The sequence below is a fragment of the Cyclobacteriaceae bacterium genome, from assembly GCA_025808415.1.
GTDB lineage: Bacteria > Bacteroidota > Bacteroidia > Cytophagales > Cyclobacteriaceae > UBA2336.
In genome coordinates this window covers 3,572,414-3,687,756 of the sequence record CP075525.1, presented here as the reverse complement: position 1 = coordinate 3,687,756, position 115,343 = coordinate 3,572,414, and the positions used below count along the sequence as shown (strand labels likewise).

Annotated in this window: 111 protein-coding genes and 1 tRNA gene (2 of these 112 running past the window's edge); 68 read left to right on the top strand and 44 right to left on the bottom strand. The window is 44.5% G+C overall.

Going from position 1 to position 115,343, the window contains the following annotated elements; genetic code table 11:
• From rpsS to KIT51_16205, 29 genes are all read left to right on the top strand, one after another.
• Positions 1-144, top strand: partial view of a 30S ribosomal protein S19 gene (rpsS, locus tag KIT51_16345; protein ID UYN86414.1) — the 3' portion only. 129 nt of this gene lie to the left of the window's left edge; 144 of the gene's 273 nt are visible here — the last part of the coding sequence; the start codon falls outside the window, past its left edge; it ends in the stop codon at positions 142-144.
• Positions 145-149: 5 nt separating this feature from the next.
• On the top strand, positions 150-614 hold the full coding sequence (gene rplV / locus KIT51_16340; protein UYN86413.1) for a 50S ribosomal protein L22: 465 nt from the start codon (positions 150-152) through the stop codon (positions 612-614).
• Positions 614-1,408, top strand: a complete 795-nt coding sequence (gene rpsC, locus KIT51_16335) for a 30S ribosomal protein S3 (GenBank protein ID UYN86412.1) — start codon at positions 614-616, stop codon at positions 1,406-1,408. Before rplV ends, rpsC begins: the two co-directional genes overlap by 1 nt.
• A gap of 27 nt (positions 1,409-1,435) precedes the next feature.
• Positions 1,436-1,855, top strand: coding sequence for a 50S ribosomal protein L16 (gene rplP, locus KIT51_16330; protein ID UYN86411.1), 420 nt, complete (start codon positions 1,436-1,438; stop codon positions 1,853-1,855).
• Positions 1,856-1,863: 8 nt separating this feature from the next.
• The gene (gene rpmC, locus KIT51_16325; protein UYN86410.1) at positions 1,864-2,058 is read left to right on the top strand and encodes a 50S ribosomal protein L29; all 195 of its coding nucleotides are present in this window, start codon (positions 1,864-1,866) and stop codon (positions 2,056-2,058) included.
• Between the two features lie 4 nt (positions 2,059-2,062).
• Complete coding sequence (gene rpsQ, locus KIT51_16320; GenBank protein ID UYN86409.1) at positions 2,063-2,317, top strand: 30S ribosomal protein S17; 255 nt, start codon at positions 2,063-2,065, stop codon at positions 2,315-2,317.
• Positions 2,318-2,319: 2 nt separating this feature from the next.
• A complete protein-coding gene (gene rplN, locus KIT51_16315; protein ID UYN86408.1) occupies positions 2,320-2,688 on the top strand; it encodes a 50S ribosomal protein L14 in 369 nt (122 codons plus the stop codon).
• 4 nt (positions 2,689-2,692) lie between these two features.
• Positions 2,693-3,034 (top strand): 50S ribosomal protein L24, encoded by a 342-nt coding sequence (gene rplX, locus KIT51_16310; GenBank protein ID UYN86407.1) that lies wholly within the window; start codon positions 2,693-2,695, stop codon positions 3,032-3,034.
• On the top strand, positions 3,034-3,585 hold the full coding sequence (gene rplE, locus KIT51_16305) for a 50S ribosomal protein L5 (GenBank protein ID UYN86406.1): 552 nt from the start codon (positions 3,034-3,036) through the stop codon (positions 3,583-3,585). Before rplX ends, rplE begins: the two co-directional genes overlap by 1 nt.
• Before the next feature lie 9 nt (positions 3,586-3,594).
• Entirely contained in the window at positions 3,595-3,864 is a 270-nt protein-coding gene (gene rpsN / locus KIT51_16300; protein ID UYN86405.1) for a 30S ribosomal protein S14, read from the top strand.
• Positions 3,865-4,019: 155 nt separating this feature from the next.
• Positions 4,020-4,418, top strand: a complete 399-nt coding sequence (gene rpsH, locus KIT51_16295; GenBank protein UYN86404.1) for a 30S ribosomal protein S8 — start codon at positions 4,020-4,022, stop codon at positions 4,416-4,418.
• A 12-nt stretch (positions 4,419-4,430) separates the two neighbouring features.
• On the top strand, positions 4,431-4,988 hold the full coding sequence (rplF, locus tag KIT51_16290; protein ID UYN86403.1) for a 50S ribosomal protein L6: 558 nt from the start codon (positions 4,431-4,433) through the stop codon (positions 4,986-4,988).
• A 33-nt stretch (positions 4,989-5,021) separates the two neighbouring features.
• Positions 5,022-5,372, top strand: a complete 351-nt coding sequence (gene rplR / locus KIT51_16285) for a 50S ribosomal protein L18 (GenBank protein ID UYN86402.1) — start codon at positions 5,022-5,024, stop codon at positions 5,370-5,372.
• An 11-nt stretch (positions 5,373-5,383) separates the two neighbouring features.
• Positions 5,384-5,902 (top strand): 30S ribosomal protein S5, encoded by a 519-nt coding sequence (gene rpsE, locus KIT51_16280; GenBank protein UYN86401.1) that lies wholly within the window; start codon positions 5,384-5,386, stop codon positions 5,900-5,902.
• A 5-nt stretch (positions 5,903-5,907) separates the two neighbouring features.
• A complete protein-coding gene (gene rpmD / locus KIT51_16275) occupies positions 5,908-6,087 on the top strand; it encodes a 50S ribosomal protein L30 (GenBank protein ID UYN86400.1) in 180 nt (59 codons plus the stop codon).
• A 4-nt stretch (positions 6,088-6,091) separates the two neighbouring features.
• On the top strand, positions 6,092-6,541 hold the full coding sequence (gene rplO / locus KIT51_16270) for a 50S ribosomal protein L15 (GenBank protein UYN86399.1): 450 nt from the start codon (positions 6,092-6,094) through the stop codon (positions 6,539-6,541).
• Positions 6,541-7,860: a preprotein translocase subunit SecY gene (secY, locus tag KIT51_16265; protein ID UYN86398.1), complete on the top strand. Its 1,320-nt coding sequence runs from the start codon at positions 6,541-6,543 to the stop codon at positions 7,858-7,860. The genes rplO and secY overlap by 1 nt, the downstream gene beginning before the upstream one ends.
• Before the next feature lie 6 nt (positions 7,861-7,866).
• Positions 7,867-8,664 (top strand): type I methionyl aminopeptidase, encoded by a 798-nt coding sequence (map, locus tag KIT51_16260; GenBank protein UYN86397.1) that lies wholly within the window; start codon positions 7,867-7,869, stop codon positions 8,662-8,664.
• Positions 8,643-8,861 (top strand): translation initiation factor IF-1, encoded by a 219-nt coding sequence (infA, locus tag KIT51_16255; GenBank protein UYN86396.1) that lies wholly within the window; start codon positions 8,643-8,645, stop codon positions 8,859-8,861. Before map ends, infA begins: the two co-directional genes overlap by 22 nt.
• A gap of 41 nt (positions 8,862-8,902) precedes the next feature.
• On the top strand, positions 8,903-9,019 hold the full coding sequence (gene ykgO / locus KIT51_16250; protein UYN86395.1) for a type B 50S ribosomal protein L36: 117 nt from the start codon (positions 8,903-8,905) through the stop codon (positions 9,017-9,019).
• 49 nt (positions 9,020-9,068) lie between these two features.
• The gene (rpsM, locus tag KIT51_16245) at positions 9,069-9,449 is read left to right on the top strand and encodes a 30S ribosomal protein S13 (protein UYN86394.1); all 381 of its coding nucleotides are present in this window, start codon (positions 9,069-9,071) and stop codon (positions 9,447-9,449) included.
• Between the two features lie 30 nt (positions 9,450-9,479).
• The gene (gene rpsK / locus KIT51_16240; GenBank protein ID UYN86393.1) at positions 9,480-9,875 is read left to right on the top strand and encodes a 30S ribosomal protein S11; all 396 of its coding nucleotides are present in this window, start codon (positions 9,480-9,482) and stop codon (positions 9,873-9,875) included.
• A 72-nt stretch (positions 9,876-9,947) separates the two neighbouring features.
• Positions 9,948-10,553 carry a 30S ribosomal protein S4 gene (gene rpsD, locus KIT51_16235; GenBank protein UYN86392.1) on the top strand — a complete coding sequence of 202 codons (606 nt, stop codon included), beginning with the start codon at positions 9,948-9,950 and terminating at the stop codon, positions 10,551-10,553.
• A 27-nt stretch (positions 10,554-10,580) separates the two neighbouring features.
• Positions 10,581-11,570, top strand: coding sequence for a DNA-directed RNA polymerase subunit alpha (locus KIT51_16230; protein ID UYN86391.1), 990 nt, complete (start codon positions 10,581-10,583; stop codon positions 11,568-11,570).
• A 5-nt stretch (positions 11,571-11,575) separates the two neighbouring features.
• Positions 11,576-12,100 carry a 50S ribosomal protein L17 gene (rplQ, locus tag KIT51_16225; GenBank protein ID UYN86390.1) on the top strand — a complete coding sequence of 175 codons (525 nt, stop codon included), beginning with the start codon at positions 11,576-11,578 and terminating at the stop codon, positions 12,098-12,100.
• 154 nt (positions 12,101-12,254) lie between these two features.
• A complete protein-coding gene (carA, locus tag KIT51_16220; GenBank protein ID UYN86389.1) occupies positions 12,255-13,364 on the top strand; it encodes a glutamine-hydrolyzing carbamoyl-phosphate synthase small subunit in 1,110 nt (369 codons plus the stop codon).
• 32 nt (positions 13,365-13,396) lie between these two features.
• A complete protein-coding gene (gene eno / locus KIT51_16215) occupies positions 13,397-14,674 on the top strand; it encodes a phosphopyruvate hydratase (GenBank protein ID UYN86388.1) in 1,278 nt (425 codons plus the stop codon).
• Between the two features lie 96 nt (positions 14,675-14,770).
• Positions 14,771-15,061 carry a septum formation initiator family protein gene (locus tag KIT51_16210; protein ID UYN86387.1) on the top strand — a complete coding sequence of 97 codons (291 nt, stop codon included), beginning with the start codon at positions 14,771-14,773 and terminating at the stop codon, positions 15,059-15,061.
• 8 nt (positions 15,062-15,069) lie between these two features.
• Positions 15,070-15,633, top strand: a complete 564-nt coding sequence (locus KIT51_16205) for a hypothetical protein (GenBank protein UYN86386.1) — start codon at positions 15,070-15,072, stop codon at positions 15,631-15,633.
• Here the strand turns inward: KIT51_16205 and KIT51_16200 are convergent.
• Positions 15,630-16,712, bottom strand: a complete 1,083-nt coding sequence (locus tag KIT51_16200; GenBank protein UYN86385.1) for an Ldh family oxidoreductase — start codon at positions 16,710-16,712, stop codon at positions 15,630-15,632. The genes KIT51_16205 and KIT51_16200 overlap by 4 nt on opposite strands.
• 124 nt (positions 16,713-16,836) lie before the next feature.
• Between KIT51_16200 and KIT51_16195 the strand changes: the two genes are divergently transcribed.
• A complete protein-coding gene (locus tag KIT51_16195) occupies positions 16,837-18,450 on the top strand; it encodes a DUF4139 domain-containing protein (protein UYN86384.1) in 1,614 nt (537 codons plus the stop codon).
• Between the two features lie 187 nt (positions 18,451-18,637).
• Here KIT51_16195 and KIT51_16190 read toward each other — a convergent pair whose 3' ends face one another.
• Entirely contained in the window at positions 18,638-21,415 is a 2,778-nt protein-coding gene (locus KIT51_16190; GenBank protein UYN86383.1) for a peptidase, read from the bottom strand.
• Between the two features lie 299 nt (positions 21,416-21,714).
• On the opposite strand from KIT51_16190, the gene KIT51_16185 reads away from it, so the two are divergent.
• Entirely contained in the window at positions 21,715-23,064 is a 1,350-nt protein-coding gene (locus tag KIT51_16185) for a sugar porter family MFS transporter (GenBank protein ID UYN86382.1), read from the top strand.
• Here KIT51_16185 and KIT51_16180 read toward each other — a convergent pair.
• Complete coding sequence (locus KIT51_16180; GenBank protein ID UYN86381.1) at positions 23,061-23,990, bottom strand: exopolyphosphatase; 930 nt, start codon at positions 23,988-23,990, stop codon at positions 23,061-23,063. The two genes, KIT51_16185 and KIT51_16180, sit on opposite strands and share 4 nt — an antisense overlap.
• Before the next feature lie 59 nt (positions 23,991-24,049).
• Here KIT51_16180 and KIT51_16175 point away from each other — a divergent pair, with 59 nt between their 5' ends.
• The 4 genes from KIT51_16175 (at position 24,050) to KIT51_16160 (ending at position 28,532) form a co-directional block, all read left to right on the top strand.
• On the top strand, positions 24,050-25,621 hold the full coding sequence (locus KIT51_16175) for an acyl-CoA carboxylase subunit beta (protein UYN86380.1): 1,572 nt from the start codon (positions 24,050-24,052) through the stop codon (positions 25,619-25,621).
• A 35-nt stretch (positions 25,622-25,656) separates the two neighbouring features.
• Complete coding sequence (locus KIT51_16170; GenBank protein UYN86379.1) at positions 25,657-26,727, top strand: M42 family metallopeptidase; 1,071 nt, start codon at positions 25,657-25,659, stop codon at positions 26,725-26,727.
• A 305-nt stretch (positions 26,728-27,032) separates the two neighbouring features.
• Positions 27,033-27,542: a YfiR family protein gene (locus tag KIT51_16165; GenBank protein UYN86378.1), complete on the top strand. Its 510-nt coding sequence runs from the start codon at positions 27,033-27,035 to the stop codon at positions 27,540-27,542.
• Positions 27,543-27,743: 201 nt separating this feature from the next.
• Complete coding sequence (locus KIT51_16160) at positions 27,744-28,532, top strand: ABC transporter substrate-binding protein (protein ID UYN86377.1); 789 nt, start codon at positions 27,744-27,746, stop codon at positions 28,530-28,532.
• Here the strand turns inward: KIT51_16160 and KIT51_16155 are convergent.
• Positions 28,504-29,739: a 3-phosphoshikimate 1-carboxyvinyltransferase gene (locus KIT51_16155; GenBank protein UYN86376.1), complete on the bottom strand. Its 1,236-nt coding sequence runs from the start codon at positions 29,737-29,739 to the stop codon at positions 28,504-28,506. The two genes, KIT51_16160 and KIT51_16155, sit on opposite strands and share 29 nt — an antisense overlap.
• A gap of 95 nt (positions 29,740-29,834) precedes the next feature.
• Between KIT51_16155 and KIT51_16150 the strand changes: the two genes are divergently transcribed.
• Complete coding sequence (locus KIT51_16150; protein UYN86375.1) at positions 29,835-30,023, top strand: hypothetical protein; 189 nt, start codon at positions 29,835-29,837, stop codon at positions 30,021-30,023.
• Here KIT51_16150 and aroB read toward each other — a convergent pair.
• Positions 30,014-31,057 carry a 3-dehydroquinate synthase gene (aroB, locus tag KIT51_16145; protein UYN86374.1) on the bottom strand — a complete coding sequence of 348 codons (1,044 nt, stop codon included), beginning with the start codon at positions 31,055-31,057 and terminating at the stop codon, positions 30,014-30,016. The two genes, KIT51_16150 and aroB, sit on opposite strands and share 10 nt — an antisense overlap.
• Positions 31,057-32,148 (bottom strand): bifunctional 3-deoxy-7-phosphoheptulonate synthase/chorismate mutase type II, encoded by a 1,092-nt coding sequence (locus KIT51_16140; GenBank protein UYN86373.1) that lies wholly within the window; start codon positions 32,146-32,148, stop codon positions 31,057-31,059. Before KIT51_16140 ends, aroB begins: the two co-directional genes overlap by 1 nt.
• Positions 32,149-32,298: 150 nt before the next feature.
• Between KIT51_16140 and KIT51_16135 the strand changes: the two genes are divergently transcribed.
• Both KIT51_16135 and KIT51_16130 read left to right on the top strand, forming a co-directional pair.
• Positions 32,299-33,486, top strand: coding sequence for a proline dehydrogenase family protein (locus KIT51_16135; GenBank protein ID UYN86372.1), 1,188 nt, complete (start codon positions 32,299-32,301; stop codon positions 33,484-33,486).
• Between the two features lie 7 nt (positions 33,487-33,493).
• Positions 33,494-33,895: a hypothetical protein gene (locus KIT51_16130; protein UYN86371.1), complete on the top strand. Its 402-nt coding sequence runs from the start codon at positions 33,494-33,496 to the stop codon at positions 33,893-33,895.
• A gap of 2 nt (positions 33,896-33,897) precedes the next feature.
• On the opposite strand, the gene KIT51_16125 is transcribed toward KIT51_16130, so the two are convergent.
• Positions 33,898-34,230 carry a type II toxin-antitoxin system PemK/MazF family toxin gene (locus tag KIT51_16125; protein UYN86370.1) on the bottom strand — a complete coding sequence of 111 codons (333 nt, stop codon included), beginning with the start codon at positions 34,228-34,230 and terminating at the stop codon, positions 33,898-33,900.
• The gene (locus KIT51_16120) at positions 34,227-34,460 is read right to left on the bottom strand and encodes a ribbon-helix-helix domain-containing protein (GenBank protein ID UYN86369.1); all 234 of its coding nucleotides are present in this window, start codon (positions 34,458-34,460) and stop codon (positions 34,227-34,229) included. The genes KIT51_16125 and KIT51_16120 overlap by 4 nt, the downstream gene beginning before the upstream one ends.
• 96 nt (positions 34,461-34,556) lie before the next feature.
• On the opposite strand from KIT51_16120, the gene KIT51_16115 reads away from it, so the two are divergent.
• Genes KIT51_16115 through lysS form a run of 3 tightly spaced genes read left to right on the top strand, consistent with a single transcriptional unit; the run spans position 34,557 to position 36,925 of the window.
• Complete coding sequence (locus tag KIT51_16115; GenBank protein UYN86368.1) at positions 34,557-34,856, top strand: nucleotidyltransferase domain-containing protein; 300 nt, start codon at positions 34,557-34,559, stop codon at positions 34,854-34,856.
• On the top strand, positions 34,849-35,193 hold the full coding sequence (locus KIT51_16110) for a DUF86 domain-containing protein (GenBank protein UYN86367.1): 345 nt from the start codon (positions 34,849-34,851) through the stop codon (positions 35,191-35,193). Before KIT51_16115 ends, KIT51_16110 begins: the two co-directional genes overlap by 8 nt.
• 1 nt (position 35,194) lies before the next feature.
• Positions 35,195-36,925, top strand: coding sequence for a lysine--tRNA ligase (lysS, locus tag KIT51_16105; protein ID UYN86366.1), 1,731 nt, complete (start codon positions 35,195-35,197; stop codon positions 36,923-36,925).
• 1 nt (position 36,926) lies between these two features.
• Here the strand turns inward: lysS and KIT51_16100 are convergent, their stop codons facing one another.
• Positions 36,927-39,632 (bottom strand): LPS-assembly protein LptD, encoded by a 2,706-nt coding sequence (locus KIT51_16100; protein ID UYN86365.1) that lies wholly within the window; start codon positions 39,630-39,632, stop codon positions 36,927-36,929.
• Here KIT51_16100 and KIT51_16095 point away from each other — a divergent pair.
• The 4 genes from KIT51_16095 to KIT51_16080 are packed head-to-tail and all read left to right on the top strand — an operon-like array spanning position 39,598 to position 43,983.
• Complete coding sequence (locus KIT51_16095) at positions 39,598-40,494, top strand: N-acetylmuramoyl-L-alanine amidase (GenBank protein UYN86364.1); 897 nt, start codon at positions 39,598-39,600, stop codon at positions 40,492-40,494. The two genes, KIT51_16100 and KIT51_16095, sit on opposite strands and share 35 nt — an antisense overlap.
• A gap of 30 nt (positions 40,495-40,524) precedes the next feature.
• Positions 40,525-41,478, top strand: a complete 954-nt coding sequence (locus tag KIT51_16090) for an MCE family protein (protein UYN86363.1) — start codon at positions 40,525-40,527, stop codon at positions 41,476-41,478.
• Positions 41,479-41,497: 19 nt separating this feature from the next.
• A complete protein-coding gene (locus KIT51_16085) occupies positions 41,498-43,132 on the top strand; it encodes an acyl-CoA carboxylase subunit beta (GenBank protein UYN86362.1) in 1,635 nt (544 codons plus the stop codon).
• Positions 43,132-43,983, top strand: coding sequence for a transglutaminase family protein (locus KIT51_16080; protein ID UYN88612.1), 852 nt, complete (start codon positions 43,132-43,134; stop codon positions 43,981-43,983). Before KIT51_16085 ends, KIT51_16080 begins: the two co-directional genes overlap by 1 nt.
• On the opposite strand, the gene KIT51_16075 is transcribed toward KIT51_16080, so the two are convergent.
• Both KIT51_16075 and KIT51_16070 read right to left on the bottom strand, forming a co-directional pair.
• Entirely contained in the window at positions 43,980-44,543 is a 564-nt protein-coding gene (locus KIT51_16075; protein ID UYN86361.1) for a redoxin domain-containing protein, read from the bottom strand. The genes KIT51_16080 and KIT51_16075 overlap by 4 nt on opposite strands.
• Positions 44,544-44,546: 3 nt before the next feature.
• Positions 44,547-45,164, bottom strand: coding sequence for a 4'-phosphopantetheinyl transferase superfamily protein (locus KIT51_16070; GenBank protein ID UYN86360.1), 618 nt, complete (start codon positions 45,162-45,164; stop codon positions 44,547-44,549).
• A 75-nt stretch (positions 45,165-45,239) separates the two neighbouring features.
• On the opposite strand from KIT51_16070, the gene KIT51_16065 reads away from it, so the two are divergent.
• The 3 genes from KIT51_16065 to folB are packed head-to-tail and all read left to right on the top strand — an operon-like array spanning position 45,240 to position 47,335.
• Complete coding sequence (locus KIT51_16065) at positions 45,240-46,172, top strand: WD40 repeat domain-containing protein (protein UYN86359.1); 933 nt, start codon at positions 45,240-45,242, stop codon at positions 46,170-46,172.
• A 42-nt stretch (positions 46,173-46,214) separates the two neighbouring features.
• Positions 46,215-46,979: a DivIVA domain-containing protein gene (locus tag KIT51_16060; protein UYN86358.1), complete on the top strand. Its 765-nt coding sequence runs from the start codon at positions 46,215-46,217 to the stop codon at positions 46,977-46,979.
• On the top strand, positions 46,976-47,335 hold the full coding sequence (folB, locus tag KIT51_16055) for a dihydroneopterin aldolase (protein ID UYN86357.1): 360 nt from the start codon (positions 46,976-46,978) through the stop codon (positions 47,333-47,335). Before KIT51_16060 ends, folB begins: the two co-directional genes overlap by 4 nt.
• A gap of 17 nt (positions 47,336-47,352) precedes the next feature.
• Here the strand turns inward: folB and KIT51_16050 are convergent, their stop codons facing one another.
• Complete coding sequence (locus KIT51_16050; protein ID UYN86356.1) at positions 47,353-47,763, bottom strand: hypothetical protein; 411 nt, start codon at positions 47,761-47,763, stop codon at positions 47,353-47,355.
• Between the two features lie 300 nt (positions 47,764-48,063).
• On the opposite strand from KIT51_16050, the gene KIT51_16045 reads away from it, so the two are divergent.
• From KIT51_16045 to KIT51_16025, 5 genes are all read left to right on the top strand, one after another.
• Positions 48,064-48,918, top strand: coding sequence for a prephenate dehydratase (locus tag KIT51_16045; GenBank protein UYN86355.1), 855 nt, complete (start codon positions 48,064-48,066; stop codon positions 48,916-48,918).
• Positions 48,919-48,933: 15 nt separating this feature from the next.
• Positions 48,934-50,127, top strand: coding sequence for an aminotransferase class I/II-fold pyridoxal phosphate-dependent enzyme (locus tag KIT51_16040; GenBank protein UYN86354.1), 1,194 nt, complete (start codon positions 48,934-48,936; stop codon positions 50,125-50,127).
• Positions 50,124-51,038, top strand: a complete 915-nt coding sequence (locus tag KIT51_16035) for a prephenate dehydrogenase (GenBank protein ID UYN86353.1) — start codon at positions 50,124-50,126, stop codon at positions 51,036-51,038. Before KIT51_16040 ends, KIT51_16035 begins: the two co-directional genes overlap by 4 nt.
• A gap of 5 nt (positions 51,039-51,043) precedes the next feature.
• Positions 51,044-52,147, top strand: a complete 1,104-nt coding sequence (locus KIT51_16030; protein ID UYN86352.1) for a bifunctional 3-deoxy-7-phosphoheptulonate synthase/chorismate mutase type II — start codon at positions 51,044-51,046, stop codon at positions 52,145-52,147.
• A 61-nt stretch (positions 52,148-52,208) separates the two neighbouring features.
• On the top strand, positions 52,209-52,904 hold the full coding sequence (locus tag KIT51_16025) for a M15 family metallopeptidase (GenBank protein ID UYN86351.1): 696 nt from the start codon (positions 52,209-52,211) through the stop codon (positions 52,902-52,904).
• Between the two features lie 6 nt (positions 52,905-52,910).
• Here KIT51_16025 and KIT51_16020 read toward each other — a convergent pair whose 3' ends face one another.
• Complete coding sequence (locus KIT51_16020) at positions 52,911-53,963, bottom strand: mechanosensitive ion channel family protein (protein UYN86350.1); 1,053 nt, start codon at positions 53,961-53,963, stop codon at positions 52,911-52,913.
• A 292-nt stretch (positions 53,964-54,255) separates the two neighbouring features.
• Here KIT51_16020 and KIT51_16015 point away from each other — a divergent pair, with 292 nt between their 5' ends.
• The 4 genes from KIT51_16015 (at position 54,256) to KIT51_16000 (ending at position 64,127) form a co-directional block, all read left to right on the top strand.
• On the top strand, positions 54,256-59,823 hold the full coding sequence (locus tag KIT51_16015; protein UYN86349.1) for a hypothetical protein: 5,568 nt from the start codon (positions 54,256-54,258) through the stop codon (positions 59,821-59,823).
• A 127-nt stretch (positions 59,824-59,950) separates the two neighbouring features.
• Positions 59,951-60,409, top strand: coding sequence for a nuclear transport factor 2 family protein (locus KIT51_16010; GenBank protein UYN86348.1), 459 nt, complete (start codon positions 59,951-59,953; stop codon positions 60,407-60,409).
• Positions 60,410-62,776, top strand: a complete 2,367-nt coding sequence (gene pbpC, locus KIT51_16005) for a penicillin-binding protein 1C (GenBank protein UYN86347.1) — start codon at positions 60,410-60,412, stop codon at positions 62,774-62,776.
• A 91-nt stretch (positions 62,777-62,867) separates the two neighbouring features.
• Positions 62,868-64,127: an OmpA family protein gene (locus KIT51_16000; GenBank protein UYN86346.1), complete on the top strand. Its 1,260-nt coding sequence runs from the start codon at positions 62,868-62,870 to the stop codon at positions 64,125-64,127.
• A gap of 56 nt (positions 64,128-64,183) precedes the next feature.
• On the opposite strand, the gene KIT51_15995 is transcribed toward KIT51_16000, so the two are convergent.
• The 11 genes from KIT51_15995 to KIT51_15945 form a co-directional block, all read right to left on the bottom strand.
• Positions 64,184-65,713, bottom strand: coding sequence for a tetratricopeptide repeat protein (locus KIT51_15995; GenBank protein ID UYN86345.1), 1,530 nt, complete (start codon positions 65,711-65,713; stop codon positions 64,184-64,186).
• Between the two features lie 25 nt (positions 65,714-65,738).
• Positions 65,739-67,115: a cystathionine beta-synthase gene (locus tag KIT51_15990; GenBank protein UYN86344.1), complete on the bottom strand. Its 1,377-nt coding sequence runs from the start codon at positions 67,113-67,115 to the stop codon at positions 65,739-65,741.
• A 91-nt stretch (positions 67,116-67,206) separates the two neighbouring features.
• Complete coding sequence (locus KIT51_15985; GenBank protein ID UYN86343.1) at positions 67,207-68,133, bottom strand: aspartate carbamoyltransferase catalytic subunit; 927 nt, start codon at positions 68,131-68,133, stop codon at positions 67,207-67,209.
• 1 nt (position 68,134) lies between these two features.
• The gene (pyrR, locus tag KIT51_15980) at positions 68,135-68,680 is read right to left on the bottom strand and encodes a bifunctional pyr operon transcriptional regulator/uracil phosphoribosyltransferase PyrR (protein ID UYN86342.1); all 546 of its coding nucleotides are present in this window, start codon (positions 68,678-68,680) and stop codon (positions 68,135-68,137) included.
• Between the two features lie 39 nt (positions 68,681-68,719).
• Positions 68,720-70,009, bottom strand: a complete 1,290-nt coding sequence (locus KIT51_15975) for a hypothetical protein (protein ID UYN86341.1) — start codon at positions 70,007-70,009, stop codon at positions 68,720-68,722.
• Between the two features lie 160 nt (positions 70,010-70,169).
• Positions 70,170-71,765: a hypothetical protein gene (locus KIT51_15970; GenBank protein ID UYN86340.1), complete on the bottom strand. Its 1,596-nt coding sequence runs from the start codon at positions 71,763-71,765 to the stop codon at positions 70,170-70,172.
• The gene (locus KIT51_15965) at positions 71,762-72,166 is read right to left on the bottom strand and encodes an EVE domain-containing protein (protein ID UYN86339.1); all 405 of its coding nucleotides are present in this window, start codon (positions 72,164-72,166) and stop codon (positions 71,762-71,764) included. Before KIT51_15965 ends, KIT51_15970 begins: the two co-directional genes overlap by 4 nt.
• Positions 72,167-72,256: 90 nt before the next feature.
• The gene (locus KIT51_15960; GenBank protein ID UYN86338.1) at positions 72,257-74,131 is read right to left on the bottom strand and encodes an amidophosphoribosyltransferase; all 1,875 of its coding nucleotides are present in this window, start codon (positions 74,129-74,131) and stop codon (positions 72,257-72,259) included.
• A 114-nt stretch (positions 74,132-74,245) separates the two neighbouring features.
• Positions 74,246-76,306, bottom strand: coding sequence for a tetratricopeptide repeat-containing sensor histidine kinase (locus KIT51_15955; protein ID UYN86337.1), 2,061 nt, complete (start codon positions 76,304-76,306; stop codon positions 74,246-74,248).
• A 117-nt stretch (positions 76,307-76,423) separates the two neighbouring features.
• Positions 76,424-77,233, bottom strand: coding sequence for a glutamate racemase (gene murI / locus KIT51_15950; GenBank protein ID UYN86336.1), 810 nt, complete (start codon positions 77,231-77,233; stop codon positions 76,424-76,426).
• Positions 77,234-77,290: 57 nt separating this feature from the next.
• Positions 77,291-78,025, bottom strand: a complete 735-nt coding sequence (locus KIT51_15945; GenBank protein UYN86335.1) for a hypothetical protein — start codon at positions 78,023-78,025, stop codon at positions 77,291-77,293.
• Positions 78,026-78,158: 133 nt separating this feature from the next.
• On the opposite strand from KIT51_15945, the gene KIT51_15940 reads away from it, so the two are divergent.
• Entirely contained in the window at positions 78,159-78,971 is an 813-nt protein-coding gene (locus KIT51_15940; GenBank protein UYN86334.1) for an SDR family oxidoreductase, read from the top strand.
• 48 nt (positions 78,972-79,019) lie between these two features.
• Entirely contained in the window at positions 79,020-79,826 is an 807-nt protein-coding gene (locus KIT51_15935) for a 4-(cytidine 5'-diphospho)-2-C-methyl-D-erythritol kinase (protein UYN86333.1), read from the top strand.
• Here the strand turns inward: KIT51_15935 and KIT51_15930 are convergent.
• The 3 genes from KIT51_15930 to tgt are packed head-to-tail and all read right to left on the bottom strand — an operon-like array spanning position 79,823 to position 82,975.
• Positions 79,823-80,719: a DMT family transporter gene (locus tag KIT51_15930; protein ID UYN86332.1), complete on the bottom strand. Its 897-nt coding sequence runs from the start codon at positions 80,717-80,719 to the stop codon at positions 79,823-79,825. The two genes, KIT51_15935 and KIT51_15930, sit on opposite strands and share 4 nt — an antisense overlap.
• A complete protein-coding gene (locus KIT51_15925) occupies positions 80,720-81,820 on the bottom strand; it encodes an LptF/LptG family permease (GenBank protein UYN86331.1) in 1,101 nt (366 codons plus the stop codon).
• A gap of 24 nt (positions 81,821-81,844) precedes the next feature.
• Entirely contained in the window at positions 81,845-82,975 is a 1,131-nt protein-coding gene (gene tgt / locus KIT51_15920) for a tRNA guanosine(34) transglycosylase Tgt (GenBank protein UYN86330.1), read from the bottom strand.
• Between the two features lie 275 nt (positions 82,976-83,250).
• On the opposite strand from tgt, the gene KIT51_15915 reads away from it, so the two are divergent.
• From KIT51_15915 to rsmG, 4 genes are read left to right on the top strand one after another with little or no spacing between them, the layout of a single operon-like run.
• Positions 83,251-84,225 carry a glycosyltransferase gene (locus KIT51_15915; GenBank protein UYN88611.1) on the top strand — a complete coding sequence of 325 codons (975 nt, stop codon included), beginning with the start codon at positions 83,251-83,253 and terminating at the stop codon, positions 84,223-84,225.
• Positions 84,213-84,824 carry a sigma-70 family RNA polymerase sigma factor gene (locus KIT51_15910; protein ID UYN86329.1) on the top strand — a complete coding sequence of 204 codons (612 nt, stop codon included), beginning with the start codon at positions 84,213-84,215 and terminating at the stop codon, positions 84,822-84,824. Before KIT51_15915 ends, KIT51_15910 begins: the two co-directional genes overlap by 13 nt.
• 5 nt (positions 84,825-84,829) lie before the next feature.
• Positions 84,830-85,375: a hypothetical protein gene (locus KIT51_15905; GenBank protein ID UYN86328.1), complete on the top strand. Its 546-nt coding sequence runs from the start codon at positions 84,830-84,832 to the stop codon at positions 85,373-85,375.
• A complete protein-coding gene (gene rsmG / locus KIT51_15900) occupies positions 85,376-86,005 on the top strand; it encodes a 16S rRNA (guanine(527)-N(7))-methyltransferase RsmG (protein ID UYN86327.1) in 630 nt (209 codons plus the stop codon).
• Positions 86,006-86,120: 115 nt separating this feature from the next.
• Here rsmG and KIT51_15895 read toward each other — a convergent pair whose 3' ends face one another.
• The 16 genes from KIT51_15895 to rlmD all read right to left on the bottom strand — a co-directional run bounded on the left by KIT51_15895 (position 86,121) and on the right by rlmD (position 108,271).
• Positions 86,121-88,757: a PQQ-dependent sugar dehydrogenase gene (locus KIT51_15895; GenBank protein ID UYN86326.1), complete on the bottom strand. Its 2,637-nt coding sequence runs from the start codon at positions 88,755-88,757 to the stop codon at positions 86,121-86,123.
• A gap of 33 nt (positions 88,758-88,790) precedes the next feature.
• Positions 88,791-89,522: a 1-acyl-sn-glycerol-3-phosphate acyltransferase gene (locus tag KIT51_15890; GenBank protein ID UYN86325.1), complete on the bottom strand. Its 732-nt coding sequence runs from the start codon at positions 89,520-89,522 to the stop codon at positions 88,791-88,793.
• Between the two features lie 90 nt (positions 89,523-89,612).
• Complete coding sequence (locus tag KIT51_15885; GenBank protein ID UYN86324.1) at positions 89,613-90,773, bottom strand: 2-isopropylmalate synthase; 1,161 nt, start codon at positions 90,771-90,773, stop codon at positions 89,613-89,615.
• A 1-nt stretch (position 90,774) separates the two neighbouring features.
• On the bottom strand, positions 90,775-91,899 hold the full coding sequence (leuB, locus tag KIT51_15880; GenBank protein UYN86323.1) for a 3-isopropylmalate dehydrogenase: 1,125 nt from the start codon (positions 91,897-91,899) through the stop codon (positions 90,775-90,777).
• 50 nt (positions 91,900-91,949) lie between these two features.
• The gene (leuD, locus tag KIT51_15875; GenBank protein UYN86322.1) at positions 91,950-92,561 is read right to left on the bottom strand and encodes a 3-isopropylmalate dehydratase small subunit; all 612 of its coding nucleotides are present in this window, start codon (positions 92,559-92,561) and stop codon (positions 91,950-91,952) included.
• Between the two features lie 54 nt (positions 92,562-92,615).
• Positions 92,616-94,034 (bottom strand): 3-isopropylmalate dehydratase large subunit, encoded by a 1,419-nt coding sequence (gene leuC, locus KIT51_15870; GenBank protein ID UYN86321.1) that lies wholly within the window; start codon positions 94,032-94,034, stop codon positions 92,616-92,618.
• A 199-nt stretch (positions 94,035-94,233) separates the two neighbouring features.
• Entirely contained in the window at positions 94,234-95,529 is a 1,296-nt protein-coding gene (gene thrC / locus KIT51_15865; protein UYN86320.1) for a threonine synthase, read from the bottom strand.
• A 12-nt stretch (positions 95,530-95,541) separates the two neighbouring features.
• Entirely contained in the window at positions 95,542-96,486 is a 945-nt protein-coding gene (locus KIT51_15860; protein UYN86319.1) for a homoserine kinase, read from the bottom strand.
• Positions 96,486-98,933, bottom strand: a complete 2,448-nt coding sequence (gene thrA, locus KIT51_15855; protein UYN86318.1) for a bifunctional aspartate kinase/homoserine dehydrogenase I — start codon at positions 98,931-98,933, stop codon at positions 96,486-96,488. Before thrA ends, KIT51_15860 begins: the two co-directional genes overlap by 1 nt.
• Positions 98,934-99,316: 383 nt before the next feature.
• A complete protein-coding gene (gene ilvA, locus KIT51_15850; protein ID UYN86317.1) occupies positions 99,317-100,567 on the bottom strand; it encodes a threonine ammonia-lyase IlvA in 1,251 nt (416 codons plus the stop codon).
• A 91-nt stretch (positions 100,568-100,658) separates the two neighbouring features.
• On the bottom strand, positions 100,659-101,729 hold the full coding sequence (gene ilvC, locus KIT51_15845; protein ID UYN86316.1) for a ketol-acid reductoisomerase: 1,071 nt from the start codon (positions 101,727-101,729) through the stop codon (positions 100,659-100,661).
• A 43-nt stretch (positions 101,730-101,772) separates the two neighbouring features.
• Positions 101,773-102,066: a hypothetical protein gene (locus tag KIT51_15840; GenBank protein UYN86315.1), complete on the bottom strand. Its 294-nt coding sequence runs from the start codon at positions 102,064-102,066 to the stop codon at positions 101,773-101,775.
• Between the two features lie 36 nt (positions 102,067-102,102).
• Positions 102,103-103,869, bottom strand: coding sequence for a biosynthetic-type acetolactate synthase large subunit (gene ilvB, locus KIT51_15835; GenBank protein ID UYN86314.1), 1,767 nt, complete (start codon positions 103,867-103,869; stop codon positions 102,103-102,105).
• Positions 103,844-105,523: a dihydroxy-acid dehydratase gene (gene ilvD / locus KIT51_15830; GenBank protein UYN86313.1), complete on the bottom strand. Its 1,680-nt coding sequence runs from the start codon at positions 105,521-105,523 to the stop codon at positions 103,844-103,846. Before ilvD ends, ilvB begins: the two co-directional genes overlap by 26 nt.
• A gap of 91 nt (positions 105,524-105,614) precedes the next feature.
• Positions 105,615-106,502 (bottom strand): branched-chain amino acid transaminase, encoded by an 888-nt coding sequence (locus KIT51_15825; protein UYN86312.1) that lies wholly within the window; start codon positions 106,500-106,502, stop codon positions 105,615-105,617.
• A 347-nt stretch (positions 106,503-106,849) separates the two neighbouring features.
• Complete coding sequence (gene rlmD, locus KIT51_15820) at positions 106,850-108,271, bottom strand: 23S rRNA (uracil(1939)-C(5))-methyltransferase RlmD (GenBank protein ID UYN86311.1); 1,422 nt, start codon at positions 108,269-108,271, stop codon at positions 106,850-106,852.
• A gap of 73 nt (positions 108,272-108,344) precedes the next feature.
• On the opposite strand from rlmD, the gene KIT51_15815 reads away from it, so the two are divergent.
• Positions 108,345-111,047 carry a gliding motility-associated C-terminal domain-containing protein gene (locus KIT51_15815; GenBank protein UYN86310.1) on the top strand — a complete coding sequence of 901 codons (2,703 nt, stop codon included), beginning with the start codon at positions 108,345-108,347 and terminating at the stop codon, positions 111,045-111,047.
• Here the strand turns inward: KIT51_15815 and KIT51_15810 are convergent.
• Positions 111,044-111,748, bottom strand: a complete 705-nt coding sequence (locus KIT51_15810) for an SH3 domain-containing protein (GenBank protein ID UYN86309.1) — start codon at positions 111,746-111,748, stop codon at positions 111,044-111,046. The genes KIT51_15815 and KIT51_15810 overlap by 4 nt on opposite strands.
• Before the next feature lie 207 nt (positions 111,749-111,955).
• Here KIT51_15810 and KIT51_15805 point away from each other — a divergent pair.
• The 4 genes from KIT51_15805 to KIT51_15790 all read left to right on the top strand — a co-directional run.
• Positions 111,956-112,028: transfer RNA gene (locus KIT51_15805), tRNA-Lys, on the top strand.
• 147 nt (positions 112,029-112,175) lie between these two features.
• The gene (locus KIT51_15800) at positions 112,176-114,194 is read left to right on the top strand and encodes a tetratricopeptide repeat protein (GenBank protein ID UYN86308.1); all 2,019 of its coding nucleotides are present in this window, start codon (positions 112,176-112,178) and stop codon (positions 114,192-114,194) included.
• A gap of 69 nt (positions 114,195-114,263) precedes the next feature.
• Positions 114,264-115,061 carry a sulfite exporter TauE/SafE family protein gene (locus KIT51_15795; protein UYN86307.1) on the top strand — a complete coding sequence of 266 codons (798 nt, stop codon included), beginning with the start codon at positions 114,264-114,266 and terminating at the stop codon, positions 115,059-115,061.
• Between the two features lie 90 nt (positions 115,062-115,151).
• Positions 115,152-115,343 carry the 5' end (the start) of a YeeE/YedE family protein gene (locus KIT51_15790; protein ID UYN86306.1) on the top strand. It continues 375 nt past the right edge of the window, so the window shows 192 of its 567 coding nt (coding positions 1-192); its start codon is at positions 115,152-115,154; the stop codon falls past the right edge of the window.

Here is a 115,343-nt window from a genome sequence, read left to right as displayed (position 1 = left end):
ATGATCGGCCATACGTTTGCGGTTCACAATGGAAATAAGTTTATACCGGTTTACGTAACCGAAAATATGGTAGGCCATAAACTTGGTGAATTTGCACCAACGCGCACATTTAAAGGTCACTCCGGTAATAGAAAAGAAGCTTAGTAATCATGGAAGCTGTAGCGAAAAAGACTAAAAAGTCAGTTTTAAAAAGAGAGAAGCGCGATGCCAAAAAGGAAGCCGCTAAAACCGGCCCTGTGGTAGCCAAGCTAAAAAATGTGCCTACATCCCCGCGCAAAATGCGGCTTGTTGCCGATTTGATCCGTGGTGAACGTGTTAGCAAGGCTCTCAATATATTGAAATACGAGCCTAAAGTAGGTTCATTTAAACTGGAGAAACTTCTTCTTTCAGCTATTGCCAACTGGGAAAACAAAAACCAGGAAACAAAACTTGAAGAAGCTGATCTGTTTGTAAAAGATATTTGGGTTGACGGAGGCCGGATTTTAAAGAGGCTTCGTCCAGCCCCGCAAGGCAGGGCCCACCGGGTGCGCAAGCGTTCAAACCACGTAACCCTTGTGTTGGACAGTTTAAAAAATGCTGAAGTAGTAACAACTGAAAAAGAAACAAAGGAATAATGGGACAGAAAATTAATCCTGTAGGATTTCGCTTAGGTATCGTTAGGGGTTGGGACTCGAACTGGTACGGTGGTAATACCTTCTCTGATAAATTGGTAGAAGACCAGAAGATCAGGAAGTACATAAATGCCCGTATTCCTAAAGGCGGCATCGCCAAAATAGTTATCGAACGCACATTAAAGCGCATCACGCTAACCATCCATACTGCACGCCCAGGTGTAGTTATCGGAAAAGGTGGTACTGAAGTAGATAAGATTAAGGAGGAGTTGAAGCAAATTACCGGTAAAGATGTTCAGATCAATATTTACGAAATCAAGCGTCCTGAATTGGATGCCAAGCTGGTAGGTGAATCAATCGCACAACAAATCGAAGCCCGTATCTCGTATAAGCGTGCCATGAAGCAAGCCATTGCTTCAGCCATAAGGGTTGGTGCCGAGGGTATAAAAATTAAAGTTTCAGGCCGTTTGGCAGGTGCCGATATGGCACGTACCGAACAGTACAAAGAAGGAAGAATTCCTTTGCACACGTTACGTGCAGATATTGACTACGCTGTTTCTGAAGCGCAAACTGTGTACGGAAAAATCGGTATCAAAGTTTGGATTTTTAAAGGTGAGGTCTATGGCAAGCGTGATTTGTCGCCTAACGTAGGTATTGTTAGCAACGCTGCCGGTAACCAAAGCACTACAGGTAATGAGCGTGGAGGTGGCGATCGCGGAGGAAGAAGAAGGCCCAACGAAGGCCGTGGCGGAAACCGCGGTGGACGCGGAGGAGAAAACCGTAGAGAGAAACGATAGTATTAAGAAGTATAAAGTAAGGTAGCAATGTTACAACCGAAACGTACGAAGTTTAGAAAAATGCAAAAGGGGCGCGTGAAGGGCATGGCCACACGCGGACATACCATCGCATTTGGATCCTTTGGCCTTAAAAGCCTGGAGGGTGGATGGATCACCTCTCGCCAACTGGAAGCTGCCCGTATTGCCGTTACGCGTTTTATGAAGCGCGAAGGCCAGGTTTGGATTCGCATTTTTCCGGATAAGCCCATTACACAAAAGCCTGCCGAAGTTCGTATGGGTAAAGGTAAAGGCGCACCCGAATACTGGGTAGCGGTTATCAAGCCAGGTACGATTCTTTTTGAAGCAGGCGGTGTAAACATGGCTACTGCGAAAGAGGCCTTGCGTTTGGCAGAAGGCAAGTTGCCCATCAAAACCAAGTTCACTGTTAGAAGGGATTACGTAGAATAGTTAAAGCCATGAAGAGCAACGAGATAAAAGATTTAAGCGTGGTGGAGCTGCGTGAAAAAATTGGCAGCGAAAAGGAAGCATTGCGCAAAATGAAATTCGCGCATCAGGTTTCAGCTATTGAAAACCCGATGAAGATAAGGGAAACAAGGAAACTCATAGCCCGGCTGAATACCGAACTACGAGCTAAAGAACTTCAAAAATAGTCCTATGGAAAGGAATCTAAGAAAAGAGCGTATTGGTAAAGTGGTGAGCAATAAAATGGTGAAGAGCATTACCGTTGCTGTGGATCGGAAAGTAAAACACCCGATCTATGGAAAGTTTGTTCATAAAACAACCAAGTTTATGGCGCATGACGAGAAAAACGAAGCAGGCATTGGCGATACCGTGCGTATTGCAGAAACCCGTCCGTTGAGCAAGTTAAAGCGTTGGAGATTAGTTGAGATCATCGAAAAAGCGAAGTAATTATGATACAAACCGAGTCAAGACTATCTGTTGCAGATAACAGCGGTGCTAAAGAAGTACTCTGCGTGCATGTGTTAGGCGGCAGCAGCAAGCGTTATGCAACCGTGGGCGACAAAATCGTGGTTACTGTAAAATCAGCCATGCCCTCAAGCCAGGTAAAAAAGGGTACTGTATCGCGCGCTGTAGTTGTTAGAACAACCAAAGAAATCAGGCGAAAGGACGGTTCTTACATTCGCTTTGAAGATAATGCAGCCGTTTTGTTGAACGCCCAGGATGAACCCCGCGGCACCCGTATTTTTGGACCGGTAGCCCGCGAGCTTCGTGAGAAGCAGTTTATGAAAATTGTGTCATTGGCACCTGAAGTGATTTAATACCATGGAAAGAAAGTTTAACAAGCAGCCAAAACTTCACATTCGCAAGGGCGACACCGTGAAGGTTATTGCCGGGGACGATAAAGGCAAAACCGGAAAAGTATTGGAAGTTCAGGTAATGAAGAACCGGGCGATCGTTGAGGGGATCAATATTGTTACAAAGCATGAAAAGCCCTCCGCAGGTAAACCTGAGGGCGGAATCAAGAAAACCGAGGCAGCCTTGCACATCAGCAACTTAATGTTGATTGATCCGGCAAGTGGCAATCCAACCCGCGTTGGAAGAAAGCTTAACGACAAGGGTAAGTTGCAGCGCTATTCAAAGAAAACAGGAGAATTTATAAAATAATGGCTACTCCAAGATTAAAAGAAAAGTACGTGAAGGAAATTGTACCGGCTTTGAAAGAGAAGTTCCAGTACAAGTCTGTTATGCAGGTTCCTAAAATCGAAAAGATCAGCATCAACAAGGGTATGGGCATTGCCGTAACTGACAAAAAGCTGATTGATGTTGCATTGGAAGAAATCACGGCCATCACTGGTCAAAAAGCAGTGTCCACCATATCCAAAAAGGCTATCTCCAACTTTAAGTTGCGTGAAAACATGCCAATTGGTGTAAAGGTTACCCTGCGCGGTGATAAGATGTACGAGTTTCTTGATCGTTTAATGAGCATTGCACTTCCTCGTGTACGTGACTTCCGTGGCATAAGCCCTAAAGGCTTTGATGGTCGTGGAAACTACACCTTAGGCGTAAAGGAACAAATCATTTTCCCTGAGATATCAATTGATAAGGTGAACAAGATCAGTGGTATGGATATTACGTTTGTCACCACGGCACAGACAGACGAGGAAAGTTATGAACTGCTAAAAGCATTCGGGATGCCGTTTGCTAATAAGAACTAAAAATTTGCTATGGCTAAATTATCTGTAATTGCGAGGCAAACCAAAAGAGAGAAGCTTGTAGCGGTATATGCCGCCAAGCGCAAGGCCCTGAAAGAGGCTGGTGACTATGTTGCGTTGGACAAGCTCCCGCGCAATGCATCACCGGTGCGCCTGAAAAACAGGTGCAAGCTTACAGGCCGCCCGAAGGGCTATGTTGGGAAGTTTGGTGTATGCCGGAACGTCCTGCGCGAAATGGCTTCTGAGGGTAAAATCCCCGGTTTGACCAAAGCTAGCTGGTAAAACAGCGCTAGAAATACATATTAGGTTGCTGAGTACCAAGGTCGTGTAAGCGAAACCAGGTAACAGTTTGGATAACAGAAATTGTTAGGTATCTTTGCAGCCCGTTTAAAAGAACGGGCTTGCTTTTTTAAAATGAGCATAAAGAAATAGAAAAAATGACTGATCCTATTTCAGACTATTTGACAAGGTTGCGGAACGCAATCAAAGCCAACCAAAAGGTGGTGGAAATCCCTGCGTCCAACCTGAAAAGGGAAATAACCAAGGTGTTATTCGACAAAGGATACATTCTAAACTATAAGTTTGAGGATGGCCCCACCCCTCAGGGTACTATCAAGATTGCCTTGAAGTACAACCCCGAGACACGTGAGTCGGCAATCACCAAATTGCAACGGATAAGTACGCCCGGTTTGCGCAAGTATGCCAGCACCGGTGCACTGCCTCGCGTAATGAATGGACTTGGTGTTGCCATCATCTCAACATCGCGCGGTGTAGTTACCGATAAAGAAGCCCGCAAATTGAATGTGGGTGGTGAAGTATTGTGTTACGTGTATTAATCGATTGAAGCCATGTCACGTATAGGAAAACTACCCATAGCATTACCCCAGGGAATTACCGTTAATTTTAACAAAGACAACCATACGGTTTCTGTAAAAGGCCCTAAAGGAGAACTGACCCAGGTCATTGATGCCGATTTTATGATCAAGCAAGAAGATGGTCAATTGATCGTTGAACGGCCTACCGAACAAAAGCGCCATAAAGCCATGCATGGTTTGTACCGTGCTTTAATTGCCAACATGATTGAGGGCGTTAAGAATGGTTACAAGAAGCAGCTTGAATTGGTTGGTGTGGGCTTCAAGGCCACGGCTCAGTCTAATGTACTTGAATTAAGTTTAGGGTACTCACACAGTATCTTCCTGGCAATACCCAACGAATTAAAAGTACAGGCCGTTCAGGAAAAAGGTAGCAACCCTACCATTATCCTCGAAGGAATTGACAAGCAGTTAATCGGACAGGTTGCTGCTAAAATCAAATCATTACGTAAAGTAGAGCCTTACAAAGGAAAAGGTATTCGCTTCACGGGTGAGCAGGTACGCAGAAAAGCTGGTAAAGCAGCTGCTAAATAATAATTGAATAAGCATCATAGAAAACCATTTCCTATGGCAGGCAAGAACAGAGAAAGAAGATCAAGAATAAAGCAGGGTGTACGGAAGAAGATTTCCGGTACAACAGAAAGGCCCAGGCTATCTGTCTTCAGAAGCAACACGGGTATCTACGCCCAGATTATTGATGATGTAAAGGGTGTAACCCTTGCTGCAGCATCGGTGAACGATTTGGGTAAGAAAACCGGACTTACTATGGAGAACTCCAGGAATGTAGGGAAAAAGATTGCCGAAAGGGCTCTTGCTTCCGGCATCAGTGATATCGTGTTTGACCGAAACGGATACTTATATCATGGTAATGTAAAAGCCCTGGCCGAAGGTGCACGGGAAGGTGGTTTGAAATTCTAAGAAATTAAGATATGTCAGTTAGCAACATCAGCACAGTAAAGGCGAGCGAAATTGATCTGAAAGAGAAAGTCGTTGCCATTGAGCGCGTAGCGAAAGTAGTGAAGGGTGGACGCAGGTTCAGCTTCGCAGCTATTGTAGTGGTTGGCGATGGCAACGGTGTGGTTGGGTACGGATTGGGTAAAGCCAATGAAGTAACCGATGCCATCACCAAAGGAATTGATGACGCCAAAAAGCATTTGGTGAAAGTTCCGATCTCAAAAGGAACTGTACCCCATGAAGCTATTGGTAAGTTTGGTGGAGGTCTTGTGCTGCTTAAGCCAGCTTCGCCTGGTACAGGTGTTATTGCCGGTGGTGCTATGCGTGCTGTGCTGGAAAGTGCAGGTATTCACAATGTATTGGCGAAATCGAAAGGATCATCTAACCCGCACAACGTGGTTAAGGCAACCTTTAATGCGCTTACAAACATGCGTGATGCATTTACGGTAGCAAAAAACAGAGGAGTATCATTGTCCAAGGTTTTTAACGGATAAGAGCAATGGCTAAGGTAAAGATTACACAAGCAAGAAGTGATATAAAACGACCTGAGCGCCAGCAGCGCACATTGCGTGCACTGGGTTTGGGAAAGGTTAACAAATCGGTTGAAGTGGAGTTGACTCCACAGATTGCCGGTATGATAAGCAAAGTCAACCATTTGATTACGGTAACAGAACTTTAATACCATGAAGTTACATACATTAAAACCTGCCGAAGGTTCGGTTAAAACGAATAAGCGCTTAGGACGCGGACAAGGTTCTGGTGGTACCACTGCTGGCCGCGGACACAAGGGTGCCAAATCCCGTTCAGGCTATTCTAAAAAGTTCGGTTTTGAAGGTGGACAGATGCCTTTGCAGCGCAGGGTGCCCAAGTTTGGCTTTAAGAACAATAACAAGGTATACTTCAAAGCAGTAAACCTTGATGTTCTTGAAACACTGTCTGAAAAAATCAAAGCCGCTGACATTACCATACAAACATTAATTGATAACGGTATTATCGGCAGAACAGACAAAGTAAAGGTTTTAGGAAGAGGAGAGTTGAAATCAAAAGTGAACGTACAGGCCCATGCTTTTTCCGATACTGCCGTAAAGGCAATTGAAAAAGTTGGAGGATCTGCAACCCCAGTAAAACAATAATGAAGCGGTTCTTTACTACCATAAGGAATATTTTTTCGATTGAGGACCTAAGGGTGAGGATTCTTAACACCATGGGTTTCCTGATCATTTTCAGGCTTGGTTCATTTATCGTGCTGCCGGGCGTTGATCCGGTCATTCTTGCACAGAATGCGGTATCTGGTGGCATTTTCGATTTATTGAACACATTCTTAGGTGGTTCCTTCAGCAGGGCCTCTATTTTTGCATTGGGTATAATGCCCTATATCTCGGCATCTATTATCGTGCAATTGCTGGGTTTTGCTGTACCGTATTTTCAAAAAATGCAAAAGGAGGGCGAATCGGGTCGTAAGCGCCTAAATCAGATTACCCGCGTTTTAACAATCTTCATTACGGGCTTTCAGTCGTACGGATACATTCGTGGAACTATTCCTACTGAAGCGATTACATCCCCCGGATTGTTTTTCTATGTTTCCTCAATCGTTATCCTGATTGCCGGCACGATGTTCTGCATGTGGTTGGGTGAACGCATTACCGACAAAGGTATTGGCAACGGTATCTCTATGCTTATTATGATTGGTATTGTTTCCCGTTTCCCGGGAGCGATTATTGATGAGGCCGTGAATAACCGAGGCATGCAGGGAGCCTTGCTATTTATTATTGAATTGCTGGCATTGTTCTTTGTGGTGATGGGTGTAATCATGTTGACTCAGGCCACACGCAGGATTCCTATACAATACGCCAAACAAGTTATTGGCAACAAACTCTATGGCGGTAAGCGTGATTTCATTCCGTTGAAATTAAATTCTGCCGGTGTTATGCCCATCATTTTTGCCCAGGCGTTAATGTTTATCCCTGCATTATTAGCGGGTATTTGGAGGGACAGCGATATTGGGGCTTACATTGGCTCTACATTCTCTGACTTTACTTCATGGCAGTACAATTTACTGTTCGGCTCGTTAATCCTGATCTTTACATTCTTTTACACGGCAATCACGATTAACTCCAATGACATTGCCGATAACTTGAAACGTAACGGTGGTTTTGTGCCAGGTATTAAACCGGGCAAGCAAACTGCTGAATTTATCGATACAGTTTTATCAAGAATTACACTTCCGGGTGCATTGTTCCTGGTGATCGTTGCTATCCTTCCTGCTTTTGCAGTGCGGGCTGGTGTCGGTCAGAATTTCGCACAGTTTTATGGTGGCACATCATTGCTGATTATGGTAGGGGTTATCCTCGACACATTACAGCAGATTGAAAGTTACCTGTTGATGCGTCATTACGAAGGCATGATGAAATCAGGTCGTGTAAAAGGTCGTTCTCAATTTGCTGCGGCTTAGTGCTGGATGGTCCACTTAAAGACTGAAGAGGAAATCCAAATCATCAAGGAAAGCGCCCTCATATTGGGCAAAACCCATGGTGAAATAGCGAAGCTGGTAAAACCTGGAGTGAAAACTTCGGTGCTGGATAAAGTGGCAGAAGAATTTATCCGTGATCATGGAGGGGTTCCATCCTTCAAGAATTACAATGGTTCCTTTCCTGCTTCACTTTGTATTTCAGTAAACGAAGTGGTTGTACATGGTTTTCCTGGCAACTATGAGTTGCGTGAAAAAGATGTAGTAGCCATTGATTGTGGAGTTTACTATAAAGGTTTTCATAGCGATTCAGCTTATACCTACCCGTTGGAAGGTGTGGATGAAAAAACTCTCCTGCTGCTGGAGCGAACGTACGAGTCCTTGTTTAAAGGAATCGAACAAGCTAAAGCAGGTAACCGAATGGGTGATGTGAGTCATGCCATTCAGAGTTATGTAGAAAGTTTTGGATATGGTGTGGTTCGGGAGTTGGTAGGGCATGGAGTGGGTAAAAACCTTCATGAAGATCCTGAAGTTCCGAATTATGGCAAGCGGGGAAAGGGTGTGAAACTGGTAGCGGGAATGGTTTTCGCCATTGAGCCAATGATCAACATGGGAACAAAAAATGTTGTTCAGGAGCGCGATGGGTGGACGATCAGGACAGCCGACAGAAAACCATCAGCCCATTTTGAGCATATGGTTGCGATACGGGACGACAAAACAGAGGTGTTAACGACACATAAGTATATAGAAGAAAATTATTCATTTAAGTGGCGAAACAGAAGTCGATAGAGCAAGATGGAACGATAATGGAAGCATTATCAAACGCCATGTTTCGTGTTCAGTTGGAAAACGGACATGAGGTACTGGCGCATATTTCCGGAAAGATGAGGATGCATTACATCCGAATACTACCGGGCGATAAGGTAAGACTGGAAATGTCGCCTTATGATTTGACAAAAGGGAGAATTGTATTTAGGTATAAATAGATAGGGCCGTAAGCAATTGCGTCCCAACAACCAACAGAGCAATGAAAGTAAAAGCATCCATAAAAAAGCGTAGCGCTGATTGTAAGATTATCAGGCGCAAGGGCAAGTTGTATGTGATTAACAAGAAGAACCCGCGTTACAAGCAGAGACAAGGGTAATCTTCATTTATTGAGAAGCATTAAAAACTGAAACCGATAATTTAACAACATGGCAAGGATACAAGGTGTCGATATACCGGATAACAAAAGGGGCGAGATTAGCCTGACCTACATCTATGGTATTGGCCGAAGGACCGCTCAAAAGATTTTAACCGGTGCCGGAGTAGACTGGGACAAAAAAGCAAAGGATTGGACTGATGAAGAGTCTAATGCTATTCGTTCCATTATTGCCGAGGGCATCCGGGTGGAAGGTGCGCTTCGCTCCGAAGTTCAACTGAGCATAAAGCGCTTAATGGATATCGGTTGCTACCGTGGCTTGCGCCACCGTAAGGGTCTTCCGGTTCGCGGACAAACAACTAAAAACAATGCACGTACCCGAAAAGGAAAACGTAAGACAGTAGCGAACAAGAAGAAGGCTACGAAAGGTTAATTGATCTGGATATAAAAATAGAATAGAGTAATGTCCTCAGAAAAAAGAAAAGATAAAGCCAAAAAGCGTGTGGTACAGGTGGAGGCCATAGGCCAAGCCCATATTCACGCTACGTTTAACAACATCGTGATATCCATGACCAATTCAACCGGTCAGGTGATCACGTGGGCTTCGGCCGGTAAAATGGGCTTCAAAGGTTCAAAGAAGAACACGCCTTACGCTGCCCAGGTAGCTGCTCAAGACTGTGCTTCCCGCGCCTTCGAGCTTGGTTTGCGCAAAGTTGAGGTATTTGTTAAAGGCCCTGGTGCAGGACGCGAATCAGCAATCCGCACCATTCAATCTGCCGGAATTGAAGTTACTACCATTAAGGACATGACTCCGCTTCCGCACAACGGATGCCGTCCTCCTAAAAAGAGAAGAGTATAATTTAAAGAAAATTGAAACGATTGACGAACGAAGGTTACTGACCGGACTCAACGATCTAAAATAAAAACAGAAATGGCACGATACACAGGCCCACGAGCAAGAATTTCAAGACGTTTTGGAGAGCCCATCTTAGGTGAGAATAAAGCTATCCAAAAGAAGAACTATGCACCGGGTATGCATGGCAAAGGCAAAAAAAGAAAGCAGTCTGAATACGCTGTACAGCTGGCTGAAAAGCAAAAGGCAAAGTACATTTATGGATTGTTGGAGCGCCAGTTTGCCAAGCTTTTTGACAAAGCATCGCGTAAAAAGGGTATTACGGGTGAAACGCTCCTTCAACTTTTGGAAGCTCGCCTGGACAATGTAGTATACCGTTTAGGTATAGCTCCTACACGCAGGGCCGCCCGCCAGTTGGTTTCGCACAAGCACATTACCGTAAATGGTGAGTTGGTCAATATTCCATCATTTACACTCCGCGCTGGCGATACGGTGGGTGTTCGCGAAAAATCAAAATCACTGGAGGCCATCACCACCAGCCTATCCATACAGGGTGTTAAAAAATATCCCTGGCTTGAGTGGGATGCCACTGAAATGGAAGGGAAACTTATTCACATTCCCGTCCGTCAGGACATCCCCGAGAACATCAATGAACAATTGATCGTTGAATTGTACTCGAAGTAATTCTAACCCTTTTAATCAGAACGCATTATGTCAATATTAGCATTTCAGATCCCGGATAAAGTTGTAATGGAAAAGGCCGATGATTTTCACGGCACCTTTACCTTTAAACCGCTCGAAAAAGGTTACGGTGTTACCATTGGTAATGCTTTGCGCAGGATTTTATTGTCTTCGTTGGAAGGTTATGCCATTACCGGAATAAAAATACCGGGTGTGCTGCATGAATTTTCTACCATTGAAGGTGTAGTAGAGGATGTTGCAGAAATCATCCTCAATTTGAAGATGGTTCGTTTTAAGAAAATCACAGACGGCTTCGACACAAAAGTTACGATCAATATTAAGAAGCAAAAACAGTTTAAGGCTGGTGATATAACCAAGTTTACTTCTGCTTTTGAAGTGTTGAACCCCGAGCATGTCATCTGTAACCTGGATGAATCAGCCCAGTTTGAAATTGAGCTTACAATAGAAAAGGGTAGGGGCTACTTGCCTGCCGAAGAAAGCAAACCGGCTGAACAGGTATTCGGGTTCATTCCCATCGATGCCATCTTTACACCGATCAAGAATGTGAAGTTCAGCGTGGAGAATACACGGGTGGAGCAAAAGACTGACTATGAAAAACTGGTACTTGAAATTCAAACCGATGGTTCAATCCATCCCGAACAAGCCCTTGAAGGCGCTGCGCATATCCTGATCAAGCATTTTGCCCTGTTCTCGGATAAGTCAATGGAACTTGAAACCGGTAAGGATGCAGAGGTTGAGCAGGTTGATGAGGAACTTTTGCATATGCGCAAGTTGTTGAAAACACCGCTTCACGACCTGGATTTGTCGGTGCGCGCATACAACTGCTTGAAAGCAGCGGATGTAAAAACATTGGGCGATTTGGTTGAACTTGAAATTTCCGACATGATGAAATTCAGGAACTTCGGTAAGAAGTCCCTGGCAGAATTGGAGCAACTGGTGGCCGAAAAAGGTTTGACCTTCGGCATGGACCTGGTTAAGTATAAACTTGAAGAAGATTAATTGAAATGAGACACGGTAAGAAAGTAAACCATCTGGGAAGAACCGCCAGCCACCGCAGTGCACTGCTGTCAAACATGGCTTCTTCCCTCATCTTGAGCAAGCGCATCACCACCACGGTTGCCAAAGCAAAAGCATTGCGTAAGTATGTTGAGCCGCTTATTACCAAGGCTAAGAGTGATACCATGCACTCCAGGAGAACGGTGTTCTCATATTTACAGAACAAGGAATCTGTAAAGGAGCTCTTTGGCACAGTTGCTTCCCGCACTGCAGAGCGACCGGGAGGGTACACCCGCATTATAAAAATGGGTGATGTGCGCCTGGGAGATAATGCCGAAATGTGCCTCATTGAGTTAGTTGATTTCAACGATATTTATAAAAAGGAGGGCACAGCCAAAAAGGCTAAAACCCGCAGGAGCCGTGCGGCCAAGGGCAAGAAAGCCGAGGAAGCAGCAGCTGATGCACCGGTAGCCGAAGAAAAGGCCGAGAAACCGGCAAAAAAGGCTTCTAAAAAAACTGAAGACAAGGAATAGTGATATTCTCTGTAACCATACACGAAAGGATTGGACGATAGTTCAATCCTTTTTTATTTGTGTTTAGGCCGCTAAATCGTTTGTGACGAAAAAGTTTTTGGATTCGTCACGGTATAAGCGCTTGAAGTTTATTTTTGTAAAACCACTAAAACACGTGAGCAAAAAAGCCTACTTACTTCTTGAAGACGGCCTCCTGTTGGAAGGCCTCCTGATCGGTAAACCCGGTACCACGGGCGGGGAAATTTGTTTCAACACCGGCATGACGGGCTATCAGGAAATCTATACTGACCCATCGTATTTTGGCCAAATCATCGTTAACACTACGGCCCATATTGGCAATTACGGAACTGTTGATGCGGAACAGGAATCAGAAGCGCCAAAGATAAGCGGGTTGGTGGTAAATGAATTTTCAAAAGAGTTTAGCCGCAAGACTTCAAACGAAAGCCTCCAGCAATATTTGGAAAAGCATGGTATAACCGGCATTTCAGATGTTGATACCCGGAAGTTGGTGCGTTATATCCGAAGCAAAGGCGCCATGAATGCACTCATTTCATCCGAGCTAAGTCCGGAAGAGATGAAAAGCGAAATCAAAAATGTGCCTTCCATGGATGGGTTGGAGTTGTCATCAAGGGTTTCGACAAAAAAGGAGTACACCGTTGGCGATGCCGGTGCACCATTTCGTATAGCCGCAATAGATTTTGGTATCAAGAAAAGCATACTCACCAACCTGGCCGAACGCGGTTGTTACCTAAAAGTATTTCCTGCGAAAACACCTTTCGCAACATTAGAAGCCTGGGAGCCTCACGGATATTTTCTTTCCAACGGACCGGGCGATCCGGCTGTTATGGATTACGCCATTAAAACGGTTCAGCAAATTCTTGAAACCAATAAGCCCGTTTTTGGCATTTGTCTTGGTCACCAATTACTGGCCCAGGCCAATGGTATCTCAACCTATAAAATGCACCATGGCCATCGCGGATTGAACCACCCCGTTAAAAACCTGGTAACGGGTTTGGGCGAAATGACATCCCAAAACCATGGCTTCGCAGTAAGCGAAAAGGATATTGAAGGCAATAACAACATTGAAGTAACACACCTTCACTTAAATGACAATACCATTATGGGTATTCGTGTGAAAAATAAGAAGGCCTTCTCTGTTCAGTACCACCCTGAGGCTTCACCAGGTCCACACGACTCTCGTTACCTGTTCGATCAATTTGTTGAAATGATACGGCAGGAACAACTGCAGACGGTCGGCAACTAGCATTAAACATTAACTATTAAATAAAAATACTTATGTCTTTAATTGAAAGTATTCATGCCCGGCAGATTTTGGATAGCCGCGGAAACCCAACCATTGAAGTAGATGTTGTAACCGTCAACGGTGCGTATGGCCGTGCTGCAGTTCCCTCTGGTGCGTCAACCGGAACGCACGAAGCGGTTGAGCTTCGCGATGGCAACAAAAAGCAATACATGGGGAAAGGCGTGTTGAAAGCCGTTGAGAATGTAAATACCAAAATTGCTTCTGAAGTAGTGGGCTTTTCGGTTTTCGAGCAGAATTTGCTGGATAAGATTATGTTGGAATTAGATGGTACGCCTAACAAAGGTAAACTGGGTGCCAATGCCATATTGGGTGTATCGTTGGCAATTGCCAAGGCTGCTGCCATGGAAGCCGGCCTGCCGCTTTATCGCTACATCGGTGGGGTAAATGCCAACACACTTCCGGTGCCCATGATGAACATCCTGAACGGTGGGAGCCATGCCGATAATGCCATCGACTTTCAGGAGTTTATGGTGATGCCGGTGGGGGCTGATACATTTTCAGAAGCATTGCAAATGGGAGCCGAAGTATTTCACACACTGAAAAAAGTTTTACACGATAAGGGCCTTTCCACCAACGTGGGTGACGAAGGTGGTTTTGCACCAAACCTTAAATCGAACGAAGAAGCCATTGAAGTAGTGTTACAAGCCATTGAGAAGGCAGGGTACAAACCCGGATCAGATATTTTCGTAGCACTTGATCCGGCAGCTTCAGAATTCTACGACTCAAAAGCTAAAGTGTATCACTTCAAAAAATCATCGGGTAAGAAGTTGAAGCCCGTTGAAATGGCTGAATACTGGACGAACTGGATCAAGAAGTACCCGATCATTTCATTGGAAGATGGCATGGCCGAGGATGACTGGACAGGTTGGAAGGCACTATCAGAAAAGGTTGGCGATAAAGTACAGTTGGTAGGTGACGATTTGTTTGTGACCAATGTAAAGCGCTTACAAAAGGGGATAGATGAAAGTATTGGAAACTCTATTTTGATTAAAGTAAATCAAATAGGTTCTTTAACGGAAACCATTGATACGGTAAACCTGGCCAAGCGCAATGCCTATAAATGTGTGATGTCGCACCGCTCGGGTGAAACGGAGGACAGTACCATTGCCGATCTGGCGGTGGCACTGAATACCGGCCAGATAAAAACCGGATCAGCGTCCCGCTCTGACCGGATCGCAAAGTATAACCAGTTGATACGGATTGAGGAAGAATTGGGTGAAGTAGCCTATTTCCCCGGAAAGAAGTTTTAATACATATTGTGTACTGTTACAAAAAAGCCCCGGTCCTATCGGGGCTTTTTAGTTCTTGCCATTTATTTTCTATCTTCGAATACTTTTTAAACTGCTATGTTATACCGCATACCCAAAATTTTCCGGAATTTTTATGTTGTAGCCGGGCTTGTTTTTTTAACCTGGATGCTTTTCCTCGATTCAAATGATTTTATGGCGCGCTATAAATTATCGGCCAGGCTACGGGCATTGGAAAATGATAAGGCTTATTACGTTGAAAAAATAAAGGAAGTGGAAAAGGACCGGGAAGAACTTTTTGGCGACCGTGAATCATTGGAAAAGTTTGCCCGGGAGAAATATTTAATGAAGAAAGAAAACGAAGATGTGTTTGTGATCGTTGAAGAATAAAATTGATTATGCGTACAACGGTTCTTTTGCTGTTTTTGGTTGTTTCGGTGGGTACAGTTTTGGCCCAAGGCGAAGACAACAGTTTAAAGGGTGTTCCTTTTAAGGAGCGCATTGTTACCGGTGGTGGTTTCGGGTTGGGCTTTGGCAATACCCAGGATTTTGTTTCCCTTTCGCCCATTATCGGTTACTCGGTTACCCGAAAATTTTTGGTGGGTTCAGGTTTTACCTACCGTTATACAAGGTTCAAACTTGTTACACCTTCCATTTCGTTTAATGATTATTCCATTAACCCGTTTGCCAGGTTTACCATTTACAAGGGTTTTTTTGTGCAAACAGAGTTCGAGCACTTGAATTATCAATTACTTACCGGGCAGGGAGCTGAAAAGACACGCAGGGACTATAACAGTTTTTTAGCCGGTGGTGGGTTTATTCAGCCAATGGGTAACCGCTCATCGTTTTTTCTGATGGCACTTTACAACTTTTCATACACGGCTTCCGATGCCTTTTACACACCGTATCAAAGTCCGTGGGTTATCCGTGCGGGTGTGAATATTGGCGGGTTTGTTTTTTAAAGCACAACATCAAATTTTTTCCCGAGATCTTTTAAATCATCCACAACCTTTGGATTAAGCGGTATACCTTCATCTCTCCTTCGTGTGCTCATTTCCCGTTCCGGATCACCATGAATCAATACTTTTTCTTTACCCCCAATGGTTTTTGACGAACGAAATCGCGTAATCCAGTTGTCCATGTGTTTTTTAAATTCATCGGCAGGCCGGAAAGCATCAACACGCATCGCGCCAAGGAAATGACCAATGCCTTCGCCAACCGGATCGGCAGGAGGTTGTAAAAAGGCGACAAAGGGAGGAACCCACGGCCCATAATTGGCACCCGAAAGTACAGCCGATAAAATATCAACCATGGCGCCAAGTCCGTAACCTTTATGGCTACCATGTTCATAATCGCTACCCAATGGAATTAACGCCCCACCATCTTTTAACTCGTGTGGGTTGGCTGAAGGCATTCCGTCTTTGGTTTGAATCCAACCTAGCGGAGCTTCCTTATTTTTTCGTTGAAGGATTTCAAGTTTACCGTTAGCTGCCGTGGTGGTAGCCATATCAAGTATGAAAGGTGGTTGCTTATCAGCCGGCACAGCAATGGAGATAGGGTTTGTTCCCAATAACCGCTCAACAGAAAAAGTTGGGGCTACCAATGGGCTGGCATTCGTCATCGCCCAGCCGATCATATCGTGTTGCAGGGCCATCATGGTATGGTAGCCTGCAATACCAAAATGGTTTGAGTTTTTCACCGCTACCCATCCGGTTCCTGCTGTTTTAGCTTTGGTTATAGCAATCTCCATGGCTTTAGGCGCCACCACCAGGCCTAATCCGCCATCGCCATCCACAACGGCTGTGCTGGGTGATTCATGAACAATTTTAATATTGGGTGTGGCATTTATACGCCTGGCTTCCCATAATCGCACATAGCCGGATAGCCGTGCCAGACCGTGCGAATCGATACCCCGAAGGTCGGCCGAGAGCAATACCTCGGTGGCGAGGTTGGCATCATCATCGGAGCATCCAATTTTTTTGAAAATAGCAAGACTGAAGTGCTTAAGGGATTCAACCTGAAATATGTGTTCATCTGTCATGGCGCAAAGATAATCTCAATTGAATAAGCCATCCTAAAACCATTTCGTGGTGCAGCACGATTTTAAGGTTAATTTCGTTATGGAATTTGCCCGATCGGTGCATCTGGCAATAAACTAAAGTACTATGAAGCGAACCATCTTTATTTATCTGCTGGTGGCCATGTTCCCGGCATTTTCCCAATCCGAAAAGCAAGTAGATTCCAAAATCAGTAGAGTGACGGTGTTTTTGAACCGGGCTCAGGTAACGCGCGAGGTAAAAACACGTGTAGAAGCCGGGCGCACAAATCTTATTGTATCAGGCTTGACTTCGCAACTTGATCAGGAAAGTGTTCAGGTTTCGGGGAAGGGAAACATCGTAATTCTTGGAATAAATCATAATCAGAATTACCTGAGTGAGTTCAATATGCCCAAGAAATTGGTGACATTAAGGGATTCGCTTGAGATCTATAAACGCCAGCTTGCGCAGGAGCAAAACCAAAAGGATATCCTCACGAAAGAAGAACAAATGATTTTGAGCAATCAGAAAATTGGCGGGGCTAACCAGAACGTTTCGGTAAATGAACTTAAAGCCATGGCCGATTTTTACCGCACCCGGTTGGGTGAAATCGGTTTATCGAAGATGAAAGCTGATGATAAGATTAAAAAAATCAACGAGCGCATGACCAGACTTAACCAGCAGATACGCGAACAAAACGAATTGTACAGTCGCAACACCAGTGAAATTGTGATCAGCGTTTCTGCAGATGCAGCCACAAGTGTAGAACTGGAAGTAAATTATGTGGTAGGTAATGCCGGCTGGTACCCGGTGTATGATTTACGGGCTATCAATACCAAAGCCCCCGTGCAGTTAAGCTATAAGGCCAACGTGTTTCAAAGTACCGGTGAGGAGTGGAGTAATGTTCGCCTGAAACTTTCAACCGCTAACCCAAGCCTGGGCGGTGTAAAACCTGAACTGTATAGCTGGTATCTTGATTTCTACCAACCTCCTTATGTTGGTCTTAAAGGCAAGGCTGCCGGTGTTCAGGTACAACGCTCTGTTGATAAGCGGGAAGATATGCCTGCTGAGGAACTTAGCATGGCGATGCCGAGTGTTTCTAATGTTGCAGACTTTACACAAACCATACAAACATCATTGAACACCGAGTTTGATATCAGTTTACCCTACACGGTTTCGTCTGCTGCTAAACCTACGTTGGTTGACATTCAAAAGCATGATATGAAAGCAGTGTACCAATATGCGGTGGCACCCAAGCTGGATGCTGATGCCTTTCTGTTGGCAAAAGCTGTAGGCTGGGAAGATTTTAACCTGCTGCCGGGCGAGGCCAATGTTTTTTTTGAAGGAACCTTTGTGGGGAAAACATTTATCGATCCGAACAATTTGAAAGACACACTTTCGGTTTCGTTGGGCAGGGATAAGCGTATTGTTGTGAAACGTGAAAAGGTTAAGGATTTTACCACGCGAAGAACCATTGCTTCCAATTTACGCGAAGCCTATGCGTGGGAAATTTCGGTGCGCAATACCCGAAACGAACCCGTAAAGATTACCGTAGAAGATCATTTGCCGCTTTCCCGTAACAGCCAGATTGAGGTTACGGTACTGGATGTAGGCGGAGCAAAACATAATAAGGATACCGGTAAACTTTTATGGGACATGAACCTTCAACCGAACGAAACCCGCAAAGTGGTTTTTAAATATGAGGTTAAGTATCCGAAGGATAGGCAGATTAGTGGGTTGTAGAGTTTTCCGAAATCATATCGAGAAATGAAATTAACCACAAAGTGACACGAAGAGGGCGCAAAGTTCACAAAGAAAGGGCTCAACCATTAGCTCTTGTCTCTTTGTGATCTTTGTGCCTTCTCAGAGGTCTTTGTGGTTTGCATTTTTTACATATTGGAATCACGTTTAAGAACAGCTTTTTGAAGCATTACTTCACCCCAAGATAATCCCAATTAATAAGTGCATTCCACACCAGCGGAGCATCGTGATGATTCAGGTAGCGGTGTAATGGATCAAACGTAAAGGCAATCACCCTGCCTTTTCCAATAGGCACATTGAATATGCCGCCATGCCCGATGATGGTTTGCTCGTTGCGCACCATGCCCGATAATACATAGGGCTGTTCCTTTGCCGGTTTGGTTTCTTCTTTTTTGATCTCTTTTCTATCGGGCATACCCATGATCGGGCCGGTGTAGGGTTCTTCATCCTTCAACGGTTTGCTTCCGTATTGGAGCAGCATCATATCGCGGCTGTATTTTTCAACCTGATACAACGGACCGTTGCCCCGGAAAATATGAAAGGTTTCCGGGTAACCGTAGAGAACAGGATGATTGGGCTTGCGTGCCTTTACGTTTACCACCGATCCCGGATGAAATAAACCGGCAGCACTATAAGGCTTCAGCACCTGGGCGATTCCGGTTTCGGCTGCCATTACCGTAGAGTTATCCAAGGTAATCAGCACGCCACCTTCTTCTACAAATTTTTTCAGGTTGTCGATACCGTCAAACCCGGGGCCACCGGTCATGTCGTTGGTGGCATCGGGAAAACCGTGTGAAGGGTAGGCCGCAGTTTTTGTGTACGGCATCGGGCCATATTTTTTGTCGATCTCATGAATAAAATCACTTGCCGAGCCCCTTGCCCGTGGCACCAGCACCACATCGAATTTTTTTCGCAAGCCACCAGCCTTTAAATCATCTTTATCAATGTATGTAAAGGGAATACCACGCTGATCAAACGTGTAACGCGACCATCCTTCGTCCTGCGTGTTGTACCACGTGTGGTAGATCGCAATGCGGGGCAAGGTTACAGCATGTTGTTTCTTAGTATCGGTTGCTGCTTTTGTGCTTTTCAAATCAAGACTAAACTGTGTTGTAATAGTTTTTGCCTGTGATGCTGTTAATCCTTTCATCACCACCGATCCGGCCGGCAGTGTATCGTTATCGATCACGCTTGCTGAATCCAGTACTATAAACTGGGCATTTTTGTTTTGTGCTTTTGCCCAGTACAGTGCGGGAAGCACAGTATTCTGGGCTTTGTATTTCAGCATATACGTTGAGCCTTCTCCATCCAGTTTCCCTTCATACTTAACATCCTGCGTAAGCAGCTTTAAATCCGGCAATGAATACTTAATGCTGTCTTCTTGTTTTACATCCACACCATACAAATAGCCAAGTGTCCACGCGATGTCATCATACGGAGGGAACTTGGCATCTTTCGGATAGTTTTGTTTGGTGAGCAGTGATACGGCCAGGTTACGGTAAGGCTGATCGAGCAGCACCACATAGTCGCCCTGCTTTTCACCTTTCTCGGCATAGTGCACTTCAATGGCTTGTGCTCGCAATTGGTTTACCAGGTAAGCTGCCATGGCAGGGTCGCGTTGGGCTTTTGGGATTACAAAAGCACGCGGCTTTTCTTCCTTACCTTTTCGGATGCTGTTAGCTCCTTTTTGATAAAAATTGCGCAGGAGAAGTTTGCCATTATTGGCAGCATAGGAAAGCGATGCCAGCACACCGGCCTGCATATAGTTGATATTATTTCGAGACGACCAATATACCTCTTGCGTTGGCGGATCAGGGCGGTACCATTCCTTGGTAGTGGCCGGATCACCGGCATAACGTTGATTGGAAAGATCGCGCAGGTAGGTATTGGCGCCAGCATTGCCAAACGTTTCATAAAACCTGCCGGTTGAGTTATGGTTGTTGGCTACCCAAATGCCATAGCCTGGCCACCAACCATCGTAAAACGCCCACGTGAAGCCGCCCGGTATTCCTTGTGCGGCCAGCGTGGTGATATCGTGGTTGGCCATGGTTTGCCACTCACCTACAGTAATCGGATCAACCTGTTCGTTGTATGGACCTGTGCCGGTAGAAATGTAAAGCAACGGGACCGATTCGTGAAGGTCGAGCATGACGGTAGGATGCCACTCGTAAAAAATTTTAAAGATCGCCCTGGTAATAGCTTGCGATACCTGTAAACCATCGCGGTTGTTATCATGGTAAATATATTTTCCCCAGTACGGAGCAGAGCGTGGGAAGCCGTCATCAAATTTATCGCGTGCTTTTGTATAACGATAGTACCAGTCTACTTGCTTATCGCGACCATCCGGTTCCGATACCGGATTGATCAACACAATGATGTTATTCCGAATTAATTTGATGTCTTCCGTTTCACCGGTTACCAACCGGTACGCCAGTTCCATCAGCATTTCGGGCGAACCCATTTCGGGCGAGTGCATGCCGCCATTGAGGTAGTATGCAGGTTTTGAATCACTGATAATTTTTTCAACGTCAGCAGGATTAACTTTTCGTGGATCGGCTAATAGGTCAAGTTGTTTTTTATAATGATCTGCCCGGCTTATCGCATCTTCATTTCCGATGACAGCTACATAGATAGGCCTGCCTTCCTCAGAAATACCGACTTGCTGCATATTCAGGTAAGGAGATGCATCCGCCAGTTTCTTATAGTAATCATATATTTCGGTTGTACGATGCATGACACCCGGTGCGCCAATAATTTCACCAAATACTTTGCGGGGCGAGGGAATAGTGGGGTGATCAACAACATTTAATACAGAGGTGGGTAAAAAGCGTTTGTCGGTTGTGTACTCCTTTATTTTCTGGTTATAGATCTCGTCAACTTGTTGCGCCTGTAAAAACGTGAGCGAGAGTGCATAGAGGAGTACAAGGCAGGTAATTTTGTAGTTCATGGCATTAGGTTTATGCATTTAAGGTAGCAGATTGGCAAGAATAAATTTCTCCGTTTACATAATATCTGACTTCACTCAATTTTATGAATTTTGTGTTTTAGAGTTTTAGTGGCTAAATAACTGGCCACAAAAGCACAAAAACACTAAAGTTTCTAATAAAGATTGCTGCTTAAAAAGTATGACTTTTCGGTAGACATTCTAAAAACCGTCAAGACGCAGAGAAATCGCGAATACTCACATAAATCACTTACCTTCGAAAAGCGTGACGACAACCTCCTTTAAAATTTCAGATATCGAATATGAAGAATAATGTATTTTTTATAGCGCTTGTGGCGGCCATGGCCGGCTTCCTTTTTGGCTTCGATACGGTGGTAATCTCCGGTGCCAATCTCCCTATCAAAAATTTGTGGAATACATCACCCTGGTTTCATGGATTTTTTATCATGTCGATGGCGCTGTGGGGTACTGTAATAGGCGCCTTGTTTGGCGGGGCACCAACGGAGAAGTATGGCCGTAAGAAAGTTTTGTTTTGGATTGGGTTATTGTACACCGCCTCAGCCATTGGTTCGGCATTGGCTCCCGATCCCTATACGTTTTCCTTCTTTCGGTTTATAGGAGGTATAGGTGTTGGCATTTCTTCTATCGCGGCTCCAACGTACATCGCAGAAATTTCTACTTCAGGAATGCGCGGCCGTTTGGTGGCGATGTACCAGTTCAATATTGTATTTGGCATATTGATAGCCTTTATCTCCAACTACCTTTTACAAGGCTTTGGTGGCATCAACGATTGGCGCTGGATGCTGGGTGTGGAGGCCTTGCCTGCAATTTTATATACGGTAATGGTTATGCGTGTTCCTGAAAGTCCGCGATGGTTGATTACCAAAAAGAACGACACGGAAACAGCGAAGAAAGTTTTGGCAGATCTTGGATCGGTTAATCCTGCTGAAGATGTCAAGACCATTAAAGCAGCGAATGAGCGCGTAGAAAGTGCTCACCACCATGAACCCTTCTTTAGCCGCAAGTACGGTAAGCTTATTCTGTTGGCTTTCTTCATAGCCTTTTTCAATCAGCTCTCCGGAATCAATTTTATTCTATACTACGCCCCGGAAATTCTTGAGCGTGCCGGACTTGCCGCTAAAGATTCGCTATTCAATTCAATAGCTATCGGGGGTGTAAATCTTATTTTCACCTTTGTGGGTCTTTACCTCATCGACCGGACCGGAAGAAAGAGTTTGCTAGTCATTGGATCATTGGGTTACATCATCAGTCTTTCGGTGGTGTCCTATTCTTTTTATGTTGGTGCAAGCCCCGGGTTAATGATGACCTTTTTACTGGTTTTTATTGCATCACATGCCATGGGTCAGGGCTCTGTTATCTGGGTGTTTATTTCTGAGATTTTTCCAAACGCCATACGGGCTTATGGCCAATCGTTTGGATGCAGTGTGCACTGGGTTTTTGCCGCGATCATAACCTTAATCACCCCTGTATTTTTGGATCAATCGAAGGGATTATTACGAAACGATCCGTGGATTATCTTCGCTTTTTTTGCGGGCATGATGGTACTGCAGCTACTATGGGTGTTGATAAAATTCCCGGAAACAAAAGGCGTGTCGCTGGAGGACATTCAAAAGAAACTTCGAATCAGCTAAAGGTTTTTGCTTACGTGTATAAGCGCCCCCTCTTTTAGTGAATAGCTGGATACACGAATGTTTGTGATGGGATGGTGATCCAGAATATAACGGATCAGGCAGCACGCCACCACAATCATATCCACCCGCATTTCAATCATGCCTGGCATGGCCAGCCGTGCTATGCGGTCTTTTGTCAATAGTTCGTTATAAATTTTATTGAACCCTTCCAGCGATAATGGCGTTTCGCGATCATCATCATTTTTGAAAATGGAATGCTGTATACAATAAATATCACTTAGTGTATCAAACGTGCCGGAGGAACCAACCATTATTTCTGGTTTATAAATGGTTAATGCTTCAAATAGAGGTGATAATGTTTTCTGAAAGTGGTGATTAAGTTTAGAGATTTCAGCCAGGGCTATCGGATCGCTTTTATGAAACAATTCCAGCAGTCGTTGCGCCCCGATCTCAATACTTTTCTTCCAGAAAATCTGGTTTTCATCGCCAACAATAAACTCAACGCTCCCTCCTCCAATATCGATTATCAATGATTTGGTATCCCCCAGGTTAACGGCAGAGCAAACACCGTGATAAATGAATTCTGCTTCCTGATCTCCTGAAATAAGGGTCACATGAATGCCGGTTTCAGCCTTTATTTTCGCCAGCACTTCTTCGTTATTGGTTGCATTTCGTAATGCACTGGTGCCAAAGGCAAAAACATTGGTTATTTGCAGGGAGTCTATTTTCTTTTTAAAAAAGTTGAGGGTTTGTATAGCCCGCTCTAAACCATCCGAGGGGATTACATTTTCGTTGATGCCACCTTTCCCGATCTTTACAGCTTGCCGGTCGCGGTGGGCAATGTGAAACGAATCACCCAGTTTTTCGGCAATCAACAGGTGAAAGGTGTTCGTTCCTAAATCAATAATGGCCAGCCGGTTGTTCATGATGAATTTGGGTCAATTTAATACTTCCTTTAACTATATTTCGAACCTAAATTCAGGTCATGGCAAAGCGAGAACATAACGATCCCGTCCTACGGCAAAAGTTTGATGAGTTAGAAAGAAAGAGTAAAGAATCCCTTTTAGGTGGAGGAGAAAAACGAATTGATCAGCAACATAAAAAAGGAAAACTAACCGCCAGGGAAAGGATCCAGCTGTTGGTTGATGAAGGTTCGTTTGAGGAGCTCGGAAAATTTGTGATGCACCGATGCAAGGATTTTGGGCTGGATAAAGAATATTACCTGGGTGATGGAGTGGTAACAGGTTTTGGTACGGTGAATGGCAGGTTGGTATATGTTTTCTCACAGGACTTCACTGTGTTTGGCGGATCCTTGTCGGAGACCCATGCGGAGAAAATTGTAAAGCTGATGGAGTTGGCGATGAAAAATGGCGCACCCATCATTGGCCTTAACGACTCCGGTGGTGCGCGTATACAGGAAGGTGTGGTTTCACTGGGGGGCTATGCTGATATCTTTTACCGGAATACGTTGGCCTCTGGCGTGATTCCCCAAATATCTGCTATCATGGGCCCTTGTGCCGGTGGAGCGGTTTACTCTCCCGCCATTACCGATTTTATTTTGATGGTAGAAAATACCTCATTCATGTTTGTTACCGGTCCAAATGTAGTAAAGACTGTTACCCATGAAGATGTAACATCAGAGGAATTAGGCGGTGCTATGACGCACAGTACCAAAAGCGGTGTTACACACTTTGCCTGTACAAATGAATTGGAATGCATCCAGTACATTAAAAAACTGCTGAGCTACATGCCTCAAAACTGTGAAGATGAAGCTCCGCGGTTGCCTTATACAATTGGTGACGAAAGCCGTCCGAAACTAAATGAGATCATTCCATCCAATCCAAACCAGCCCTACGATATGCGTGAGGTGATTGATGGTATTGTTGACGAAGGATCATTCTTTGAAGTGCATAAAAACTTTGCCGAAAATATTGTTGTTGGTTTTGCGAGACTTGCCGGTCGTAGTGTTGGTGTTGTGGGAAACCAACCGGCTTCACTGGCAGGCGTATTGGACATTGATGCCAGCGTGAAAGGTGCACGCTTTGTGCGCTTTTGCGATAGTTTTAATATTCCGCTGTTGGTGTTGGAAGATGTTCCGGGATTTTTACCGGGCACCGATCAGGAGTGGAACGCCATCATTACCAATGGAGCCAAATTGTTGTATGCTTTTTCAGAAGCTACCGTGCCACGCGTAACGGTGATTACGCGAAAAGCTTATGGCGGTGCTTATGATGTAATGAATTCAAAGCACATTGGAGCCGATATGAACTATGCCTGGCCAACAGCAGAGATTGCCGTAATGGGAGCGAAGGGCGCAGCCGAGATTATTTTCAAAAAGGACATTTCGGAGGCGGCTGATCCGCAAGCCAAGCTCAATGAAAAAGTAGATGAATATACCCGCAAATTTGCGAACCCTTACCGTGCTGCGCATCGTGGGTATATTGATGAAGTTATTTACCCCGATCAAACACGTGAGAAATTAATTCGTGCGTTTCAGATGTTGGAAAATAAGGTGGCTACCTTGCCAAAGAAAAAACACGGTAACATTCCGTTATAATTAAGTTGATCAAAAATCGTTTAATCAATATCACTATGGACAAAAAAAGTAAATCCTTTCTCTTTGAATACCTTAACAATGCATCACCCACAGGTTTTGAACATTCCGGTCAGCAGATTTGGTTGAACTACCTGAAGCCCTATATTGACGACTACATGGTTGATGTGTACGGCACGGTGGTGGGTGTGGTTAACCCTAAGGCATCGTACAAAGTTGTTATTGAAGCCCATGCCGATGAGATTTCGTGGTTTGTTGGCTACATCACAGATGATGGTTATATCTATGTAAAACGCAACGGAGGTTCAGATCACCAGATTGCACCTTCCATGCGGGTCAATATCCATACTGATAAAGGCATTGTAAAAGGAGTATTTGGCTGGCCGGCTATTCACGTTCGTGATGCCGCGAAAGAAGAACCACCTTCGTTGAAAAATATTTTCATTGATATTGGCTGTGAATCGAAAAAGGAAGTGGAAGCGCGTGGCGTTCATGTTGGTTGTGTTATTACGTTTGAGGATGAATTGATGGAGATGAACAAGAATTACCTCGTAGGCCGTGCATTGGATAACCGCATGGGTGGATTTATGATTGCTGAGGTAGCCAGAAGGTTGAAAGAAAATAAGAAAAAGCTTCCTTTCTGTCTTTACATCGTGAACTCGGTGCAGGAAGAAATCGGGTTGCGGGGTGCTGAAATGATTTCCCGCAGGCTAAAACCCGATCTGGCCATCTGTACCGATGTGACCCACGATACCTGCTCTCCGATGTACAATAAGAAAGATACAGGATACATTAAATGTGGAACAGGACCGGTTTTATGTTACGGTCCCGCTGTACAGAACAATGTTCTTAAAATGATCCTCCAAACGGCTGAGAAGAGAAAGATACCGTTCCAACGTCAGGCCGTGAGCCGGTCAACAGGCACAGACACAGATTCCTTTGCCTATTCGGCTGAGGGTGTTGCTTCGGCACTCATTTCTCTTCCGCTGAAATACATGCATACCACTGTTGAAACTGTTCATAAGGACGATGTGGAGAACGTGATCAAGCTTATTTATGAGGTATTGCTTCAGGTTAAGCCCGGGCATGATTTCCGGTACATAAAATAGGGTTGATTTAGCTTTTAAAGCCAATTTCAGCTTTTCAGTTAAAGATTTGAAGGTCTCATTTTTGGACAAAAATGAGACTTCTTTTTATGCAATTCTTCGTTTTTAAGCTAAAAAATGGGTTCCTTCAATGAACCCAATGTTTTTGCACCACTTTTGTATAACCCGGTTGTTTTGAAAAGTAGGGTAAAACCTTACATCAGAAAGATAAGAACAGGCTTAGGAAATACTGAGTTTTAAGGGTAGCCTACTTTTGTATCGTTAAGGTTGAACAAAAAACAAAAACAAATATTTAAACCTCTCTAGTTATGAAAAAAGTAAGCTTAATTCTTTTCGCCATCGCACTTAGCGTGGCATCTTTCGCACAAGAAAGACCGAATCACGAAATTCATGCTGCTATGCTTTTCAACTTTATAAAGTATGTGCAGTGGCCTGACGATGGAGCAGGTGGTGATTTTGTTGTGGGCGTTATTGGTGAAGATGATGTATTCAACACCTTAAAGGCCTGGTACGATGGCAAACCCAAAGGCAGCAAGAAGTATGTGATCAAGAAACTTTCTTCTGGCGCTGACACAGGCGATTGCCAGGTAGTGTACATTGGAAAGAACAAGAGTAAAGAGTTTGATGTGGTAAAGACTGCAGTTAACGGGAAACCCGTACTTACCGTAACCGATGGTAACGGTCTTGGCCAGAAAGGCAGCTGCATCAACTTTAAAGTTATTGACGGCAAATTAAAGTGGGAGCTTAACCAATCTACTTTCAGCAACTCGAACCTCAAGGTTTCGAACCAGTTAAGCTCAATGTCAATTCTGATTTAATCCTGAGAATGTTATTACCTCCCCACGACCCACGGGGCGGTAAGTTTTAACGAACTAAGTTTACTTGGTACACGTTTTAACTAAACTATAACGCGCAGGGGCACGGAGTTTTATTGAGAGGGTCTTTCTTCGTGTGCTCTGTGCGTTTTCCATCAAAGGGCTCCTTTTGCAAACAAAAGGGGCTCTTTTACTTTTGTACCCATGGTGACAAAAACCTTTGTCGATCAAATGGGGAGTACGGTAAGGGTTCCCGAGAAGCCAAAAAGAATCGTCTCCCTGGTTCCCTCCCAAACTGAATTGTTGGCTTCCCTTGGCCTGAATAACGAAGTAGTAGGCATAACCAAATTCTGTATCCATCCAAAATGTTGGCTAAAAGAGAAAGCAATTGTTGGTGGAACAAAAAACTTTCATTTCGATACCATTGATGAACTGCGGCCTGATTTGGTTATTGGCAACAAAGAGGAGAATTATCAGGCTGGCATACAGGAATTGCAGGCACGTTATCCGGTGTGGATGAGTGATATTGAGGTAGTGGAAGATGCTATTAAAATGATTGATGAAATTGGAAGAATAACAACCCGTGAGAGCGAAGCAGCAAATTTGATCGGTATGATTCAGGATTCTTTTAGAAAGATAGATCCGTTACCTCCCTTGCGTGTTCTGTACCTGATGTGGCGAAAGCCGTGGATGGGAGTAGCCCAAGGCACATTTATAAATTCGATGCTTCAACTTACGGGCTTGAGAAACTGTGTTACCCAAGCTTTCCGATACCCCGAGCTTTCGGATGATGATATCCGGTCGCTAAAACCTGATTTGATTTTTCTTTCTTCTGAACCTTATCCATTTAAGAAAAACCACATGCAGGAAATTCAAAGTATTTTGCCTGCCTGCAAAGTAATTTTGGTTAATGGTGAGATGTTTTCATGGTATGGAAGCCGGATGCAATTGTTCGGCAGTTATGTTAATAACCTTCGGTCGCAGATAATTTAAACCCTACGCTCTGCAAATCATTCCAAAATCCAGGGTATGATTTTTTTACAACACCAGGATTTTCCAACGCGATATCAGCCAGGCAAGCCAGCGGGGCAAAGGCCATGGCCATGCGATGGTCGAGGTAGGTGTTGATGGCGGTAATTTTATCCGGCAATTTTTGTGAAGGCACCAATTTCCAGTCTGAGCCGGTTTCAATAAGCTGTGCGCCAATTTTTTGGAGCTCATGGTGGAGTGCGCTGATGCGGTCAGTCTCTTTTATGCGCAGGCTTTCCAACCCGGTGAAAGTGCCTTTTATGCCTTTTGCGGCACATACCACCGCCACGGTTTGTGCCAGGTCCGGGCAATGGGTAAAATCCCAACTGAATTCAGGCAGTGTATCCTTTTTAGTAAGTAAAAGTGTATTTCCTCGTGGCTCTGCTTTTACGCCAAGTTGCTCCATCATGTCAACAATTACACGATCACCCTGAAGGGAACGTAAGGCTATGTTGGGCAAGGCAATTTCAGCGTCAGTTGCCAAGGCTGTAAATGCAAACCAATAGCTTGCTGCCGACCAATCTGCCTCAACGGAATATTTCACAGGCTTATAAACTTGATGCGGAATTTCAATGTGGGCATCCTGAGACGCCACCTCAATACCAAACCTTCGCATAAGTGAGGCAGTCATTTCAATATAAGGCTTGCTCCCTATTTTGCCCTCCAGGATCAGCCTTAGTCCCTTTGGCAGCGATGGACCAATCATCATTAACGCGGAAATGTATTGGCTGCTTACATCGCCCCTGATGTTCAGTTGATTTGTTTGCTGGCTCTCAAACCCCAATATTTCAATGGGCGGGAAGCCCTCTTTTTCAAGGTACTCAACCTGGCCCCCAAGTTTTCTCAACGCATCCACAAGGATACCAATGGGCCGTAGCTTCATACGCGCTGTTCCGGTAAGTATTTTTCGTTGTTTGCTTACGGCCAGGTAGGCGGTTAGAAATCGCATGGTGGTGCCCGCATCTTCAACATCCAATACAGGGTCGGTTGAATGGATCAATCGCCTCATCAGAACTGTATCGTTGGCCTCCGAAAGATTCAACAATTCAGACTGGCCTCCGGCCAGTGCATCTAAAATCAGAACCCGGTTGCTGATGCTTTTGGACGCGGGCAAGCTAGCGACTATTCCTGATAGCCTTTCGTTTTTTTTGATATGTATGAAGGAGTTCATTGAATACGAATAGTTGTTAGGACACCTGCAAATTAGTTAAAGATTTCTTCAAGCCCGTGAAACAAATGATCAACAAAACCAGTTAACTTTGCTATATGAATACTACAGGAAAAATAACGTTGGGATTAGGGATTGCTTCGGCAGCCGTTTTAGCAGCGTGGCTTTTTACTGGCGACAGAAAAAAGAAAACCACTGACTACTTAGCTAAAAAAGCGGAAGACCTGAAACAAAGCATTAAGAAGAAGATTGAGGCTTTCGATGATTCGGAAGCACATTATATCTGATTCGAAGCATAAAATGCCAGAGCATCTACAATCTCATCCTCAGTAACTTCACAATCCCACCGGGCTTTCCCGATGCCTTCGGAAAGCACGCATAAAATCCTTTTGCCCTTATTTTTTTTGTCCTGACTGCATAGTCCTGCAATGACGGGCAAATTCTCTGAACCAATGTTCAGCTTTCCGAATTCTTTTAGAATATATCCGGAAATTTCATTCAGTTCAATCTCGCTGAGCATCCCCCGCTTCATGGAAAGCCATGCTTCAGCCACCAATCCGGCAGCGACAGCTTCACCGTGTAGAATTTTGTTCCCTTGTTTCAAGCAATATGATTCAAGCGCATGGCCTATGGTGTGCCCTGCATTCAAAATTTTTCTCAAGCCTTGTTCTGTAGGGTCCTGTTGCACAACAGAAGACTTAAACTCAGCCGAATGGCGGAGTAATACGTCCCAGGGCTGATTGTCCAACGCGTTGCTGCGAAGCTCATTCCACAAGGTTCGATCAGAGATCAGGGCATGTTTGATTACTTCAGCAAAGCCAGAACGTAATTCTGCCGGAGGCAAGGTTTTTAGAAAGTCACTGTTGATTATGGTAAGCCTGGGTTCCTTAAAAATACCTATATGATTTTTCAGGTGCAGGAAATCAATACCTAATTTTCCGCCAATGCTGGCATCGGCCATAGCCAGGAGGGTAGTGGGTACCAATATAAAATCTATTCCCCGCTTGTAAGTAGCGGCACAAAAACCACCCATATCGCCCAGTACACCACCCCCCAACACCACTAAAATGGAATGCCGGTCCAATTCAAGGTTGGTCATTTGTGTCCAGATTTCTTCGCACGTTTTTAAGGTTTTGTTTTCTTCTCCGCTGGGCACGGAAATAAGCGTATGATCCGGAAGGTGCGATTGCAATAAGGGATAGCAGTGAGTTTGGGTATTTTCATCCGCCAAAAGCATCACTTTACTAAACGACCATTTTTGCAGGTAGAGATTCAGGAATGGCCCTGGGTTGTCGGTTAGTTTGATGTTGTTCGGGAGCATTACTTTTCGGGTTCCGAGGTTTTGTTCATGATTTCGGTTTGTATGCGGATGGATTCATCATGGATGATTTTGTACAATTCGCGTATGAAATCAGGTGAAAGATGCACGAGGCTGGCCCACTCAGGTCGGGTACTCATAATTTCATTCCAGCGTTCCAACTGAAATACGGTAACATTATTTTCTTTTTTATACTCTCCGATTTGCTCGGTTAGTTTCGTGCGCGTGGATAGCAAGTCAATAAGTTCCTGATCGAGGTGATCAATTTTTTCGCGCAAAGCCTCCAGTTGATTTAAAAACAAAGCGTTGGATGACAGCCGTTCGGCTACCCGAAGGTCGTTGATGATTTCAGCTAGCCTGTGGGGAGTAACCTGTTGCTGCGCATCACTCAGGGCATGGTCCGGATCGGGGTGCGTTTCGATCATCAGCCCATCATAATCAAGATCAAGGGCTTTTTGGGACACTTCAAAAATCATGTTGCGGTTACCGGCAATATGGCTCGGATCGGCAATCAGGGGGATATCCGGATGCAGGATTTTCAATTCAAGCGCAATTTGCCACAGGGGCTGATTGCGGAACCGCGATTTTTGAAACGATGAAAAGCCCCGGTGAATGGCACCGAGCTTTTGAATGCCTGCGCGGTTCAGCCGTTCAAGTGCTCCAATCCATAGCGATAGCTCAGGGTTGATTGGATTCTTAACCAGCACAATCTTATCGGTTCCAGGTAAGGCATCGGCAATTTCCTGAACGGTAAAAGGATTTACCGTAGTGCGTGCGCCTACCCAAAGTATTTCAATGCCGGCTTCACAAGCAAGCTCAACATGCGTAGGATTGGCCACTTCAATGGCAAATGCCAAACCGGTTTCCTGTTTTACTTCTTTTATCCAGCTCAATGCTTCCTTGCCCTTGCCTTCAAACGAGTTGGGGCGCGTACGGGGTTTCCATACACCGGCACGCATAACGGAAATGCCCATGCCTTTAAAGGCTTGAGCAATCGCCATAAGTTGTTCGGGGCTTTCTGCACTGCAAGGCCCGGCAATCAACAGGGGTTGCTGGGGAGTTTTATACGCAGAGATCCAATTGGTGAGCTTCATAAAGTCAGAAAATTAAACAAAGCCTGGAACATATAATCAATGGCATGGCAGGAACAACTAAGGGGTTATAAAGTTTTAAGGAAGCTTTTAAGCCTGATGAACGACCTTGTAACTTAGGAAGTGCCCTCTATATTTACACCATATTTATTTATGGAATCAGTTACCAAAATTTCCTTTGACGATACCGCTACAGCATTTGCCTACAAGACTGACGCTGAGCTTAAAAAGGCCAATTTTATTTTTTCCCTGGTCAACCATCCGTGGATTTCGGCCATGGCAACAGGCTTGGTCAAAATTGCCCTTGCCTTGCGGCTGCCCGTGGAGGGTATAATTAAGAAAACCGTGTTTTATCATTTTTGTGGCGGTGAAAGCATTGATAAGGCAGCCCATGCCGTAGAGGTTTTGGGAAAGTTTCATGTAGGCGCCATTCTTGATTATTCTGTAGAGGGTGAAAAATCTGAAATTGGTTTTGATGCTACGTTGGAGGAAACCCTGCGTACCATTGAAAAAGCACACGGCTCATCCAACATTCCATTTTGTGTATTTAAACCAACCGGCTTAGGCTCAGCCGAACTACTGACCAAAGTTCAGGCGAATGAAAAACTTTCACCCGAGGAGGAGGCGGCCTACCAACGCATCATCAACCGGTTCGATCGTGTATGTGCAAAAGGTCATGCATACGGAATACCCATCATGATTGATGCGGAAGACTCGTGGTACCAAAACCCGATCGATCGTATTGCGCTGGACTTGATGAAAAAGTACAACCAACAGAAGGCGATTGTGTACAATACCTATCAGCTCTATCGCACAGCCGGCCTGCCTAATTTGCGTAATCATTTTCATGAGGCGGTAATGCACAACGTTTACTTTGGTGCCAAGCTGGTGCGCGGAGCCTACATGGAAAAAGAAAGGGCACGTGCCGAAAAAATGGGTTATGAAAGCTCCATCCATCCCAACAAAGTAGCTACCGATGAAGCGTTTAATAGGGCGTTAGCCTTTTGTATCGATAACAAGCAACGTGTTTCTGTTATGTGCGGCTCGCACAATGAATACAGCAATCATTTCTTAACCGTGCTGATGGAAAAACACGGCATGAAACCTGATGATAAGCGTGCCTGGTTTGCCCAGCTCTACGGCATGAGCGATAATATTTCTTTTAACCTGGCGAAGGCTGGATACAATGTGGTGAAGTACCTGCCCTATGGACCAGTTCGTTCGGTTATGCCGTACCTGCTACGCAGGGCTGCGGAGAATACTTCGGTAGCCGGACAAAGCAGCCGTGAATTGACGTTTATTAAGAAGGAGTTGAAGCGGAGAAAAAATAAATCAATTTGATATAACGATGAGGAAAATCTTATTATTAGCCACACTTTTATTCCCTCTTTATTCCATTGCCCAATTTGGTGTAGCCTATCATCAATCTCAAATACCATTTATAAGTTTTAACTACGAGTTTAAGGAAAGGCTGCGGCCGGAGTTACGGATTTTAACGGATGTTTATTGGGATATTGAGCAGCTTGAGGGTATAATAAATTATAACATCCTGGCAAAGCCTGATTATTCCTTTTATGTAGGTGGTGGTTTAAATTTTTATTACGAAAGTTTGGTGTTTCCTGTGGGCTTCAATTTTTATCCTTTTGAGCGTAAGAAACTCGGCTTCCACATTGAATTAACTCCATTTGTTTCTGACGACCTTATTTTACGTGGAAGTTGGGGTATCCGTTATCGGTTCAAAAAGGAGTAGCGTTAATATTTTAATATATCCTGAAGTGTTTTGATGATCATAGCCAGTTGATCTTTTTCAATATCTCCTAATTTGTGGATAAATCTTTCTTTTGAAATCGATCGTATGTGAAAAACCAGTATTTCAGATTCCCCCATTAAGCCATTGGTTTTAGTTGGTTTTAAAACCGGATTGCCTTTGTAACGCTTAATCTTAGTTGTTAGTGGAGCGGCAATCACCACATTCAAATGTTGGTTGAGTAAATTTCCGCTGATGATTACCACAGGACGCTTACCGGCTTGCTCACTGCCCTTTATGGGGTTAAGGTCGGTAAACCAGATTTCTCCCTGCTTCATTTTTCCAATTGATTGAGGTAATCCGCCATACCTTCCTCAGCCAGGGTAAGTATATCCTTATCAGTTGCTGCTTGCCGGTACGATTTACTGTACTCAGCCTTTTCAAGGTGTTCAAGGTATAGTCGCAGGGCATTTTCAATGAGTTTGTTTTTGGGCACAGAGAGTGATTTGGCCTTTTCCGCAAGTTGCTTGAGCAGGTTGTCCGGAAGGGTACTGGTGAAGGTGGCCATTGTGTTTAATATTTATGAATTGTAAATATAATCCATATTACAGTAATAAGGTTTCTTAGCCCGTTATTTCCCTTATTTTTGCAGAAAAACCGGAGTGTGCAAAGTAAAGACGACATATTAGATTACTTAAGGAAAAACAAGCCGCTTTTCCAACAGAACTTTCACGTAAAGAGGATAGGTCTGATTGGGTCTTTTTCCAGGGATGAGCAGCATAAAGAAAGCGATATTGATCTTATTGCTGAATTTGAGCCGGGTACCAAGGATTTGTACTTACTGAAAGCCAGGCTTAGGCGAATGATGGAAAAACAGTTTGAGCGAAAAGTGGAAATTTGCCGGGAAAAATACCTGAAGCCTTATTACCGAAAACGGATTCTTAAGGATGCCATCTATGTCTGAAAAGGATCTCGCTAATCTTGAAGCGATTATAGATTCCATAAAGAAAATAATCAGGTTTACTTCAAAATTTGATAACCCTGATTCATTTTATGATGATGAGCAGGCGTTTGATGCAGTATTGATGAATTTCGTAATTATTGGAGAAACCGTATCAAAGCTAAGCCAGCCTCTAAAAAAAGAAACAAAGCAAGTGCCGTGGATAAAAATCAAGGCTTTCAGAAATATAATTGCCCATAATTACTTCGGGGTTGATGCGGAAGAAGTATGGCAGATCATAAACGATCAACTTCCAGATTTAAAAGTTGAAATAACCAAGATTATCAAGAAGCGTAACTAATATGAATTTAAGCGAACAGGAAATCATACGCAGGCAGGCGAAAGAAGAATTGGAAAAACTGGGCATTGATCCCTACCCGGCAGAGCTTTTCGAAGTGAATGCTTCGGCCGCTGAGATTCTTGAAAACTACGAGCGTCACAAAAGCGACTATCGCCAGATTTCCATTGCCGGCCGAATTATGAGCCGCAGGATTATGGGCTCGGCCTCCTTTGCTGAACTCCAGGATGAAACAGGCCGTATTCAAATCTACATTCGCAGGGACGACATATGCCCCGGTGAAGATAAAACACTCTACAACACCGTGTTTAAAAAACTCATCGACATTGGCGATATCGTAGGGGTGAAGGGTTACGGATTTACGACACAAACCGGGGAAATATCCATTCATGTAACCGCGTTTAAAATACTTTCCAAGTCGCTAAAGCCGTTGCCTATCGTAAAAGAAACGGTAGATGAACAAGGTGTAACGCACAAGCACGATGCCTTCAGCGACCCTGAACAACGCTACCGCATGCGCTATGTCGATTTGATTGTTAACCCTGAGGTGCGCGACACCTTTGTTAAGCGTACCAAACTGGTAAACTCCATGCGGCAGTACCTGAACGACAAGGCTTATCTTGAAGTTGAAACCCCCATACTGCAACCACTCTATGGTGGGGCAGCGGCCCGTCCTTTTAAAACACACCACAATACGTTGGACATGACATTATACCTGCGTATTGCCAACGAGTTGTATTTGAAACGATTGATTGTTGGCGGCTATAATGGAGTGTACGAATTCTCGAAAGATTTCAGGAACGAAGGTATGTCGCGGTTCCACAATCCGGAGTTTACGCAGGTTGAGTTATACGTAGCCTATAAAGATTATTTCTGGATGATGGACCTGGTGGAGGAGATGATCGAAAAAGTTGCCCTTGATTTGCACGGCACCACCAAGGTAAAGGTTGGAGAATACGAAATTGATTTCCGCAGACCGTGGAAACGGTTCACCATGTTTGAAGCGATACTACATTTTACGGGCATTGATATTTCCGCTATGGATGAAGTCGCTTTGCGCGAAACGTGTACCAAGCTTCATGTTCCGGTAGATGAAACCATGGCTAAAGGAAAACTGATTGATGCGATTTTTGGTGAGAAGTGCGAGCCCTTGCTCATCCAGCCAACCTTTATCATGGATTACCCGGTGGAGATGTCGCCACTGGCCAAGAAACACAGGAGTAAGCCTGGATTGGTGGAGCGATTCGAAGCTATTTGTAACGGGAAAGAAATCTGTAATGCTTTCTCTGAGTTAAATGATCCTATTGATCAGCGTAAGCGTTTTGAAGAACAACTGGAGTTGGGCAAACGTGGCGATGAAGAAGCCATGACGTTGGATGAAGATTTTCTTCGTGCCCTTGAATTTGGCATGCCGCCTACAGCAGGCCTGGGTGTGGGTATCGACCGGTTGTGCATGATCATGACCAACTCACCTTCCATACAGGATGTTTTGTTTTTTCCACAAATGAAACCCGAAAAACAAGGTGGAGGATTTTCAGAGCGCGATGCCGAACAGTTGGGTATCCGAAAAGAACTTTTCCCGGTTCTTCAAAAACTGGGCATCCAATCCGTAGAACAATTGAAGTCCATGAAAGCGTCCAAACTTTTTAATGATGTGTGCGGACTTCGAAAAAAAATGAAGCTGGAGGATGTGAAGAACCCCACTATGGAAGAAGTGGAGGGCTGGTTGAAATAATTTACCTCAGGCTGTCGAGGAATGGTTTCCTGCGCTCCAGTTTTAAATCCTGGAGAACCGAAGCCTTAACGGCAATACGGAAATTATAGTAGGTGAACCTTCCAAAGGGGCCCCAGTTAAAGTTCATTGTCCAGCAATGCAGGTCGCGGGTTATGCCAACATTGGTTGTTGTAAATTCCATATTCTCAAAGTCGAAGCCAGAGTTGAAAGTGATTTTCCATTTTTCCGACAACGACATATCGCCTGAAAATTGAAGGGATTGTGAAATCTGGGGCTCAGCGTTTATAGGGCGTGAGTAATTCAAACTGTAATTGAGTTGAAGGCTCCAGGGAATATTAAAATCAATATACGTATCAGGGTTGGCCAGGTAATATTGCTTTTCCTGTTCCGGCATGTTGGAGCCTGCAATCCGCTCGCGTGTGTCTTGGTTTGCTTCACGCGCCTTTGGGTTCAGGTTCGATCCCAGGGCCAGCGTGGCCGAGGTTATCCGTCCGAGTTTTCCGCCCCGTATGGCCAATTGGTCTATTCTTCTCTCCCGCAAGGTTCCGTTTAAATTTCGTATGGGCACGCCTTCCGGATCAAGTACGTTGATAAAGGTGTAGGGGTCAAGAGTAGCGGCAATGTTAACATTAATGAGGTTATCGAGAATGTTTGTGTTGGCTGCAATGGAAATGGGGGCAAGCTTAAACGAATCGGCAATAATGTTGTACGATGTACCTAACGATAAACTGTTCAGCAAACTTACTTTTCTGGCCACGGTGTCTTTTGCCGACTTCACTTTCATTTCCAGGGTGTTACCCAGCCCTATACCAATGGAACCGCTTTTGCCGGTGGTAGAACCTCCGTACACTGCACCCTGGTGCCTGGATTGGTAAATGACACGGTCGTTTTGTTGTATGGCCTGAAAGTAATTATCGTACTTGGTGAAATCAGGCGTGTAGCCAATCGAAATGTTTGGGTTAACTACGTGGCGAATAGCTTTAATGTTGCCACGCTTAAAGAAATACGTTCCGTAAATACGGGTGTTAAAGCCAGTACTGAAGCTGTAGTTTGCTATGCGGTTAAACCCCCGAATGGTGTCTGTTGCCACCAAGGTGGGCCGGTTGTTAACAAGTTGGTATTCCCAATTATATTTTTCGAAGTACCATTTCTCTTCATAGGAAATTGATGGTGAAACCGTGAAGTAACGGAAGGCTTTAAACGAATACGATACAGGCATGGCGTGGCGGATGCCATTTCTCCCGTTTTCAATAAAGGTTGAAAGATTAGAAAATGTAAAAGGTGCAATACTATCCTGCAGCGGGTTGCTGCCCACCCTTCCCAGGTTATTGGTTATACGATTGGTGGCGGCCATACTATACCCAATTGAAAAGTTATCGAGCTTGGTGGGCGTTCCGTCTTTGCGTTGAAAGGGGTACAGGTTGCGCATGTTCACGGTAAGGGTTGGTGCTGTGAGGTCAACCTGTTCGGTCACCAAATCCTGGTTGTGGCTTATGTTTATACCCATGCTAAAGGGTGTGCCTTTAAAAATTTTATTGTACGATATGTTCGAGTTCATTTTTCGGCTGGTGTTGTTGAACCCCGGTGTATTGATACTGCCGGGCATACCGAAATTAAGATTGTTGTTCTTGTTGTACGAACTGGACGCGGCACTTACGGAAGCGGAAAATCTTCCGGTTCCTTTGGATTGGGGCGAGTGGTTCCACCGTATGCTGAAGTCGTTTGTGATGTTCGGTGCCTCAATTTGAGTTGACGCATTTGTTTTGGAATAGCTGAAATTAAACCCACCGGTGAAATGGTAGCGCCAACTGTAGGGTGCATCGAAATACAGGACATAATCTCCCTTCGAGAATAAATCGGCACGTACCGATAGCTTTACATATTCACTTGCATCCAAAAAGTAGCCCAGGCCGCGGAGGTTAAACCCGCGTATGCGGTCTTCGCCATACGATGGAAACAAAATACCCGAAGTGCTTTCCTGCTTGGCCGGGAACATACCAAACAAAAAACCAAACGGGTACAACGGGATATCGTTGAACTGAAGATAAAACGGACCTGAAACAATTTTATCATTTGGTATGGCCTTGGTTTTGGTTGACCTGATTTCGAAGTGCGGATGCTCCAGGTTGCAGGTGGTGTAGCGGTTACGCACGCTCAGTAATTCATTTTTTTCATTTTTATAAACCACATCACCGTGCAGGTAGCCCTCACCTTGCTGGGTTATAACTTCCGAAATGCGCGCGCGCCCCGTTTTAAAATTGTAGGTAATATCTTTTGTCTCGTAAAGTTCAGGCCCGTTTTTAAAAATGGGGTACCCAACGCGCCTGCCTAACGAATCGCGTATGCCGTGGGCTGTTAAGGTACTGTTGGCATAGTCGATGGTGATTTCTTCGGCCTCCAGTTCAATGGCCCCATAAATAATTTTAGCAGCACCATAAAGCCATATCATCTGGCCATCAACGCTGGTGTGGATGGAGTCGCGTGCTGAATACTTGATGGTTGTTTCAATATCACCTTTTTTGGGCGGAAGCGTGTCGGCAGGGTTTTTGATCGTATCGGTAGCCAGGGTTGCCCGTAAACTATCTTTTGCAACCGGTAGTTGCGACCAAACTTCTGAAAAAGAACAACCAATAACGGCAAGAATGAACAGGGACCGCACACAAAGGGTATTGATGGCCAGGTTTTTAGCTTTTAGTGAAAAATTCACAACTTTGCGCAAAGGTATTGCAAATCGCCAGAACATTGTACTGCCCGTGAGGAATATAGGATTGGTCTTTCTTTCGTTAGCAATAACCTTGCTAAACTTCAGTGCATCAGCCCAAAACGGCAGTCAAAGTGCTTCCGCCAAAAAGTTTACCGTCTGCATCGATCCCGGGCATGGCGGAACCCAACCTGGTACCTTCGGGAAATTCACCAAAGAGAAAGACATTACGTTAAAGCTCGCTTTAAAACTGGGCGAGGTACTGGAAAAAAATATGCCCGAGGTAAAGGTGGTGTATACCCGTAAAACCGATATAACCATAGGTTTGAAGGAACGTGCCAAAGTAGCCAACGACCATCATGCCGATTTATTTATTTCCATACACGCCAACTCGCTCCCTGAAAACACCCCGGACCAGCGCAGGCAATCAATTTTTGGAACGGAGACTTACGTGCTTGGTCTCCATCGGTCCCAGGAAAGTTTGGAAGTGGCCATGCGGGAAAACTCGGTGATTTTGCTGGAGGAAAACTATGAAGAAAAGTACCAGGGCTTTGATCCAAAATCACCCGAGTCCTACATCTTGTTCAGCCTTACCCAATCGGCCAACCATGAGTCCAGTATTTATTTTGCCGACCTGGTTGAAAAGCAATTTGGCGATAAAGCCGGGCGCAAAAGCAGGGGCGTTAAACAAGCTGGCTTTCAGGTATTATGGGAAACCGCCATGCCGGCTGTCCTGATCGAAATAGGATACCTCTCCAATACCAAAGAAGAAAAGGAGTTAAACGATGCCCAAGTTCAGGAATACATTGCCTCAGCTATATTCAGGGCCATACGCGAGTATAAAAACAAGGTAAAATCTCTAAATTAGGCACCGAATTAAAAGCCTCAACTGTACCCCATGACAATATCGAAAGAAGTACGCGTTGGCCTGTTTATGGTCGTGTCGCTGGTGTTGCTTTACCTTGGCTTCAACTTTTTAAAAGGCATCGATTTTTTTTCCTCCCGAAAAAAGTATTACGCCATTTATGATAATGTCGATCAGCTCATGCCCTCTAACCAGGTTTACCTTAGTGGTGTTTCGGTAGGGCGTGTAAGTAAAATACAAATCCAGCAGGCGAAAAAGAGAGTGGTAGTGGAATTGGAAATTGATTCGTATGTCGTGCTGGGCGATTCTTCCGAAGCAATCTTGAATGGCGATTTCCTGGGCACTAAGTTTATTCAGTTATCAATTGGCAATGTTCGTCAGCCCCTTAAACCGCGCGATACCCTCTATTCTTCGGTAGCGAAGGGAATTACTTCATTTTTGGAAGAAAGCGCAGCACCGGTGGCAGACAATCTTCAGTCTACCCTGCGTAAACTCAACACCATACTCGATAACCTTATCCGTAATTCACAAAAGATTGATGGGATTTTTGACGACTTTAAAGAGACACCGACTAAGATTAACCATACAATTGATAATACAAACAGAACCATAACCAGCCTTAGCGACAGTATTAAATTTTTAACGGCTCACATTAACCGCACCTTGCGGCAGTTGGATCCCACGCTTCAAAATTTCAAAACCATTTCAGATTCCTTAAAATCGGTGGAGGTGAATGAAACTTTGGTAAAGATTAAGCAAACCCTGGCCAAACTAAACGAAACCCTGGGGCAGTTCAGCAAAGGTGATAATACAGTGAGCAAGTTAATGACGGAGGACTCCTTATATGTGAACCTTAACAAAATGTTACTCTCCATCGATTCCCTGGCCAAACACTTCAACAGTAACCCCAAACATTTTATGGCACCGTTAGGGAAGAGTCAAAAGAAAATACAGCGCGATTTAAAGAAGCAACGCAAGGAAGATTAATTGATATAATACCTCTATCATGCCCGAGAAGGACCTGGAGTTTAACAAGAATGAAGACCGGTATAAACAACTTGTTCAGCAATTGCAAAGCAAGCAAGCCAAAACACGGCTTGGCGGTGGACAAAAGAAAATAGACGAACAGCACCAAAAAGGAAAACTGACAGCACGCGAGCGCATAGAATATCTTACCGATAAAAATTCAGAATTTTTAGAGATTGGTTTGTTTGCCGGTGAAGGCATGTACACCGAGTATGGAGGATGCCCATCGGCAGGAGTGGTTGCCGGCATCGGATATATTCACGGAAGACAATGTGTTATTGTGGCAAATGATGCCACCGTTAAGGCAGGGGCGTGGTTTCCCATTACAGCCAAAAAAAATTTAAGGATTCAGGAGATTGCCATGGAAAACCGATTGCCGGTGGTTTACCTGGTAGATAGCGCGGGGGTTTTCCTGCCCATGCAGGATGAAATATTCCCGGATAAAGAGCATTTCGGCAGGCAGTTCAGGAACAACGCACGGATGTCTGCAATGGGTATTGTACAGATTGCGGCCATCATGGGCAGTTGTGTGGCCGGTGGTGCATACCTGCCCATTATGTCGGATGAAGCCATGATTGTTGACAAAACAGGCTCGATTTTTTTAGCGGGTTCGTACCTGGTAAAAGCCGCTATTGGTGAAGACATTGACAATGAAACACTAGGTGGTGCCACAACACATTGTGAAATCTCAGGTGTAACCGATAATAAATTCCCCAACGATCAGGCTTGTCTTGATTATATCCGATCAATCTTCAATAAAATTGGCCATGATGAAAAGGCCGGTTTTGACCGGATTGATTCCCGTCCTCCAAAAGAAAACATGCCTGATATTTATGGCCTGTTTCCTTCCGATCGAGTTAAGCCTTACGATACATTGGAGATCATCAAGCGATTGGTTGATGACTCTGAATTTGATGAGTATAAGGCTTTGTACGGTAAAACCATTATTTGCGGCACAGCACGCATTGATGGCTGGGCCGTGGGCATAATTGCCAACCAACGCAAGGTTGTTAAAACAAAGAAGGGCGAAATGCAAATGGGAGGTGTGATTTATTCTGATTCTGCTGATAAAGCGGCACGGTTCATCATGAATTGCAACCAGCGTAAAATCCCTTTAGTTTTTATTCAGGATGTAAGCGGTTTTATGGTGGGCAGCAAAGCTGAGCATGGCGGTATCATTAAAGACGGTGCAAAAATGGTAAATGCAATGGCCAACTCTACCGTGCCGAAGTTTACCATCATTATCGGTAACTCTTATGGTGCCGGCAATTATGCCATGTGCGGTAAAGCCTACGATCCACGTTTGATCTTTGCATGGCCCTCTGCACAAATAGCCGTGATGAGCGGTGCCTCAGCAGCCAAAACATTGCTGCAAATACGGGTAAATGCATTCAAGGCACAAGGTAAAGCCATCTCAAAAGAAGAAGAGGACACATTGTTAAAGGAAATTACTGACCGGTATAACGAACAACTCAGTCCTTATTATGCGGCTTCACGCCTGTGGGTCGATGGGGTAATCGACCCGCTGGAAACACGAAAAGTAATTTCCATGGGCATAGCAGCAGCCAACCATGCCCCGGTTGAACATTTTAATGTTGGGGTTATTCAAACATGATGTCAGATAAAGAACTTAAGGCACTGGTTTCGTTATTGGATGATGAGGATGAACAAGTAGTCTCTCACGTAACCGATAAAATCCGTTCTTTAGGTAAAGAAATAATCCCCTACCTCGAACAGCAATGGGAGAGCAGTTTCAATCCCCAGGTACAGCAGAAAATTGAAGGGTTAATTCACGATTTGCAGTATGCGTTGATCAAGCAACGGGTAAAAGAATGGTATGCCAGCGAGGATCAGGATTTACTTACCGGATTGTGGCTGATTGCGACCTACCAATATCCTGACCTGGAATTGGAAAAGTTAAAGCAAGACCTTGAGCAATTGTACTACGAAGCCTGGTTGGAATTTAAACCCGACCTTTACCCGTTCGATCAGGTGAAGGTGCTGAACAGTGTGTTGTTCAACAAACTGAAATTTTCAGCCAACACAAAAAATTTCCATTCGCCTGGTAACTCCATGATAAACGTGGTATTGGAAACGCGCAGGGGAAACCCGATTTCGTTGTGTGTGATTTACATGCTGGTTGCACAAAAATTGAAATTGCCGGTGTATGGCGTAAATCTTCCCAACTTGTTTGTGCTCATCTACCAGGAGGGTAAAAATTCTTTTTATATCAATGCCTTTAACAAAGGCCTTATTTTTTCAAGGCAGGATATCGAAAACTATATCCACGAATTGCGACTCACACCCCAGCCTTCGTTTTTTGAACCCTGCTCAAACCTCGAAATTATCCGTAGGGTGTTCCGAAACCTGATTATGTCATTCGATAAAATGGGCGAGCATGAAAAGGCCGAAGAGGTAAAAGAGTTGCTGCTCATCATTGCTGATGGTGCCGACCTGGGTGTTTAGTTTCTGCGGATATTACAGCCTACAGGCCGTGTTTCAGTAGTTTCAACTTTCTGCCCGGCCAACATTCGTTCCAATGCATCTTTCAAGTAGAATTGAAAGACGTCTTCAGCGGATTGGGCATTGTCATCTATGGCGCCCCGGTAGGCAACCGTAAATTTCCCTGCTGTTGACTTAAGTAAAAATGCTTCGGGGCTTTTTCGTGCATTGAATTGAATCAGTACCTTTTGGTCTTTGTCGGCCAGGTAAGGTATTGTAAATTTTTGCTGTTGTGCATGGGTCCTCATCGCCTCTACAGACTCTTCATCATCAGTAAATGAGTTTACAAGAAGTACCGGAATTTTTCCCGCATAATTGTCGGCAAGTTTTTGAATCCGATCGGCATAGTGCCGATCGAAAGGGCATGTATTGCTGGTAAAAATTATAATCACAGCAGGTGAGGTGTTGTACGAAGAAAGCGAAATCTTGTTATTATCGGTTACGTTTGTCAAGGTAAAATTCCCAATCGTTTGTGCATTGGAGAACAACACCGGCAGAAGAAGGATCAGAATGGATAACTTCATGACTTACAGGTTATAGACAATCGCAAAAGTGTCCGCTATTTGATAGCGTAAAGTAAGCGTTGTCTGTCTATCCTCGACAATAATCCGGCCAATTAAATTACCCCTTTTTTGAAGGCTAAACGGGCTTACCAACAGGTTTTTTGCAAAAATTATGTCCTTTTTACCGTACACTTTCAACATGGCCTCTTTGGCACACCAATAAATACACAACTTGGTTATGTCATTCCCGGCATCCTCATACTCAGTTGGGTGCAGCATACGTGGCGCAATTCTTGAAAGTTTGGGTTTGCTATGCTCCAGGTCAATGCCCACCTCTTTTTCTTTGTCCACAATGGCTGTTACGTAAGGGAAGGAATGGCTGAGTGAAACATAAAAGCTTGAATTTTTTAAAAACGGTTTTCCATGTTCGTTTTTTGTCAAACCTTCAAAACCCATCCCCCATTCATTTAATAATTTTTTGATCACAGCCCTGACGGCCAGGTACTCCAGTCTTTTTTCCGGGTGTTTAATTTCCTGTGGTATAATTTCCGGTGCTGCTAGCCGGAGTTGTTCTTCAGGCTCCTCGATTTTCCACAACCCCCAGGCACGTGTAGCCGATACTTCTTGCTTTATCAGGGGCATTGTTTCAAGGTTTATGCAACAATTTTACTACAAACTTGTGTAAACTTTAACACCTTTGCAGCAGTTATCTATACGATGAGTAAGGTTGACGTAAAGCGATTACACAACATCACTGGGCACCGCGATTCCGTCTATACCCTCCAGCAGGCCGATAGGCATAACCTTTTTTTTAGTGGTTCGGGTGATGGTATGGTAGTGCTCTGGAACCTGGAGCATCCCGATGAGGGTGAACTGATCGCTAAACTTCCGCACTCCGTTTATGCTTTGCATGTTCATCGGCCTACAGGCTTGCTGGTGGCGGGCCACAATTACGATGGTATCCATGTTATCGACTGGAAGAATAAACAGGCGGGTGGTTCGTTAAAGATGACCAAGGCAGCCATATTTGATATCCAATCGATGGGTAATCGGATATTTGTTGCTGATGGGGCAGGCTCTTTAACTGAACTGGATTTGCAAAACCTTGCCATTTCCAATACCCAAAAGCATTCGGATAAAAGTGCCCGGACCATAGCCATAAACCCGGCCTCGGCCGAGCTTGCAGTGGGGTATAGCGATTGCTCTATCCGCATTTTTAACCTGGTGGATCTTTCGTTAAAGCAGCAATGGGTAGCACACACCAATTCGGTATTTACACTTCGTTACACTCCGGATGGCAATTTTTTGATGAGTGGGTCGCGTGACGCTCGCCTAAAATTGTGGGATGTACATGCCGGATACCTCCCCGCTACGGAGGTGGTAGCCCATATGTATGCAATAAATCATATCGATTTTAGCCCCGATTCCAAACATTTCGTAACTTGTAGCATGGATAAGTCCATAAAGGTGTGGGACTTACAGGAACTGAGGTTGTTGAAAGTGATCGATAAGGGCCGGCATGCCGGCCATGGTACCTCGGTAAATAAGCTTCTGTGGACGCACCACCATGGGCAATTGGTGAGCGCCAGCGATGACCGTACCATGTCCGTATGGAGTATTGAATTTAATAGCCAGAGCCTTGATACCTGATTTTTTATCGGCTCCAATTTTTTAAACTTAACCCGTAGTACAATGAAAATTACACCGCTTGAAATCCGGCAAAAAACCTTCGAGAAGCATTTTCGTGGATACGATAAGGACGAAGTGAATGCTTTTTTACTAACCCTTTCCTCGGAATGGGAGCGATTGGTGGATGAAGGAAAGGAATTGCGCATTAAACTTGAAGCAGCAGAAAGGGAAGTGAACAAATTACGCGAGGTAGAAAGCTCGTTGTATAAAACCCTAAAAACAGCAGAAGACACCGGTGCCCATGTTATTGAACAGGCGAGGCAGGCAGCCGATTTGCATTTGCGTGAATCGCAGTTAAAAGCAGAAGCCATGTTAAATGAAGCCAAAATGATGGCCGGTAATACCATTGATGAGGCTGAACAACGTGCCAGGCAAGTGCTGGCCGAGATGGAGGAGCGTCTTCGCGGCATGGTTGAGAATTATAAAAAACTTGAGTCTACCCGCGATGATTTATTACAAGAACTTAAGCGGATTTCGCAGGATAGTATTGAGCGTGTTGAACGAATCCAAAATAACCAAAAGGGTTTCGATGCCGATAAGCATTTCTCACAGGCCCGCATGGAAGTGAAAAAGGCGGTGTTCCCGAATGCCGACAACGCTCCACTATTCTCAAAACCTGAAGAACCTAAGAAAGAAGAGCCAAAGAAAATTGTGGTTCCTGAGCCGGTCCCTGAACCACAACCGGCTGCCATTTTAGTGGAGCAGGAAATTGTAATGGTTGAAGCCCAGCCAAGAAAAATAACTTCCTTTTTTGACGAGATTGGATGACCGGTCGTGTTGCGCTTGAAGGTCTTGAGTTCCACGCCTTTCATGGTGTGTACCCGCATGAGCGTGAATCCGGTAACTGGTTTGAGGTAGATGTAGCCGTTGAAACAGATTTTACAGCAGATGCATTTCAGGATGATTTGTCAGGCACGGTAAACTATGAAGCGCTTTTCAGGATCATTAAAGATGAAATGGAGAAACCGTCCAAACTTCTGGAAACCGTGGCAGGCCAGATAATCGACTGCATCTTCCGTGAATTGCCGGTGGTACAAGCCGTAGAATTGAAAATTTCTAAAATTAATCCGCCCATAGGAGGTAAGTGCAAACGTGCTACGGTGGAGATTTATAAAAAACGGTAAGGGCTTTTGCTGGTTATCTATTCCTTGGTTGCTTCCCTGCCTTGTACAAGGGCATCCTGCATGGTTTCTTTAACTGTTTGTACACGTTTCATTTCAGATTCCAGGTACTTTGTAAGCTCAACTTCTTTGTATTCCTCAGGCTTGAACTCGCGCATCCACCGCATCATGCCTTTACTTGCGGAATCAATCAGTAAAATGGTCTGTTCGATCTCCTGGCGTTTTTCTTCCACCAGGTCAGGCGAGTTTTCAATCTTTTCAGTTAATTGTTTTTTTAGTTTGTAGAGTTCATCCATGCTGGGCATAACTTCATCATGGATATCCATCACCTGGTTGTAAAGTACTTTGTTGGTGTCTTCTTCTGTTTTTTTGGGGCTGCATGAGGTTGAAAGTATAAACAGGGAAGCAACTAGGATGAGTAGTTTTTTCATGGTATTGTGAGATTTTCAGCAAAAGTACGCCCTCTTTTAACATCCATCAACTCAGCCTAACGATTATTAGGGTAATAAAAAGATTTTCTAAAAATTTTGTTGGTATTGTAAATTCATCTTTATTAGAGCATTGATTTAGAGAGATGAAAAGCTTCAACGCATTTTTTTGGTTTTACTACTACTATTTTAAAGCCCTTCCGGGATTTGAACGAGTAGCGGTATGTTGTTGAAGTAAGCGATAACAGAGAACTCAGAAAAGTCCCGGTGAACAGCCGGGACTTTTTTTATGACTACAAACAAATGGCAAAGCGAAAGAAGTTAAGAGTAGCGATTCAAGGTTTGACCGCCAGCTTTCATGAAGTGGCCGCGCAAACCTGGTTCAATCAGCCGATTGAAGTAGTGGAGTGCCTTACCTTTCATCAACTGTGTGAAACACTGGCCAATGGCAAGTCCGACTTTGCCGTGATGGCAATAGAAAACTCCATTGCCGGCAGCATTTTGCCAAACTATTTTTTGCTGCAACAATACCATTTCAACATCATAGGAGAATTGTATTTACCCATTCATATGCATTTGCTTACCCTGCCCGGTGTAAAGCTTTCGGATATTACCAGCATAGAATCGCACCCGATGGCGCTGCGTCAGTGCACGGAATTTATTCATGCCTTAAACTCCAATGGCCACCGTATTGAAATCCGCGAAAGCGATGACACAGCACTTTCTGCAAAGCGGGTTAAGGAATTGAAATTGAAAAATACCGGAGCTATTGCCAATGAATTGGCAGCAAAAAAATACGGTCTGCAAATTCTTGAAAAGCGAATCGAGACGCATAAGAAGAATTTTACTCGCTTTCTGATATTGAGCAGGAAGTCTGTGGAAAATAAACAGGCCAATAAAGCTTCTTTAAGTTTTGAGGTGGCCAACGAAGTAGGCAGCCTGGCCGATACGTTAATGACGTTAAAGAGCAATCAAATCAACCTTACCAAAATTCAATCCATACCCGTAATCGGTAAACCCAATGAATACTCCATTCATGTGGATGTGGAATGGAAACGCAGAAAAAACTATGACGATGCCTTGAAACTGGTTTTACGTCAGGTAAAAAATTTAAATGTGTTGGGGGAATATAAGAAGGCAAAAATTGAGTACACCTAGTGAAAGAATAGTGACATGATAACAACAGCAAGAAGAATTAATAACGTTGAGGAATACTACTTCAGTAAAAAGCTGGCTGAAGTGCGTGCGTTGGATACTCCTGATTTTCCCATCATCAACCTGGGAATTGGAAGTCCGGATTTAGCACCTGCACAAAGCGCCATTGATGCATTGATGAACTCCGCGCAAAATCCTGCCCATCATGGTTACCAGAATTATAAGGGGATTCCCGATCTGCGTAAAGCCATAGCAGAATTTTATTCCCGGATTTACAACACGGCAATCAACCCCGAAACAATGATCCTTCCCCTGATGGGTTCGAAGGAGGGTATACTTCACATCAGCATGGCCTTCCTGAATGAAGAAGATGAAGTACTTATTCCAGACCCGGGTTATCCTACGTATGCCTCCGTAACCAACCTGGTGGGGGCAAAGGCGAAAACCTATACACTTAAAGAAAATCTTGATTGGGGTATTGATTTTGATGAACTGAGCAGACAGGACCTTTCAAAGGTTAAAATTATGTGGGTGAATTTTCCGCACATGCCTACGGGCAGGATTGCCTCACAGGCGGAACTTGAAAGACTCGTGGCGCTGGCACATCAACATAATTTTTTGATCGTGAATGATAACCCATACAGTTTAATCCTGAATAATCATCCGCTGAGCTTACTTTCCATTGATGGCGCAGAAGAAGTAGCGCTTGAGCTGAACTCGTTAAGCAAATCGCATAATATGGCCGGTTGGCGTTTGGGCTGGGTTGCCGGAAAGAAGGAATACATTGATGCGGTGCTTCGTGTACGCAGCAATATGGATTCCGGAATGTTTCTCAGCCTGCAACATGCTGCCGTTGAAGCCTTGAAGCAAGGCGAAGATTGGTTTATGGAATTGAATACTGTTTATTCAGAAAGAAGGAAGCTGGCACATGCTATTCTGCAAACTTTGGACTGCTCATTTTCACCTAACCAGTCTGGTTTATTTTTGTGGGCAAAAGTTCCTGACAGTGTTAGCGATGTTGGTGCGTTTATCGATAAAATTTTATACGAAGCCAAAGTGTTCATCACCCCGGGTTTTGTTTTTGGCGATGCGGGTAAACGCTACATACGAATTTCACTTTGCGCAAAAGAAGAAAAATTTAAAGAAGCACATCAGCGTATTGCCAGGTGGAAAGCTTCTGTAGCAATAAATTCTAAATCGATAGCTGCATGAAAGTAACGATAGTTGGTTTAGGATTGATCGGTGGATCCATGGCAATTGATCTTCGTAAAACAGGATTTGCTACCGAATTAATTGGTGTTGATTTAAATCCCCATCATGCGCAACGTGCACTGGATCGCGGCTTGGTTGATAGAATCGAACAAGAGGATGTGGCCTTTGCTTTAGCCGACTTAATTATTCTTACCATACCGGTAAATGCCCTGGTGGCCTTGCTGCCTTCTGTTTTGGATAGCGTAAAAGCAAAAACTGTGGTTATGGATGTAGGTTCAACCAAAGCGCAAATTTGTAAATCGATAGCTAACCATAGCAAGCGTTCGCAGTTTGTGGCCGCCCACCCGATTGCCGGAACAGAAAACTCCGGTCCTGATGCAGCCTTTTCAGGATTGTTCGGCAAGAAGACAACCATTGTTTGTGATCATGAACGGTCTTCCGTATATGCCCTTGGTGTGGCACAAAAAGTTTTTGCTGCGCTGGAGATGAATGTTATTTACATGCAACCTGAAGAACATGATAAACATGTTGCGTACGTTTCGCACTTGTCGCATGTCAGTTCTTTTTTATTAGGCCAAACTGTTTTGGATATTGAAAAGGACGAAAAAAATATTTTTACCCTGGCCGGTAGTGGCTTTGCTTCTACTGTACGCCTTGCCAAGAGTTCCCCCGCTATGTGGGCACCTATTTTTGAACAGAACATGGAATACCTGAGCCAGGCGCTACAGGAATATATTATTCATCTTCAACGGTTTCAATACCACCTGATGAAACGCGACACCAAAGAACTTAGCAGGATAATGACGGAAGCAAACCATATCAGGAGAATACTGGATGGTTTTGAAAACCCAACTCAGGAGAAAAACTTAAACGGAACACATAAAGCAACACAAACCTCAAACACGATTTAAGAATTATGAAAAAGGAATTACAACTTGAACCAATAAGCAGCTGGGCACCCACCACCAATCGCCCATTAATCATCAGCGGACCATGCAGTGCAGAAACCGAACAACAGGTTATTACCACGGCAAAACAATTAGCGGCTACAGGCAATGTACATGTATTGCGCGCAGGGATCTGGAAACCCCGTACACGCCCCGGCCAGTTTGAAGGCATGGGGTTGGAGGGTTTAAACTGGCTCATACAAGCGAAGAAGGAGACCGGTTTGCCCGTAGCAACCGAAGTGGCGAATGCTGCACATGTAGAAGCATGTTTGAAACTTGGCGTTGATATACTGTGGGTAGGTGCCCGATCAACCGTGAATCCATTTTCAGTTCAGGAAATTGCCGATGCGCTAAAAGGTGTGGATGTGCCTGTGCTGGTCAAGAATCCTGTTAACCCCGACCTTGAATTATGGATTGGTGCGCTTGAACGTTTGAACAAAGCAGGCATCACCAAGTTGGCTGCCATACACCGTGGTTTTTCTTCTTTTGAAAAGGGCCCTTTTCGCAATGCACCCATGTGGGACCTGGCCATTGAGCTAAAAACACGAATACCGGAGCTGGATATTCTTTGCGACCCCAGCCACATTTGCGGCACGCGCGAGTTGATTCCGTTTATTGCGCAAAAAGCGCTTGATCTGGATATGGCCGGATTGATGATTGAAAGCCATATCAATCCTGATGCGGCATGGAGTGACGCAAAACAACAGGTAACTCCGGCCGTACTGACTAAAATTGTGAGTGGATTGGTGGTGCGCACGCCTTCGCCTGATGATAAGAAAGTAAAGGATGCACTGAGTGTTTTCCGTGAGCAGATTGATCAGTTGGATGATGAAATCATGCAGAAGTTTGCGGCCCGCATGAAAATCTCTGAAAAGATCGGGCAGTTTAAAAAGGAAAACCAGGTTACCATTTTGCAGGTAAACCGGTGGGAAGAAATTATCCACACACGCGTTGCGCTTGGTCTGGCCATGGGCTTGAGCGAAGAGTTTTCGAGGGAAATGCTAAAACTCGTTCACCAGGAGTCGATACAGGTTCAAACGAAGATTATGAATAAGGCGGATGTGAAGGTGTAGGTTTTCAGGTTTTGGGGTAAAGTTTTAGCTTTAGGCTTCTTTTTTGTAACGAAACAAGCCTATGAAGCCCGGTTTAATTCTATTTTGTTTTAGTTTTTTAAGTGCCATAGTTACCGCCCAGGATGTTGACAAGAATTATCTGTTAGGAAAATTCAACCCTGACCAGGATGCCCGGTTTGTACGATTGGATGACCAACATACAGGCGGCTCCGCCAAAGGGGCATATCTGCGCAAGGAAACCTACGAAGCATTTATCCGCATGGCCGAAGCGGCAAAAGAAGATGGCGTCAAGCTGACCATTATTTCGGCTACACGCAATTACTTTCAGCAGAAAGCCATCTGGGAAAGAAAGTGGATGGCGGAAGCATCCATTAAAAATGAAGCCGATCGTGCCAAAAAGATTTTATTGTTTTCCTCCATGCCGGGCACCTCGCGCCATCACTGGGGAACGGATATGGACTTAAATGATCTGAACAACGAATACTTTGATTCCGGAGAGGGATTAAAAATTTATGAATGGCTCAAAGCCCATGCGCATGAGTATGGATTTTGTCAGCCCTACACCTCCAAAGTAAACGGCCGTACCGGCTATGAGGAAGAACGCTGGCATTGGTCATACACACCGCTTTCCATTCCTTTTTTGGAGGCCTACAAAAGCACCATCAAGCTATCGGATATAAAAGACTTTCTCGGAAGCGATACGGCACCGAAGTTGGACGTGATCGTTAATTATGTTGATGGGGTAGCGTGTAGATAACTTATTCTACGCAGACTTATGTAAATGTATCGTCTGTGTAGGATATGCAAACTCAATCCCTTCGTTTTCAAATGCCTCGTATATCCTGAAGTTCACATCCTGAATGATGTCCATGTATTGTTTGTAGTCTGCACTCTCCACAAAAAACACCACTTCAAAGTTCAGGCTAAAATCGCCATACATGGCAAAGTGTACCCTGTCGGGTGTGGTAAGGGGTTCGCTCTCTACAATTTTTGTAATAATCTCCGGTATGCGTTTCAGCTTTTCGAGGGGCGTGCCATACACCACGCCAATGTTGAATAAAGCCCTTCGTTTTTCCAGGCGCCTGAAGTTATGGATGCGTGAGCCGGTAAGGTTGCTGTTGGAAATAACTAATTGTTCACCGGAAATACTTTTAATGCGTGTGGTTTTAATACCAATAAATTCAACCGTTCCGCGCTTGTCATCTACCACAATAAAATCACCAACCTCAAATGGCCGGTCAAAAAAGATTACAAAGTAATTGAACAAGTCGCCCAGAATATTTTGTGCGGCCAGCGCAATGGCAATACCACCAATGCCCAAGCCGGTAATAATGGCGGTAACATCATAGCCCAGGTTATCGAACAGAAACACGGCACCCAGCGCCCACACGGCAATGTTGATGACTACCATAATGCCGGTAATCTGCTTCAGCTTAGCTTCACCGTTTTCCTGCTTCAGTACATGTGTTTCCAGTGCTTTACGGATAACGGTAAGGATTATCCGGATAACGAAGTAGACGATAACGGCAGACGTGACCACGGTTACCAGGCGTGAAATGCGATCGGAGAGGTGCAGGTAATGAACACCCCAGTAGAAGATTGCATAATTGAGTATAGGCAAGCCAAAGCGTTCAAGGCCCATTACAATGTAATCGTCTATTTTATTGTCCGTGCGATCAGCAAATGCCTTTAGCCTTTTGAGCAGGTTATTGCGGAAAAGCCTTAGCAACAAAATACCGCCCACGATTATAGCTGTGGCGATAGCATACTCTTGAACCGTGTTGTTGAAATACGTTTTTTCTAAAATTTCTTCCATCTTTTACCCTGTAATGATTCCGGGGCAAAGGTAATCACTATGATCTTTTTTGACCCGGTAAATCATCAAAAAACCGTGTCCTGTTGATAAAATCCAGAACCACAGAGACCACCAAGTTTTCACTAAGTTCACGGATGCTCACTTTGAGGGCTTTGTGTCTTCTTTGTGCCACTTTGTGGTTAAGATTTTCGCCTGATAATTATCCCAAAAGTTTACTCAAGAATTAATACCATCATGCCGTGATTCTCCGTTAATTTTTCGGAAATTTCATCTCCCTTAATCCTTTCCCTATATGAAAAACCTTCCCTGGAAAAAGATCGGCTTGGTCGTAGTCGGCCTGGGCGTATTTGCCATTGCCTTGTTTTATGGTATCACCAGTAAGGGCACCCGCGAGCCAAAGGGTTTTATTAACCCCGCGTTTGCCGAATACATTTCATCCTACACCTCGGGTGTAGTCAGTTCGGTCTCTACCATTCGTATAACCTTGGTTAACCAGGCCGTTGATGATGCCGCGGTGGGGGAAGAGGCCAAAGGGAAACTGTTTTCATTTACCCCAGCCATAAAGGGAAAAGCGATTTGGATCGATAAGAACACGGTGGAGTTCAGGCCTGAAGGGCGACTGGTTTCCGGGCAACGCTACGAAGTGAATTTCAATTTGTCGCGGTTGATGGATGTGCCATCATCACTTTCTAATTTCATTTACTCCTTCCAGGTGATGCCGCAACACTATGAAGTTACTATTGACAATGTAAAACCTTATGTAAAAACGGAGCTCACCCGCCAAAAAATCGAAGGCGTTTTGTACACATCCGATTTTGCCGATGCAACGGCAATTGAAAAAGCCCTGAGTGCCCGGCAAGATGGTAAATCCCTTGCCGTAAACTGGAGTCATGGAGGCGAAGGGAAACAACACGCATTTATTATTGAGGAAGTAACGCGCAAGGAAGAAGCCAGTAACGTTATTGTTGCGATTAATGGAGAAGGTATTGGTATCAGCCAGTCCACGAGCCAGGAAATTGAAATCCCTGCTCTCAGTGATTTTAAAGTGATGAATGTTCGGGTCGATCAGGGATCTACGCAACATGTAATTGTTCAGTTTTCCGATCCGCTCAGCGAAAAACAAAACCTTGATGGCCTTATCCGCATAAGCGGTCTTTCCAGTCTGGATTATGAGGTACGCGACAACGAGGTAAGAGTATACCCTGCGGTTCGGCAAACCGGAAGCAAGACCATGACTGTTGAGGCCGGCATCCGCAATATTTTAAATTTTCGAATGAAAGAAGGCGCAAGCTTTGATGTTCAGTTTGAGGAATTAAAACCTGCCGTTCGGTTTACCGGTAAAGGCAACATCTTACCCGGTTCGGATGGTTTGATACTTCCGTTTGAAGCCGTTAACCTGAAAATGGTTGAAGTGCAAATTGTAAGAATCTTTGAAAACAATATTGTTCAGTTTTTACAGGTAAATAATTATGATGGTGCTTCCGAATTGCGAAGAGTAGGAAAACCTGTTTTAAAGAAAATTATTTCGCTGGAAAATTCAGGTGTAACGGATTTGGGAAAATGGAATCGTTTCACCTTGGACCTCGCTACATTGATCAATGCCGAGCCTGGTGCCATTTACCAGGTGCGGATCAACATCAAAAAATCGTATACAGCTTTGGCCTGTAATGAAGGAGAAGACTCATCGTCATCAGCATTTGAAGCTGAAGAAGATTGGTCAGATGGAGGGGGTGAATACAGCTACTGGGATTCCTATGATGATTACTACTATGGCTATGATTATGACTGGCAGGAGCGCGATAACCCATGTCACTCCTCTTATTATACCGGCCAGCGCAACATCAAAAAGAATGTGATCGCTTCCGATCTTGGCCTCATCGCCAAGCGTGGTGGCGATGGAAGCACCATCGTATTTGTTAACGACTTAAAAACCACACAACCGCTATCCGGTGTAACGCTTGAACTGTATGACTACCAACAACAATTGATTGGAACAGCATCCACCGGTAACGATGGTAAAGCAACACTTAATGCCAAAGAAATCCCGTTTGCATTGGTGGCAAAAATCGGTTCGCAACGCGGCTACTTACGGTTGCCCGATGGTGAGTCGTTATCGCTAAGTAGTTTTGATGTGGGTGGTGAACGTGTAAACAAAGGTTTGAAAGGATTCATTTATGGTGAGCGTGGCGTGTGGCGCCCTGGCGATTCGCTTTTCTTAACCTTTATGCTGGAGGATAAATTGAAACTAATTCCACAGGCTCATCCGGTTGTATTTGAACTTCAAAATCCACAAGGCCAGGTTACCAGTCGTTTGGTACGTTCCACCAGCGAAAACGGATTTTACAAGTTTGCTACTGCTACTGCATCCGATGCCCCAACCGGCAACTGGACAGCACGGGTAAAGGTTGGAGGAACAGAATTTACTCAAGCCATAAAAATTGAAACGGTAAAACCGAATCGCTTAAAAATCAAACTGGATTTTGGTGTAGAGAAGATCACAGCCGGTACCAATAACATATCGGGTAGCCTGAATGTAAACTGGTTGCACGGTGCACCGGGTAAAAACCTGTTGGCCGAATTTGAAGTGCTGCTTACCAAAGCTGAGACAAAGTTTTCAAAATATCCTGATTATACGTTTGAAGATCCATCAAAGGAATTTTACAGCGAGGCACAAACCATTTTCAGCGGTTACACCGATAGTGAAGGAAATGCGCGCGTTAATTTTTCATTGGAGCCCACTACTTCGGCTCCCGGGGCACTCAATGCTTTAATTCGTGGAAAAGTATTTGAAGAGAGTGGTAATTTTTCGGTTGACCGGTTTAGTATTCCATATTATCCGTATCGTTCCTTTACCGGCATGCGGTTGCCGTTAGGCGATAAGGCGCGCGGTATGTTGCTTACCGACACCACCCACACGGTTGATGTAGTCACCATTGATGCTGAAGGGAATCCGGTTTCACTGGATCGCGTGGAAGTATCTATTCACAAACTCCGCTGGCGGTCGTGGTGGGATAATACGGAGGAGAGTGCAGTGTACATGAGTGATTATTATGCAACACTGGTAAGTAAAGGCACGATACGCACCGTAAACGGAAAAGGTCAATGGAATTTTAAAATCAAGTACCCGGAATGGGGTCGTTATCTTGTAAAAGCTGTTGACCCAATATCCGGTCATAGCACAGCAAAAATCGTGTACATCGATTGGCCCGGCTGGGCAGGTCGCGCACGTGGCGGAAGCGAAGGTGCTACCATGCTTACCTTTTCTTCTGATAAACCGGCTTATACCATTGGCGAAAAGGCAAGTGTGGTAATACCGGGCAGCGGAACAGGTCGTGCTTTGGTTAGTATTGAAAACGGAAGCCGTGTGATTGAAAGCTATTGGGTAGACACCAAACAAGGCGATACACCTTTCAGCTTCACCATCACAAAGGACATGACCCCGAATATTTTTGTTCATGTATCCTTGATCCAACCCCATGCACAAACCATTAACGATTCGCCCATCAGGATGTACGGTGTTATTCCTGTTGGTGTTGAAGATCCGCAAACACATCTGGAGCCGGTCATCACCATGCCCGATGTGCTGGAGCCCGGTCAGGAAGTGGTGATAAAAGTTTCGGAAAAATCGAAACGCAAAATGACCTATACATTAGCCATGGTTGATGAAGGCCTGCTGGACTTAACCCGTTTTAAAACACCTGATCCGTGGAAGCGTTTTTATTCCCGTGAAGCATTAGGTGTAAAGACATGGGACTTATATGATAACGTGATGGGCGCTTTTGGTGGTCGCATTGAGCGGTTGCTTGCCGTGGGTGGTGACATGGCGTTGATGGCCGCCAAGGAGGAAGATGCAAAAGCCAATCGCTTTAAAGCAGTGGTAAAATTCCTTGGTCCCTTCACCTTAACAGGAGGAAGTAACGAACATAAATTTATCATGCCGCAATACATTGGCTCCGTTAAAACCATGGTTGTTGCAGGATATGAAGGCGCCTATGGATCAACGGAGAAGGCGACACCTGTTCGTAAACCATTAATGGTATTGGCTACACTACCGCGAGTGCTTGGCCCTGAGGAGAAATTAAAACTTCCGGTAACGCTCTTTACAATGGATAAAAATATCCGAAATGTAAAAGTGGAAGTTAAAACCAGTGGCCCGTTACGGCTGCGTGAAAATTCGCAAACAGTAAACATGGTTGGTGCTGACCAAACCATTGAATTTGACCTTTCGGTTTTAGCAACGCTTGGCATCGGAAAAGTTGAAGTGATAGCCACCTCCGGAAACTTCAAAGCCAGCGATGTAATTGATATTGAAATCCGTAACCCTAATCCTCCGGTAACAAAAGTTCAGGAAGCTATTTTGGAGGCGGGTAAAACATGGAATATAAATGTTACCGGTGCAGGCATGCCGGGCACCAACACGGCAACGCTGGAAGTTTCTTCCTTGCCTCCGATTAACCTTGGGCAGCGCATGCAATACTTGCTGCAATATCCCTATGGTTGTATCGAACAAACAACTTCTTCAGTATTTCCACAACTGTACCTGGATCAGGTAAAAGTGTTGACAGATGGAGAACGGAGTATGATTCAGGCGAATGTCAAGGCGGGTATTGAGCGCCTCAAATCGTTTCATCAACGCGATGGTGGCTTTGGGTATTGGCCAGGTGCCGAGAATGCCGACAGTTGGTCGACAACCTATGCCGGACATTTTCTGGTAGAGGCAGAAGCCAAAGGCTACCTCGTTCCGAACGATATGTTAAAGCGCTGGAAGAAATATCAACGCTCAAAAGCACAAGCCTGGCGAAGAAACCAGGAGACCTATAGCAGTGAATTAATACAAGCCTATCGTTTGTATTCGTTGGCTCTTGCGGGCGATCCTGAACTGGGTGCTATGAACAGGTTGCGTGAGCAGACCAGCCTCCCGTCCACCGCAGCGTGGATGTTGGCGGCTGCATATGCCAAAGCGGGTCAGCCCGAAGCAGCAAAAAGTTTAGTGGCTAATATTTCAACCTCGGTAAAACCGTATCAGGAAATGGCGTATACGTATGGATCGGATTTGCGCGATAAGGCAATTATTTTGGAAACACTGCTGTTGCTGGGGGATCGTACAAAAAGTTTTGAACTCTTGAAGGATATCTCAGCTTCTTTGAGTAACTCATCCTACTGGATGAGTACCCAATCGGTGGCGTGGTGTTTGAAATCCGTTGGTGCTTTTGCAGGCACGGAAAAACGTGGGGCATTAAAGTTCATTTACTCCTACAACGGAAAAGATGCAACAGCAAGTACCGAGTTACCCATCGCGCAAGTACCTGTTCAGGTTGATGGAGTAAAATCAAATGCATTAAAGGTGGTAAGTGAAAGTGCCGGTACGTTATATGTGCGGTTGATTGCTGAGGGTATTCCCGCCCGTGGCGAAGAAACGGAGGAGTTTAATAATTTAAACCTGACGATAACCTATACGGATGTTGATGGTCGTATCATTGATCCAACCCAATTGGAACAAGGCAAAGAGTTTATTGCTTCCGTTACGGTCTCGAATCCCGGCATGCGCGGTCCGTACAAAAATCTGGCGTTGAATCAGATTTTTCCATCGGGCTGGGAAATTAACAACTTGCGGTTAGATGAGGCCGAGAGCAGGCTTGGCGGTGACGTCCCAACCTATCAGGATATTCGTGATGATCGGGTTTATACCTATTTTGATTTGGGGACGAACCAGCGAAAAACGTTTCAGGTGATGCTTACGGCCAGCTATGTTGGAACCTATTATTTGCCGGCTGTAAGTTGTGAGGCTATGTACGACCGATCAATTTATGGCCGCAGAAAAGGACAGGTTGTTGAGGTGGTGAAGGCATCTGGAATTTAGCAGTTGTTGTGGAGTTGATAAGTGTTTTTGTGGCAGTAAAATGCATATTCCTTTTTGCCACCTTAGCACTAAATCACAAAAAGTTGAAACAATACGTCAGTGTTTATTTTTGAAAAATCAATAGATTATGATTTCTAAATCGTCTGCAAAAATCACCGTAATCTGCGGGATTAAATTCTTCTTATTATTTTTTATTGCCCACACCTCAACTGCTCAAACTACCAGGCAAAAAGAAATACTTGATCTCTCACAACGAAAATTTGTGTGGCTGATAAACAAACAATTAGATTCACTCAATCTCATCCTTGATAATGATCTGATGTACATCCACTCCAATGGCTGGACCGAATCCAAAAAAGATGTTCTGGAAGACCTTAGGTCGGGTAAATTGGTGTATGGAGATGTACAGATCGAAAATGCCCAAGTCAGGCTATATAAAAATGCGGCCATTGTTACCGGAACCGGTAAATTCTCGGGAGTAAACAGCGGCAACGCTTTCGATTTGCGTTTGCTCTACACCGAAGTGTATGTATTAAAGAATAAGAAATGGCTGCTGGCATCACGCCACGCCAACCGGCTTCCATAAATGGCATTTTCAAGAAAAAGTATAGTTATTGGTGGCAGTGTATTGGTTATTGCTTCAATCATCTATTATTTCTTATTGCCCGATAAATTATTCCATGATCCATATTGCACTGTGCTTGAAGATCGCAAAGGAGAATTGTTGTCGGCAACTATAGCCAAAGACGGTCAGTGGCGATTTCCACTGTTGGATACCGTACCCGATAAATTTAAGCAGGCACTGATTCACTATGAAGACAAACGTTTTATCAGTCATTGGGGAATTGATATTCGTGCTTTTGCCCGGGCGCTCCGGCAAAACCTGCAAGCGGGTAAAGTGATCAGTGGAGGAAGCACCATCACCATGCAGCTTGTCCGGCTATCGCGGAAGGGAAAAGGAAGAACTTATGGTGAGAAATTTATTGAAATAATACTGGCCACCCGCCTGGAGTTTAGCTATTCAAAAGATGAAATACTGGCTTTGTATGCCTCACATGCACCGTTTGGTGGTAATGTGGTAGGCCTTGAAGCTGCTTGCTGGCGTTATTTCGGTCGTGACGTAGATGAACTTTCGTGGGCAGAGGCAGCCCTGCTTACCGTGCTGCCGAATTCACCTTCACTCATCCATCCGGGCAGAAACAGGGATCGATTGTTGGTAAAACGAAATGCCCTTTTGGATAAACTTCAACAGGTTGGTGTGCTGGATGAAGCTACATGTCTTTTGGCAAAGGAAGAACAAATTCCTGATCAGCCGACACCCTTACCGCGTCACGCCCGGCATTTGATTCAACGTGCAGTTCGTGATGGATTAGAGCAAACACGGATACGCTCAACACTTGATGAAGGCGTGCAACGGAGGGTAGAACAAATTATCGATGATCACCACAAGCGCCTGGTTGGAAATCAAATCTATAATGCTGCTGCGTTGGTATTGGAAGTTGAAACCGGAAATGTGGTGGCCTACGTAGGCAATACGCAAACCGATCATTCGGGCTATCATGGTGAAGAGGTGGATATCATCAACGCACCGCGAAGTACGGGAAGTATTTTAAAGCCATTTTTGTTTGCAGCCATGTTGGATGAAGGAAAAATTTTAAGAACTACGTTGCTGCCGGATGTCCCTACCGTAATCAATGGCTTTGCCCCCAAAAATTTTAAACGCGAATTTGATGGTGCAGTGCCCGCGGATAAGGCATTGATCCGATCATTAAATATTCCAGCTGTATACATGCTTCAGCAGTATCGTTATGAAAAATTTCATTCACTGCTAAAGGATGCCGGCATGACTACGCTGAACAGACTTCCCGATCACTACGGGCTTGCTTTGATATTAGGCGGTGCAGAAGGAAAGTTATGGGACATCACTGGTATGTACGCTTCTATGGCACGTGTTTTAAATCGGTATTTTATGCGTTCTGAAAACCTGAAATACACCAATTCAGATTATCAAAGTCCATCATACATTCAAACTGCTCAAGCGAAAATGTCAACGGCTAATCTCGGGCCATCGGGTTTATTCAGTGCTTCAGCCATCTATCAAACCATTGATGTATTAAAAGAAGTTTACCGGCCGGGTGAAGAGACAGGCTGGCGTAACTTTTACAGTGCAAAAAAAATAGCCTGGAAAACCGGTACCAGTTTTGGCTTTCGTGACGGCTGGGCTGTTGGTGTAACACCACAGTATGCTGTTGGTGTGTGGGTGGGTAATGCCGATGGTGAAGGGAGACCGGGACTAACCGGAACGGAAACAGCCGCCCCGATTATGCTTGATATTTTTTCACAACTCCCCGGAAACGCGTGGTTTCAAGAGCCTTATATGGAGCTGGAACAAATACCGGTCTGCTCCATAAGTGGCCTGCGCATGGGTGAGTATTGTGAAAAGGCAGACACAACCTGGGTATGCGCCAGAGGCCTTGAGGTAAAGCCATGTACTTATCATAAAAAAGTACACCTAACCAAGGATAAGCGATACCGGGTGCATTTGAGTTGTGAAACCGTGGAGGGGATGGTTGAGCGTAACTGGTTTGTGCTGTCACCCATTCAGGAACATTATTTCAGACCCCGGAATATTTCATATAAAATCTTACCCCCGTTTAAGCCTGGCTGTGAGGCAGTTACGACATTGCGTACTATGGACATGGTTTATCCGAAGCAAAATGCCCGGCTTTTTATACCCAGGGAATTGGATGGTACCCCTGGAAGTTCTGTTTTTGAGCTTGCCCACCGCAATCCACAGGCTGTTGTTTTTTGGCATCTGAACGATCAATATCTTGGAAATACCCTCAAAAACCACCGATTTCCGCTAAATCCGGGCGGGGGAAGGCACCTTTTAACCTTGGTTGATGATTCCGGGGAGACCCTTGAAATTCACTTTGAAGTTGTATCAAAGTGATAAATATCTGATATGTAAGGTTTTAAATTGATTTAATTAATTCTAAATTTAACATGGTATACCTTTGTACCTGTTAATAAACCCTGTCAATATGAAAAAGTGCTATTTTTTTGCCTTACTAGGTTTACTGATTATTCAGTCAGCATTTAAAGCCCCCGGGCAGTTGCCCGATCCGCAATACCCCAACTACGTGGTGATTGGCGCATTTGAGTTTAAAAAGAATGCCATAAAATTTACCAACCAGGCTTCGAAGGAGTTTTCGGTTAAGTATGAAATCAATCCATCGCGGAACTTATACTATGTGTATATCTTAAAAACGAATGATAAAAAACAGGCAATTGAAGAAGCCCTGCGCTTGCAAAGCAGCTCGCCCTATGCTGATACCTGGGTGTACAGTGGTCCATTAGGTGCTGATGTAATGGCAAGCACTTCCGGTAAAGATATTAATCCGGTAACGCGCAGAAACATTGAAACCATACCGGTTGCCGACACACCGGCCAATCAAAGCCTGACTTCACTCATCACACCGCAATCCGAAGCAGGTGAAGTAATGGAACTGGAGAAGGTTCCAGCCAGGGAAAAGGAAATTATAAGCGAACAAAAAATAAGTGCTACACCTGAACAAACTGCGAGTGCAGTTACAGATGATAAAGCCAGGAATTTTTATTTTAAGTTGTTCCGTGCTGATAATAATGAATCGATAAGCGGAGATGTATCCGTAATTGATGCAGAACGGGTTAAAAAACTTGGAACCTATTCGGGCAACAAAGATGTACGGGTTTCATCTCCGGGCAATACTTCAGGTAATGTATCCCTTATTTGTGAGGTGTTTGGTTATCGGAAAGTCCAACGGGATATTAATTTTAACAATCCCGAAGGTGAAGGCATTGCACTGGCCAACAGTTCGGTGGTTGTGCCGTTTGATTTGGTTCGTTTACAAAAAGGCGACATAGCTGTTATGTATAATGTTTACTTTTTTAAAGATGCAGCCATCATGCGGCCGGAGTCGCGGTGGGAGGTAAGCAGTTTGTTGGACATGCTCAATGAAAACCCTAAATACAAGATCAAGATACATGGGCATACCAATGGAAATGCAGCCGGGAAAATTATCTCGAAAGGCGAGAAATCCGATAACTTCTTTTCATTGAGCGATACCAAAGAAGGTTTTGGCTCGGCCAAAAAATTATCACAGGAGCGGGCAGAAATCATACGTGACTTTTTGCTGGCGAATGGTATTGATGCCAAGCGTATGCACGTAAAGGCCTGGGGTGGAAAAAAGCCGGTAGTTGATAAAATGCATACCCAGGCTCAGAATAATGTTCGCGTAGAAATTGAAATACTTGAGCATTAAGCGGAGAAGCATACGAATCAATAGAAAAGGAAGTTTTTAAGCCCTCGCCAGAGGGCTTATTCATTTTCAACAATGCCGCCTTCCAACGTGCGGCTTATTTGCCGTGTTATTTGGTCCAGTTGTTCGGCACAGGTTTTTAAATGGTGGTAGATAATTTCTTTTTCGTTTTGATCGGCTTGTTCTAAAAGTCCTATTAACCCTAACACACTGGCCACGGGTGCCCGCAACTTATGGGCGTTTACAAAAGTATATTCGGTTAGCTTTTGGTTTTGCAAGGTTAGTTGTTGTGTTCTTTGCTCAATCCTGGTTTCAAGGTTCCTGTTAAGTTCCTGCAGATCTCCGTTGAGTTTAGCCAGTGTAGAAGCTTGCAATTCAATGGCAATCTTCTGGCTTTGTATTTCATCATTTTTGGTTTGCAGTAACTTGTTAACCGTTAGTATTCTCCTACGTTGTACCAGCAGTATCCAGGCCAGTACACCGGCAATTAACAGACCTATGGTGATGGCGAAAATAATTTGCTGCTGTTGTTTTAATCTTGCTTCACGAAAATCTTTTTCAAACCGGAGCTGTCGGTTTTCTGCTTCTTGTACTTCTGTTTGATAGACCATTTGCAGCCGTGCAATTTGTTCGTTTTTGCTTAAATTAAACACACTGTCTTTTAGGCTATTGAAGTGGTATAAATTGCTTAATGCACTTTTGTAATCTCCGCGCGCTGAGTCCACCTGTGCTTTTTTCAGGTAATTAGTAACTGTTAAGTCAGTGGCTTTTATGAAGGCAGCCATTTCATGTGCCAGTTTCAGGTATTTTTCGGCACCTTCAAAAAGCCTTAATTCCCGGTAGGTATCGGCCAGGTGGTGATAGACCAGAATCAACATTCGTATTTCGCCTATCTCTTTTAGTATCTTTTCTGAACGGATAAAGTACTCCAGGGCATTTTCATACTTCTTTTGCTTCAGGTTTACTAATCCAAAGCCCATATAATTGTAGGCGATAACACGCCTGTTATTGTCGCGAATGGCTTGCGACAATGAGTTTTCATAATAGGTCACCGCAGTTTTCAGGTTGTCAAGATTATAGTAAAGTTCACCGATGTTGTAAAGTGTAATGGCTTTGGTGAACTGGTCTTTTCGCTTTAACACTACGGACTGCTGTAAATATTCCAGGGCTTTTTCGGGCTCGCCCAGGCGTTTATAAACTTCGCCTATATTGTTATAGGTTTGTCCCCATCCTACTGAATCTCCAATGGCCTGGTATTCCCTTGCTGCAAGAAAGTAATACTCTTGGGCGAGTTCGAAAACACCCTCAGTCCAATAGGTGTTGCCAATTACCGTAAGGGAGCGCGCGTATCCTTTAGTAAAGTTTATGGAACGTGCAACTTCCGAAACATGCTGGCTTATTCTTCTAGAAGCCATCGGATTATGCCGAAGCGCGTCCGTGGCAAGTAGGTTAAGTGATATTACATAGTTTGAATCGCGAGGCAGCTTGAGATATCGCTGAAGACTGTCGGGCAAAGGTGTTTGGGCATAGGCTAAGCCAAATGCCAACCAGTATTGAATAAAACATACAGTTTTCCAGCCCCCCCTCATGAAGCATTAATTTTTTTTTAAAAAATTAGCTGGTCATTGCCCGTAATAAGTCGTGCTGGGTAATAATATGAACCCGTTGGGCTTCATCGCGTATCAGTACGGCTTTGTTCTCCTTATTCAAAAGTGATGACAAAACATCCAGGGTGCTGTCGGGTGCTACGAAAAGCATAGGCTTATCCATTACATCGCCAACAACTTTTTCGCGTAGTTTGGGTTCTTCAATCATTTTCTCCAGCAGGCTTGATGCACTCACACTTCCAACAAACTGGTCATTTTCTGTTACGGGTATCTGGTCTATGCCTTCACGGTTCATCATCAGTATGACATCGGTGATTTTTGCTTTGGTTTGTACGGTAACTAAACTATCTTTTCCGTTGCGTGTGCTAATGATGTCGCGGGCTTTTGTGGTGAAGGTTTTAGTGTCCAGAAAGCCGTGATCTTTCATCCACTGGTCGTTGTAGACTTTTGCCAGGTAACGTGTGCCATGATCGGGCAGCAGGATCACCACAACATCGTCTTTCTTTACATGTTCCCGTGCATATTCCAGCGCACCGTGTACGGCCGATCCGCACGACCATCCAACAAACATACCTTCCTCGCGTGCCAACCTGCGCGTCATCAGGGCGCCATCTTTATCGGTAACTTTAATAAACAGGTCGATAACATCAAAGTCTACATTTTTTGGCAGGATGTCTTCTCCAAACCCTTCGGTTAGGTAAGGATAAATTTCTTTTTCATCAAAAATGCCCGTCTCTTTATATTTTTTAAAAACCGATCCATAAGTATCTATACCGATGGACTTAATGGCGGGATTCTGCTCTTTGAGATATTTTGCAGTGCCGCACATTGAACCGCCCGTACCTACTGTGGCAACGTAATGGGTAATCTTTCCTTCGGTTTGTTTCCAAATTTCGGGCCCTGTTGTTTCGTAATGTGCTTTGGTGTTGGAAAGGTTGTCGTACTGATTGGGATAGAAAGAGTTTGGTATTTCCTTATTGAGCTTTCGTGCTACCGAGTAGTACGAGCGTGGATCGTCAGGCTCAACATTGGTAGGACAAACAACTACTTCAGCACCTACGGCTTTCAGGATATTTATCTTCTCCTGCGATTGTTTATCGGCCATGGTGAAAATGCAACGGTAACCTTTCGCTACTGCGGCCAGCGCCAACCCCATACCGGTGTTACCGGAAGTACCTTCAATAATAGTACCCCCAGGCTTTAGCCGTCCATCTTTTTCTGCATCTTCCACCATCTTAATGGCCATCCTGTCTTTCATGGAATTTCCAGGGTTGAAGTACTCAACTTTTGCCAGGTAGGTGCCGGGCAATCCTTTAAAAATTTTATTCAATTTGATCAGCGGTGTGTTGCCAATGGTTTCAATAATGGAATTATAGTAGTGCATGGAACTGGTGGTATTGTACTGGACAAAGTTAAGAAAAACACCCTGTTGGGGTGGTGGATGTATGAAAAACGGTAATTCTTGAAATTATCAGTTAGTTGGCTGATCCTGCCAGCAAATAAAGTACGGCCATTCGTATGGCAACCCCATTTTCTACCTGATCCAAAATTATGGAGTGTTGTGAGTCGGCTGCGTCACTACTCAATTCAACCCCCCGGTTTATCGGGCCTGGGTGCATCAGCACAATAGGTTTTTTAAGGTCGTCCAGTATTTTTTTTGTGATGCCATAGTATAGTGCGTATTCCCGAAGAGACGGGAAATATTTGATTTGTTGTCGCTCTAATTGTATGCGTAGTACGTTGGCAACGTCACACCACTCCAACGCGTTTCGAACATCGGTTTCAACCAACACTCCGGTTTGTGAAATAAACTTAGGCAGCAGAGTGGGTGGGCCGCACACCATAACCTTAGCCCCCAGCTTTTGCAGCGCAAAAATATTTGACAAGGCAACGCGTGAATGCAAAATATCGCCAACGATAGCCACCTTTTTGCCACCAACGTCACCCAGTTTTTCGCGAATGGAGTAAGCATCGAGCAAGGCTTGTGTTGGGTGTTCGTGCGTGCCATCGCCAGCATTAACAATGTTGGCTTGAATATGCCGCGCCAGGTAATGTGGTGCGCCAGGGCTGGCATGGCGCATTACTACCATGTCTACCTTCATGGCCAATATATTGTTTACTGTGTCGAGCAGCGTTTCACCTTTTTTTACGGAGCTGGTAGAGGCAGAAAAATTTACCACATCGGCAGAAAGTCTTTTTTCGGCCAGCTCAAATGATAGGCGTGTACGTGTAGAATTCTCAAAGAAAATGTTGGCAATGGTAATGTCGCGCAGGGAGGGCACTTTTTTGATCGGTCGGTTCAAAACGTCTTTAAAAGTGTCGGCTGTTTCAAAAATCAATTGAATATCCTGAGGTGTGATGTCTTTTATTCCCAGCAGATGCTTTTGGCTCAGTTTTGACATGCTACTCTTTATTGTTTGTCAACCAGATTTTATTTTGTGCGTGACCCTGGGCTTCCAGTTCAACTAAAACTTTTTGTGTGGCAAGGGTATTTACGGTGCGGCCAACGTAATCGGGGGCAATGGGCAAGTCGCGGTTGTGTTTACGGTCAATGAGCACAAGCAACTCAACTTTAGCGGGGCGGCCAAAGGCGATCATGGCATCCAACGCTGCCCTTACCGTTCGCCCGGTAAACAGCACATCATCAACCAAAACAACTTTCTTTCCTTCTATAATAAATGGTATCCTTACTTCGCTTGCCTTAGCGGGTATTTCGCGCCTGCGAAAGTCATCGCGGTGAAAAGTGGCATCCAAATAGCCTAACGGAATGTCCTTCCGGATAAGTTTTTCAAGCTTTTTATGAATGATTTCGGCCAGGAATATTCCGCGGGGCTGAAGGCCAAGGATTACACTTTCTTCAAAGGCCTGGTGGTTTTCAATAAGTTGTTGGCAAAGACGGCTAAGGGTAATATCAAGCAGGTCCGAGTCGAGGATAAGTTTCTTCTGCATATGCCGGTGACAAATATAACAGTTTTATGCAGCTTAAACTTACCGGTAACTGATTTTGGTTACAAAGAATGCCCTTTGACTGTTTCTGCCCCACCTCCTTGACGTGGTATAGTTTGTACCGGAAATGGTAAAATAACCATTGTACCAATGATCAACAGAAGATACACCCTCATCGGTATCGGCAAATTCATCGCTTAAGGCCGGGGCATTAAAAGTTGCCTGCTCCAGTAATTGGCTGTTACGGATTACTTTGTAGCGTATTTTATCATTAAACAGGTAGAAGAGTATTATCTTATTTGGTTTAATGTCCAGCTTAACAAACTGAGTAAGCGTAAAGGTTTTAATGTCATTTATTTCAAAACTATTGTCCCAACGCAACTTTCCATTTTTATCAAACCCAATAATTACAGCGTGCGTGTATTTGTAACCGTCAAATACGGCCGAGCCCGGGGCAAGCCCTCCGCCCATATAATTCCTGTCTAGTGTTCGGTAAACCGGGTAAAAGGCCTCGCCTAAAAGCAGGTACTCATCCTTGTGGGGAATAAATTCGTGCACCAGGAACCTGTATTGGAGACGGATTTTTTTTCCCTTGACTGTTTTTCGCTTAATCCTTTCTTTAATCCTTTCAGCACGTTGAACTTTTAAGTAGCTGAAGAAATTTTCCAACTCAGAAAACGGATAGTACCGGATGGAATCCAGGTCATTTTCCAAATGGGCTATATACAACCCTTTGGAAAACTCCGAGTTCCTGTTTCCGTAGGTTCCGGCAATGTACTGTGTACCATTGGCGAGCGATATAACTTGTCCGAATAATAAGCTTTGGTTTTCCGATGGGTTTAATAATTTGTTTTCAACCAGTTCAGCCGAGCCATTGTAGTTTTTAATCCATAGTGTTTTTTGTCGCTGGGCATTTCGGGCACTGATCAATACGCTAAACGATGGATCGGCAGAAGTGTTGATTTGCAAAAGCTCACCGGGTTCGTTGAAGAGCGCTGGCAAAATTTTGCTTTTGCGGGTAGTAAAATCATAAAACAGCACTACAGGTATCTTCCCGGCAAAATATCCCCCGATTATTAGCCCACCAGAAACGGTTTCGAAATGTGTAGGAAGAAAGGGTATGAAGTTATTTACAAAGTGACGCGTAAAGTTGCCGGTGGCCAGTTCCAATTGATATACCTGAAAATTGATTTCTGCAAATTCGCGATGATGGAACAGGAAGTATGCATATTGCTTTGTTACACTATGGTGTGAATACACAAACTTTTTGTCAATAGGTAAAAGGCCAGCCCATTTCTGATTGAAGGAAGTGTCAACATGGATGAACTGCACGGTTGATTCCTGCAGGTTTAGCGGACGGAATAAAATAAGCCCTGCTGACTGCGTGGAAACGAGTTTAAAAGTAGATTCATTTCTTTGAATGGGGAGCTGAATTCCCGTATGATACTGGAGTTGTGCGTTTGCGGAAGCAAAAGTAAAAACAAGTACTAGTTTAAGGGTATGATATTTTATTGATGTAAAATACCTGACGACTTCCCTCACCGCGCTTTTCTTTGTTGGATAAGCTGTGTTGACCCCACACGTATAAATTATTTCCATACCATTGCCGCACCATTCCTACGGTTTTGTTTTCCGATCGGATGTTGTCAGTTTCATTGCTCAGTTTTATTTTTTCTGAAAATTCTTCTGCTCCGCCATCACCTAAAGTAATAATTTTTCCCTTAAGTTCTGATTCATCTTTAAAGAGCAGAACAATCCTGTTTCCAACAACACAGTAGTCGGCTATTTGTTCCAGGCTATTAAAGCGCAAGTCGTTAAGCTTTAAACTGTAGTCCCACTGCACATCGCCCTTTTTGTTGAACGAAAGCAGAACAGACTGCACTACTTTTATTTCTTCTGTTGTATTCCTTGAGTTTGGTCCGTATCCGTAATACGGGTTATAAAGCCTGTTGTAGGTCCCGGGATAGTAGCCCCAAAATGGTGAGTAATAGGGATAGGGGGTATATCCGTAGGGGTAATTGTTCGGGTAGCGGTTTAGGGTGCTGGAGGGTATGTAGGTTTCCGCCAACAGGATAAACCCTTCTTCACGCTCCTCTATCCGATAAGGCATAACATAATTTATAAAATCAGGAATGCGCTTTTGGCTTAGCATAGCCTCTGTTTTTTCCTTTATTCGTTTTGCTCGTTTTGGCGTTTGTAAATCAAGGTAATGATTCAATTCACCAAAGGCGATAAATTTTATAGAGTGGTCGTTGAAGGGGTCAACAATCAGGGCATAGAATCCATTTGATTGCTTGGAGTGTGTTGAACCCCACGTGCCCAGCACCACCATGTCATCCTGGATGAGTGTGCTGCTGATACTGGTTTGAAGGGAATACCGGTCTTCAATAGGTGTTGAATCTTCCAACAATTCCTTGCCGGAGGCATCAAAAGTTTTCACGATTATTTTTCGTTGGTCCCGGTCGCTTCGGTCAACCAGTACAGTATTGAAAGTTTCATTTTGGTTGGGCCTTAAATCAACAAGTTCAGTTTGTTTTTGAAAGAAGCCCGGCAATACTTTGGTATTATCGTTTGCTGGGCTGTACAACAATACCGCAGGTTCGCTATTTACATAGCCACCAATTACAAAATTCGATTCGACTTTTATGAAGTGGCTAAGTTGAAGGTTGAGTTCGGTTTTAATTTCATATCGGTCAATATCTGTGTTGCCCAATTCAATAGAAATGAGATCTAATGTTACCTTAAGGTTTTCGCCAGGTTTGAACAGCAGGTATAACCTGCCGGGTGCCTGTTCATAACCAATAAGGTTTTTTCGTTGGTCAATCTCCAGGTCGAAAGTTTTTTTTTCTTGCAAGAGGGTATCCAGCAAAATCAGTTCCCACGTTCGGTTGCCGCCTCTGTATTTATTTTTTTCGCGGATAAGGGCCAAGCCATCTTCTTTCAGGGATATGATTGTAAATTCTTCATCAGAGTATTTACGCTCTTTTTCATAACGGGCAGGTTGTGTTATCTGTGCGTGTAGCTGTGTAAAAACACATAGTGTTAAACTGAGAATGATGAGGCTTACTATTGTTCTTGCAGAAATCATTTTTTGTTGCTTAGCTCAAGTATTCTGTCGAATTCTTCCTGCATAACGGGCTGCACCGAAAGCCTGGCGTATTTAACCAAGGCCATACCGCCCAATTTCTTGTCGGCCTTAACTTCTGCTAAGGTAACAGCACGTTTTAGTTCTTTTTCAGGTGCAAGTTCTACTACAACCCATTCTTTGTCTTTAGGGTCGGGGTAGGCTTCTTTTTTAATCATGGCAATGCCTACAATGGCTTTCTCATCTCCGGTATGGTAGATGAATACACGATCACCGGTTTTCATCGTGTTCAGGTTTTTGCGCGCCTGAAAATTCTTTACCCCGTCCCAAACTGTTTTTTTATCATGCACCAGGTTCGCCCACGAATAGGTTTCGGGCTCAGTTTTCAATAGCCAATAGTTCATTACATTACCAGGTTAGGCTACTAAAGTAACAAACTTTAAGGTGTTAAGGAGATGTGTTGGAGTAGCTTTTTTGTTGGTAAGCTGAACGGGTTAGTATGCCCGCACCAACTTGCCTTCCATGTAGTTGACGAATGCACGGTTAGCCACCTTCATGCCTCCGCGGGTAGGGTAATTACCGGTAAAGTACCAGTCGCCCAAGTGCCCGGGGCAAGCTTTATGCAGGTTGTCAACCGTTTGGAATACAACTTCTACTTCGGCCCGAAGTGTTTTTGGCCGGATGATGTCAGCGATTTTAGCGGACAACTCATCATCGGAGAATTGCTCGTAGAGTTTTTTCACGTAATTTTCATCACCGTTAGATTGTATGCATTGGTCATATACCTCTCCGAGCATGTAGTCCCTTCCGGTTTCTTTAAGCAGTTCAATCATGGCGCGGAATGCCACGAAATCGCTCATCCGGCTCATATCAATACCATAGCAATCCGGAAAGCGGATTTGCGGTGCGGAAGAAACAATAACGATTTTCTTTGGCCCTAGTTTGTCGAGAAGCGTAAGGATACTTTTTTCGAGGGTGGTGCCACGCACTATGGAGTCGTCAATAACAACCAAGGTGTCTTTTCCGCGGTTTACTACTTCGTAAGTGGTATCGTAAACGTGGGCCACAAGGTCATCGCGGTGCTGGTCATCGGTAATAAAAGTTCGCAGCTTGGCGTCTTTCAACACTATTTTTTCAATGCGTGGCCGGAACGAAAGTATATCCTCAATAGGATCTACTGATGGCTTTCCTTCCAGGATAATTTCTTTTTGCTTGTTGATCAGGTAATCTTCCACTCCGGCCATTAGTCCATAAAAAGCTGTTTCGGCTGTATTGGGTATGTAGGAGAAAACGGTATTCTTTAAATCAAAATGAATGGCGCGCAACACCTGGGGCACTAGCAGGCGGCCAAGCTTTTTACGTTCCTGGTAAATATCCGGATCGTTTCCGCGCGAAAAATAAATGCGTTCAAAACTGCAGGATTTTTTTTCGCTCGCCCTGATCACTTCATGCTGGGCATACTCCCCGGCTTTGGTAATAATCAGTGCATGTCCCGGCTTGATTTCTTCAATTTGATTATAGTCGATGTTGAAGGCAGTTTTTATGGCAGGTTTTTCCGAAGCAACAACGATCACTTCATCATCGGCATAATAGTAGGCGGGGCGAATGCCGTTGGGGTCGCGCACTACAAAAGATGATCCTGATCCGGTTAATCCGGCCATGGCATACCCGCCATCAAAATCTTTGCAGGCTCTTTTTAATACACGGTGCAGGTCAATCTCGTTTTCAATGATTTCAGAAATCTCTTTATTGCTGTATTTATCTTTATAAAGTTCAAACAAGCTTTGGACCTCCTCATCCAGAAAGTGACCGATTTTTTCCATTACGGTTACCGTGTCAACTTTTTCTTTTGGGTGTTGCCCAATGCCGATAAGGATATCAAAAAGTTCATCAACGTTGGTCATGTTGAAATTACCGGCCATAACCAGGTTACGGCTGCGCCAGTTATTTTGGCGAAGAAACGGGTGAACACTTTCAATACTGTTTATGCCGTGGGTGCCATACCGAAGATGGCCTAACCAAAGCTCTCCGGTAAAGGCTACGTTTTCTTTAAGCCACTTTTCGTCCCTGAATTTTTCTTTTCCTTCTTTTTGTGCTTTACGGTACTTCTTGCCTATTTTCTTAAAAAGTGATGCAACGGGTTGTTGCTTTACGGATCGATAACGACTAATATACCTGCGGCCTGCCTCCAGGTCGATTTTGATATTGGCTATACCTGCACCATCCTGCCCCCGGTTATGTTGTTTTTCCATCAGTATGAACATTTTGTTCATGCCGTAGGTAGGGCCATATTTTTCGATATAATAGGATAGGGGTTTACGCAAGCGGATCAGGGCAATTCCGCATTCGTGAAGGATTTGATCACTCATTGGTGCTCCATTAAGGCACAAAGTTACGGTTATTCGGGCATCCTATCAATATTGAAAATCAGCTCAAAAAGTACGCTTGTAGCGTCAGTTTGGTAGGGTCAAGCACTTGTAAAATCAGGCCTTGGGCAGGGTAAACCAGAAGGTACTTCCTTTTCCTTCTTCACTTTCAACCCAAATGCGTCCGTTGTTTTTCTCCACAAACTCTTTGCACAGGATAAGGCCTAACCCTGTGCCTTTTTCATTAGCTGTTCCCCGGGTGCTGTAGGGGTTAATTTTATCAAAAAGCATCGAGACTACCTCAGGTTTCATGCCCACGCCATTGTCGCTCACAGAAACCACCCATTCGTTGGCTTTTTCTTCCGCTGAAATTTTTATTTCGCCCCCTTCGTTGGTGAATTTCAATGCATTGCTGATGAGGTTTCGGATAACCAGGTTAATGGTATTGCTATCGGCATAGGCATTGGCTTGCGGGGAAACTTCATTCATGAATTTGATTTCTTTCGACTGAAGGGATTGAATGAGTTCAATATTTTCGTCTGTTAAATTTTTCAGGTTTATTTTGGCCGGTTGCAAATTGATTTTATCCATTTGCAGCAGTGTCCAGTCAAGCAGGTTGTTAAGTAAAGTTCTTGTATGGTTAAAGCGGGTCCTCAGTTCTTTTATGGCCATCGGCATTTCTTCATTACGGATGGCACCTTTATCCATCAGGTCAAGTAAGCCGGCCAGGGCGTTGATAGGCGAGCGTAGGTCGTGTGAGATAATCGAAAAGAACTTATCTTTTACCTGGTTTAGCTGCTCCAGTTCAACGCTACGCTTTTCCATGTCTTCCTGGTGTTGAAGCAACAACTCATTAATGCGTTTTCTTCGCTGTCCGCTGCGGTAAACGGTTACCAGCAGTATTACTACCAAGGCCATCACTACCACCAATACATTGCTGATAAATTCCTGACGTTTCATTTCTGCTTTTCTAAACTCTTCCAATCGGGTGAGTGATTGAATTTGTTCATCTTTAGAAGCGGTAGCAAAGCGTACCTGGTCGCGAAAAAGTTTTTGCTGCATTTCCTCGCTAAACAAACTATCGTTTAAGGCTTTGTATTTTTTAAAAAACTCAAGCGATCGTTTGTACTCACCTTTACTTTCCCAAAGTTTTGCCAGCTCGTTATAACAATTTATCTCCAATATTTTGGCGTGCAGTTTTTTGGCGGCTTCCAGTGCTATATCAAAATGATTTTCGGCCTCTATGTAATTGCCTTGATTCAGGAAAAGGGTTCCGCGGCCCAGTTCAACTTCGGCTATGCCAAACTGATTGTTAGTGAGCTCGTGCAACCGGGCGGTTGAATCATAATACGCCAGGGCATTGTCGAATTCTTTAAGGAACATATATACCCGGGCGATCTTTATCAGTGTTCTGGTGCGGAGCTCTTTAACAATATTTTCAGGGTCACCCGCCAGCAATTGGTTGGTTTCACGCACAGCCTGCTGCAGGTAAATCAATGCTGAATCGTATTTGCCAATACGCAACATAACGTCACCGATTTCATCCAGGGCGTAAGGGTTTCCTTCGGTGTCGCCAAGTTTTTTACTGACTTTCTGTGCCAGGCGCAAGTGTTGCAAGGCGGTTTCAAATTGCCCCATTTCCTTAAATACCCTGCCTACATTATGAATGACAATGTTCATAAGTATCGAGTCATTCTTGGAAATGGTACCTGCATTAAGGATGCTGTAGGCGGTAGTTAAATAAAAATAGGCGTCATCATAAACACCTAATTCATAATAGTAATTGCCTATGTTGCTGTAGCTCCTGCCAATTTCGGTTGAGTCTTTCTTTTCAATGCCAATTTGAAGTGCTTTTGTTTCAAGGGTTAGGGCTGTTGTGAAATCGCCACCTAAATGATTGATCAAACCGAGGGATCGGTAGGCGGTTAATTTCAAATCGCGACTGCCTGTTTTTTCTGCCAATGCAGAGGCTTCGCGCGCATAGGCAAGGCTTTTCGAAAAGTCTTTAAAGGTATATGAATTTGCCAGGGACAGTAATAAACTTACACGGGCTGTATCGGGCATTTTAACAGCCAGTCCGCGCTCCAGGCTATCCAAATAAGCATTCGACTGGCCAATGACGGATGATACCTTTATGAGAAAAAGCAAAACTGCACTATAGACGATAAAATGCCTCATTTGAATGCCGTATTAACTGATTGTTAAGGTTAATGGTCTTTTCATCAATTCATAAAAATGCCAATTAAAAGCGGATTTTTTTTCAAAAATTCAATTAAAACAATACATGGGTTAAGCTTAGCCCCATAAGGGATAACGCTCCAGATGAACAGGCTTGTGAAAGAAAATACGGGTAGAGGCTTCGAAGGAGTCCGTATAGTCTGACACTAAAAATTCATGATGGTCGCCCCCGTTTGTGTTTAATAATTTTTCTTGTGTCAGATACTTCCCCAAGGCCATCGCCACCACTTCTGATGAGTCCAGGATGGTCATTTGATTCCTGTAGTATTCGTTTATCGCTGTTTTAATTAACGGATAATGTGTGCATGCCAGGATGAGCGCTTCTATGTTTTTTAATTCAGGATCAGCTAAGTACTGGGCGATAATTTCATGACTGATTTTATTGTCGAAAAAACCCTCTTCAATCATGGGAGCAAGTAGTGGTGTAGCCAGCGAGTGAAGGGTTATGCCCTTGTTCAATTCAGTTATTTTTCTGGCATAGACGCCCGATTGTATGGTGCGTTTTGTTCCAATCAAGCCAATTGATTGATGGGCAAATTTATTTGCCACCAATTCAATCATAGGGTCGATCACATTAATAATCTTTACATACCTTGCATATTCCTTTAATAACTCGTAAGCTGCTGAACTGGCCGAGTTGCAGGCAATAACAATTACTTTACAACCTTTCTTTAATAACGCATCGGCAATTTTAACGGAGTAAGCCTGTATGGCAGCTTCTGATTTATCGCCATAAGGCAGGTGAGCAGTATCACCAAAGTAAACAATATTTTCATGCGGTAATTCTTTTCGGATGGCGTGGGCTACTGTTAAGCCGCCAATACCACTATCAAAAATACCAACTGGTTGTTCGGGATTCAGGAGCATAAAAAAGCTGCGGCAAAGATAACTTTTAACCGCAGCCAATCGATAATGTTTGCGTATTTAAACGTTAGTGGAAAGTTTGGCCAATATTTGTTCACGACCTTCGCGGTGGTTACAATAGCTGCACTGAAAGTGTTTGATGAACAAACCGGTCTCTTCCATAGTAGGCGCCTTCTCAAGCTCTTCCCGGTCAATCCGCAGGGTGTAGTATCCGCATTCGGGGCATTCTTCTGAATGCTGGTAAGCAAAGTACTTTTCAATTTTCTTGTAGCCGGTTTTCTCATCAATCCATACATCGTAATCAATGGAGTGAAAAAGTTCTTCCTCAATCATGCTCTCTTCCAGGTGCGCATCTTCTTCCTGTTCGGTTAATTTGCGCATCAGGTTTCCTTCCGGTGATTTACGTGGTTTGTTGCGCAGCTTTCTTAACCGTTTTTCTACAAACCTGGGGTAGTAAATGCGTACCGCACTAAAGAATATAAAATAGAAAATGATGGCAAAACTGGTAGTAATAAACAACCTGACATAGAACCATGTCATACCGCTTTTGTGGATCATATCGGTAGCCAGTGTGTTGAAAAACATGAAGCCAGCAACGATAAAGGCAATAATGGCATACCAAAAGAATTTTATCTCGTTCAGGTTAACGTAATCGTATTTCTCTTTTAAATCCTTGATAATTAAAATACGAAACTCGTGGTAGCCAAGGATAAGTAAGCCAAGAACAATGAAAGCGATTGCTCCCAGGTACATATAATAACTCCAGGAGTCGAGGAATTGATGTGGAACATCCATAATTCGTGGGGTTTAGGGTAGAATAAAATTAGTAATAAATCTGAAGGTAACGCAAGATTTAGCCGGTTTTTATGGGTTGATTTGCCTATTGTCTGACAATGAGAATTAGGATACTTTTAGAAAATTTTTAACCATGGCCTATAATTTATTAAAAGGAAAGCGCGGCATTATTTTCGGTGCCCTTGATGAAAACTCAATAGCGTGGAAAACTGCCCTAAAAGTAAAAGAAGAGGGAGGTAGTTTTACCCTCACCAATGCACCCATTGCCATGCGCATGGGAAAGATAAACGAACTGGCCAAAATGTGTAATGCCGAGATTATCCCAGCCGATGCAACATCGGAGCAGGACCTCAATACACTTTTTACAAAGTCAATAGAGGTGCTGGGTGGTAAGCTTGATTTTGTGCTGCACTCCATTGGCATGAGCCCCAACGTGCGGAAAGATAAAGCTTATGGTGACCTGAATTACGACTGGTTTTTAAAAACCCTTGATATATCCGGCCTGTCTTTTCATAAGGTTATGCAAACGGCAGAAAAAACCGATGCCATGAACGAATGGGGTTCCATAGTAGCGTTGTCGTATATCGCGGCACAGCGTACATTCCCCGATTACTCTGATATGGCCCAGGCTAAATCGGTACTTGAATCCATAGCCAGAAGCTACGGTTACCGGTTTGCCAAACTGAAGAATGTAAGGGTTAACACTATTTCACAGTCGCCAACCAAAACAACTGCCGGTGCAGGCATTTCAGGTTTTGATGTGTTCTACGATTATGCCCAAATGATGTCGCCTTTGGGCAATGCAACGGCCGAAGATTGTGCCAATTACATTGTGCTGATGTTTTCGGATTACTCCCGGATGGTGACCATGCAGAACCTGATGCACGATGGCGGGTTCTCCTCAACCGGAATAACCGAGGACCTGATTGATCGCCTGACAAAATAAAATCTTTTTTCCGTTTGCCTGATTGTTCAGGTATCGGGTGAATGGCGTATGGTTTCATTTCCACCGTGTAAAATCAACCTGGGGCTACATATCCTGTCGAAAAGGCCGGATGGGTACCATGCTATTGAAACATGTTTTTACCCCGTTCCGTGGACGGATATTCTTGAGGTTGTTCCAGCGGATAAATTTTCATTTGTGAGTACGGGCATTCCTATTCCGGACAGCCCGGACGACAACCTTTGTGTGAAAGCATTCAACTTACTGCAACATGATTTCCACCTTGGGCCACTCGCCATGCACTTGCACAAAATTATTCCCATGGGTGCAGGCCTGGGGGGTGGCTCCTCCGATGCAGCAACAGCTCTCGTTTTGATTAATGAGGTATTCCAGTTAAAACTTTCCACAGGCAAACTGATGGAATATGCAGCACAACTGGGCAGCGATTGTGCTTTTTTTATAGAAAACAAGCCCATGATAGGCACAGGCCGTGGGGAGATTTTGCAGCAAGTTGAAATTAATCTACAAGGAAAGTACCTGGTGGTGATTAAGCCGGGTATTCATGTTTCCACAGCCCATGCTTATGCCATGGTGAAGCCTGCAAAGCCTGAAAGGGAACTTAAGGCCGTACTAAAAATGGAAATTGAACATTGGCGGGCATATTTAAAAAATGATTTCGAGGAATCGGTATTCCAAAAATTTCCTGCAATTGCTTCCATCAAACAAACCCTCTACGATGCGGGGGCACAATATGCATGCATGAGTGGTTCCGGTTCAAGCGTGTATGGCATTTTTGCGCACCCGGTTGATTTAAGGGCGGATTACCCACATGCGGTGTATTGGTCAGGACAACTTTAACGCATAAAAGCAGGCTTATCAAACCTCTTTTTCAGCCACGGATAGGAGGCAACAGCACTGATGATGATGAGCGTTCCAACATAAAAGTTAAAGCCCATTTTTTCTGAATCACCAAGTATAATCAGTGCCATGATGATTCCGTAAACCGGTTCGAGATTTAAGGTAAGCTGGATAAAGAAAACAGAAAGTTTTTTCATCAATTTAACGGCCATGGAGAATGCGTAAACGGTACACACCCAGGCCAACAAAGCAATGTAAACCCAATCCATTAACGAGGGGATAAGTTTCAGTTCGCCTGCAGCCAGCGTATGTTTATAAATGGGCAAGAAAACCGCAGTGGCGATAAATGCCCCAACCATTTCATAAAAAGTTATGGCATAAGAATCAACACGCCTTACCATTTTAGCATTTAGCACTGAAAAAAGTGCGGCAGAAAAACCCGCAGCGATACCCAATGCCAACCCAAGTTTGTATTCGAAATTAAATGAGAAGATAACGTACAAACCAACGATAACAACTATGCCCAGCAATAACTCAAACTTCTTCACACGGTTTCGGTTCATCCAGGGTTCTAATAAAGCTGCCCAAAGGGAGTTGGTAGCAAACCCAACCAAACTTACGGAAGCATTGGAGGCCCGGGCTGATCCAAAAAATGCCAACCAATGCAAGCATACAATAAAACCAATCAGCAGTAATTTGATCCCATCGCTTTTTGATACCTTAAAAGAGCCTTTTGACCAAGCCATAAACACACCCATGCCTAATGCGGCAAGCAGGGTTCTGTAAAACACCATCTCAACTGTAGGGATGGAAATTAACAGGCCGAGTATAGCTGTAAACCCCCATAGGAATACAATAAAGTGAAGTTTAAGGTAATCGGTGGTGGTGGCCATTTAACGTGGAACGTATTTGTACATGAATAAGGATATGATCCCAAAAACTGTGGATGGAATCCATACCGAAAACTGTGGTGGCAATGCGCCACTTTCGGCAAACGACCGGAACAGGATAAAGAACAAAATAAAAACGAATGAGAGCGCAAAACCAATAGCGATTTGATAGCCCGTGCCACCCCGGCTTTTGCGGGAGGAAACAATAACGGCCATAAAGGTGAGGATGAAAATGGAAAAGGGCGATGCGTACCGTGTATACAATTCCACTTCATAGGTTTCAATACCGGCCGAACCGCGGAAGCGAAGGGTTTTGATGTAATCCTTTAATTCAGAAATGGTTAATCCATCGAATTTCCGGTAATCGTTTTTAAATTCTTTTGGGTGAATAACCAGCGTGGTGTCCAGCTCAAGACCGGATGAAAATTTTTCGCCAATCGAATCGGATTTTACGTTTTCGAAAACAAGTTCAATGCGTTTCAATTTCCAGTCACGCAGCGTCCATTTTGATTTAGCGGTATCCCATTCAATACGGCTGGCCGTAAGTTTTTCGATCAGCTTGTTGTTATCAAAACGCTCAAGGGTAAATTGATACCCTTTGTCGGTAGAGCTGTTATAACTTTGGATATAAATAAAGGTGTTGGGTGAAACCTGCAGGTGAATATTGCGCAGGTTCGGGTTCGTGTTTTTGTTCAGGTAGGCAATTTCAAAGGCTAACCTTGTTTTATTTGAATTGGGGATAATCCATCCGTTTAACCAAAAGCTAATGGATGCAATGAGTAAAGCACCGGCAAAATAAGGCACTAATAATCTGCGAAAGCTTACTCCACTGCTCAGGATGGCAATGATCTCGGTTCTCCCGGCCAACCGTGCCGTTACGTAAACGGCTGCAATAAATACAGTTACCGGAGTAACCAGGCCGGCAATCCAGGGAAGAAAATCGGCATAGTACCCTGCTACCTGAGTCCAACTCAACCCGGCTTTCGCATATTTGTCGGTTTTTTCCGTAAGATCAATTACGGTAATAACCGCCAACAACATCAGCACCACAAATATGAACGTGGTTAGGAATTGGCGGAGAATATAGCGGTCCAGTAATTTCAATGTTGTTGATCTATCGTGTTAACCTTACAGGCGTGTGGCAACTTTTTTAACCATTTCTGTTTTCCATGTAGTGAAGGAACCTTCTATGATCCGCTGTCGTGCCTCCTTTACAAGCCAAAGGTAAAACGTAAGGTTGTGTATAGAAGCAATTTGTGCGCCTAAAATCTCTTTGTTGATAATCAGGTGGCGCAAGTATGCTTTTGAATAAAACGTGCTTACATAACCCCCCAGTTTTTCATCAATGCAGGTAAGGTCGTTTTTCCACTTTTCGTTGCGAATGTTAATGATGCCCTCGGTGGTAAAGAGCATGCCGTTGCGCGCATTCCGGGTTGGCATCACGCAATCAAACATATCAATGCCCAACGCTATGCACTCCAGTATATTTTCAGGTGTGCCTACACCCATGAGGTAACGTGGTTTATCGGGGGGAAGGATAGCGCACACCAATTCAGTCATGGCATACATATCTTCATGCGGTTCGCCAACGGATAAACCACCAATGGCATTTCCATTTAGGTTTTTTGAGGCAATATATTCAGCAGATTGTTCGCGTAAGTCTTTGTACACACTACCCTGTACGATCGGGAAAAGCGACTGTCCATATCCGTAATAAGGATCAGTTTCGTTAATGCGGGTTATGCAGCGGTCGAGCCATCGGTGGGTTAGCTCCATTGATTTTTTGGCGTATCTGTATTCGCACGGGTAAGGTGTACATTCGTCAAAGGCCATAATAATATCGGCTCCGATGGCGCGTTGAATATCCATTACGTTTTCGGGTGTGAAAATATGTTTTGACCCATCAATGTGCGATTTGAAGGTTACGCCCTCCTCTTTAATTTTTCGTGTTTCCGATAAGGAGTAAACCTGGTAGCCCCCACTGTCAGTGAGTATAGGTTTTTGCCAGCCATTAAAAGCATGTAAGCCTCCGGCAGCCTGTAATAATTCAATTCCCGGACGCAAGTACAGGTGATATGTGTTGCCCAGGATAATTTCTGCTTTAATATCGTTTTCCAACTCGCGTTGGTGCACCGCTTTAACCGACCCCGCTGTGCCCACCGGCATAAAAATAGGTGTGTGAATATCACCGTGGTCGGTGGTAAGCACACCTGCTCGGGCATTGGATTTCGGGTCTTTTCCGGTAAGCGCAAATTTCATGATAACCGCGGGTAAGGTGGCGCAAAAATACCCTTATCCCAACAAAAAACCTTCTTGTAAAATTTTGAAGTCGTTTAAAGCAAATTCCTTTCAACGCGTAAATCTACTTCTATATTTGCACCGGTTAATTTTAATCCCACACGGCATTGTCTATACTATTGGGTGTTTTTTTTGCCTCTGTTTTTTGTCAGCTTGTTTTCTTTATTGTGTTTGAAGTGGCCCTGGCCAAAAGGCAACCATCGGGTATAACCTTGGGCCAACAGCCGGTTTCGGTTATTGTATGTGCACACGATGAGGAGGGCAACCTGCGCGAACTTCTCCCAAAATTGTTGTCGCAAAACCATCCTCACTATGAGGTGGTCATAGTTGATGATCGCTCAAATGACGGAACCTTTGATTTTTTACGAGAAACTGCCGAACATGACAAACGCTTACGGATTGTTAAAGTTGAGCACTTGCCCAACCACGCGAACGGAAAAAAATATGGGCTGACGTTGGGTATCAAAGCTGCCCACTACGATATAATTTTGTTAACCGATGCCGACTGCAGGCCGGCAGGTGAAAACTGGCTTCAGTCTATGGCCGGATGTTTTCAAGATAAAACACAATTTGTTCTGGGTTACTCACCTTACCAGAAACTGGGCGGGTTGTTGAACTTGTTTATCCGATATGAGACAATCGTTACAGGTATTCAATACCTTTCGTTTGCTTTAATGGGCAACCCCTATATGGGGGTAGGCCGAAACCTGGCCTACCGCAAATCACTCTTTTTGCAAAACAAAGGTTTTAACGAATATCTTGGTATTACCGGAGGTGATGATGACCTGTTTGTGAACAAGCATGCCCGAGGTGAAACAACGGTGGCTTGCATTGATCCATCCTCCATAACTGTTTCAAAACCGAAACAAACCTGGAGTGAATTCGTTCAGCAAAAAATCAGGCATTTAAGCGTGGGCAAGTATTACAGATTTAAACACCGTGTGGTTTTGGGTTTATTCAGTCTTACACACATATTAAGTTGGTTTCTTGCAGCAGTACTGGTTTACCTGCAACCCTATTTTTGGTGGGTTCCGGCTGCCGTGGTATTACGTCTTTTTATTGTTTCGGGCACGGTGTATAGCTTTTCAAAACGGGTAGGGCACAAATTTGATGTGTGGGCTGTGCCTCTTTTAGATTTTCTTTTTGCGATTTACTATATTTCAACGGGCACGGTTGCGTTAGTAACCAAAAAAGTACAATGGAAGAACTAGAAGGCCGGTTTTCATCAAAAGCTCTGGAGGATTTTCGCCTGATAGACGAAGCCGTAAACAGCGGTGATGAGCAAGCCTTTGCCAAGCTAATGCAGCGGTATAAGCGGCCGGTGTACCATATGATTTTAAAGATGGTACGCAATGTTGATGATGCCGAAGACCTTACCATTGAATCGTTTGCCAAGGCTTTTAAAAGCCTGCACCGTTTTAAAAAAGACTTTACCTTTTCTACATGGCTGTTCCGCATCGCCACCAATAATACCATTGACCATATTCGCAAGAAGAAACTTAACACGCTAAGCATCAGCAATACCTTTACCGATGACAATGGTGAGGGCGTATCCATTGATGTGGAGGATGAGAACCTTAACCCGCAGGAAGAGGCCATTAAGGCGCAAAAGGAAGAACTTATCCAGGTTTTCGTAGATAAGCTTCCACCGAAATACCAAAAGCTGGTAAGGCTTCGGTATTTCAACGAGTTGTCGTACGAGGAGATAGCGGCAGAAATTGACGCGCCTTTGGGTACAGTTAAAGCCCAGTTACACCGTGCGCGCGAATTGATGTTTGATATGGTTAAGAATAAGCGTGATCATATTTAAGTAACATGTTTCGAAAGATTGTGGCAATTTTTTCGTTGTGGTTAGTTATAACCCTGTATGAATCTTGTTGCGAGAAATTACCCTATTATATTTTTGATCGGATTGAACTGATAACCGAGCAGACACAACTTCAAGCTGGCGACAGTCTGGTTATGGTTGTTTTGCCGATTATTTTAGATTATGTGGCCGTTGGAAGAGCGGGTATAGCACAATCCTTTGCCCTGAGTTGTGAATTTGGTTACTGGGGACCTAAATACGCAGTGGAAGAAATCAGGATTACTGCTCTGCAGGACTTTAACCAAAACTACCGAGCAGGTGACCTGCTGAATGACCTGTTTTTGATCGAACATTATAATGGACAGGTTTATGCCTACCAACCCGCATGGCGGGGGCCACTAAACCAATTGGAAGACAAGCGTAACTTTATTTCTTCAAAAGTCTGGCTGAAGGAAGCCCCCGATCATTCAAATCCGATATCCTTTCATGTATTTGTGCGCGATGTGAAAGGCCATGAATACGAGGCGGCCACATCACCCATAACCTGGAACTAAGTGCCTGAACCTGTCAAATCTATTCAAAAATATTTTTCTTTAACCGACAAGCAAGCTTATCAGTTTGGCGAGCTTGATTCATTATATAGATCGTGGAACGAAAAAATAAATGTAATCTCCCGAAAGGATATTGATAACCTGTATGTGAATCACGTACTGCACTCGCTAGGGATAGCAAAGGTAATGTCTTTCAAACCCGGTGCGGATGTGCTTGATGTGGGCACGGGTGGGGGTTTTCCGGGAATTCCATTAGCCATACTTTTTCCGGAAACCAATTTTCATCTGGTGGATTCAATTGGTAAGAAGATCACTGTGGTGAATGCCGTGGCTGAGGCACTGGGGTTGAAGAATGTGAAAGGTGAACAGATACGCGCAGAACAATTGAAAGGTGAATATGACTTTATTGTGAGCCGGGCCGTAACACGACTAAAGGAATTTTATGGCTGGGTACACCAGAAGGCAAAGCGTAAATCGGTGCATGCATTGGATAACGGTATACTTTATTTAAAAGGCGGTGACCTGGCGGAAGAACTGACTGAACTCAAGAAGCCGTATGCGCTCTATTCTCTTTCAGATTATTTCAAGGAAGAATTTTTTGAAACCAAAAAAGTAGTTTACGTACCCTTGTGACTTATCGTTTCGGAGTGTCTGTTTTCAAGTTCTAAACATTGAATTTTCATTGGTCCCGCAACCTTAGTAGTTTTTTCATTTATCAGCGTCATCCGCAGGATAACAATGGCATACATTATTTTTTGATCAGCCGGTGTACTGAATTATCAGAAGTTTTAAGGATGTACAACCCGGGTGGTAAGTCTCCTGCCTCAACTACTTGCCTGCCAGCAAAGGTATTTTTTAAAACCGGTTGCCCAAGGGCATTGAACAATACCCATGAGAGCCTGGTGTTTTCGGATATTGTTTCAAGTAGAAAGGAGTGGTCAAAAATTGTAGGGTAAACGCTCACCGTTTTCATGCTAATTAGCTCTGTACCGGTGATCAATGTGGTAAATAATTGAGTAGTTGGAATAATTTGTTTTTGCAATTGAGGTGTTCGCCAAAGCAACTTCACTACAGCTTGCCCGCCATCTTCAAAATACTCCAGCGTTATTTCGTACCGTTGCCCCGCTGTAAGGTTAATGGAACCGCTCCACTCGGTTGCTGCCTGTGGTATCCATTTATCGATAATCAGCTGGTTGTTTACCCATAATCGCACACCATCATCGGCAATAACACTAAAGGTATACGTATCGGTAAACTGGGCTAATATTTCGCCCCGCCAGCGAACGGTAAAATTATCGGCAGTTATTTCGGGTGCGGGTGATCCACCGCCCCAGTCGAAATCAACTACCGGATCGGTGCGGATCAACGTAGGTTCTCCATCAAATGTCCGGGATCGGTTGGCGTAATAATAACCATTCAGGCCATCGCCATTACCGGTTGGTAACTGCGAAAAATTTGCGGTGTAGGTTGTTGCTGTGGCCGGTGTATCAAAAGTAAACTGACGGTTCAGCGTTGCATTTGTCCAACTATTGAAAACGTAAAGCTGACTACCTGCTGTTTGCAGTGCAGGTGCTTCCAATGTTCGTGTAATGCCAACTACGCTATTTAATGTATGCGGGGTTGTAATGGGCTGGCCATCGAGTAACAGGGTTAATCCGGTTGGGTTGGAGTTTAAGGTAATGGTTGATTTTTCAGGATACACATCTGTGAACACAGTCCGACTAAGTCCTTCACTGTCTACCGCAGTCAGGTATACGCGATACCACACATTGTCGGAGGTTTCACCGATTTGAGGAATTATATATTGAAGGGTTGAAAAGCCGGATGTATTTCCCAATGCCGGGTGTGTATGATCATCGTGATGGAAATCAATCTTCCAGAAAAGTTGATCGGTTGGAATAATTCCATCTTCTGGGTCTGTTGCCGATCCGCTGAGTGTTAGCACACGGCCAGCCATATAAGTATCATCAGGCAATGGGTCTGTAATAACCGGGTTAGGTCGGTTATTGGCGGTTACAGTTAATAGTGCTGCTGAAGAGGTGACGCTTCCAAACGTGTTGCTGACTATGCAGTGGTATGCGTTTCCGTTGTCGGTTAACTGAACTGCGGGTGTGGTGTAGTGGCGCGTGGTTGCGCCAGTAATATTTACTCCATTAAGTTGCCATTGATAATAGAGCGGTTGTACACCAGATGCAATAACCGAAAACTGGGCTTGTTCGCCAACCGGGTGCAGGGCATTGCGTGGGTGACTGGAAATGATGGGTGGCCCTGAGCCAACATACTCCACTTTCCAGAGTGTTCCGTTGTTTGTGCTGGTATTATCGCCTTCTGATCCTCCGCCAAGGCCTGCGCGTGCGATGTAATACAGGGAGCCATCAGCCGCTACACGGATAACCAACGGTCGGTTAATGCCGGTGATGAACGATGAAACTGTGGCGGTTAACGGATCAAGGCTTTTAATGTATCCACCACAATAGTCGGCAAAGAAAAATTTACCCGTATAGACCGATGGAAAACTAACCAGTTCGGGATTATAAAAAGAGGAACCAACAATGGCACAACCCTGATCGTGACTGTAGGTATAGAATGGGTCCTGGTAATTTGGTGGAGGGGTTTGTGTCGTGCGCATACCCTCAATCAATGGCCAGCCATAATTTTTTCCGGGCAATATTTCATTCACCTCTTCCCAATTGGCCTGCCCTACATCGCATGCAAAGATGCGCCCTGTACCGGGCTGGATGTCCATGGAGAACGGGTTGCGCAGGCCTAATGCGTAAATGGCGCGGTTGTTTCCGGTGGCAGTGTTGTAGAACGGATTGTCAGCAGGGATGCTTCCATCTTTATTGATGCGCAGTATTTTCCCAAGCAGATTAGTCATTTGCTGTGAATTACCGGCATTGGCACCGTCACCGGTGGAAATATAAAGTTTGCCATCGGCACCGAAGGCCATGGCGCCAGCATTATGAATGGCGCCAGCCATCACATCCAAGTCGAGCAATATTACCTCGCTGCCCGGAAGTGTAAAGTTTCCATTGGCAGTAAACCGGCTCACACGGTTTCGGTTGATACCCGGAACAGTGTAAAAGATGTAGTAGTAGTTATTGATTTCAAAGTCGGGGTCAAGCACCATGTGGCCCAGCCCGCGCTCGTTAAAGTTATCGACATCAAGTGTGAGGAATGCGCCCGGCAGCAAAACGTCATTCTCCACAACACGTATACTGCCACTTTTTATGGTAATGAATATCCGGCCATCTGGCGCCAATACCATATCGGTGGGATCAAGATTTTCAGCCAACAGAATTTGTGCAAACCCATCGGGTAATTGTTGAGCCCGTACATATGCTGTACAAATCAACACCACCATAATACCAATCCATGATTTCATAGACGAGCAATATAACTCTTTCAGTGGGTAATGTTAGTTTCTATTCGATGAGTGGTATTGTTGAAGCGTTGCCTTCATCACCTCAAATGTTTTTTGTTTAAGCGAAGCCTGGTTTTCGGCCGTTAATCCTTCAACAGAAATTTCATCACCGGCCACAATTTTGATTTTGCCTGGTTTTATTTCAAGCTTTCCGGGAGGCATTAATTTACCGGCACCAACTACCACCAGGGGCATTATAGGGGTCTGGGTATCAATGGCCAGTCGGAATGCCCCATCTTTAAAAGGCTGTAACAATTCTTTTGTGCGGTTTTGTGTGCCCTCGGCAAAAATGAGCATCGATATTCCCATCTGTAAAATTTTCCGGGCGTACTCAACACTTTTTTTTCTGCTTTCGGCATTACTGCGGTCAACCACTACGGTGGCGGCTTTTACAATAAAACCGAACACCGGTATTTTCAGTAATTCTTTTTTGGCAATGGGCCTGAATTCACCGGGGATAATCAGCCGGATACCGGGTATGTCAAGGAAGGAAGTGTGGTTACTTACGTAGATGTAGGATTTTCTTTTTTTGATTTTATCCCGATGAAGCAGCTCATATTGGATGGCCGTGAGTTTGCTGAATATCCATGACCACAACCACAGGAATTTGTAACCCATCCACGTGAACCGGTTACCCAACAAAAACGGGATCATTATTCCCGGAAGGAAAATGATCATAAATACACTAAAGACAATAAGCACCCAAAGGGTGTATATCTTGTTCAACACAGTTTGTACTTTTTGTTAATCAGTACAAAAGTGTGTTTTCAAAAGGTGTTAAACAAGTTTAGCGTGATCAAGAGCACTAAAGAACAGTTACTTGACTAATACCGGAACACTTGACGCCAATACCTCCAGGTCTTCATCATTCACATGTTTTTTCTCATCGGCTACGATGAGGAAGTTTTCATAGACGATATCGAGTTCACTGCCTTCAATTTTGTACCCCAGCACTTCCAACCTGTGTTTCAATGCAGCCCTGCCACTGCGTGCGGTGAGTACAATGGATGAACATGGTACACCCACATCGGATGGATTGATGATTTCATAATTTTCGGCATGCTTTAAGAAGCCATCCTGATGGATGCCCGATGAATGTGAGAATGCATTGGCGCCCACAATGGCTTTATTGGGTTGAACAGGCATGCGCATCATTTTACTAACCAGTTTGCTGATGCCGTAAATCTTTTCCGATTTGATGTTGGTGGTCAATCCCAAATCCTGGTGGGTTTTCAAGGTCATCGCCACTTCTTCCAATGATGTATTGCCGGCCCGTTCGCCAATACCATTAATCGTTACTTCTGCCTGGCGTGCGCCATGAATTAAACCGGAAATGGTGTTGGCGGTGGCCATGCCCAAATCGTTATGGCAATGTACCGAAACAATGGCTTTATCAATGTTGCTTACATGATCAAACAAATATTGGATGCGCTTACCATATAAATGCGGCAAACAGTATCCGGTTGTATCGGGTATGTTCACCACATCGGCACCGGCTGCAATGGTGGCTTCAATCATTTGTGCCAGAAAGGCCAGGTCGGCACGTCCGGCATCTTCGGCATAAAACTCCACTTCATATCCTTTCGACTTCGCGTATTTTACGGCCCACACACCTTGTTCCAGCACCTGCTCACGTGTGCTTTTAAACTTGTGTTTGATGTGCACATCGCTGGAACCAATACCGGTATGGATGCGGCCGCGTTTGGCATAGCGAAGAGCTTCTGCGGCAACGTCAATATCTTCCTGTTTCGCACGGGTTAGTCCGCAGACGACAGGCTCTTTCACTGCCCGGGAGATACCAATCACCGAAAGAAAATCCCCGGGGCTGGAAATCGGGAAGCCCGCTTCAATCACGTCAACACCCAATGACTCCAGTTCGCGGGCAATGGTAATTTTTTCTTCTGTTGCCAACTGACAGCCGGGCACCTGTTCGCCATCGCGTAACGTAGTGTCGAAAATGTATACTTTGTTGCTCATACTATTTGGTTGGTAGTTGATAGTTGTTAGTTCTTAGTTTATTGCTGAGAGTAACGGTTAATTGATCGACTACTTTTTTACCCATGTTGCCTGTGTTTAAAATTTTTTCTTTTGGTGTGGTGCTGTCGGCAATATCTGCTGTGCGGTAGCCGGCTTTCAAGGTTTGCTCTACAGCCTGAATAACAGCTTCAGATTCTTCTTTCAATCCGAAAGAGATATCCAACAGCAAGGCAGCCGAAAGAATGGAAGCCAACGGATTGGCAATTCCTTTCCCGGTAATGTCGTGGGCACTGCCGTGGATGGGTTCGTACAATCCTACGGTATCACCTACAGAGGCTGAGGCCAGCATGCCCATAGAACCGGCAATCTGTGATGCTTCATCGGTAAGGATGTCGCCAAACAAATTTCCGGTAAGCACTACATCGAAGCTGCGCGGGCTTTGAATGAGCTTCATAGCAGCGGCATCGATAAACTGGTGTTCAAGCGTAATATCAGGATATTCTTTTCCCACCTGTTGCACCACTTCCCGCCACAGGCGCGAGCTTTCTAAAACATTCGCTTTGTCGACCGAGGTTACTTTTTTCCTGCGGGTGCGTGCAGCCTGAAACGCTTTGTGTGCGATGCGTTCAATTTCATAGCGATGATAGATCATCAGGTCATACGCAGTATTGTTTTCATCTCTTCTTCCTTTCTCTCCGAAATACACATCACCGGTTAGTTCACGGAAAAATAGAATGTCCGAACCTTTTAAGATTTCCGGTTTAATACTGGAAGCGTGAAGCAATTCATCGAATAATTTAATGGGACGCAGATTGGCATAAAGGCCAAGTTCTTTGCGCATTTTCAGTAAGCCTTGTTCGGGGCGCACTTTTAAGGTTGGATCATTATCGTATTTTGGATGGCCCACAGCACCAAATAAAATCGCATCCGAATTTTTCAGCATTGCGAGTGTTTCATCCGGCAGGGCCGTACCGGTTTTTTCTATGGCATCATGCCCGATTAAGGCTTCGGTGAAGATGAACTCGTGCCCAGAACTTTCAGCAATATGCTGAAGCACATTCTTACCTTCGGTAGTTACTTCCTTTCCGATACCGTCTCCGGGGATGATGGTTATGCGTTTTTTCATTCTCTTATCACGTATTAATAAGCCGCTAGCCATGAGCTATGAGTTTCTAGCTAGTAACTCGTAGCTTGAAGCTCGCGGCTTTTGGAATCAAATTCTTTTATTTCTTTCCTTAAACTCAACAGGTAATCAATATCATCGTACCCATTAATCATGCATGCTTTTTTGTAAGGATTGATTTCAAATGACTCTTTTGTTCCGTCCGGAAGTTTTACAAACTGGTTTTCCAGGTTTACTTCAATGATGACCGATGGATTTTCTTCGATGGTTGTGAAAATATTTTTCAGGAATGCATCGCTTACCTGTACCGGAAGCAGGGCATTGTTCAGCGCATTGTTTTTGAAAATATCTGCAAAGAAGGATGAGATGACTGCGCGAAAACCATAATCGTAAAGCGCCCAGGCTGCATGTTCACGACTGCTGCCACATCCAAAATTTTTGCCGGCAACCAAAATTTTTCCGCTGAAGGTTGGGTTGTTTAAAACAAATTCCGCTTTTGGTTTCCCGTCACCATCATACCGCCAGTCGCGAAACAGGTTTTCGCCAAAGCCTTCGCGCGTGGTGGCTTTCAGGAAACGTGCAGGGATAATCTGGTCTGTGTCGATGTTCTCCACCGGCAATGGAACAGCGGTTGATTGAAGGGTTGTAAATTTTTCTTTACTCATTTTTAGTTGTTCGTTCCTGGTTGTTAGTTGTTAGGAAAATGGATCTGCTAATAACTAATAACCATCATCTAACAACTCTCTTACATCCGTTACCTTTCCGGTAATCGCAGCAGCGGCAGCACTCAAAGGACTTGCCAGAAATGTTCTGGATTTCGGACCTTGCCGTCCTTCAAAATTTCGGTTCGATGTGCTGATGCAATATTTTCCAGCGGGTATTTTGTCTTCGTTCATGCCCAAACATGCCGAGCAGCCGGGACTGCGCAGTTCAAATCCCGCGGCTTCAAAAATTTTATCAAGGCCTTCTTTACGGGCTTGTTCTTCTACCTGTTTTGATCCGGGTACAACCCACACCTCTACGTTTGGTGATTTCTTTTTTCCTTTTACAATGGAGGCCACCAACCGCAAGTCTTCAATGCGTGCGTTGGTGCAACTACCAATGAATACGTAGTCGACTGATTTACCGAGCAATTGTGAGCCAGGCTCAAGACCCATGTACTCCAATGATTTTGAAAAGGATGTTTTTTCACTGATTTCTTTTAACTCATTCTCGGTAGGAATCCGATCGGTTACCCGAATGCCCATGCCCGGGTTGGTTCCGTAGGTAATCATCGGGGCGATGTCGGCTGCATCGTAAATGAGTGCTTTATCATAGGTGGCGCCAGCATCGGTTTTTAATTGCTTCCATTTTTCAATGTGCTGCTCAAATGCTTCACCTTGTGGTGCAAATTTTCTTCCGCGGATGTAATTGAAAGTAGTTTCATCCGGTGCAATCAATCCGCCACGGGCACCCATTTCAATGCTCATGTTGCAAATGGTCATGCGGGCTTCCATCGATAAACTTTCAATGGCACTGCCGGCATATTCTACAAAATAGCCCGTAGCACCGCTGGCTGAAATTTTAGAAATGATATACAGGATAATGTCCTTGGCTACCACACCTTTGCCCAGTTTACCATTCACTTCAATACGCATGGTTTTCGGTTTGTATTGAAGTACGCATTGAGTTGCCAACACCTGTTCCACTTCAGAAGTGCCAATGCCAAACGCAATGTTTCCGAACGCGCCATGCGTAGAGGTATGACTGTCGCCACACACGATGGTCATGCCTGGAAGGGTTAACCCCAGTTCCGGACCGATGATGTGCACAATGCCTTGAAAGGGGTGCCCCAAATCATAAAGCTCAATACCAAACTCAGTACAATTTTTTCGTAGCGTTTCTACCTGGTGCCGGGACAAGGCTTCTTTGATGGGAAGGTGTTGATCTTTTGTGGGCACGTTGTGATCAGCGGTAGCGGTAGTGCGCTTCGTATTAAAGACAGGAATATTTCGTTTACGCAGTCCATCAAAGGCTTGCGGACTGGTTACTTCGTGGATGAAGTGGCGGTCGATAAACAACACATCCGGGTACCCTTCTTCCTGCTTCACTACGTGTGCGTCCCAGATTTTATCGAACAGCGTTTTTGGTTTACTCATGAACAACTGTTAGTTAGTTGATGCCTGTTTAAAACGAAACCGCCCCGGTTTTTCCCGAGGCGGTTTACATTTGAATGACTAATTACTATTGAATTTTATTTCTCATCATTTGATCTGCTAACTTAAGTGTTACAGAGAATTAATGTAAACGAAATCGCAAAAAGTTTTTGGCTGACGAGTGTTTGGTAGTTTAATAATCTTAATGCATCATCAACAGGTTCTTAAAATCTGAAAAATTGGAAGAACTCGAAAGTGATTGAATTTGCTTATTGGCAAGCTCTGCCAGAGAAGGGTGGATGCTAATGGGTTGTTGAATTGCCGACTCCACTACATCCGGAAATTTTGAAGGATGTGCCGTTTCAAGAAACATACCTTGTACATCAGGATGGCTCTCCAGATATTTTTTTAATCCTAAGTAGCCTACGGCACCGTGGGGATCGAGAATATATTTTTTACGGTTAAACACATCAAGCATTGCCAATCGTGTTTTGGCATCTGTAAAAGCGTAGCCGTGAATTTCTTTGTGTATGTAACCCCAATCATTACCATACAAGGCCAGCAATCGCGGAAAATTACTGGGGTTACCTACATCCATGGCATTGCTTATGGTCTGTGTTGATGCGCGCGGTTTGAAGATGTTGGTGTGAAGATATTCAGGAACAACATCGTTTACATTGGTTGCTGCCACAAATGCGCGAATGGGCAATCCCATTTTCTTGGCCAGTACACCAGCGGTGAGGTTACCAAAATTTCCGCTGGGAACAGAGAATACGACTTGCTTGGGTGTGTTGAGCTGCGACCATGCCAGGAAATAATAAAATGATTGCGGAATTAATCGGGCGATGTTAATGGAGTTAGCGGAAGTCAAAAATCTTGTCTTGCGGAGTTGTTCATCCTGAAAGGCTTGTTTGACCAACCGCTGACAATCATCAAAAGTGCCGGCTACTTTAATGGCTTGTATATTCTTTCCCAGTGTCGCGAATTGTTTTTCCTGCAAGGCGCTCACCATTCCAGAAGGATAGAGTATCACCACGCGGATTCCTTCCACATTGTAAAAACCATGCGCAACCGCGCTGCCCGTATCGCCCGATGTGGCTACCAGTACGGTTATTTCCTGGTGAATAGTTTTTGCGATTTGCCGGAGTATCCGTGCAAGAAACCGTGCACCCACATCCTTAAAGGCCAGTGTTGGTCCGTGAAACAATTCCAGTGCAAAGACATTTTCTTCCAGCGCAACTACTGGAAAATCAAAGTCGATTGTTTCGCTGACTATTTCACGAAGGGTCTCATCCGAAATATTTTCATCAACAAACGGCCGTGCAATGCTAAAACCTATTTCTGTTTTTGATAGTGTCGACAACTGAGCGATAAATTCCGTTGGCAATACGGGTAATTGTTCGGGCATGTATAAACCGCCATCAGGGGCAAGTCCGGAGACGATGGCTTGCTGAAAGGAAACCTTATGGGATGGAGTAGTTAAGCTGAAATACTTCACGGTTACTGATTTTTACATTGATGACAGTACCTGTGCACCAACTGAGTTTATTCCTGAGATGTACTTGTCGGATTTAAGATTGATGTGCTGAAAAGTTTCCTGCATAGCGCTCGCTACTACATGCGTATTTACTTCACCCTTGCACCATGCAAAAACAGATGGCCCTGAACCAGAAATGCCACAGCCCAGTGCACCGGACTGTAATGCTGCTTGCTTAACTTTATAATAGCCCGGAATGAAAATAGAGCGCACCGGTTCGGCAACTACATCTTCAAGTGATCGGCCAATCAAATCATAATCTTCTTTCATTAAACCGGCCACAAGAGCTGCGGTGTTTCCCCATTGCTTAACAGCATCGTTTAGACTTAATGTTTTACGCATGGCCTGCCGTGCATCGCTGGTTTTAATTTCAATGTGTGGATGAACAACAACAGCAACTAATTCTGAAGGAGTTGGAATGTTGATGATGTCTAATGTTTCTTTATCACGGATCAACACAAAACCTCCAAACAAGCATGGCGCAACATTATCGGCATGAGCTGACCCACAGGCGATTCGTTCAGCTTCTATGGCAAAGGGGAGTAATTCTTTTCTTGTGAGTTTATTTCCGGTAGCATAATTGATGGCCACCAATGCTGCTACTGCGCTGGCCGCACTGGAACCCAATCCGCTGCCAAGCGGTAATTTTTTATTCAACTTAATTTCCGCGCCATACGAATGGTTTGTCGTCTGAAGGAATTGCTGCACAGCGACCCCACACGTGTTCAGGTGTGCTTCGCGCGGAAGTAAATTGTTATCGCCTGTAATTTCAGCGATCAGTATTTTTCCTGAATCATTCAAACGAACTTCCACCTCATCACCGGGTTGGTGCAAGGCAAAGCCGAACACATCAAACCCACACGACACGTTGGCCACGGTAGCAGGTGCAAAGGCTTTTATCCAATTCGTATTCATCATTACCGGATGTTATTTCCAATTCGAATGATATCGGCAAACACACCGGCCGCAGTAACTTCTGCACCGGCACCGGGGCCGCGGATTACCATAGGCCGTTCACTGTAGCGGGCGGTGATAAACTGAATGATGTTATCACTTCCCGACAAGGAATAAAACGGATGACTGCTTTCTACCGCAGTAAGTCCAACGGTGATCTTACCATCCTTTAACGATGCCTGGTAGCGAAGTTTTCGCTGCTGATGCTCTGCATCCGAACGAAGTTGTTCAAAATAATCATCTGATGCCTTTAACCGCTCAAGAAATTCATCCGATGAAAGATCACCCTTGCAATTTTCCGGAACAAGACTTTCTACCGTAACGTCTGATAGTTCCAGTTTCAACCCGGTTTCACGTGCCAGTATCAGCATTTTACGCGCCACATCCATTCCACTCAAGTCATCGCGCGGATCGGGTTCGGTATAGCCCAACGCTTTTGCTTCGGCCACTACATCACTGAATCGCTTGCCTGCTGTGAACGATGAAAAGATATAATTCAACGTGCCGCTCAGTACGGCCTCAATACGTTGTATGGAGTCGCCACTCAACAGCAAATCGTTTAAGGTGTTGATTACGGGTAGACCTGCGCACACATTGGTTTCGTACAGAAACTGAATGCCATGGTTGCGAACGGTGTTGCGTAAAGCAGCATAGGATTCATACGAAGCCGAGTTTGCTTTTTTATTGGGGGTTACGACAGACACATTGGCCCGCAATAGCGAATCATAAACTGTGGTAACATCTTCGCTGGCAGTGCAATCAATGCATATGCTGTTAGGAAGGTTATACCGAATAATAGTTTCTTTGAACATTTCCAGGTTAGCTTCTTTTCCGTGATCGTTAAGTTGTTGTAAAGCCTGATCCACTTCAATACCATCTTCATTCAACAACATTTTACGACTGTTGGTAAGTCCTACGAGTTTGATTTCAAGATTATTGGCAGTAAGTAATTTGTTGAGTTGCTGATGGATTTGGTGTAGCAATGTTTTCCCGATCAACCCGGTGCCGATTAAAAACAAATTAATGGTTTTTGTATTGGACAGGAAGAATGCATCGTGCAGTGCAGAAAGAGCTTTGGCTGTATCGGTTTTGGAGATAACGGCAGAAATATTTCGCTCGGATGATCCCTGCGCAATAGCTACTACGTTAATTCCATTTTTTCCCAAGGCAGAAAACATTCTTCCGCTGGTGCCGGAATGGTGTTTCATACCATCGCCTACCAGGGCTATGATGCTCAGGTTGTCATTTAACTCAATACTATCTATGCGTTTGCTGATGATCTCAAATTCAAATTCTTTCTCAAGTGCTTTTTTAGCTTTTAATGATTGATACTTCTCCACCGCGAGACAAATAGAATGTTCCGATGATGCCTGGCTGATCAGGATAACATTTATTTTCTCCTGTGCCAGGGCACCGAACAGCCGCATGGATACGCCCACCACTCCAACCATGCCACTGCCCTGTATATTCAACAGGCAAATGGTATCAATGGATGAAATGCCTTTTATTAATTTTCCATTGCTGCTCTGTGCGCTGATGCGTGTTCCGCGAGCTTGCGGGTTAAAGGTATTTTTTATCCAGATGGGGATGTGGTGCGCCATAGCGGGCCGCATCGTAGAAGGAAAAATTACCTTTGCGCCAAAGTGGGAGAGCTCCATGGCTTCTTCGTAACTCAACTCCGGTACAGTGAACGCTTTTTTTACTTGCTTTGGATTGGCTGTGAGTATGCCATCCACATCGGTCCATATTTCAAGGGAAGCTGCTTTTAGCGCACCAGCCAGAATAGCTGCTGTATAATCAGAACCGCTGCGACCAAGTGTTGTGGTTTCACCTGATTCTGATGAAGCAATGAAGCCGGTAACGACTTGTAATTTTTTATGTTGATTGAAATGATCGACAATACGTTTGTTCGTGATTTCAAAATCGACTTGGGCGGAGCCGAATTGATCGTCTGTACGAATGACTTGTCTTGCATCCAGAAATTCAGCATCAATATTTTGTTCGCGCATAGCTTCGCTGATGATGTAGGCACTGATGCGTTCGCCAAAGCTCATGATATAATCTAGTGTTCGCGGTGTGCGTTCTTTTACCAGGTAAACACCGTGCAGCACATCTTCCAGTGCATTGAATTGAATGGTAACCTGTGCCAGGATTCCGCTTTGTTTTGAAATGGAAATCAGTTCGCGTACGGTATTCAGGTGCTGATCGACCAGTCTGGCAAGTTCTGCTCTGTACTCAAGGTTGCCGTTCAATGCCAGTTGACTGCAATGGATAAGTTGGTCAGTAACACCACCAAAGGCCGAGAAGACAACGGCCACTTCAGCGGGTAGTTTATTTTTTAGTATGGCGATTACTTGTTTGATCCGTTCTGGGGTTCCTACGGACGAACCACCGAATTTTAAGATGTTCATAACGCTTTATTTTTTTAGATGCTTGAGAAATAATCATGAATCAGCGCGACTCCTGGAGAAGCCCTGACGAATAGGGAATATGGTGGTGATGACGGGTTACCCCGTAGTGGTAGTACGTGTGCAAGCTGTAGCCGTGATGGCTGCCGGATTGGTGATGATGGTTGCTTGCGTTAACATGGTGGTGAAGTACTTTAATTTTATGTTGATATCCAAAAATATTTTTTAATTCATTTTTTAGAAATCCTTAACCACAGGGGTCACTGAGAAAATACTTTGCCCATGGTCTGTGGGGACACAGACCATGAATTGGATTTTACTTTGTGCACCCCGTGAAACCTTTGTGTACTCTGTGGTTATTACATTCCGAAATGTTATGTACTTAATTAGATTATGTATTCAAAAAGATTTTCATGCTGGTTGATAGCCGTAAAGTTCAGTTGATGTTCGTGCATGCGGGCGCGCAGCAGTTCAAAGTCTTCCCGCGATTTCACTTCAATGCCCACCAGTGCAGGTCCGGTTTCTTTATTATGCTTCTGTATAAATTCAAAACGCACGATATCATCGGTAGGGCCGAGAATATGGTTTACAAATTCTTTCAACGCACCCGGTCGTTGCGCAAACCGGACGATGAAATAATGCTTTAAGCCTTCGTACAAAAGTGATCGCTCTTTAATCTCCTGCATGCGGTCGATATCGTTGTTGCCTCCGCTTACAATGCACACTATTTTCTTTCCTTCAATTTTATCCGCGTACTGCTCCAGCGCAGCAATACTCAGCGCTCCTGCCGGCTCAGCGACAATCGCATCTTCATTATAGAGTTGTAAAATTACAGAACTTACTTTGCCCTCGGGTACCAGTAACATGTCGTGGATAAAATCCTTGATATAAGAAAAGGTAATGTTGCCTACTTTTTTAACCGATGCACCATCGACAAAGCGTTGAATCGATTCAAGGGTAACGGGTTTACCTTCTCTCAAGGCTTCCGTCATGGATGGGGCACCCTGCGGCTCCACACCAATGATTTTTGTTTTAGGAGAAAATGTTTTGAAATAACTGCCTACACCCGCACACAATCCACCGCCACCAACGGGAATAAAAATGTAATCAATGCCCGACAGTTCCTCCCCGATTTCAATACCCACACTGCCCTGGCCTTCAATTATTTTTTGATGATCGAACGGTGGCACAAATACTTTGTTTGATTCGCGTGTATGCTGAAGCGCGTGCTCCTGGCATTCGTCAAACGTATCGCCAACCAATACAATATCAATCTGGTCGCCACCAAACATTTTTACCTGGTTTATCTTCTGTTTGGGGGTGATGCTGGGCATATAGATAGTGCCGTGTATGTTCAGCAGCTTGCATGAAAAGGCAACACCCTGCGCATGGTTTCCGGCACTGGCACACACAATACCCCGGCTTCTTTCTTCTTCCGTTAAACCCTGGATCAGGTTATACGCACCGCGTATTTTATAGGAGCGCACCACCTGGAGATCTTCACGCTTCAAATAAATCTCAGCCTTAAACCGCTCTGAAAGTTTGCGATGAAACTGCAAAGGAGTTTTGAGCACAACGTGTTTGAGTGTTTCGTGTGCGGTTTTAATGTCCAGTGTCTGTCTAAGTGAAGTTTTCATTTGTTAAGTTGTTAGTTAATAGTTATTAGTTGTTGGATATTGATAAGCTATATTCTTTACTATCAACCAATAACTACCAACTATGAACTATTTAATTAATCATACTCTCCTCCACGCCAGCCTTTTCCGGCCTTAGCTGCCTTACGGCAGCGCCAGCCTGCCACAATTCGCTTTCGCGGAGTTCTTTTAGTTCTTCGCCAAGCTTTTCGCGGTAGTCGGGTTTGCTGCAGGTGTCGATGGTGCGCTTTGCTTCAGCACCACTGGCAACACTTTCGTACAGTTCTTTAAACACGGGAAGCGTTGCTTCTTTGAAGCGCTTTTTCCAGTCGAGGGCACCGCGTTGTGCTGTGGTAGAGCAGTTGGCATACATCCAGTCCATACCGTTTTCGGCTACCAACGGCATTAAGCTTTGGGTTAACTCTTCTACGGTTTCATTGAAAGCTTCGGAAGGAGAGTGCCCTTTGGAGCGCAACACTTCATACTGTGCTTCAAAGATGCCGGCAATGGCGCCCATCAGTGTTCCGCGCTCACCGGTTAAATCGGAATAGACTTCTTTTTTGAAATCAGTTTCAAACAAGTAACCCGAGCCTACGCCAATGCCTAACGCAATCGCTTTTTCTTTTGCATGACCGCTGGCATTTTGAAAAATGGCGTAACTGGAGTTAATGCCTTTGCCCTGAAGGAATAACCTGCGCACGGATGTTCCCGAGCCTTTCGGTGCCACTAAGATTACATCAACTTCTTTCGGTGGCACTATGCCTGTCTGGTCGTTGAAGGTGACGCCAAACCCATGAGAGAAGTAAAGTGTTTTGCCTTTGGTTAAGTAAGGCTTAATGGTCGGCCATGATTCAATCTGTCCGGCATCGGAAAGTAAGAATTGTAAAATGGTTCCTTGTTTGGCGGCTTCTTCAACGTCAAATAATGTTTCGCCAGGAACCCAGCCATGTTCAATGGCTTTGTTCCACGACTTGCCGCCTTTACGTTGGCCAACAATTACGTTGAAGCCGTTGTCGCGCAGGTTCAATGCCTGTGCAGGTCCTTGCACACCATACCCCAGGATGGCAATGGTTTCATTTCGCAATACCTCCAATGCTTTGTCCATCGGAAATTCTTCGCGGGTTACTACTTCTTCCAGGGTTCCTCCAAAATTGATTTGTGCCATGGTTTTGGTTGTTAGTTTTTAGTTGTTCGTTATTCGTTGTTTATTAAGCGACTTTCTGATTGTTCTTAATGCTTAGCGCCAAATACACTTCGCTGCCTTCATAGTAGTTGGCGCTTTCTACTTCGATAAGTTTTTCCAACTGGTGTTTTACTTTTTCGATCAGCTCCGGGGTGGTGTGCAGCAGCATGGTGGCACCACCTTTCCGAAAATCGTGCTCATCTTCATGCGCCACCAGTTGCTTGATACGCACACGCCTGCGGTTCAATACATTGATGATCCGGTTGAGTACGGAAAAATTATTATCCGCTGATACTTCGATGGTGTAATCTTTTTTCATAGTCAAATAATCTTTTGTCTTGCTACTTACGTCTTACTACTTATGTCTTGCTCCGTGCGCTTCCAATAAAATTTCAGCTACGCCAGCACCCGTGGGTACCATCGGAAAAACATTTTGTTCTTTCTCCACCACAACCTCCAATAGAAACGGACCGGGTATGTTCAGCAGGTTGTGTATTGCGGCATTTAACCGCGGGCGTTGCTCCACTTTCAAGGCCGGAATCCTGTACGCTTCGCTGAGTTTTACAAAATCTGGGTTCTCTAATTCAGTAAAAGAGTAACGGCTTTCAAAAAACAATTGCTGCCACTGTCGTACCATGCCAAGGAAGTTATTGTTCAGGATAACAATCTTCACCGGAATGTTGTACTGCATAATGGTGCCTAATTCTTGTACGGTCATCTGAAAACCGCCATCGCCAATAATGGCCACCACTTGTTTTTCAGGTTGAGCCAATGCAGCGCCTATGGCAGCGGGCAAGGCAAAGCCCATTGTTCCGGCACCACCGGATGTAACGTTGGTGCGCGGATGTTTAAACGGATAATATCGCGATACTACCATCTGGTGCTGTCCTACATCGGTTACCAGAATGGCTTCGCCTTTGGTTTGTTCCGCCAGTTCAAACACCACTTCACTCATCTTGAGTGATTCCGTCACCGGATAGATATCAAACTGAATTACTTTCTCATGCTCCTTACGTTCTGCTTCTCTGAATTTTTGAAACCAGTCGTGGTGGTTATTCTCAGTAATCAATGGCAACAGTGCAGTCAGCGCTTCTTTGGCATCGGCATGAACCGCTACATCTACAGGAATGATCTTGTTAATTTCAGCCTTATCCAACTCAATGTGAATAACCTTAGCTTGTTTGGCGTACTTGCTCACATTTCCGGTTACACGATCGTCAAAGCGCATCCCCACGGCAATCAACACATCGCATTCGTTGGTGAGAATATTCGGACCGTAGTTGCCATGCATCCCCAGATAGCCTACATATAAAGGATGATTAACCGGCACTGCCGATAAACCGAGCAGAGTAGAAGCGATGGGGATGTTTGCTTTTTCTGCTACTGCAAGTAATTCATCTTGTGCATTGCTCAACAACACACCCTGACCGCACAAAATGTAAGGTCGTTTGGCTGCGTTGATAAGATCGGCAGCTTCTTCAACTATAGAATGATCAAGAACGGGTTTAGGAAAATACGTGCGAACGCTTTTACAAACTTCATAGTTAAAGTCATCGAGCATTTCAAACTGCGCGTTTTTGGTGATGTCGATAACCACGGGTCCGGGTCTTCCACTGCGCGCAATGTAAAATGCTTTCGCTACCTGTTCGGCAATATCACCTGCTTTGCTGATCTGCACATTCCATTTGGTTACAGGAAGGGTAGTGTTTATAACATCCATTTCCTGAAAGGCATCGGTGCCCAGTAAATGTTCGGCTACCTGACCCGTAATACATACTACCGGTGTTGAATCAATCAGGGCATCCGCAAGACCGGTTACAAGATTTGCGGCACCCGGACCGGAAGTTGCCATCGCTACGCCTACCTTGCCTGATACACGTGCATACCCTTGAGCAGCATGTATAGCGCCTTGTTCATGCCGAACGAGAATGTGTTTTAACTGATCACTGTAAGAATACAGTGCATCATATACCGGCATGATGGCACCACCCGGATAACCAAACAGAGTATCTACGCCTTCCGCCACAAGGCAACGCAATAAAGCTTCTGAACCGGAAATTTGTTTCTTCGGCTCAGCGGCTGATGTGATTGATTTTTTATTCTTCGTCAGTAACGCATCCATCGGCTGCAGTTTTTACTTGTTTGGCATATTTAAAAAGTACTCCGCTCTTTACACGAAGGGCAGGTTGTTTCCAGGAAGCTTTTCGTTTTGCGATGGTGGCATCATCTACCAGCAGATTGATTCGGTGTTGTTTCGCATCGATTTCAATCCAATCATCATTTTCTATCAGTGCGAGTGTCCCGCCATCAAAGGCTTCCGGTGTAATGTGGCCTACAACGAAACCATGCGTACCGCCAGAGAATCTCCCATCAGTAATCAACGCAACGCTCTTACCAAGTCCTGCGCCAATAATCGCTGAGGTAGGCTTTAACATTTCGGGCATGCCGGGTGCGCCTTTCGGGCCAACGTAACGGATCACCACTACATCACCTTCTTTTACTTTCTTTTGTTGGATACCTTCAATGAGTTCGAACTCTCCGTTGAAGACGCGCGCTTTACCTTTAAAGGCATCACCTTCTTTTCCGCTGATCTTGGCTACTGATCCTTTTTCTGCCAGGTTGCCATAGAGAATCTGAATATGTCCCGTTGCTTTGATCGGTTTTTCAACAGAAGCAATAACATCCTGTGCATCAAAATTCAGATCGGCTGCATGCTCAACATTTTCGGCAATGGTTTTTCCGGTAACGGTTATACAATCGCCATGCAGGTAGCCTTTGCTCAATAAATATTTCATTACTGCGGGTACACCGCCCACGCGATGCACATCACCCATTAAATACTGACCACTGGGTTTTAAGTTGGCCAACACGGGAGTTTTGTCGGAGATGGTTTGAAAATCTTCCTGGGTGATTTTTATCCCCACTGCTTTGGCCATGGCAATCAGGTGCAGCACGGCATTCGTGCTTCCGCCCAATGCCATTACAATAGTCAAAGCATTTTCAAATGCCTTGCGTGTCATGATGTCGCGTGGTTTTAAATCGAGCCTGAGCAGGTTGTGAATGGCTTTGCCGGTATCGTTACATTCTTTTGATTTTTCTTTGCTCAACGCGGGATTGGAAGATGAGTAAGGTAACGACATGCCGAGCGCTTCAATGGCCGATGCCATGGTATTAGCGGTATACATCCCTCCACACGCGCCTGCACCGGGACAGGAATTTTGTATGATGCCTTTATAATCTTCATCCGATAATTTGTTGGCGAGCTTTTCGCCAAGCGCTTCAAAGGCCGATACGATGTTGAGTTCTTTTCCTTTCCAGTTGCCGCCTGCAATAGTTCCGCCATAGACCATAATCGCGGGGCGATTTAACCTGCCCATCGCGATGAGCGAGCCCGGCATATTTTTATCGCAACCGACTACCGCAATCAACCCATCATAATATTGTGCACCACAAACGGTTTCAATTGAGTCGGCAATGACTTCGCGGCTTACCAGCGAATAGCGCATGCCTTCCGTTCCGTTGCTGATGCCATCGCTAACACCAATGGTATGGAAGATCAAGCCCACGAGTTCATTATCCCATACGGCAGTTTTTACTTCTTCGGCCAGTTTGTTCAGGTGCATGTTGCAGGTGTTGCCATCAAAACCGGTGCTGACAATACCCACCTGTGCCTTCGTTAAATCATGTTCAGTTAAGCCAATGCCATAGAGCATGGCCTGCGATGCAGGCAGGGTGGAGTCTTGTGTAATGGTGCTGCTGTATTTATTTAATTGCATTCGTTTCTTTAGTTGTTAGTTGTTAGATGATAGTTCTGAGTTCTTTCGTTGGCTTATGAGTTACAGCCAACTACTAACTATCGACTACCAACTAAATAATCACATGACTAAACGACTTATCCAGCACCTGTGCCTGGTAAGCTTCCTGGATTACCGCTCCCAGGGTTTCCTTCCATGGTTTTGCAAACGGTTTTGCGTCAACCGATTCAATACCGATCACTTCGGCTGCGGTTCCGCACAGAAAAGCGCTGTCGGCATCCTGAAGTTCTTCGGGTTTGATGTTGCGTTCCTGTACGGGTATGTCTAATTCTTTACAAATGTTGATGACGGTTTGCCGGGTGATGCCCGGAAGGATATGCCCTTTTAGCGGGGTGTACAGTACACCATCTTTTTCGAGGAAGAAGTTTGCTCCGGGTGCTTCAGCAATGTACCCGTGCATATCGAGCATCAGTGCTTCATCATAGCCGCGCACTTTCGCTTCGCTGGTGGCCAGGATGGAGTTAACGTAATGCCCGGTGATTTTTGCATCTACTTTAACAGAGTTTGGATTGGGGCGCTGGTAAGATGACAGGCAGAGCTTGAGCAGGTTGCTGCCCAGGTATTTCCCCCATTCCCAAACAGCAATCATAATGAACACTTCCTTAGGCGCGGTAAGCGACATGTTGGGGCTGCAATACACCAGCGGGCGGATGTACGCATCTTTTAACTTATTTTTTTCCAGCAGTTGGTACGTTACCTGTATCAGTGATTCGGTATCATAATCGAACGGAATGCCAACGGACACGCAGCTGTGGCGAAGTCGTTCGTAATGCTCGTAGGCTTTAAAAATTTTTGTTCCTTGTGTGGTGTTGTAAGCGCGAATGCCTTCAAACGCTCCATAACCATAGTGTAATGTCTGGCTGTACAAGTCGGTGTTGGCGTCAGCCGCTTTAATGAACTTACCATTCAGGTAGAGTACGGTGTTCTTGGTGTAGTACATAATGTTTAAACAACTGTTAGTTTGTATCCATCTTATTAAAACAAAACCGCCCCGATTTTCATCGAGGCGGTTCATGTTTGGTTCTATCTGTATAGTCAAATCACCATCGCCCCGATGCCCGGTTAATAATGACAATAATGACTAGCACAAGTATACCCGATAGCCCACCGATGCGGTTGCTTATGCCTGATATAATGTGTGCGTTTAACTTCATTTACTATTGACTTGATACAATAGTGAGCAATAATATTTTATTGTTCAAGAGAACGACCATAAAAAATTTAAAAAAACGAATGTTAGGTAGCGGTTTAAGCGGGTGAGTTGATCTGCAATCGATTACGACTTGACTAGTGACCTTTGACTAATGCAAGGCTCACCACATTCTCCACGTGCATGGTATGCGGAAACATATCTACGGGCTGAACGGCAAGGATGGAATATTTTTCGGAAAGGATTTTTAAATCACGGGCTTGTGTGGCTGGGTTACAACTTACATACACTATGCGTTTCGCCTCTGCCTTTAGCAACATCTTGCAGACATCTTCGTGCATGCCCGCCCGGGGTGGATCGGTAATGACAACATCAGGCTTGCCGTGTTGTTGAAGAAACCCGTCATCCAATAAGTCCTTCATGTCACCAGCGTAGAATTCGGTATTTGAAATGCCATTGATGGAAGAATTAACGTTAGCGTCTTCAATGGCTGCCTCCACATACTCTAGCCCAATTACTTTCTTAGCTTGCCCCGCCACAAAATTGGCGATGGTGCCGGTGCCGGTGTATAAGTCGTATACCAACTCATCACCTGTTAATTCTGCCATTTCCCAGGCCACTTTATATAATGCATAGGCCTGTTCGGAATTGGTTTGATAGAATGATTTTGGGCCGACATGAAATTGAAGTGCACCGCTGCTATTTGGCTTCATCATGGATTCGGTAATGTAAGAATTGCCTTTCCAGGTGTGGATGCTGAGATCGTGAAAAGTGTCGTTGCGTTTGTTATTGATTACATACAATAATGAAGTGATTTGGGGAAAGCGGTTGCCAACTTCGTTCATTATAACACCCAGCCATTCAGGTTCATTGTAAGCAACCTGTACAATCACCATCACTTCACCGGTAGTGGCTGTGCGAATGGTTACCGTGCGCAGGTACCCGGTTTGTTTTCGTAAATCAAAAAAGGGTATGTTTTCCCGTAGGGCAATTTCTCGTATAGCCAAACGAATGCTGTTGCTGGGTTCGGGTTGAAGGTGACACTCGGCCACATCAAAAACCTTGTCGAAACTTTTAGGAACATGGAAACCGAGTGCAGGCTCCCCAAAGGGAATGCCCGCATTCAGTTCATCGCGTGTCAACCAGCGCTGTGCCGATGCGCTGAAGTCCAGCCGGTTGCGGTAGTGGTAGATTTTTGAAGAACCTATTATTGGCCTCACCTCAGGAAAACCTAACCCGCCAATGTGTTTGAAATTATCCGTTACCTGCTGCTGTTTAAAGCGGAGCTGGCTTTCATAACTTAAATGCTGCCACTTACATCCTCCACAAAACCCAAAATGCGAACAGGCTGGTTCAACGCGTAGCGTAGATGCTTTGACTATTTGCGTGGCTTTTCCTTCCAGGAAACTGCTTTTGATTTTGTTCAATTCAACATTCACTGTATCGCCCGGGGCACCTCCCTCCACAAACAACACCTTTCCGTCAATGCGCGCCACACATTTTCCCTCAGCAGCCATGCTTTCCAGGTAAATCCCTTCCAATACAGTTCCCTTTTTCATGGTGGCAAATTAGCCAATTGAAGGTATTTTCCGGTTGGATGTGTTTTCTTATCTTTCGATTCGTGTTGTTGTTATGAGAGTTGTCATTCTTTCCTTTTTGCTTCTTCTGGCCATCCTCCCGGCAAGGGCTTCTCACATTGTGGGTGGAGAGTTTGAGTTGATCCACATTTCCGGAAACACCTATCGGTTAAACCTGATATTATATTTTGATGAGTTGAATGGACTTCAGGGAGCCAAAGATGCTTTTGCCGATGTCCGGATTTTCAGAAAGCGCGACAATGCCATTATGTTCAACGGCATAAGGTTATTTCAATCGGCCATCAGTAATGTTAACTATACTCAACCCGAATGCTCAAAAGGCGAGATAGTTACCTCAAAAATTGTTTACAGCAGCACGGTTACTTTATTGCCCAGTGTGTTCAATGATCCGCAAGGCTACTACATATCGTGGGAGCGTTGCTGCAGGAATTACCAGATTGCCAACATTTACAGCGAGAACCCGGCATTCAGCAACCGTAACGCGGGGCAAACTTTTTACCTTGAGTTTCCTCCCGTGGTTAAAAACGGTGAGCCTTTCATCAATTCTTCACCAAGGCTTTTTCCTCCATTAAATGATTACGCCTGTCCGCAGAAAAAATACTATGTTGATTTTGCCGGTACTGATGATGATGGCGATTCATTGGTGTACTCTTTAGTTACTCCGTTAAACACGTTAACCCCCGATGCCCTTCCACCGGGTGGATTACCCCGGCCAGGCCCTTACCCGGATGTGCTCTGGCGACCCGGCTACAGCCTTAATCGGATAACCGGTGGATCACCCGATTTGAAAATAAGTGATGATGGGTTTCTTACCGTAACACCCCCTCAAACTGGTATTGCGCTTTATGTTTTTGCTGTAAAGTGTGAGGAGTTCAGGGATGGTGTAAAAATCGGTGAAGTAAGGCGCGACTTCCAGATGCTTGTAGTGGATGCCTGCCCGGTGGCGGAACCTCCGCAAATTGTTGGCCGTAAAAAGGGCTCGGCTTCTTTCAGCCAGCATAAACAGCCGTTGTCGGTTACGTTTGCCAACACTGTTTCGGATGCCGATCGTTGCGTGGAGGTTAGGGTTTCCGATAAAGATTCGGAAAAGGCCGAAGATAGTTTCCAGGAAAAAGTTTATATACGGGTATTACCGCTCAATTTTAAAAACTCCACCCGCTACCTGAATGAGTTGTTGCCTTCGGTGAGTACAGCTACTTTAATTAATGGCAGTGTGGCTGATTTCACGATTTGTTTCCCGGAATGCCCGTTAGTGCCCGGTGGTAATTTTCAAATTGGCATAATCGCTTTCGATGATGCCTGTAGTTTACCCTTGTCAGACACACTGGTCGTTAATGTTTTTGTTCAGCCCCCACCCAACAGCCCGCCTCAGTTTATCACAGTTAATCAAACCATTTTGATTAATGAAGGCGATCCATTGCTCAGTATTCCCATTCAGGCAGAGGATGCTGACCTAGATCAACTAGATGTGTTTGTGCTGGTGGATGGGTTTCTATTTGCCAATGTTGGCATGACATTGAATCTTAACCCAACCCAACCCGGTCAGTTAACCGGTTTGTTCACGTGGGACTCGCGTTGCGATGTGTATGACTTCACCCAAAAAACACAGTTTAAAATACAGGTTATTGTTGACGACCGTGACAAGTGTTTGATCGCCAGCCCGGATACGCTCACCTTTAACCTTACCATCAAATTGCCGGGCAATGCCGATCCGGTTATCAGTTCCAACCTTCAGCAATTGCAAGAGAAGCATATTGAGGTAACTAAAAAGATTTACGAAACACTTGAGTTTACGGTCTCGGGTGCCGATGCCGATAATGACTTTATTACATTGGAAGCCCTTGGGTTTGATTTTAATGTTGCGGAATATGGAATGGTCTTCCCTGGCGACCAGGGAAACGGAACGGTGTCATCTCCATTTTCTTGGTACCTGAATTGCGATAAGATTGACCTGGCGGTAAAGTCGGTTTATGAGCTGATGTTTATGGTGGTTGATAATGCCAACAAATGCCGGTTTTACAAAGCCGATACATTAACGGTAGTCGTAACGGTTGAACCACCCGATAACCTGCCCCCTGCCATTGCCATTGCCAGCATAAATGCCGATGTGCCTTTAGTAAGCGGAGCGGTATCCGTATTTAGGGGGCAGGAGATACAACTAAAAGTAACCGGTGTTGATGCCGATGTGAACCCGCAAGATGTTATCCGTTTAGAACTTTCAGATGCTACCGGTAGCGTAACACCTTCGGGCTACTCATTTTCAAGCGTTGAAGGAACAGGATTGGTCGAGTCTGTTTTTTCGTGGATCCCCGATTGTACCATCTTCCAAAACGGAGTGTTTGAAAATGACTACACGTTTACCTTTTCTGTGAATGACGGTCGTTGTTTCAACGGTGGGCAACAAAGTGTTGAAGTAAATATCATCATCAAAGATGAGGAGGCAAGTTATGAAGAATTCCTTCCGCCAAACCTGGTAACCCCTGATGGCAACGGTAAGAATGAATTTTTCGCGATGGTGAAGTTTGAAAATGGCGAGTATGTCAGCATCCTTCCAAAGGATAACTGCATGGGTAGTTTTGTAAACGTCCGCATTTACGACCGTTGGGGAACACAGGTTTATGAAAGCTCAAACCGTGATTTCAGGTGGTTTCCGAAAGATGCTGCCTCGGGAGTATATTACTATCATTTAACGTACACCCATCGCCAGTACAGAGGTTCTGTTTCTGTTAAGTATTAAAGTGATACCACAAGCAGGTTGTCGGCTTTTATATAAGCATCTTTATCGCGCCACCTGATTTTTACCCACACATCCTTATGGCCGGTTATGCTAACGCGGTGCCCTTCATTGATAATTTGAACAACCGATGCCCCAGCCGAAGGACCACTCATCAGGTAGGTATTTGGCGTAGAAACAATTGCGTAATTGGACTGAACAGGGAGGTTGGTATGCAGTAAAAGCAGCGTGAGCACGATCAACAAAAAGATCCATGCCCCAAGCAACTTTTTTTTTCGGTAACGAAGGGCAACCACAAGGCTCATCAGAAAAAGGGCAAGAGCTGCCAGCGCTACCGACAGGTTTAGGTGGTACTTACCATAAAGCAGCAAAGCCCGTTCGCGATCTGAAAACTCAAAGCCTTCCAGCAGGTTTTTATCGGCCAGTTCTTTGATTTTTGGAACAACGCGGTCATCGTGCGATGACACGTAATACAAGTTGAGATAATACAGGGCCGGTGCCAGCCTGTCGAGGCCCTCTTCAATGTAGGCCATTTTCAGGAACATGGCTGGTGTGTATTGTTTTTGATTGTGGATGGATCGATAGAGGTCGATCGATTGCGTATAACGTTTTTGGGCAAATAATGAATCGGCTTTGCCGAGGTGATAGGATAACGATTGCCCGTGTGCTGTAAGAAGCGCGCTGGAAATAAAAAGCGCACCCATACAAAAGACAAATTTTAAAAGCCTGTTTTGCATAGTTGCTACCTTGTGTTACCTTTGTGCCCTCAATAACGGAAATGCCTCCAAATAAGGCAAGAAGTTAATTTTTAGGATCTCGTAGCTCAGTTGGTAGTGCCCTGACGCTTTCGGTCAGGACTTAAAACGGCTAAGAAACGACAGAAGATAGTTAGAAAATTGGTGTAATAAATTGATCTCGTAGCTCAGTTGGTAGAGCATTACACTTTTAATGTAAGGGTCCTGGGTTCGAATCCCAGCGGGATCACAAAAGCCCGGTGAATTTTCATCGGGCTTTTTTATTTATCGCTTCTTACCTGCATTAAACGTAAAGTTTGCTGCCCTGTTAAAAGTGCGTGAAACCGCAATCGTTTCACTTTTGTAACTTTCCCTCTTTAATGGATATCCCAGGGTTATGATTTTTTTTCCACGGTTGTTTTTGGTAATGCTGGGCATTGGGCTAATACCGGTGAGCGCTGTGCAGGCACAAGAAACAATTCCTTTAACGGCCTGGTACCGTAACCTTTTGTTGCCTGCCGATGATGTGCCTCTTGAAAAGCACCTGAAAGCGAAACAAGATGAACTGCTGGAGGCTAAAGAAATCCAGGATGATTCAGCCCGCATTTTTATCCAACTGGAAATGGGCATGTTGCAAGCCATGCAGGCCTATAAATATGAGGAAGCGATGGATCTCTTTTTAAAGGCACTGACATTGGCCGACTCCGCTGCCATTGCTAACGGCCAGGTTTATGCTTATCTCGCCCTTGCCCATGTTTTTAATGAAACCTCTAACATTGAAAAGAGCCTGCAATTTTTAGAACGCGCACGCGATGTAAGCCTCACTATAAAAGATCCTGACAATCTTGCACTGGTATTAAATGCCTTGGGTAAGGCTTATGCTGCTGCAGGCCAGCATGATGAGGCATTTGAAAGTTTTGAAGAAGCTTTGCAACTAAAAGATCGGTTGCAACAACCCGACCTGGAAGCCGAGGCATTGTCCAACACAGCGCAACTCTATGCTTTGCAAAAAGATTATTCAAATGCCATTGATTATTATAAACAGGCCCTCTCGGTGAGGCGTAAGCACCGCATGCGGATGGCCGAGGGGATGTTGTTGAATGAAATAGGCAGTGTTTATGAACGCATGAACAATGCGGAACGAGCCTACGCCAACTACAAAGCCGCTCTGGAAGTTTTTCAATCCATTGATGTTAAAAAAGGGATAGCCGAAGCTTACAACAACATAGGTTTGTACTACTACCGCCAGAAAAATTACAAGCAGGCTTTACCCAATTTTGAGCTGGCCTTGCAGGCGGCACAGTCTGCCCAAACAAAAGCAGCGCTGCGAACCAGCTATGATTACCTAAGCCTGACGTGTAAAGCATTGGGTGATTTCAAACGGGCCTTAACCTATCGTGAACTTTTTTTGGCCATGAATGAATTTATGGCAAAAGAAGAAAGCGACCAGAAACTGTTGGAGGCGCAAAGCCTTTACGCCCTGGTAAAAAAAGAACAAGAGATTGAGAAACTGGAGTTGGCAAAACGCGATCGTGAGCGGGAGTTGGCCGAACAAAAGCGTGTGCAGCAATACCTTTTCTTGCTTATTGGATTGGGTGTTGTAATAATTATGCTAACGCTGTACCTGTACTTGCTCAAGCGCAGGTCAAATCAGCAGTTGAAGCAAATCAACGAAACGATTGAACGGCAGAATGTGCAGCTTCAGCAACTAAACGCCACAAAGGATAAATTCTTTTCCATTATCGGCCATGATATTAAGGGACCCTTAAACTCGCTTACTTCTTTTTCGAATTTGTTGATCAATCATTTTGAGGCACTGAGCAAGGAGGATATCCAAACGGTGGCGAAGGATCTGGACAAGTCATTAAAGAATCTTTTTACACTCCTGAATAATTTACTGGAGTGGGCCCGATCGCAAACCGGGAACATTGACTTTAAACCGGCAGTATTTGATATAACTGAAGTGCTTCAACAAAACAAAGAACTTTTGCAGGCACAGGCGGCTGTGAAGGAAATTGCTATTCTCTATGAGCGAGGCGTCCCAATCCAGGTTCTGGCCAATCAGCAGTCTATCAATACTGTAGTCCGTAACCTCGTTTCAAATGCCATCAAGTTTACACCTTCGCATGGGGCCATAAAACTCGCGGCCGAACAAAGGGGAAATGAAGTTATCGTATCGGTTGCGGATACAGGTGTGGGCATGAACAAAAATGTGTTGGAAAAATTATTCCGGTTGGATGCCAAACATTCAACACCCGGTACAGCCAATGAAAAGGGAACAGGTCTGGGATTAATCTTGTGTAAAGATTTTGTAGAGAAAAATAGTGGCAAGCTGTGGGTGGAAAGTGAGGAGGGCAGAGGTTCGGTATTTTCATTTTCGATCAACAAATACCAAGGTTCTGGAAAGGATAATTAACGTGACTTTTGTTACCGACCTGGGCTGGGTATAAATCTACCTTTGCCGAAAATTAAAATTTACCAACGAATGGAAATTCTGGGTTACGCAGCTTCAATTATTATGGGTCTTACGTTAGGTTTAATTGGTGGCGGTGGCTCCATTCTAACGGTGCCAATCCTTGTGTATTTGTTTGATGTTGACCCCGTACTGTCAACTGCGTATTCACTTTTTGTGGTTGGTTTAACCAGTGCGGTCGGATCAGTCAGTCATTTTAAAAAGGGTAACGTTGATCTTAAAACCGCATTGTTTTTTGGTATCCCGTCCATTGTGGGAGTTTATGCGGTAAGAAAGCTTGCCGTGCCCGCTATTCCTGATCCTGTTTTTACCCTGGGCGACTTTGCCTTAGGTAAAGGGGTTTTTGTAATGGTGCTGTTTGCTATCCTCATGTTGCTGGCATCAGTTTCCATGATCAGAAAGCAAAAAAATAATGGAACGGAGGGTGCAAAGGAGAAGAAATTTAATTTCCCGTTAATTTTTGCTGAAGGATTGATTGTTGGCGGAATAACCGGGTTGGTTGGTGCAGGAGGAGGCTTTTTGATTATTCCTGCGCTTGTTTTATTGGCCGGTTTGCCCATGAAACAAGCCGTGGGAACTTCACTAATGATTATTGCTCTAAAATCATTGATCGGCTTTACCGGGGATTTGGGCGGTGCGTTGGAGATAGACTATACATTTATGCTCGTATTTTCAGCCTTTGCCGTGGCGGGCATTCTTCTGGGGAGTTACCTGACACGGTTTATTTCCAACGAAAAATTGAAGCCCGCTTTTGGTTGGTTTGTGTTGGTTATGGGGGTTTACATCCTGGGCAAAGAGCTCTTTTTCTAAACTATTTAAAGTACTGTTACAAAAGTTACGGAAGCCCCGTAATGGCTCACCTATTTTTGTATTTAACTTGGTAAAAACTATACTGTTCCTATGCTAGAATTTATTCGTCAACCGTGGCCCTGGTATGTTGCCGGAGCCCTTATTGGTCTTACTGTACCGGCATTGTTGTTATTGGGTAATAAACATTTCGGTATATCCTCTTCGTTGCGGCACATTTGTGCGGCTTGTTTGCCCGCCAATATCTCTTTCTTTAAGTACAACTGGCGCAGGGAAATATGGAAT

What these genes read in the sequence shown, in the direction of transcription:
- folB (UYN86357.1), top strand. Translation starts at nt 46,976, where the DNA reads ATGACCGGTCGTGTTGCGCTTGAAGGTCTTGAGTTCCACGCCTTTCAT.
- rpsN (UYN86405.1), top strand. Translation starts at nt 3,595, where the DNA reads ATGGCTAAATTATCTGTAATTGCGAGGCAAACCAAAAGAGAGAAGCTT.
- KIT51_16000 (UYN86346.1), top strand. Translation starts at nt 62,868, where the DNA reads ATGAAAAAGTGCTATTTTTTTGCCTTACTAGGTTTACTGATTATTCAG.
- KIT51_16010 (UYN86348.1), top strand. Translation starts at nt 59,951, where the DNA reads ATGATTTCTAAATCGTCTGCAAAAATCACCGTAATCTGCGGGATTAAA.
- rpsH (UYN86404.1), top strand. Translation starts at nt 4,020, where the DNA reads ATGACTGATCCTATTTCAGACTATTTGACAAGGTTGCGGAACGCAATC.
- KIT51_16190 (UYN86383.1), bottom strand. Translation starts at nt 21,415, where the DNA reads ATGAACTACAAAATTACCTGCCTTGTACTCCTCTATGCACTCTCGCTC.
- KIT51_15825 (UYN86312.1), bottom strand. Translation starts at nt 106,502, where the DNA reads ATGTACTACACCAAGAACACCGTACTCTACCTGAATGGTAAGTTCATT.
- murI (UYN86336.1), bottom strand. Translation starts at nt 77,233, where the DNA reads ATGCTCCTGAATCCCGAACAACCAGTTGGTATTTTTGATAGTGGTATT.
- rpmC (UYN86410.1), top strand. Translation starts at nt 1,864, where the DNA reads ATGAAGAGCAACGAGATAAAAGATTTAAGCGTGGTGGAGCTGCGTGAA.
- rpmD (UYN86400.1), top strand. Translation starts at nt 5,908, where the DNA reads ATGGCTAAGGTAAAGATTACACAAGCAAGAAGTGATATAAAACGACCT.
- rplR (UYN86402.1), top strand. Translation starts at nt 5,022, where the DNA reads ATGGCAGGCAAGAACAGAGAAAGAAGATCAAGAATAAAGCAGGGTGTA.
- leuB (UYN86323.1), bottom strand. Translation starts at nt 91,899, where the DNA reads ATGAAAAAACGCATAACCATCATCCCCGGAGACGGTATCGGAAAGGAA.
- KIT51_15960 (UYN86338.1), bottom strand. Translation starts at nt 74,131, where the DNA reads ATGAGTGATCAAATCCTTCACGAATGCGGAATTGCCCTGATCCGCTTG.
- KIT51_16060 (UYN86358.1), top strand. Translation starts at nt 46,215, where the DNA reads ATGAAAATTACACCGCTTGAAATCCGGCAAAAAACCTTCGAGAAGCAT.
- KIT51_15905 (UYN86328.1), top strand. Translation starts at nt 84,830, where the DNA reads ATGTTTCGAAAGATTGTGGCAATTTTTTCGTTGTGGTTAGTTATAACC.
- KIT51_15885 (UYN86324.1), bottom strand. Translation starts at nt 90,773, where the DNA reads ATGAGCAACAAAGTATACATTTTCGACACTACGTTACGCGATGGCGAA.
- KIT51_16050 (UYN86356.1), bottom strand. Translation starts at nt 47,763, where the DNA reads ATGAAAAAACTACTCATCCTAGTTGCTTCCCTGTTTATACTTTCAACC.
- KIT51_15965 (UYN86339.1), bottom strand. Translation starts at nt 72,166, where the DNA reads ATGAACTATTGGCTATTGAAAACTGAGCCCGAAACCTATTCGTGGGCG.
- KIT51_16210 (UYN86387.1), top strand. Translation starts at nt 14,771, where the DNA reads ATGTTATACCGCATACCCAAAATTTTCCGGAATTTTTATGTTGTAGCC.
- rplN (UYN86408.1), top strand. Translation starts at nt 2,320, where the DNA reads ATGATACAAACCGAGTCAAGACTATCTGTTGCAGATAACAGCGGTGCT.
- rlmD (UYN86311.1), bottom strand. Translation starts at nt 108,271, where the DNA reads ATGAAAAAGGGAACTGTATTGGAAGGGATTTACCTGGAAAGCATGGCT.
- KIT51_16175 (UYN86380.1), top strand. Translation starts at nt 24,050, where the DNA reads ATGGCAAAGCGAGAACATAACGATCCCGTCCTACGGCAAAAGTTTGAT.
- KIT51_16080 (UYN88612.1), top strand. Translation starts at nt 43,132, where the DNA reads ATGTCAGATAAAGAACTTAAGGCACTGGTTTCGTTATTGGATGATGAG.
- rpsD (UYN86392.1), top strand. Translation starts at nt 9,948, where the DNA reads ATGGCACGATACACAGGCCCACGAGCAAGAATTTCAAGACGTTTTGGA.
- ilvB (UYN86314.1), bottom strand. Translation starts at nt 103,869, where the DNA reads ATGGATGCGTTACTGACGAAGAATAAAAAATCAATCACATCAGCCGCT.
- rpsQ (UYN86409.1), top strand. Translation starts at nt 2,063, where the DNA reads ATGGAAAGGAATCTAAGAAAAGAGCGTATTGGTAAAGTGGTGAGCAAT.
- KIT51_16125 (UYN86370.1), bottom strand. Translation starts at nt 34,230, where the DNA reads ATGAAGCAGGGAGAAATCTGGTTTACCGACCTTAACCCCATAAAGGGC.
- KIT51_16085 (UYN86362.1), top strand. Translation starts at nt 41,498, where the DNA reads ATGCCCGAGAAGGACCTGGAGTTTAACAAGAATGAAGACCGGTATAAA.
- rpsM (UYN86394.1), top strand. Translation starts at nt 9,069, where the DNA reads ATGGCAAGGATACAAGGTGTCGATATACCGGATAACAAAAGGGGCGAG.
- KIT51_16165 (UYN86378.1), top strand. Translation starts at nt 27,033, where the DNA reads ATGAAAAAAGTAAGCTTAATTCTTTTCGCCATCGCACTTAGCGTGGCA.
- rpsC (UYN86412.1), top strand. Translation starts at nt 614, where the DNA reads ATGGGACAGAAAATTAATCCTGTAGGATTTCGCTTAGGTATCGTTAGG.
- KIT51_16185 (UYN86382.1), top strand. Translation starts at nt 21,715, where the DNA reads ATGAAGAATAATGTATTTTTTATAGCGCTTGTGGCGGCCATGGCCGGC.
- KIT51_15955 (UYN86337.1), bottom strand. Translation starts at nt 76,306, where the DNA reads ATGAGGCATTTTATCGTCTATAGTGCAGTTTTGCTTTTTCTCATAAAG.
- KIT51_16150 (UYN86375.1), top strand. Translation starts at nt 29,835, where the DNA reads ATGAATACTACAGGAAAAATAACGTTGGGATTAGGGATTGCTTCGGCA.
- KIT51_15995 (UYN86345.1), bottom strand. Translation starts at nt 65,713, where the DNA reads ATGAGGGGGGGCTGGAAAACTGTATGTTTTATTCAATACTGGTTGGCA.
- KIT51_15840 (UYN86315.1), bottom strand. Translation starts at nt 102,066, where the DNA reads ATGAAAAAAGATTACACCATCGAAGTATCAGCGGATAATAATTTTTCC.
- pyrR (UYN86342.1), bottom strand. Translation starts at nt 68,680, where the DNA reads ATGCAGAAGAAACTTATCCTCGACTCGGACCTGCTTGATATTACCCTT.
- thrA (UYN86318.1), bottom strand. Translation starts at nt 98,933, where the DNA reads ATGAACATCTTAAAATTCGGTGGTTCGTCCGTAGGAACCCCAGAACGG.
- ilvC (UYN86316.1), bottom strand. Translation starts at nt 101,729, where the DNA reads ATGGCACAAATCAATTTTGGAGGAACCCTGGAAGAAGTAGTAACCCGC.
- rplP (UYN86411.1), top strand. Translation starts at nt 1,436, where the DNA reads ATGTTACAACCGAAACGTACGAAGTTTAGAAAAATGCAAAAGGGGCGC.
- KIT51_16130 (UYN86371.1), top strand. Translation starts at nt 33,494, where the DNA reads ATGAGGAAAATCTTATTATTAGCCACACTTTTATTCCCTCTTTATTCC.
- KIT51_15945 (UYN86335.1), bottom strand. Translation starts at nt 78,025, where the DNA reads ATGGATGTTCCACATCAATTCCTCGACTCCTGGAGTTATTATATGTAC.
- rplQ (UYN86390.1), top strand. Translation starts at nt 11,576, where the DNA reads ATGAGACACGGTAAGAAAGTAAACCATCTGGGAAGAACCGCCAGCCAC.
- lysS (UYN86366.1), top strand. Translation starts at nt 35,195, where the DNA reads ATGAATTTAAGCGAACAGGAAATCATACGCAGGCAGGCGAAAGAAGAA.
- rplX (UYN86407.1), top strand. Translation starts at nt 2,693, where the DNA reads ATGGAAAGAAAGTTTAACAAGCAGCCAAAACTTCACATTCGCAAGGGC.
- KIT51_16135 (UYN86372.1), top strand. Translation starts at nt 32,299, where the DNA reads ATGGAATCAGTTACCAAAATTTCCTTTGACGATACCGCTACAGCATTT.
- KIT51_16070 (UYN86360.1), bottom strand. Translation starts at nt 45,164, where the DNA reads ATGCCCCTGATAAAGCAAGAAGTATCGGCTACACGTGCCTGGGGGTTG.
- KIT51_15860 (UYN86319.1), bottom strand. Translation starts at nt 96,486, where the DNA reads ATGATGAATACGAATTGGATAAAAGCCTTTGCACCTGCTACCGTGGCC.
- KIT51_16040 (UYN86354.1), top strand. Translation starts at nt 48,934, where the DNA reads ATGATAACAACAGCAAGAAGAATTAATAACGTTGAGGAATACTACTTC.
- rplO (UYN86399.1), top strand. Translation starts at nt 6,092, where the DNA reads ATGAAGTTACATACATTAAAACCTGCCGAAGGTTCGGTTAAAACGAAT.
- aroB (UYN86374.1), bottom strand. Translation starts at nt 31,057, where the DNA reads ATGCTCCCGAACAACATCAAACTAACCGACAACCCAGGGCCATTCCTG.
- KIT51_15895 (UYN86326.1), bottom strand. Translation starts at nt 88,757, where the DNA reads ATGAAATCATGGATTGGTATTATGGTGGTGTTGATTTGTACAGCATAT.
- KIT51_16230 (UYN86391.1), top strand. Translation starts at nt 10,581, where the DNA reads ATGTCAATATTAGCATTTCAGATCCCGGATAAAGTTGTAATGGAAAAG.
- KIT51_16205 (UYN86386.1), top strand. Translation starts at nt 15,070, where the DNA reads ATGCGTACAACGGTTCTTTTGCTGTTTTTGGTTGTTTCGGTGGGTACA.
- rpsK (UYN86393.1), top strand. Translation starts at nt 9,480, where the DNA reads ATGTCCTCAGAAAAAAGAAAAGATAAAGCCAAAAAGCGTGTGGTACAG.
- KIT51_16160 (UYN86377.1), top strand. Translation starts at nt 27,744, where the DNA reads ATGGTGACAAAAACCTTTGTCGATCAAATGGGGAGTACGGTAAGGGTT.
- rplE (UYN86406.1), top strand. Translation starts at nt 3,034, where the DNA reads ATGGCTACTCCAAGATTAAAAGAAAAGTACGTGAAGGAAATTGTACCG.
- KIT51_16110 (UYN86367.1), top strand. Translation starts at nt 34,849, where the DNA reads ATGTCTGAAAAGGATCTCGCTAATCTTGAAGCGATTATAGATTCCATA.
- map (UYN86397.1), top strand. Translation starts at nt 7,867, where the DNA reads ATGGTCCACTTAAAGACTGAAGAGGAAATCCAAATCATCAAGGAAAGC.
- KIT51_15810 (UYN86309.1), bottom strand. Translation starts at nt 111,748, where the DNA reads ATGGGTGCGCTTTTTATTTCCAGCGCGCTTCTTACAGCACACGGGCAA.
- KIT51_16075 (UYN86361.1), bottom strand. Translation starts at nt 44,543, where the DNA reads ATGAAGTTATCCATTCTGATCCTTCTTCTGCCGGTGTTGTTCTCCAAT.
- tgt (UYN86330.1), bottom strand. Translation starts at nt 82,975, where the DNA reads ATGAAATTTGCGCTTACCGGAAAAGACCCGAAATCCAATGCCCGAGCA.
- KIT51_16140 (UYN86373.1), bottom strand. Translation starts at nt 32,148, where the DNA reads ATGAAGCTCACCAATTGGATCTCTGCGTATAAAACTCCCCAGCAACCC.
- KIT51_15970 (UYN86340.1), bottom strand. Translation starts at nt 71,765, where the DNA reads ATGATTTCTGCAAGAACAATAGTAAGCCTCATCATTCTCAGTTTAACA.
- KIT51_16045 (UYN86355.1), top strand. Translation starts at nt 48,064, where the DNA reads ATGGCAAAGCGAAAGAAGTTAAGAGTAGCGATTCAAGGTTTGACCGCC.
- ilvD (UYN86313.1), bottom strand. Translation starts at nt 105,523, where the DNA reads ATGCAATTAAATAAATACAGCAGCACCATTACACAAGACTCCACCCTG.
- secY (UYN86398.1), top strand. Translation starts at nt 6,541, where the DNA reads ATGAAGCGGTTCTTTACTACCATAAGGAATATTTTTTCGATTGAGGAC.
- KIT51_16200 (UYN86385.1), bottom strand. Translation starts at nt 16,712, where the DNA reads ATGACAGATGAACACATATTTCAGGTTGAATCCCTTAAGCACTTCAGT.
- KIT51_15990 (UYN86344.1), bottom strand. Translation starts at nt 67,115, where the DNA reads ATGCACTACTATAATTCCATTATTGAAACCATTGGCAACACACCGCTG.
- KIT51_16090 (UYN86363.1), top strand. Translation starts at nt 40,525, where the DNA reads ATGACAATATCGAAAGAAGTACGCGTTGGCCTGTTTATGGTCGTGTCG.
- rpsE (UYN86401.1), top strand. Translation starts at nt 5,384, where the DNA reads ATGTCAGTTAGCAACATCAGCACAGTAAAGGCGAGCGAAATTGATCTG.
- KIT51_15940 (UYN86334.1), top strand. Translation starts at nt 78,159, where the DNA reads ATGGCCTATAATTTATTAAAAGGAAAGCGCGGCATTATTTTCGGTGCC.
- KIT51_15910 (UYN86329.1), top strand. Translation starts at nt 84,213, where the DNA reads ATGGAAGAACTAGAAGGCCGGTTTTCATCAAAAGCTCTGGAGGATTTT.
- KIT51_16015 (UYN86349.1), top strand. Translation starts at nt 54,256, where the DNA reads ATGAAAAACCTTCCCTGGAAAAAGATCGGCTTGGTCGTAGTCGGCCTG.
- KIT51_15800 (UYN86308.1), top strand. Translation starts at nt 112,176, where the DNA reads ATGATTTTTTTTCCACGGTTGTTTTTGGTAATGCTGGGCATTGGGCTA.
- KIT51_15935 (UYN86333.1), top strand. Translation starts at nt 79,020, where the DNA reads ATGGTTTCATTTCCACCGTGTAAAATCAACCTGGGGCTACATATCCTG.
- KIT51_15815 (UYN86310.1), top strand. Translation starts at nt 108,345, where the DNA reads ATGAGAGTTGTCATTCTTTCCTTTTTGCTTCTTCTGGCCATCCTCCCG.
- ilvA (UYN86317.1), bottom strand. Translation starts at nt 100,567, where the DNA reads ATGAAAACTTCACTTAGACAGACACTGGACATTAAAACCGCACACGAA.
- rplF (UYN86403.1), top strand. Translation starts at nt 4,431, where the DNA reads ATGTCACGTATAGGAAAACTACCCATAGCATTACCCCAGGGAATTACC.
- pbpC (UYN86347.1), top strand. Translation starts at nt 60,410, where the DNA reads ATGGCATTTTCAAGAAAAAGTATAGTTATTGGTGGCAGTGTATTGGTT.
- KIT51_16170 (UYN86379.1), top strand. Translation starts at nt 25,657, where the DNA reads ATGGACAAAAAAAGTAAATCCTTTCTCTTTGAATACCTTAACAATGCA.
- ykgO (UYN86395.1), top strand. Translation starts at nt 8,903, where the DNA reads ATGAAAGTAAAAGCATCCATAAAAAAGCGTAGCGCTGATTGTAAGATT.
- KIT51_16065 (UYN86359.1), top strand. Translation starts at nt 45,240, where the DNA reads ATGAGTAAGGTTGACGTAAAGCGATTACACAACATCACTGGGCACCGC.
- KIT51_16180 (UYN86381.1), bottom strand. Translation starts at nt 23,990, where the DNA reads ATGAACAACCGGCTGGCCATTATTGATTTAGGAACGAACACCTTTCAC.
- KIT51_16095 (UYN86364.1), top strand. Translation starts at nt 39,598, where the DNA reads ATGGCCAGGTTTTTAGCTTTTAGTGAAAAATTCACAACTTTGCGCAAA.
- KIT51_16025 (UYN86351.1), top strand. Translation starts at nt 52,209, where the DNA reads ATGAAGCCCGGTTTAATTCTATTTTGTTTTAGTTTTTTAAGTGCCATA.
- KIT51_16155 (UYN86376.1), bottom strand. Translation starts at nt 29,739, where the DNA reads ATGAACTCCTTCATACATATCAAAAAAAACGAAAGGCTATCAGGAATA.
- KIT51_15985 (UYN86343.1), bottom strand. Translation starts at nt 68,133, where the DNA reads ATGTCAAAACTGAGCCAAAAGCATCTGCTGGGAATAAAAGACATCACA.
- KIT51_16020 (UYN86350.1), bottom strand. Translation starts at nt 53,963, where the DNA reads ATGGAAGAAATTTTAGAAAAAACGTATTTCAACAACACGGTTCAAGAG.
- leuD (UYN86322.1), bottom strand. Translation starts at nt 92,561, where the DNA reads ATGAGTAAAGAAAAATTTACAACCCTTCAATCAACCGCTGTTCCATTG.
- KIT51_15930 (UYN86332.1), bottom strand. Translation starts at nt 80,719, where the DNA reads ATGGCCACCACCACCGATTACCTTAAACTTCACTTTATTGTATTCCTA.
- KIT51_16030 (UYN86352.1), top strand. Translation starts at nt 51,044, where the DNA reads ATGAAAAAGGAATTACAACTTGAACCAATAAGCAGCTGGGCACCCACC.
- leuC (UYN86321.1), bottom strand. Translation starts at nt 94,034, where the DNA reads ATGAGTAAACCAAAAACGCTGTTCGATAAAATCTGGGACGCACACGTA.
- rplV (UYN86413.1), top strand. Translation starts at nt 150, where the DNA reads ATGGAAGCTGTAGCGAAAAAGACTAAAAAGTCAGTTTTAAAAAGAGAG.
- KIT51_16195 (UYN86384.1), top strand. Translation starts at nt 16,837, where the DNA reads ATGAAGCGAACCATCTTTATTTATCTGCTGGTGGCCATGTTCCCGGCA.
- eno (UYN86388.1), top strand. Translation starts at nt 13,397, where the DNA reads ATGTCTTTAATTGAAAGTATTCATGCCCGGCAGATTTTGGATAGCCGC.
- KIT51_16035 (UYN86353.1), top strand. Translation starts at nt 50,124, where the DNA reads ATGAAAGTAACGATAGTTGGTTTAGGATTGATCGGTGGATCCATGGCA.
- KIT51_16120 (UYN86369.1), bottom strand. Translation starts at nt 34,460, where the DNA reads ATGGCCACCTTCACCAGTACCCTTCCGGACAACCTGCTCAAGCAACTT.
- KIT51_15795 (UYN86307.1), top strand. Translation starts at nt 114,264, where the DNA reads ATGGAAATTCTGGGTTACGCAGCTTCAATTATTATGGGTCTTACGTTA.